The organism is Stenotrophomonas panacihumi (assembly GCF_001431645.1).
Lineage (GTDB): Bacteria > Pseudomonadota > Gammaproteobacteria > Xanthomonadales > Xanthomonadaceae > Stenotrophomonas_A > Stenotrophomonas_A panacihumi.
This window is the reverse complement of record NZ_LLXU01000095.1, coordinates 1-105655: the sequence shown is the minus strand read 5'-3', so window position 1 is coordinate 105655 and position 105655 is coordinate 1. Positions and strand designations below refer to the sequence as shown.

Annotated in this window: 94 protein-coding genes, 1 tRNA gene and 1 pseudogene; 58 read left to right on the top strand and 38 right to left on the bottom strand. The window is 68.2% G+C overall.

Annotated elements, in window-relative coordinates; all coding sequences use genetic code 11:
• Positions 1 to 393: 393 nt before the first annotated feature.
• Positions 394 to 3012 (top strand): glycoside hydrolase family 3 protein, encoded by a 2619-nt coding sequence (locus tag ARC20_RS12760; protein ID WP_057647705.1) that lies wholly within the window; start codon positions 394 to 396, stop codon positions 3010 to 3012.
• 99 nt (positions 3013 to 3111) lie between these two features.
• On the top strand, positions 3112 to 4674 hold the full coding sequence (locus ARC20_RS12755) for a sodium/sugar symporter (RefSeq protein ID WP_057647685.1): 1563 nt from the start codon (positions 3112 to 3114) through the stop codon (positions 4672 to 4674).
• A 74-nt stretch (positions 4675 to 4748) separates the two neighbouring features.
• Here the strand turns inward: ARC20_RS12755 and ARC20_RS12750 are convergent, their stop codons facing one another.
• A complete protein-coding gene (locus ARC20_RS12750; protein ID WP_057647684.1) occupies positions 4749 to 5312 on the bottom strand; it encodes a response regulator transcription factor in 564 nt (187 codons plus the stop codon).
• Positions 5313 to 5407: 95 nt separating this feature from the next.
• A complete protein-coding gene (locus ARC20_RS12745) occupies positions 5408 to 6640 on the bottom strand; it encodes an ATP-binding protein (RefSeq protein WP_057647682.1) in 1233 nt (410 codons plus the stop codon).
• 145 nt (positions 6641 to 6785) lie between these two features.
• On the opposite strand from ARC20_RS12745, the gene ispG reads away from it, so the two are divergent.
• Positions 6786 to 8051 carry a flavodoxin-dependent (E)-4-hydroxy-3-methylbut-2-enyl-diphosphate synthase gene (ispG, locus tag ARC20_RS12740; protein ID WP_057647680.1) on the top strand — a complete coding sequence of 422 codons (1266 nt, stop codon included), beginning with the start codon at positions 6786 to 6788 and terminating at the stop codon, positions 8049 to 8051.
• Positions 8032 to 8739: a phosphatase PAP2 family protein gene (locus tag ARC20_RS12735; RefSeq protein ID WP_057647678.1), complete on the top strand. Its 708-nt coding sequence runs from the start codon at positions 8032 to 8034 to the stop codon at positions 8737 to 8739. The genes ispG and ARC20_RS12735 overlap by 20 nt, the downstream gene beginning before the upstream one ends.
• An 11-nt stretch (positions 8740 to 8750) precedes the next feature.
• On the opposite strand, the gene ARC20_RS12730 is transcribed toward ARC20_RS12735, so the two are convergent.
• From ARC20_RS12730 to amaB, 7 genes are all read right to left on the bottom strand, one after another.
• Positions 8751 to 9437 (bottom strand): aspartate/glutamate racemase family protein, encoded by a 687-nt coding sequence (locus ARC20_RS12730; protein WP_237642585.1) that lies wholly within the window; start codon positions 9435 to 9437, stop codon positions 8751 to 8753.
• Between the two features lie 59 nt (positions 9438 to 9496).
• Positions 9497 to 10366, bottom strand: a complete 870-nt coding sequence (locus tag ARC20_RS12725; RefSeq protein WP_057647702.1) for a DMT family transporter — start codon at positions 10364 to 10366, stop codon at positions 9497 to 9499.
• A gap of 41 nt (positions 10367 to 10407) precedes the next feature.
• Positions 10408 to 11448 (bottom strand): UDP-N-acetylmuramate dehydrogenase, encoded by a 1041-nt coding sequence (gene murB, locus ARC20_RS12720; RefSeq protein ID WP_057647676.1) that lies wholly within the window; start codon positions 11446 to 11448, stop codon positions 10408 to 10410.
• On the bottom strand, positions 11445 to 12500 hold the full coding sequence (locus tag ARC20_RS12715) for a quinone-dependent dihydroorotate dehydrogenase (protein ID WP_057647675.1): 1056 nt from the start codon (positions 12498 to 12500) through the stop codon (positions 11445 to 11447). Before ARC20_RS12715 ends, murB begins: the two co-directional genes overlap by 4 nt.
• Positions 12501 to 13265 (bottom strand): class I SAM-dependent methyltransferase, encoded by a 765-nt coding sequence (locus ARC20_RS12710; RefSeq protein ID WP_057647674.1) that lies wholly within the window; start codon positions 13263 to 13265, stop codon positions 12501 to 12503.
• Positions 13266 to 13270: 5 nt separating this feature from the next.
• A complete protein-coding gene (locus ARC20_RS12705; RefSeq protein ID WP_057647672.1) occupies positions 13271 to 13552 on the bottom strand; it encodes a DUF4190 domain-containing protein in 282 nt (93 codons plus the stop codon).
• Positions 13553 to 13694: 142 nt separating this feature from the next.
• Positions 13695 to 15227, bottom strand: coding sequence for an L-piperidine-6-carboxylate dehydrogenase (amaB, locus tag ARC20_RS12700; protein ID WP_057647670.1), 1533 nt, complete (start codon positions 15225 to 15227; stop codon positions 13695 to 13697).
• A gap of 169 nt (positions 15228 to 15396) precedes the next feature.
• Between amaB and ARC20_RS12695 the strand changes: the two genes are divergently transcribed.
• The 3 genes from ARC20_RS12695 (at position 15397) to ARC20_RS18005 (ending at position 18460) form a co-directional block, all read left to right on the top strand.
• Positions 15397 to 15473, top strand: a tRNA-Arg gene (locus tag ARC20_RS12695).
• Between the two features lie 166 nt (positions 15474 to 15639).
• Positions 15640 to 17418, top strand: coding sequence for an AAA family ATPase (locus ARC20_RS18010; protein ID WP_081418180.1), 1779 nt, complete (start codon positions 15640 to 15642; stop codon positions 17416 to 17418).
• A gap of 13 nt (positions 17419 to 17431) precedes the next feature.
• Entirely contained in the window at positions 17432 to 18460 is a 1029-nt protein-coding gene (locus tag ARC20_RS18005; RefSeq protein ID WP_081418179.1) for a DNA cytosine methyltransferase, read from the top strand.
• A gap of 317 nt (positions 18461 to 18777) precedes the next feature.
• Here ARC20_RS18005 and ARC20_RS12685 read toward each other — a convergent pair whose 3' ends face one another.
• The 3 genes from ARC20_RS12685 to ARC20_RS12675 form a co-directional block, all read right to left on the bottom strand.
• On the bottom strand, positions 18778 to 19152 hold the full coding sequence (locus tag ARC20_RS12685) for a hypothetical protein (protein WP_146165861.1): 375 nt from the start codon (positions 19150 to 19152) through the stop codon (positions 18778 to 18780).
• 173 nt (positions 19153 to 19325) lie between these two features.
• Positions 19326 to 20198 (bottom strand): SEL1-like repeat protein, encoded by an 873-nt coding sequence (locus ARC20_RS12680; RefSeq protein ID WP_057647664.1) that lies wholly within the window; start codon positions 20196 to 20198, stop codon positions 19326 to 19328.
• 73 nt (positions 20199 to 20271) lie between these two features.
• Positions 20272 to 20514 (bottom strand): hypothetical protein, encoded by a 243-nt coding sequence (locus ARC20_RS12675; RefSeq protein WP_057647663.1) that lies wholly within the window; start codon positions 20512 to 20514, stop codon positions 20272 to 20274.
• 126 nt (positions 20515 to 20640) lie between these two features.
• On the opposite strand from ARC20_RS12675, the gene ARC20_RS12670 reads away from it, so the two are divergent.
• The 4 genes from ARC20_RS12670 to ARC20_RS12655 all read left to right on the top strand — a co-directional run bounded on the left by ARC20_RS12670 (position 20641) and on the right by ARC20_RS12655 (position 23096).
• Positions 20641 to 21501 (top strand): DUF2167 domain-containing protein, encoded by an 861-nt coding sequence (locus ARC20_RS12670; protein WP_057647662.1) that lies wholly within the window; start codon positions 20641 to 20643, stop codon positions 21499 to 21501.
• Positions 21501 to 22226 (top strand): hypothetical protein, encoded by a 726-nt coding sequence (locus tag ARC20_RS18345; RefSeq protein WP_057647660.1) that lies wholly within the window; start codon positions 21501 to 21503, stop codon positions 22224 to 22226. The genes ARC20_RS12670 and ARC20_RS18345 overlap by 1 nt, the downstream gene beginning before the upstream one ends.
• Positions 22213 to 22563, top strand: a complete 351-nt coding sequence (locus tag ARC20_RS18340) for a J domain-containing protein (RefSeq protein WP_108143499.1) — start codon at positions 22213 to 22215, stop codon at positions 22561 to 22563. Before ARC20_RS18345 ends, ARC20_RS18340 begins: the two co-directional genes overlap by 14 nt.
• Positions 22564 to 22880: 317 nt before the next feature.
• Entirely contained in the window at positions 22881 to 23096 is a 216-nt protein-coding gene (locus ARC20_RS12655; protein WP_057647656.1) for a hypothetical protein, read from the top strand.
• Positions 23097 to 23124: 28 nt separating this feature from the next.
• On the opposite strand, the gene ARC20_RS12650 is transcribed toward ARC20_RS12655, so the two are convergent.
• Complete coding sequence (locus ARC20_RS12650) at positions 23125 to 23535, bottom strand: MerR family transcriptional regulator (protein ID WP_057647655.1); 411 nt, start codon at positions 23533 to 23535, stop codon at positions 23125 to 23127.
• Between the two features lie 79 nt (positions 23536 to 23614).
• On the opposite strand from ARC20_RS12650, the gene ARC20_RS12645 reads away from it, so the two are divergent.
• The 3 genes from ARC20_RS12645 (at position 23615) to ARC20_RS12635 (ending at position 24876) form a co-directional block, all read left to right on the top strand.
• Positions 23615 to 24250 carry a cation efflux transmembrane domain-containing protein gene (locus ARC20_RS12645; RefSeq protein ID WP_057647654.1) on the top strand — a complete coding sequence of 212 codons (636 nt, stop codon included), beginning with the start codon at positions 23615 to 23617 and terminating at the stop codon, positions 24248 to 24250.
• 118 nt (positions 24251 to 24368) lie between these two features.
• Positions 24369 to 24665: a hypothetical protein gene (locus tag ARC20_RS12640; protein ID WP_057647653.1), complete on the top strand. Its 297-nt coding sequence runs from the start codon at positions 24369 to 24371 to the stop codon at positions 24663 to 24665.
• Positions 24658 to 24876 carry a hypothetical protein gene (locus tag ARC20_RS12635; protein ID WP_057647652.1) on the top strand — a complete coding sequence of 73 codons (219 nt, stop codon included), beginning with the start codon at positions 24658 to 24660 and terminating at the stop codon, positions 24874 to 24876. Before ARC20_RS12640 ends, ARC20_RS12635 begins: the two co-directional genes overlap by 8 nt.
• Here ARC20_RS12635 and ARC20_RS12630 read toward each other — a convergent pair.
• Entirely contained in the window at positions 24870 to 25235 is a 366-nt protein-coding gene (locus tag ARC20_RS12630; RefSeq protein WP_057647651.1) for a DUF488 domain-containing protein, read from the bottom strand. The two genes, ARC20_RS12635 and ARC20_RS12630, sit on opposite strands and share 7 nt — an antisense overlap.
• 373 nt (positions 25236 to 25608) lie before the next feature.
• On the opposite strand from ARC20_RS12630, the gene thrA reads away from it, so the two are divergent.
• From thrA to ARC20_RS12610, 4 genes are all read left to right on the top strand, one after another.
• Positions 25609 to 28113: a bifunctional aspartate kinase/homoserine dehydrogenase I gene (gene thrA, locus ARC20_RS12625; protein ID WP_057647649.1), complete on the top strand. Its 2505-nt coding sequence runs from the start codon at positions 25609 to 25611 to the stop codon at positions 28111 to 28113.
• Complete coding sequence (locus ARC20_RS12620; RefSeq protein WP_057647646.1) at positions 28110 to 29033, top strand: homoserine kinase; 924 nt, start codon at positions 28110 to 28112, stop codon at positions 29031 to 29033. Before thrA ends, ARC20_RS12620 begins: the two co-directional genes overlap by 4 nt.
• A 24-nt stretch (positions 29034 to 29057) precedes the next feature.
• Positions 29058 to 30347 carry a threonine synthase gene (gene thrC, locus ARC20_RS12615; protein ID WP_057647644.1) on the top strand — a complete coding sequence of 430 codons (1290 nt, stop codon included), beginning with the start codon at positions 29058 to 29060 and terminating at the stop codon, positions 30345 to 30347.
• Between the two features lie 125 nt (positions 30348 to 30472).
• The gene (locus ARC20_RS12610; protein ID WP_081418178.1) at positions 30473 to 31285 is read left to right on the top strand and encodes a murein L,D-transpeptidase catalytic domain family protein; all 813 of its coding nucleotides are present in this window, start codon (positions 30473 to 30475) and stop codon (positions 31283 to 31285) included.
• An 18-nt stretch (positions 31286 to 31303) separates the two neighbouring features.
• On the opposite strand, the gene ARC20_RS12605 is transcribed toward ARC20_RS12610, so the two are convergent.
• On the bottom strand, positions 31304 to 31927 hold the full coding sequence (locus ARC20_RS12605) for a Crp/Fnr family transcriptional regulator (RefSeq protein ID WP_057647699.1): 624 nt from the start codon (positions 31925 to 31927) through the stop codon (positions 31304 to 31306).
• Between the two features lie 256 nt (positions 31928 to 32183).
• Here ARC20_RS12605 and hisS point away from each other — a divergent pair, with 256 nt between their 5' ends.
• The 11 genes from hisS (at position 32184) to ARC20_RS12550 (ending at position 42846) form a co-directional block, all read left to right on the top strand.
• Positions 32184 to 33587, top strand: coding sequence for a histidine--tRNA ligase (hisS, locus tag ARC20_RS12600; RefSeq protein ID WP_057647643.1), 1404 nt, complete (start codon positions 32184 to 32186; stop codon positions 33585 to 33587).
• 181 nt (positions 33588 to 33768) lie between these two features.
• The gene (locus tag ARC20_RS12595) at positions 33769 to 34095 is read left to right on the top strand and encodes a YerC/YecD family TrpR-related protein (RefSeq protein WP_057647641.1); all 327 of its coding nucleotides are present in this window, start codon (positions 33769 to 33771) and stop codon (positions 34093 to 34095) included.
• Positions 34096 to 34105: 10 nt separating this feature from the next.
• Entirely contained in the window at positions 34106 to 35023 is a 918-nt protein-coding gene (gene hisG / locus ARC20_RS12590) for an ATP phosphoribosyltransferase (RefSeq protein ID WP_057647639.1), read from the top strand.
• A complete protein-coding gene (gene hisD, locus ARC20_RS12585) occupies positions 35020 to 36345 on the top strand; it encodes a histidinol dehydrogenase (protein WP_057647636.1) in 1326 nt (441 codons plus the stop codon). The genes hisG and hisD overlap by 4 nt, the downstream gene beginning before the upstream one ends.
• Positions 36342 to 37430: a histidinol-phosphate transaminase gene (gene hisC / locus ARC20_RS12580; protein ID WP_057647634.1), complete on the top strand. Its 1089-nt coding sequence runs from the start codon at positions 36342 to 36344 to the stop codon at positions 37428 to 37430. The genes hisD and hisC overlap by 4 nt, the downstream gene beginning before the upstream one ends.
• Positions 37427 to 38500 carry a bifunctional histidinol-phosphatase/imidazoleglycerol-phosphate dehydratase HisB gene (gene hisB, locus ARC20_RS12575; RefSeq protein WP_057647632.1) on the top strand — a complete coding sequence of 358 codons (1074 nt, stop codon included), beginning with the start codon at positions 37427 to 37429 and terminating at the stop codon, positions 38498 to 38500. The genes hisC and hisB overlap by 4 nt, the downstream gene beginning before the upstream one ends.
• Positions 38497 to 39096, top strand: coding sequence for an imidazole glycerol phosphate synthase subunit HisH (hisH, locus tag ARC20_RS12570; RefSeq protein WP_057647630.1), 600 nt, complete (start codon positions 38497 to 38499; stop codon positions 39094 to 39096). The genes hisB and hisH overlap by 4 nt, the downstream gene beginning before the upstream one ends.
• Positions 39093 to 39824: a 1-(5-phosphoribosyl)-5-[(5-phosphoribosylamino)methylideneamino]imidazole-4-carboxamide isomerase gene (gene hisA, locus ARC20_RS12565; protein WP_057647628.1), complete on the top strand. Its 732-nt coding sequence runs from the start codon at positions 39093 to 39095 to the stop codon at positions 39822 to 39824. Before hisH ends, hisA begins: the two co-directional genes overlap by 4 nt.
• Positions 39818 to 40594 (top strand): imidazole glycerol phosphate synthase subunit HisF, encoded by a 777-nt coding sequence (gene hisF / locus ARC20_RS12560; RefSeq protein ID WP_057647626.1) that lies wholly within the window; start codon positions 39818 to 39820, stop codon positions 40592 to 40594. Before hisA ends, hisF begins: the two co-directional genes overlap by 7 nt.
• Entirely contained in the window at positions 40584 to 41186 is a 603-nt protein-coding gene (gene hisIE, locus ARC20_RS12555) for a bifunctional phosphoribosyl-AMP cyclohydrolase/phosphoribosyl-ATP diphosphatase HisIE (protein ID WP_057647623.1), read from the top strand. Before hisF ends, hisIE begins: the two co-directional genes overlap by 11 nt.
• A gap of 73 nt (positions 41187 to 41259) precedes the next feature.
• Entirely contained in the window at positions 41260 to 42846 is a 1587-nt protein-coding gene (locus ARC20_RS12550; RefSeq protein ID WP_057647621.1) for a calcineurin-like phosphoesterase C-terminal domain-containing protein, read from the top strand.
• Positions 42847 to 43040: 194 nt separating this feature from the next.
• Here the strand turns inward: ARC20_RS12550 and ARC20_RS12545 are convergent, their stop codons facing one another.
• The 6 genes from ARC20_RS12545 to ARC20_RS12520 all read right to left on the bottom strand — a co-directional run bounded on the left by ARC20_RS12545 (position 43041) and on the right by ARC20_RS12520 (position 49052).
• Positions 43041 to 43952: a C13 family peptidase gene (locus ARC20_RS12545; protein ID WP_237642584.1), complete on the bottom strand. Its 912-nt coding sequence runs from the start codon at positions 43950 to 43952 to the stop codon at positions 43041 to 43043.
• An 89-nt stretch (positions 43953 to 44041) separates the two neighbouring features.
• Positions 44042 to 44743 carry an acireductone synthase gene (gene mtnC / locus ARC20_RS12540; RefSeq protein ID WP_057647619.1) on the bottom strand — a complete coding sequence of 234 codons (702 nt, stop codon included), beginning with the start codon at positions 44741 to 44743 and terminating at the stop codon, positions 44042 to 44044.
• A gap of 2 nt (positions 44744 to 44745) precedes the next feature.
• The gene (locus ARC20_RS12535) at positions 44746 to 45306 is read right to left on the bottom strand and encodes a 1,2-dihydroxy-3-keto-5-methylthiopentene dioxygenase (protein ID WP_057647616.1); all 561 of its coding nucleotides are present in this window, start codon (positions 45304 to 45306) and stop codon (positions 44746 to 44748) included.
• 34 nt (positions 45307 to 45340) lie between these two features.
• Positions 45341 to 45988 carry a methylthioribulose 1-phosphate dehydratase gene (locus tag ARC20_RS12530; protein ID WP_057647614.1) on the bottom strand — a complete coding sequence of 216 codons (648 nt, stop codon included), beginning with the start codon at positions 45986 to 45988 and terminating at the stop codon, positions 45341 to 45343.
• Between the two features lie 102 nt (positions 45989 to 46090).
• Positions 46091 to 47515 carry an amino acid permease gene (locus ARC20_RS12525; RefSeq protein ID WP_057647612.1) on the bottom strand — a complete coding sequence of 475 codons (1425 nt, stop codon included), beginning with the start codon at positions 47513 to 47515 and terminating at the stop codon, positions 46091 to 46093.
• Between the two features lie 64 nt (positions 47516 to 47579).
• On the bottom strand, positions 47580 to 49052 hold the full coding sequence (locus ARC20_RS12520; RefSeq protein WP_057647610.1) for an amino acid permease: 1473 nt from the start codon (positions 49050 to 49052) through the stop codon (positions 47580 to 47582).
• A gap of 183 nt (positions 49053 to 49235) precedes the next feature.
• Here ARC20_RS12520 and ARC20_RS12515 point away from each other — a divergent pair, with 183 nt between their 5' ends.
• From ARC20_RS12515 to ARC20_RS18655, 7 genes are all read left to right on the top strand, one after another.
• Positions 49236 to 49787: an NUDIX hydrolase gene (locus ARC20_RS12515; protein ID WP_057647608.1), complete on the top strand. Its 552-nt coding sequence runs from the start codon at positions 49236 to 49238 to the stop codon at positions 49785 to 49787.
• A gap of 434 nt (positions 49788 to 50221) precedes the next feature.
• Positions 50222 to 50497: a hypothetical protein gene (locus ARC20_RS18795; protein ID WP_237642583.1), complete on the top strand. Its 276-nt coding sequence runs from the start codon at positions 50222 to 50224 to the stop codon at positions 50495 to 50497.
• Between the two features lie 477 nt (positions 50498 to 50974).
• Positions 50975 to 51664 carry a hypothetical protein gene (locus tag ARC20_RS18790; protein ID WP_057647606.1) on the top strand — a complete coding sequence of 230 codons (690 nt, stop codon included), beginning with the start codon at positions 50975 to 50977 and terminating at the stop codon, positions 51662 to 51664.
• Between the two features lie 123 nt (positions 51665 to 51787).
• A complete protein-coding gene (locus tag ARC20_RS18335; protein ID WP_146165860.1) occupies positions 51788 to 52054 on the top strand; it encodes a hypothetical protein in 267 nt (88 codons plus the stop codon).
• Between the two features lie 73 nt (positions 52055 to 52127).
• Positions 52128 to 52382, top strand: a complete 255-nt coding sequence (locus tag ARC20_RS12505) for a hypothetical protein (RefSeq protein WP_057647604.1) — start codon at positions 52128 to 52130, stop codon at positions 52380 to 52382.
• A gap of 408 nt (positions 52383 to 52790) precedes the next feature.
• The gene (locus ARC20_RS12500; RefSeq protein WP_146165859.1) at positions 52791 to 53825 is read left to right on the top strand and encodes a hypothetical protein; all 1035 of its coding nucleotides are present in this window, start codon (positions 52791 to 52793) and stop codon (positions 53823 to 53825) included.
• A gap of 334 nt (positions 53826 to 54159) precedes the next feature.
• On the top strand, positions 54160 to 54768 hold the full coding sequence (locus ARC20_RS18655) for a hypothetical protein (RefSeq protein WP_237642586.1): 609 nt from the start codon (positions 54160 to 54162) through the stop codon (positions 54766 to 54768).
• Between the two features lie 33 nt (positions 54769 to 54801).
• Here the strand turns inward: ARC20_RS18655 and ARC20_RS18330 are convergent.
• Both ARC20_RS18330 and serA read right to left on the bottom strand, forming a co-directional pair.
• Positions 54802 to 54903: pseudogene (locus ARC20_RS18330) on the bottom strand (transposase); the annotation flags it as partial.
• A 221-nt stretch (positions 54904 to 55124) separates the two neighbouring features.
• Positions 55125 to 56366: a phosphoglycerate dehydrogenase gene (serA, locus tag ARC20_RS12490; RefSeq protein WP_057647598.1), complete on the bottom strand. Its 1242-nt coding sequence runs from the start codon at positions 56364 to 56366 to the stop codon at positions 55125 to 55127.
• Positions 56367 to 56556: 190 nt separating this feature from the next.
• Here serA and ARC20_RS12485 point away from each other — a divergent pair, with 190 nt between their 5' ends.
• From ARC20_RS12485 to ARC20_RS12475, 3 genes are all read left to right on the top strand, one after another.
• On the top strand, positions 56557 to 57945 hold the full coding sequence (locus tag ARC20_RS12485) for an FAD-binding oxidoreductase (RefSeq protein WP_057647698.1): 1389 nt from the start codon (positions 56557 to 56559) through the stop codon (positions 57943 to 57945).
• Between the two features lie 68 nt (positions 57946 to 58013).
• Positions 58014 to 58313, top strand: a complete 300-nt coding sequence (locus tag ARC20_RS12480) for a DUF2388 domain-containing protein (protein WP_057647596.1) — start codon at positions 58014 to 58016, stop codon at positions 58311 to 58313.
• A 50-nt stretch (positions 58314 to 58363) separates the two neighbouring features.
• Positions 58364 to 60112 (top strand): DUF7844 domain-containing protein, encoded by a 1749-nt coding sequence (locus tag ARC20_RS12475; RefSeq protein WP_057647696.1) that lies wholly within the window; start codon positions 58364 to 58366, stop codon positions 60110 to 60112.
• A gap of 146 nt (positions 60113 to 60258) precedes the next feature.
• Here ARC20_RS12475 and yeiP read toward each other — a convergent pair whose 3' ends face one another.
• The 5 genes from yeiP to ARC20_RS12450 all read right to left on the bottom strand — a co-directional run bounded on the left by yeiP (position 60259) and on the right by ARC20_RS12450 (position 65939).
• Positions 60259 to 60825, bottom strand: coding sequence for an elongation factor P-like protein YeiP (gene yeiP / locus ARC20_RS12470; protein ID WP_057647594.1), 567 nt, complete (start codon positions 60823 to 60825; stop codon positions 60259 to 60261).
• Positions 60826 to 60856: 31 nt separating this feature from the next.
• The gene (locus tag ARC20_RS12465) at positions 60857 to 61627 is read right to left on the bottom strand and encodes an SDR family NAD(P)-dependent oxidoreductase (RefSeq protein ID WP_057647592.1); all 771 of its coding nucleotides are present in this window, start codon (positions 61625 to 61627) and stop codon (positions 60857 to 60859) included.
• Positions 61628 to 61699: 72 nt separating this feature from the next.
• Positions 61700 to 64255, bottom strand: coding sequence for a sensor domain-containing protein (locus tag ARC20_RS12460; protein ID WP_057647590.1), 2556 nt, complete (start codon positions 64253 to 64255; stop codon positions 61700 to 61702).
• Positions 64252 to 65145, bottom strand: a complete 894-nt coding sequence (locus ARC20_RS12455; protein ID WP_057647588.1) for a hydroxymethylglutaryl-CoA lyase — start codon at positions 65143 to 65145, stop codon at positions 64252 to 64254. The genes ARC20_RS12460 and ARC20_RS12455 overlap by 4 nt, the downstream gene beginning before the upstream one ends.
• Positions 65142 to 65939 carry an enoyl-CoA hydratase-related protein gene (locus tag ARC20_RS12450; RefSeq protein ID WP_057647694.1) on the bottom strand — a complete coding sequence of 266 codons (798 nt, stop codon included), beginning with the start codon at positions 65937 to 65939 and terminating at the stop codon, positions 65142 to 65144. Before ARC20_RS12450 ends, ARC20_RS12455 begins: the two co-directional genes overlap by 4 nt.
• Positions 65940 to 66051: 112 nt before the next feature.
• On the opposite strand from ARC20_RS12450, the gene ARC20_RS12445 reads away from it, so the two are divergent.
• Genes ARC20_RS12445 through ARC20_RS12435 form a run of 3 tightly spaced genes read left to right on the top strand, consistent with a single transcriptional unit; the run spans position 66052 to position 68402 of the window.
• Positions 66052 to 66300, top strand: a complete 249-nt coding sequence (locus tag ARC20_RS12445) for a FeoA family protein (RefSeq protein WP_057647587.1) — start codon at positions 66052 to 66054, stop codon at positions 66298 to 66300.
• Entirely contained in the window at positions 66297 to 68156 is a 1860-nt protein-coding gene (gene feoB / locus ARC20_RS12440) for a ferrous iron transport protein B (protein WP_057647585.1), read from the top strand. The genes ARC20_RS12445 and feoB overlap by 4 nt, the downstream gene beginning before the upstream one ends.
• Positions 68157 to 68159: 3 nt before the next feature.
• Complete coding sequence (locus tag ARC20_RS12435; RefSeq protein WP_057647583.1) at positions 68160 to 68402, top strand: DUF6587 family protein; 243 nt, start codon at positions 68160 to 68162, stop codon at positions 68400 to 68402.
• 6 nt (positions 68403 to 68408) lie between these two features.
• Here the strand turns inward: ARC20_RS12435 and ARC20_RS12430 are convergent, their stop codons facing one another.
• On the bottom strand, positions 68409 to 69170 hold the full coding sequence (locus tag ARC20_RS12430; protein ID WP_057647581.1) for a 3-oxoacyl-ACP reductase: 762 nt from the start codon (positions 69168 to 69170) through the stop codon (positions 68409 to 68411).
• A gap of 92 nt (positions 69171 to 69262) precedes the next feature.
• On the opposite strand from ARC20_RS12430, the gene ARC20_RS12425 reads away from it, so the two are divergent.
• The 9 genes from ARC20_RS12425 to ARC20_RS12385 all read left to right on the top strand — a co-directional run bounded on the left by ARC20_RS12425 (position 69263) and on the right by ARC20_RS12385 (position 79986).
• On the top strand, positions 69263 to 69763 hold the full coding sequence (locus ARC20_RS12425; protein ID WP_057647692.1) for a hypothetical protein: 501 nt from the start codon (positions 69263 to 69265) through the stop codon (positions 69761 to 69763).
• A gap of 83 nt (positions 69764 to 69846) precedes the next feature.
• A complete protein-coding gene (locus ARC20_RS12420) occupies positions 69847 to 70536 on the top strand; it encodes an MOSC domain-containing protein (RefSeq protein WP_057647579.1) in 690 nt (229 codons plus the stop codon).
• Positions 70537 to 70589: 53 nt separating this feature from the next.
• Entirely contained in the window at positions 70590 to 71312 is a 723-nt protein-coding gene (dapB, locus tag ARC20_RS12415) for a 4-hydroxy-tetrahydrodipicolinate reductase (protein ID WP_081418174.1), read from the top strand.
• Positions 71313 to 71506: 194 nt separating this feature from the next.
• Positions 71507 to 72634 (top strand): glutamine-hydrolyzing carbamoyl-phosphate synthase small subunit, encoded by a 1128-nt coding sequence (gene carA, locus ARC20_RS12410; protein ID WP_057647574.1) that lies wholly within the window; start codon positions 71507 to 71509, stop codon positions 72632 to 72634.
• A gap of 123 nt (positions 72635 to 72757) precedes the next feature.
• On the top strand, positions 72758 to 76000 hold the full coding sequence (gene carB / locus ARC20_RS12405) for a carbamoyl-phosphate synthase large subunit (protein ID WP_057647572.1): 3243 nt from the start codon (positions 72758 to 72760) through the stop codon (positions 75998 to 76000).
• Between the two features lie 8 nt (positions 76001 to 76008).
• Complete coding sequence (gene greA / locus ARC20_RS12400; protein WP_181360153.1) at positions 76009 to 76473, top strand: transcription elongation factor GreA; 465 nt, start codon at positions 76009 to 76011, stop codon at positions 76471 to 76473.
• A 3-nt stretch (positions 76474 to 76476) separates the two neighbouring features.
• A complete protein-coding gene (locus ARC20_RS12395; protein WP_057647568.1) occupies positions 76477 to 77397 on the top strand; it encodes a hypothetical protein in 921 nt (306 codons plus the stop codon).
• Complete coding sequence (gene recJ / locus ARC20_RS12390) at positions 77394 to 79124, top strand: single-stranded-DNA-specific exonuclease RecJ (protein WP_057647567.1); 1731 nt, start codon at positions 77394 to 77396, stop codon at positions 79122 to 79124. The genes ARC20_RS12395 and recJ overlap by 4 nt, the downstream gene beginning before the upstream one ends.
• 94 nt (positions 79125 to 79218) lie before the next feature.
• Positions 79219 to 79986 carry a DUF481 domain-containing protein gene (locus tag ARC20_RS12385; protein ID WP_057647565.1) on the top strand — a complete coding sequence of 256 codons (768 nt, stop codon included), beginning with the start codon at positions 79219 to 79221 and terminating at the stop codon, positions 79984 to 79986.
• 15 nt (positions 79987 to 80001) lie between these two features.
• On the opposite strand, the gene ARC20_RS12380 is transcribed toward ARC20_RS12385, so the two are convergent.
• From ARC20_RS12380 to ARC20_RS12365, 4 genes are all read right to left on the bottom strand, one after another.
• The gene (locus ARC20_RS12380) at positions 80002 to 80700 is read right to left on the bottom strand and encodes a glutamine amidotransferase-related protein (RefSeq protein ID WP_057647563.1); all 699 of its coding nucleotides are present in this window, start codon (positions 80698 to 80700) and stop codon (positions 80002 to 80004) included.
• Positions 80701 to 80843: 143 nt separating this feature from the next.
• On the bottom strand, positions 80844 to 81401 hold the full coding sequence (locus tag ARC20_RS18530; protein ID WP_057647561.1) for a hypothetical protein: 558 nt from the start codon (positions 81399 to 81401) through the stop codon (positions 80844 to 80846).
• A gap of 124 nt (positions 81402 to 81525) precedes the next feature.
• Entirely contained in the window at positions 81526 to 85347 is a 3822-nt protein-coding gene (locus ARC20_RS12370) for a transporter substrate-binding domain-containing protein (protein WP_081418172.1), read from the bottom strand.
• A 6-nt stretch (positions 85348 to 85353) separates the two neighbouring features.
• Positions 85354 to 86007: a response regulator gene (locus ARC20_RS12365; protein ID WP_161809490.1), complete on the bottom strand. Its 654-nt coding sequence runs from the start codon at positions 86005 to 86007 to the stop codon at positions 85354 to 85356.
• 389 nt (positions 86008 to 86396) lie between these two features.
• On the opposite strand from ARC20_RS12365, the gene aqpZ reads away from it, so the two are divergent.
• The 6 genes from aqpZ to ARC20_RS12335 all read left to right on the top strand — a co-directional run bounded on the left by aqpZ (position 86397) and on the right by ARC20_RS12335 (position 94510).
• On the top strand, positions 86397 to 87140 hold the full coding sequence (gene aqpZ / locus ARC20_RS12360; protein WP_202595448.1) for an aquaporin Z: 744 nt from the start codon (positions 86397 to 86399) through the stop codon (positions 87138 to 87140).
• A gap of 104 nt (positions 87141 to 87244) precedes the next feature.
• Positions 87245 to 87991, top strand: coding sequence for a response regulator transcription factor (locus ARC20_RS18650; RefSeq protein ID WP_181360152.1), 747 nt, complete (start codon positions 87245 to 87247; stop codon positions 87989 to 87991).
• A gap of 300 nt (positions 87992 to 88291) precedes the next feature.
• Positions 88292 to 89417, top strand: a protein-coding gene (prfB, locus tag ARC20_RS12350; protein ID WP_108143497.1) for a peptide chain release factor 2 whose coding sequence is annotated in 2 segments (ribosomal slippage) — positions 88292 to 88366 and positions 88368 to 89417 — 1125 coding nt in all. Because the reading frame shifts where the segments join, the coding sequence is not laid out codon by codon here.
• A 95-nt stretch (positions 89418 to 89512) separates the two neighbouring features.
• The gene (gene lysS / locus ARC20_RS12345; protein ID WP_057647552.1) at positions 89513 to 91030 is read left to right on the top strand and encodes a lysine--tRNA ligase; all 1518 of its coding nucleotides are present in this window, start codon (positions 89513 to 89515) and stop codon (positions 91028 to 91030) included.
• 151 nt (positions 91031 to 91181) lie between these two features.
• Complete coding sequence (gene rpfG, locus ARC20_RS12340) at positions 91182 to 92321, top strand: cyclic di-GMP phosphodiesterase response regulator RpfG (protein WP_057647550.1); 1140 nt, start codon at positions 91182 to 91184, stop codon at positions 92319 to 92321.
• Complete coding sequence (locus tag ARC20_RS12335) at positions 92318 to 94510, top strand: response regulator (RefSeq protein ID WP_057647548.1); 2193 nt, start codon at positions 92318 to 92320, stop codon at positions 94508 to 94510. Before rpfG ends, ARC20_RS12335 begins: the two co-directional genes overlap by 4 nt.
• Positions 94511 to 94517: 7 nt before the next feature.
• On the opposite strand, the gene rpfF is transcribed toward ARC20_RS12335, so the two are convergent.
• Positions 94518 to 95387 carry a diffusible signal factor synthase RpfF gene (rpfF, locus tag ARC20_RS12330; RefSeq protein WP_057647545.1) on the bottom strand — a complete coding sequence of 290 codons (870 nt, stop codon included), beginning with the start codon at positions 95385 to 95387 and terminating at the stop codon, positions 94518 to 94520.
• A 180-nt stretch (positions 95388 to 95567) separates the two neighbouring features.
• Entirely contained in the window at positions 95568 to 97253 is a 1686-nt protein-coding gene (rpfB, locus tag ARC20_RS12325) for a fatty acyl-CoA ligase RpfB (protein ID WP_057647544.1), read from the bottom strand.
• 104 nt (positions 97254 to 97357) lie between these two features.
• Between rpfB and ARC20_RS12320 the strand changes: the two genes are divergently transcribed.
• The gene (locus tag ARC20_RS12320; protein WP_081418181.1) at positions 97358 to 97804 is read left to right on the top strand and encodes a Cif family virulence factor; all 447 of its coding nucleotides are present in this window, start codon (positions 97358 to 97360) and stop codon (positions 97802 to 97804) included.
• Between the two features lie 46 nt (positions 97805 to 97850).
• Here the strand turns inward: ARC20_RS12320 and acnA are convergent, their stop codons facing one another.
• The 3 genes from acnA to ARC20_RS12305 all read right to left on the bottom strand — a co-directional run bounded on the left by acnA (position 97851) and on the right by ARC20_RS12305 (position 105651).
• Positions 97851 to 100613, bottom strand: coding sequence for an aconitate hydratase AcnA (gene acnA, locus ARC20_RS12315; RefSeq protein ID WP_057647542.1), 2763 nt, complete (start codon positions 100611 to 100613; stop codon positions 97851 to 97853).
• A gap of 751 nt (positions 100614 to 101364) precedes the next feature.
• The gene (locus tag ARC20_RS12310; protein ID WP_057647540.1) at positions 101365 to 104532 is read right to left on the bottom strand and encodes an efflux RND transporter permease subunit; all 3168 of its coding nucleotides are present in this window, start codon (positions 104530 to 104532) and stop codon (positions 101365 to 101367) included.
• Positions 104533 to 104559: 27 nt separating this feature from the next.
• Entirely contained in the window at positions 104560 to 105651 is a 1092-nt protein-coding gene (locus tag ARC20_RS12305) for an efflux RND transporter periplasmic adaptor subunit (protein ID WP_057647538.1), read from the bottom strand.
• Positions 105652 to 105655: the final 4 nt, after the last annotated feature.

Genomic DNA, 105655 nt, shown 5'->3' with positions numbered 1-105655 from the left:
GTGACGACCCTATACGGCAGGCCGGTGCCCGCACCGTAAGGCAACACAACACACCGCATCACCACGAACGCGCCACTATAAAAAACCCAAACCACCATCCCCCAGCCCACAGCACACCCAAAGAAAAATCCCGCGCAATCCGCGCAAACCCTCGTGATGCATTGCAGCAATATTGCGTGACGCCCGGGCGCACCAACCGCCCCGCGCAGCGAACAAAACCTCGCCCCCAACCCGCTTTTCCCGCTGCACACCCCATATATCCCATTTCGATATACGGATGCCCATGAGCTATAGCGAAGCCGATGTTTGACAGCGCTATACAAAATGCAGAAACGTACCCGCCGCCGCCGTCGGCTCACCGCCCGACGGCCTACCCGTATGGAGAACCGCATCTTGGAAAAGCTGCCTCGTCGCGCGCGTGCGCCGATGACCCGTCATCTGCTGGCCGCCGCCACCGCCGCCTCGCTGTTCCTGCTCGCCGCCTGCCATCGCGATGGCAACGCCGAAGCCGAGAAGACCGCCGCCGCGTCCGCCACGCCGGCCGCCGACCAGGCCGTCACCATCCACCCGGACCAGTGGCCCACGCCGAAGTGGCCGTTCGCCAACGATCCGGCGCTGGAAAAGCGCATCGATGACGTGATGGCGCAGATGAGCGTCGAGGAAAAGGTCGCCCAGACCATCCAGGGCGATATCGCCAGCATCACGCCCGATGACGTGCGCAAGTACCGCATCGGCTCCATCCTCGCCGGCGGCAGCTCCGATCCGGGCGGCAAGTACAACGCCAGCCCCGCCGAGTGGCTCAAGCTCGCCGACGCGTTCTACGAAGCCTCCATGGACACCTCCAAGGGCGGCCACGCGATCCCGATCATCTTCGGCATCGACGCCGTGCACGGCCAGAGCAACATCGTCGGCGCCACCCTGTTCCCGCACAACATCGGCCTGGGCGCGATGCGCAACCCCGAGCTGATCCGCAAGATCGGCGAAGTCACCGCCGCCGAAACCCGCGTCACCGGCATGGAGTGGACCTTCGCGCCGACCGTGGCGGTGCCGCAGGACGATCGCTGGGGCCGCAGCTACGAGGGTTATTCCGAGTCGCCGCAGGTCGTGGCCAGCTACGCCGGTGAAATGGTCAAGGGCCTGCAGGGCGAGCCGGGCACGCCGGGCTTCCTCGACGGCCACCACGTCATCTCCTCGGTGAAGCACTACGTCGGCGACGGCGGCACCACCGACGGCAAGGACCAGGGCGACACGCAGGTCACCGAGGCCGAGCTGCGCGACATCCACGCCGCGGGCTACCCGCCGGCGATCGAAGCCGGCGCGCAGGCCGTGATGGCCTCGTTCAACAGCTTCCACGGCGAGAAGATGCACGGCTACAAGGCCATGCTCACCGACGTGCTGAAGGACCGCATGAACTTCGGCGGCTTCGTGGTCGGCGACTGGAACGGCCACGGCCAGGTCAAGGGCTGCACCACCACCGATTGCCCGGCCGCGTTCAACGCCGGCCTGGACATGGCGATGGCCTCCGACAGCTGGAAGGGCCTGTACGAGACCGAGCTGGCGGCAGTGAAGTCCGGCCAGATCACCCAGGAGCGCCTGGATGACGCGGTACGCCGCATCCTGCGCGTCAAGATGCGCCTGGGCCTGTTCGAGGCCGGCAAGCCGTCGCAGCGTCCGCTGGGTGGCAAGTACGAACTGCTCGGCTCGCCCGAACACCGCGCCATCGCCCGCCAGGCGGTGCGCGAATCGCTGGTGCTGCTGAAGAACAACGGCGGCACGCTGCCGCTGGATCCGCACAAGCGCATCCTGGTCGCCGGCGACGGCGCCAACGACATGGGCAAGCAGTCCGGCGGCTGGACGCTGAACTGGCAGGGCACCGGCACCACGCGCGCCGATTACCCGAACGGCAACACCATCTGGGAAGGCCTCAAGCAGCAGATCGACGCGGCCGGCGGCAAGGCCGAGCTGGCGATCGACGGCCAGTACAAGACCAAGCCGGACGTGGCCGTGGTGGTGTTCGGCGAGAACCCGTACGCCGAGTTCCAGGGCGATATCGCCACGCTGCTCTACAAGCCGGGCGATGACAGCGACCTGGAGCTGCTGAAGAAGTTCAAGGCCGACGGCATCCCGGTGGTGGCGGTGTTCCTGAGCGGCCGTCCGCTGTGGATGAACCGCGAGATCAACACCGCCGACGCGTTCGTGGCCGCCTGGCTGCCGGGCTCGGAAGGCGGCGGCATCGCCGACGTCCTCCTGCGCAAGGCCGATGGCAGCGTGCAGAACGACTTCAAGGGCAAGCTCAGCTTCTCCTGGCCGCGCACCGCCGTGCAGTTCCACAACAACGTGGGCCAGAAGGACTACGACCCGCAGTTCGCCTTCGGCTACGGCCTGACCTACGCCGACAAGGGCGAGCAGGCCAAGCTGCCGGAAGACTCCGGCGTGAGCGGCGACCAGTCGGCCGGCGGCGTGTACTTCAACCGCGGCAAGCCGGCGATTGGTTTGGCGATGCAGCTCTCCAGCGCCACCCAGGCCGACATGCCGGCCACCACCGTGCCGGTCGGCCTTTCCGATGGCAGCCTGAAGATGAGCGCGGTCGACCACAAGGCGCAGGAAGACGCGCGCCGCCTGGTCTGGTCGGGCGCTTCGGACGCGCGCGTGCAGCTGGTGTCGGGCAAGGCGGTGGACCTGAGCCGCGAAACCAACGGCGACATCGTGATGTACGTGACGCTGCGCCGCGACGCCGACCTCGCCGCCCCGCTGTGGCTGGGCGTGGGTTGCGGGCAGGGCTGCGCCGGCCAGGTCGATATCGGCAAGACCGTCGGCAAGCTGCCGGCGGGCGAGTGGAAGGTCATCGGCGTGCCGCTGAAGTGCTTCCAGGTCGCCGGTGCGGACATGTCCAAGCTGGTGCAGCTGCCGTACGTGGCCAGCGCGGCCAAGGCCGATGTCTCGTTCTCGCGCATCGCGCTGGGCCAGAGCCAGGCCGACGCGGTCGCGGTGGATTGCGCCACCACGAAGTAAGCAACGCAGCGCGCGGCGGCCGGGGAGGCCGTCGCGCGTTTTTTCAGGCAATGAGCCGACGCAGCCGCGCGCCGCGTGCGTTTGGCCGGGAGAAGTGAAGTGGGTCTGGCGACACTCGATATCGTGATCGTGCTGGTCTATCTGGCCGGCATCTTCGTGCTCGCGCAGTGGGTTTCGCGCGAGAAGGCAGGGCATGACAAGAGCGCGGAGGATTACTTCCTCGCCAGCAAGTCGCTGCCGTGGTGGGCGATCGGCGCTTCGCTGATCGCGGCGAACATCTCCGCCGAGCAGATCATCGGCATGGCCGGCTCCGGCTATGCCATCGGCCTGGCGATCGCCTCCTACGAATGGATGGCGGCGCTGACGCTGCTGATCGTCGGCAAGTTCTTCCTGCCGATCTTCCTGCGCAACGGCATCTACACCATGCCGCAGTTCCTGGAACGCCGGTACGGCAACCGCATCCGCACGCTGATGGCGGTGTTCTGGCTGGGCCTGTACGTGTTCGTCAACCTGACCTCGATCCTGTGGCTGGGTTCGATCGCGGTGACCCAGGTCACCGGCATGGACCAGATGCTGGCGCTGGCGCTGATCGGCATCTTCGCGCTGCTGTACCAGCTGTACGGCGGCCTGAAGGCGGTGGCGCTGACGGACATCGTGCAGGTGACCCTGCTGGTGCTCGGCGGCCTGCTGGTGGCCGGCCTGACCCTCTCGCGCATCGGCGACGGCGCCGGCGTGCTGGCCGGCTTCAACCACCTGTGGAATGCCCATCCGGAGCACTTCCACATGATCCTGTCCAAGGACAACCCGTTCTACAAGGACCTGCCGGGCCTGAGCGTGCTGCTGGGCGGGCTGTGGATCATGAACATCAGCTACTGGGGCTTCAACCAGTACATCATCCAGCGCGCGCTGGCCGCCAAGAACATCGGCGAGGCGCAGAAGGGCATGGTGTTCGCCGCGTTCCTGAAGCTGCTGATGCCGGTGGTGATCGTGGTGCCGGGCATCGCCGCGGTGGTGCTGGCGCCGGACCTGGCCAAGCCCGACCAGGCCTACCCGACGATGATGCAGCTGCTGCCCAGCGGCATCCTCGGCCTGGTGTTCGCCGCGCTGGTGGCGGCGATCGTGGCCTCGCTGGCTTCGAAGATCAATTCGGTGGCGACCATCTTCACCCTGGACTTCTACGCCAAGTCGCGCCCGCAGGCCGACCAGAAGCACCTGGTGCGCGTGGGTCGCATCGTGGCCATCGTGGCGGTGATCGTGGGCATCCTCACCGCGCGTCCGCTGCTGGGCGGCTTCGACCAGGGCTTCCAGTACATCCAGGAGTTCACCGGCTTCTTCACCCCGGGCATCGTGGTGATCTTCATGCTGGGCCTGTTCTGGAAGCGCGCCAACGAAGCCGGCGCGCTGACCGCGGCGATCGGCTCGTTCGTGCTGTCGATCGTGTTCAAGCTGGCATGGCCGTCGCTGCCGTTCATGGACCGCGTGGGCGTGGTGTTCCTGGCCTCGCTGGTGGCCGCGGTGGCGGTGTCGCTCGCGACGAAGGCGCAGCCGGGCCGCGACATGATCCGCACCGACGACGTGCGCTACGGCACGCCGATGAGTTTCAACATGGGCGCGGTGGGTGTCATCGCGATCCTGGTCGCGCTGTACACGGCGTTCTGGTGAGTTGCCGCTAGCGTGATGCAAAAAGGCCGCCTTCTGGCGGCCTTTTTGTTTGGGGTGGGATCAGCAGCGCGGCGTCAGCGCCCCGGGCTCGGCCGCTTGGTCAGCTTGCGCTGCAGCGAGCGCCGGTGCATGCCCAGCAACCGCGCCGCCGCCGAGATGTTGCCGCCGGTCTCGTGCAGCGCCTGCTGGATGTGTTCCCACTGCAGGCGGCTGAGCGGGGTCATCATCTCCGGCGTGGTGTCTTCCTCGCCCTCGGCCTCCGGCAGTTCCTCGTCGTCCTCGCCGAGTGCGCGCAGGATGGTCGGGATGTTCGCCGGCTTGGGCAGGTAGTCGTCGGCGCCGAGCTTGATCGCTTCCACCGCGGTGGCGATGCTCGCGTAGCCGGTCACCAGCAGGATGCGCATGTCGGCGCGGATCGCGCGCAGCGGCTGGATCAGCGCCAGGCCGGAATCGTGGCCCAGCTTGAGGTCGATCAGCGCGAAGTCCGGGCGCGATTGCCGCGCCACGCTCAAGGCGCTGGCCGGGTCGCTGGCCACCACGGTTTCCACGCCGTGGCGCGCGAGGCTGCGCTGCAGCGTGCGCAGGTACAGCGCATCGTCATCGACCAGCAGGCCGACGCGGCTGGCGTGCGCGTTCACGTCCACGCTCCCGGCGCCGAACGGGGCGGGAGCAGGGTAGGCGGCATAAGCGCCGGTCGAAAGGCCACGGGAATCTCCTTGCGTGTTACTCGGGTTCACGACGTCGTCTCCTCTGCCACGGGCAACGGCAGGCGGAAACCCACCCGCGCGCCGCTGCCCTGGGCGGGCTGCATCCACAGTTCACCGGCCAGGCGTTCGACGGTGGCGTGCGACAGGGCCAGGCCGACGCCCATCCCGTGCCGCTTGCCGCTGTCGTACAGGGTATTGGGAAGCGTGGCCTTGGCGGTGTCGAAGCCAGCCCCATAATCGCGCACTTCGCCCAGCAGCTGGCCGCTGGCCACGCGCAGTTCCAGGTCCACGCGCGGGCGGCCGGCGCGCTCGCTGGCGTCGGCGGCGTTGTTGAGCAGCACCATCAGCAGGTGGCCCACGCCGGGTTCCAGGCGCAGCCGCATGGGCGCGTCGAGGTTGCGCTGCAGCTGCACGTCCGGGCGCACCAGGCGCCACTGCGCCAGCACTTCCTGCACGGTGATCGCCTCCTGCGCGTTGCTGCGGTCGGCCGGGGCGGCCAGCGCCAGCACGCGCTCGTGGCAGAGCACCAGCAGCTCGCGCAGGGTGTCGAGGTCTTCGCGCAGTTCGGCCTGCCGGGATTGCTCGGCGATGTCGTCCACCAGCAGCGTCATCGTCGCCAGCGGTGTGTTGAGTTCGTGCGCCACCGAGGCCGCATGCGTGGCCAGGGTGACGATGCCTTCGTTGCGGGCGAAGCGCTCGCGCAGCGTGGCCAGCTCCTGCTCGCGCCGGCGCAGCGAGAACGCCAGCCGCGTGGTGAACACCACCACCACCACCGAGCACAGCAGGAAATTGAGCGCCACGCCGAACAGGTAGAGCATGCGCGGGTCGAAGTAGCCCGCCGGCAGCGGCAGCCCGAACATCGCGCTGAGCGCATAGCCGAGCACGCAGGCCGCGGCCACCGCCAGGCCCCAGGCCAGCGGCAGGGCGAAGGCGGCTAGCGCGATGAGCACCAGGAACAGCGAGCCGAACGGGTTGGCGATGCCACCGCTCCAGCCGATCATCCAGGTCAGCACCACCACGTCGACCAGCACGTGGCCAAACGCGGTGGCCGGCCCGATCGGCCGCTCCAGCCCGACCCGCCAGCGCGCATACAGGTTGAACACCGCCAACGCGGCCACGCCGGCCCACAGCGGCGGCTGGGGCAGGGCCAGGCCCAGCGCCCAGGTGGCGACCAGGATGGTGACCGCCTGCCCGGCGGTGGCCAGCCAGCGCAGGCTGCACAGGGTGCGGAGGAAGGAGGCGTTGTTGCTGTTGTCCATCAGGGCGCCATGCTATGCCGTCGTGCGTGGGGGCGCGTGCGACAGTCTGTCACAGCGCATGGCGGGTACCGGCGGTGCCGGCCGCCCGCTGCCGCCCGGAAGGGAAGTTGGCACGGATTGGGTCGGCTCGCACTAAAATGGGTGCATGCATGACGCCGTGACCCGACCGACCCCGCCCGCCGACACCGGCGCCTGGCCCCGCCGCCTCACCCAGCCGGTCCGCATCGGCAACGTGACCGTCGGTGGCGGCAAGCCCGTGGTGGTGCAGTCGATGACCAACACCGACACCGCCGACGTGGCCGCCAGCGTCAAGCAGGTCGCCGAACTGTGGCGCGCCGGCTCGGAAATGGTGCGCCTGACGGTCAACAACCCCGAGTCCGCCGCGGCCATCCCGCGCATCGTCGACAAGCTGGCGATGATGGGCATCGAGGTGCCGCTGATCGGCGATTTCCACTACAACGGCCACCAGCTGCTGGCGGGCGAGCCGGCCTGCGCCGAGGCGCTGGCCAAGTACCGCATCAACCCGGGCAACGTCGGCTTCGGCAAGAAGAAGGACCTGCAGTTCGGCCAGCTGATCGAATTCGCCATCCGCTACGGCAAGCCGGTGCGCATCGGCGCCAACTGGGGCTCGCTGGACCAGGGCCTGGCCGCGCAGCTGATGGACGAGAACTCCCGCCGCGAGCAGCCCTGGGACGCCGGCCGCGTGCTGCGCGAGGCGCTGATCCGTTCGGCGGTGGATTCGGCCGAGCGCGCGGTGGAACTGGGCCTGGCGCGCGACCGCATCGTGCTCTCGGCCAAGGTCTCCGGCGTGCAGGAGCTGATCGCGGTGTACCGCGACATGTCCGCCCGCTGCGATTTCGCCCTGCACCTGGGGCTCACCGAGGCGGGCATCGGCAGCAAGGGCATCGTCGCCTCGGCCGCCGCGCTGTCGGTGCTGCTGCAGGAAGGCATCGGCGACACCATCCGCATTTCGCTGACGCCCGAGCCGGGGCAGTCGCGCACGCAGGAGGTGATCGTCGCGCAGGAATTGCTGCAGACCACCGGCCAGCGCGCCTTCACCCCGCTGGTCACCGCCTGCCCGGGTTGTGGCCGCACCACCTCGGAGTTCTTCCAGGAGCTGGCCAAGGTCGTGCAGAACCACGTGCGCGGCAAGATGCCCGAATGGAAGGTCACCCACCCGGGCGCCGAGTCGATGACGCTGGCGGTGATGGGCTGCGTGGTGAACGGGCCGGGCGAATCGCGCCACGCCAACATCGGCATCTCGCTGCCGGGCACGGGCGAGGCGCCCGCCGCGCCGGTGTTCGTGGATGGCGAGAAGAAGGTGACGCTGCGCGGGGAGAACATCGCGCAGGAATTCGTCGCGCTGATCGACGAATACGTCGATAGCCACTATGCCCGTTCGGCCGGCTGAGAGCCCGGCCGGATTCCGCCACTGGCTGGGCCGCAACGCCTGGCGCGTCGTGCTGCTGTTCGGCGGGGTGTTGCTGCCGCTGGGCCTGTTCGCCAGCCTGGCCGAGGAAGTCCACGAGCTGGAGAACTTCTTCTTCGACGACCCGCTGCTGTGGCGGTTGCGCGGCTGGGCGAACCCGGCGCTGGATGGGTTCTTCGTGCTGGTGTCCAAGCTGGGCTACCAGTGGGGGCTGATCCCGGCCGATACGCTGGTCGTGGTGGTGCTGCTGGGCCTGCGGCGCTGGCGCGAGGCGACGTTCGCGCTGCTGGGGTTCGTGGGCTCGGCGATGTTGAATATCGGGGCCAAGCACTTCTTCCAGCGCGAGCGGCCGAGCCTGTGGGAGTCGATCGCGCCGGAAAGCACTTTCAGTTTCCCCAGCGGACACGCGATGGGTTCGATGACGCTGGCCGCCGTGCTGGTCGCGCTGGCATGGCGCACGCGCTGGCGCTGGCCGGTGGCCGCGCTGGCGGCGGCGTTCGTGGGGCTGGTGGGGGTGTCGCGCGTGTACCTGGGGGTGCATTACCCCTCGGACATCCTGGCCGGCTGGTGCGCGGCGCTGGCGTGGGTGACCGGCTTGTACCTGGTGCTGTTCCGCGGGCACCGGCGGCCGTGGCGACGGCATCGGCCGGTGGCGCCGCCGTCGCTGTAGATCCAGCGCGCCTACAGGTCGAGACTTCGCAACGCCGCCGCTTCGGCATGCAGCAGCGCGGTGTCCAGCAGCGGCACGCTCGCATCTTCGGCGCCCACCAGCAGCGCGATCTCCGTGCAGCCCAGCACCACCGCGCCGGCGCCTTGCGCCACGAGCCCGGCGATCACCTCCCGGTAGCGCTGCCGCGAGGCCTCGTGCAGCACGCCCACGCACAGTTCTTCGTAGATGATCCGGTGCACGTCGGCGCGATCCTGGGCGTCGGGCACGATCACCTCGAACCCGCGCGCCTCCAGCCGCTCGCGGTAGAACGGTTGCTCCATCGTGAAGCGCGTCCCGAGCAGGCCGACCTTGCGCACGTCCAGCGACGCCAGCGCCTCGGCGGTGGGGTCGGCGATATGCAGCAGCCGCAGCGGCGTGGCCGCCTCGATCGCCCCGGCCACCCGGTGCATCGTGTTCGTGCACAGCACCAGGAAATCCGCGCCGCCGGCCTGCAGGGCACGCGCGGCATCGGCCAGTGCTTCGCCGGCGGCTTCCCAGTCGCCGGCCTGCTGCATCGCCTCGATGTCGGCGAAGTCCACGCTGTACAACAGCAGCCGCGCCGAATGCAGGCCGCCGCAGTCGCGGCGCACGACCTCGTTGATGTGGCGGTAGTAGGGCAGGGTGGATTCCCAACTCATGCCGCCGATCAGGCCGATCATGCGGAGCGGGGCGGGACGCGACGCCGGGAACGAATCAGTAGCCATGCGGCCACTGTAGTTCATTCGCCCGGCTTGGCCCCCTCCACCGGGGCATGCGTGGCGGCCCGCCGCGCCAGCACCGCCTCGCGGTGGGCGATGTAGACGTTGGCGCCGACGATGATCACCGCGCCGGCCACCGTGTGCCGGTCCAGCGATTCGCCGAACAGCCAGCCACCCAGCGCCGCGACCAGCGGCAGCTGCATGAAGCTGATCGGCTGCAGCGCGGAGACTTCGCCCAGCTTCAGCGCACGCGTCCAGAACAGCTGCCCGCCGGTGCCGAACACGCCGGTGAGCACCAGCCACACCCACGTGCCGCCCTGCGGCCAGCTCCAATTCGGCAGCGCGGTGAGCAGCGACATCGGCACCCACAGCACGTAGGTGTAGAACACCACGGTGTCGGGCGGATCGGTGCGCGAGAGCTGCTTGATCTGGATCGCCACCACCGCGCTGATCATCGCCGCCGCCAGCGCCACCAGCAGCCCGGGGCTGAAGGTGGACGAGCCCGGGCGCAGGATGATCAGCACGCCGATGAACCCGGCGGCCACCGCCAGCCAGCGGCGCATGCGCACTTTCTCGCCCAGCCACAGCACCGCCAGCACGGTGACGAACAGCGGCGTGGAGTAGGACAGCGAGATCGCCTGCGCCAGCGGCAGGTGGCCGATCGCCCAGAAGCCGCACAGCATCGAGGCCAGGCCGATCAGCGTGCGCACCAGGTACAGGTGCATATGCCTGGTGCGCGGCAGCGGGCCGCCACGCACGAACAGGAACGGCAGCAGCGCCAGCAGGCCGAAGAAATTGCGGAAGAAGGCGATCTGGTTGGTCGCCACCGAGGCCGAGGCGTAGCGGATGGCGATGGCCATCAGGCCGAAGCAGCAGGTGCTGACCAGCATCAGCCCGGCCGCGCGCAGCGGCGTGTGCGTGCTGGCGGCGTTCACCACTGTGCGCCGATCAGCAGCGGCTCCGGCTCGATCACCACCGCGAAGCGTTCGCGGACCGAATCGGCGATGCGGCGCGCCAGCGCCAGCAGCTGCGCGCCCGTGGCCTGGCCATGGTTCACCAGCACCAGCGCGTGGTGCGGGGAGACCCCGGCATCACCCTCGCGCGCGCCCTTCCAGCCGCACTGTTCGATCAGCCATGCCGCCGACACCTTGCCCTGGCCCTCGCGCTCCCCGGGGAACACCGGCAGGGCGGGCCATTCGTGGCGCAGCGTCTCGATCTGCTCCAGCGGCAGCTGCGGATTCTTGAAGAAGCTGCCGGCGTTGCCGAGCACGTCCGGGTCGGGCAGCTTGCGCCGGCGGATGGCGATCACCGCCTCGGCGACATCGCGCGCCTCCGGGTGGGCCACGCCCATCGCCGCCAGTTCCTCGCGGATGCCGGCGTAGTCCAGGCGCAACTCGTGCAGCAGCGGCAGGCGCAGTTCGACCGCCATGATCAGCCACCGGCCCGGTTCGCGCTTGAACACGCTGTCGCGGTAACCGAAGGCGCACTGTTCGGCGTCGAGCCGCACGATCGCATTCGCCTGCCGGTCCCAGGCCTCGACCACGTGCACGAACTCGCCCACCTGCGCGCCATAGGCGCCGATGTTCTGGATCGGCGCGGCGCCGACGGTGCCGGGGATCAACGCCAGGTTTTCCAGGCCCGACAGGCCCTGCTCCAGCGACCACATCACCAGCCCGTGCCACGGCGTACCGGCGCCGGCGCGCACGAGGGCGTGGTCGGCGTGGTGTTCGAGAATCTCGATGCCGCGGTTGTTGAAGCTCAGCACGACGCCTTCCGGGTCGCCGGCCAGCAGCACGTTGCTGCCGCTGCCCAGCACCAGCAGCGGTTGCCCGGCCAGGACGGGCAGGGCCAGCGCCTCGGGCAGCGCGGTCGGGTCGTCCAGCTGCAGCAGCCAGGGCGCGGTGGCGTCGACGTGGAAGGTGTTGAGGCTGCGCAGCGGCGCGTTTTCGTGCAGCGTCCAGGCCGTCGTCATAGCGCCGAGACCGCCCCGCGGCTCGGGGCCTCGCGGCGGCGGCGGATCGCCTCGACGCATTCGCCGACCAGCGCCGGCCCGCGATAGATCAGCCCGCTGTACACCTGCACCAGGCTGGCGCCGGCGGACATCTTGGCCACCGCGTCGGCGCCGCTGGCGATGCCGCCCACGCCGATCAGCGGGATCGACTCGGGCAGGCGCGAGCGCAGGCGGCGCAGCACCAGCGTCGATTGGCCCATCAGCGGCGCGCCGGACAGGCCGCCGGTTTCCTTCGCCACCGGGTCGCTTTCGACCAGCGGGCGGCCGATGGTGGTGTTGGTGGCGATCACGCCGTCGACCGAGAGTTCCGAGAGCACGCGCGCGGCGGCCTCGATGTCGCGGTCGCTCAGGTCAGGCGCCACCTTGACCAGCATCGGCACGCGCTTGCCATGCTGGGCGGCGAGCTTCTCCTGGCCTTCGCGCAGCGCGCCGACGAGCTGGCGCAGCGCCTGCTCTTCCTGCAGTTCGCGCAGGCCGGCGGTGTTGGGCGAGGAGATGTTGACGGTGATGTAGTCCGCCAGCGGGTACACCCGCTCCAGGCAGTGCAGGTAATCGTCGGCGGCGGACTCGTTGGGCGTGTCCTTGTTCTTGCCGATGTTGATGCCCAGCAGGCCGCCGCGGCGGCGCGCGCGCTCGACGTTGCGCACCAGCGCATCGACGCCGAGGTTGTTGAAGCCCATGCGGTTGATGATGGCTTCGTGCGCCGGCAGCCGGAACAGGCGCGGGCGCGGATTGCCGGCCTGCGGGCGCGGCGTGACCGTGCCGATCTCCACGAAGCCGAAGCCGAGCGCGAACAGCGCCTCGACATGTTCGCCGTTCTTGTCCAGGCCGGCGGCCAGGCCGACCGGGTTGGGGAACTGCAGGCCGAAGGCCGGGGTGGGCAGGGGCGCGATGCGCGGCGCCAGCAGCGAAGTGGTGCCGGTGCGGTAGGCGGTCTCGATCGCGCGCAGGCCCAGGCCGTGGGCGCGTTCGGCGTCGAGGGCGAACAGGAAGGGGCGTGCGAAGGAATACATTCAGTTCAAGGTGCCGGCGAAGGCACGCGTCTGGTAAGCGAATTCGATGTGGCCGTCCACCGCGTGGCGGTCGAACAGCGCGCGCAGCGCTTCGAGCATCGGCGCGTGGCGCGGCTGGCCTTCGGCCGGGGCATAGGACGAGGAGAGCAGGCGGCCGCGCAGCGCGCTGAAATCCATGCGCTGCACGTTGGGGAAGCTGGCGGCGTCAACGAAGCCCTCGCCGAACCAGGCGCGCATGGTGGCGTCGTCCTGGTAGCGCTCGGACACCGCGCTGTAGTCGGTGCCGTACTCCAGCAGCAGGGCCTCGTAGCCGGCCAGGAACGGCGTGGCCTCCAGCAGGCGCGAGTTCCAGTAGACCACCGCCAGCCCGCCGGGGCGCAGGATGCGCGCCCATTCCACGCGCACGGCGCGCATGTCGAACCAGTGGAAGGCTTGCGCCGCGCTGACCACGTCCACGCTGGCGTCGGCCAGGCCGGTGGCTTCGGCGCTGCCGCCGATGGCCGAGAAACCGGCCTCACCGCCCAGCCACTGCTCGGCCGCCGCGCGCATCGCCGCGTTCGGCTCGACCGCGATGACCGGATGGCCGGCCTGCAGGAACAGCCGCGAAGAGATGCCGGTGCCAGCGCCGATATCGGCCACGCGGGCCTGCGGCGCGATGCCGAGGCGGCCGTGCACCCAGGCCATCAGTTGCGGGGGATAGCCCGGGCGGTAGCGGACGTAATCCGCCACCCGGTTGCTGAAGCGTGATTGCGAGGACAGGTCCATCGCGCTCAGGAGTTGGCCCAGCCCAGCCAGGCCAGGCCGCCGAAGAACATGACGAAGGCGAGCACGCCGAGGATCCACAAGCCCACGTTGACCCAGCCCAATACCAGGCCGACCAGGGCCAGGGCGTCACCGTCCAGGCGGTCCGGCTGGCGACGGATCTCGCCGCGCGCCATGTGGCCGGTGATGATCGCCGTGACGCTGCCGAGGAAGGGCAGGATGGTCCAACCGAGGATGCCGGCCACCAGGCTGACGATGGCCAAGGTGCTGGTCTGTCGAACGCTGCCCATCAAGCGGCTCCGTTGCGGTGAGTGAGCGGACAGCCGGGATTATCCCTTAGGACGGCGCAAAAAGGGGCGCGCCACGGCATGGAGGCAAGACGCTGCGCCATCGCCTCCCGCGCTGGGGAGGCGATGGCGGCCGGGGGCCGGCTCAGAGGTCGAACTTGATGCCCTGCGCCAGCGGCAGCGAATCGGAGTAGTTGATGGTGTTGGTCTGGCGGCGCATGTAGACCTTCCACGCATCCGAGCCGGATTCGCGGCCGCCGCCGGTGTCCTTCTCGCCGCCGAACGCGCCGCCGATCTCCGCGCCGGAGGTGCCGATGTTGACGTTGGCGATGCCGCAATCCGAACCCGCGGCCGACAGGAAGCGCTCGGCGGCCTTGAGGTTCTGGGTGAAGATCGACGACGACAGGCCCTGCGGCACGCCGTTCTGCATGTCGATGGCCTCGTCCAGGGTCGCGTACTTCATCACGTAGAGGATCGGCGCGAAGGTCTCGTGCTGGACGACCTCGTCGCTGTTCTTCAGGCCGGTGACGATGGCCGGCAGCACGAAGTTGCCCGGGCGGTCGATGGCGTTGCCGCCGGTCTGCACGGTGCCGCCGGACGCCTTGGCCTTCTCGATGGAGGCCAGGAACTGCTCGACCGCGCCGCGGCTGTTGAGCGGGCCCATCAAGTTGGCCGCATCGGTCGGGTCGCCGATCTTGCCCTCGACCTGCTTGTACGCCTTGACCAGCGTGGCCAGCACGTTGTCGTAGATGGATTCGTGCACGATCAGGCGGCGGGTGGTGGTGCAGCGCTGGCCGGCGGTGCCGACCGCGCCGAACACGATGCCCGGCACCGCCAGCTTCAGGTCGGCGCTTTCGTCCAGGATGATCGCGTTGTTGCCGCCCAGTTCCAGCAGCGAGCGGCCCAGGCGCTGGGCGACCTTGCCGGCGACCGTGCGGCCGACCTGGGTGGAGCCGGTGAAGCTGATCAGCGGCACGCGCGTGTCATCGACCAGGCGCTCGGACAGCGCGGTGCCGGCATCGTTGATGAGGAAGAAGATGTCCGGGAAGCCGCCTTCCTTGAGCGCGGCGTTGCAGATCTTCATCGTGGCCAGCGCGGTCAGCGGGGTCTTGTTGGACGGCTTCCAGATGCACACGTCGCCGCAGATCGCCGCCAGGAACGCGTTCCAGCTCCACACCGCGACGGGGAAGTTGAACGCGCTGATGATGCCGACCAGGCCCAGCGGCTGGTACTGCTCGTACATGCGGTGGCCGGGGCGCTCGGAGTGCATCGTGTAGCCGTAGAGCATGCGGCTCTGGCCGACGGCGAAATCGGCGATGTCGATCATTTCCTGCACTTCGCCATCGCCCTCGGGCTTGCTCTTGCCCATTTCGAGCGCGACCAGCGAGCCGAGCGCGTCCTTGTGCCGGCGCAGTGCCTCGCCGCACAGGCGCACGGCTTCGCCGCGGCGCGGGGCCGGCACGCTGCGCCAGGCCTTGAAGGCTTCCTGCGCGCGGGCGATGACCGTCTCGTAGTCCGCCTCGGTGGTGGCCTGGACTTCGGCGATCACCTCGTTGGTGGTGGGGTTCAGCGGCTGCAGGACGCCGGCGCCGGTGGACTGGGACCATTCGCCCTGGCCGAGATAGGTGCCGGGGTTGGTCGCGGCGAGGTCGAGCGTCTTGAGCAGGGCTGCGGACATGCAAGGTACTCCTAAACGTGGCATCGAGGCGCCGCCGGAAAGCGCGGGGGAAGGCGGCGCGGGAACCGGTGATTTTAGCAGAGGGCCGCGACGGGCCTTGCTGCGCTGCGTTCCGGCGCGGCCCGCGGCTGTGGGGCGCGGGGGGTTCGTGCGACAATGCCGCCGCTTAGGCCCCGTAGCTCAGCTGGATAGAGCGTCCCCCTCCTAAGGGGAAGGTCGCCCGTTCGAATCGGGCCGGGGTCACCAGATCAAGCAACGACTTGGCGCACAAGTGTAGCTGCGACCTCAAGGCGCTTCTCGTCTCACCACCTTTCTGTCAGACAGACGCCAACCGACGTCCGCGCTACGAGGCGCTTGTTGGGCTCTTTCGCTATCCTCACGCCTCAAGCAACTAGTCAGGGATGGCGCATTGATGGATATAGATGCAGAAATCGCAGCCCTTGTAAGGGTTCTCGGAGGCTTCAAGCCAGGCAGGCCGCTGCCAGGGTTCATTACCCACATCCGCTTCCCTCAATTCAAGAGCCTTGAGCCATATGCAACTGTGAAGTTCGACTTTCCTTTTGCTGCGCTGGTTGGCCCGAACGGAGTTGGCAAAACTTCCGTCCTGCATGCGTTCTATGGTGCTCCGTTTGGACAGTCTACCGCTCAATTTTGGTTTGCTACCGATCTAGATCCTATCGCGGGTACGAGGAAAGATCCTCAGCGCTTCGTCTATGGTCACTGGAACGCATCGTTTAAAGGGGTGGTTGAGACGCGGAAGGCGCGCTTGGGTAAGGCCCGAGACTACGACTACTGGGAGCCGTATCGTTCCAGTCGGGCTGATGGCATGAGCGATATGCCTGAGGGCAAGTACGAAGGCATGTCAAAAGACCGCTGGAACCCCGTGCGGCGCGAGGTTGTCTACATCAACCTAAAAATGTCGTTCGGGTCATTCGATCGTTACTTTTATATGGACCAAGGTGGCAGCCTGGGAGACCGTCGTGTCGTGATGCTGCGTGAGGCCACGCGACTCAAGCGCATCAAGGATTCGGGTGTAACCTCGTACTCTCTTGGTGGGCGTGAGAGATTGTTTGGCAATCGGCTATTAACACCAGATGAGCTCAAGGCTGTCTGTCTAATTCTGGGTCGCACATACGATAGCGCCAGAGTGATCGAACACTCGCTGTATCCAAAGAATCGTGGCAAAGATCTGACCGTTGTGTTCAAGCGCGGCATCGAATACTCGGAGGCCTTCGCGGGAACCGGTGAGGTATCCGCGGTAAGTGTGGTTACAAAAGTGATGGGGGCGAAGCCAGGCTCCCTGATTCTATTGGACGAGCCAGAGACATCGCTTCATCCGGGTGCTCAAAGGGCGCTCCTGAAGTTTTTGCTCGATCAAATCAAAGTCCACAAGCATCAAATCGTCGTTTCAACACATTCGGCCGATCTATTGGAGGGGTTGCCGGACTCGGCGATCTGTGTTTTTGAGGATAATGGTAAGGGAAAGGCGCGGGTCATCAATGGCTGCTCTCCTCTCGTAGCCCTTCATCGAATTGGGAGAGCTCCGGCAGGGAAGATGCGTGTTCTAGTCGAAGATCCGATGGCTCAGATGCTCGTCGTGAAGGCGATCGAGTCCTTGGATGAGGGTGAGCGATCGATCGTGGAGGTAAGAGTTGCGCCTGGTGGTGCAGAGGCAATGTTCGTCCACCACGGGCCGGGAGCAATGTTGACGGGTGATGATGTCTATCTACTTCTAGATGGTGACAAGCGCAGGGTCCCCGAGTTCCGTGACCCTGCCCAGATTGCTCCCGCACAATATGCAGACCTTCCAGCATTGTACGAGAGAGAGTTGGGCGCAAGGCCCAAGTTCTTGCTTGCAGGCGGAAATGACGATGAGGGGAGGGCGCGTGCGGAGATAGAAGCCCAGCTTGACTATTTGACATGGATCCGACAGCGCCTCCGCTATTTGCCAAAGCTCTGTCCTGAGCAGGTCATCATGGATGGAGTTCCGGGATGGGGGTGCGCCGCGCCCAAGAGCTCGGAAGAGTGCAAGGAGGCACTAGCTGTGTTGCTGTCGAATGGTGTCGAGGTCAACGCTCAAGAATTGTTGGTGCTTGCGAAAATGAAGATCGCACAGTTGTCCGAGGACAACGCGGACCTCGTTACAATAAGGGCTTGCGTGGCTGCCTGGATTAAGAGCCGCCGTCGATGACTGGGGCGCGAATATGAGACATATCGAAACATCACGAGAAATGCCAAGCGCCGTTGACTTGTTCAGTGGTTGCGGCGGGTTGAGCCTCGGTCTTCGTCAAGCTGGCTACAGAGTGCTTGCCGCGGTAGAGGTCGATCCGAAAGCTCAGGAGACCTATCGGTTAAATCATCCTGATGTGCAACTCTGCGCAACTGATATCCGTCAGCTTGACCCGGTGCTCCTGCGAGATCAGCTGGGTCTGGGTGTAGGCGATCTCAAACTGCTGGCTGGCTGCCCGCCCTGTCAAGGTTTCTCTAGGCTGCGAACTAGAAACAAGTTCGCATCTATCGAAGACCCTCGGAACAATCTGGTTATTGAGTTTCAACGCTTCGCGGAGGCATTTCGACCCCAGAATATTCTATTGGAGAACGTGCCTTCATTGAGGGGGGATGCTCGTTTTCGATCTTTCGTGGCTACGCTAGAAAGTATGGGCTATAAATGCTTGGTAGAAGTGATCGATGCCGCAGACTACGGAGTCCCTCAGCGCAGGAGGCGGTTGATCATGCTTGCTTCATTGCTGGAACTACCGTCGCTCCCGGAGCCGGTGGCTGAGCGCTCGACCGTCCGGAAAGCACTGAGCGACGTACGAGAGCCTGGTGACGTAGACGATCCGTTGCATTCAATTCCGGAGAATCGCTCCGAAGCAGTGCGGCGGATAATTGGGTTGATTCCTAAGGATGGCGGAAGTCGCCGCGATTTGCCCGATCATTTGATTCTTGATTGTCACAAGAAGAGTAGCGGCTTTAACGATGTCTACGGGCGTATGGCATGGGACAAGGTTGCACCTGCCATAACTAGTGGGTGTCACAATCCTTCGAAGGGTAGATTCTTACACCCTGAGTCCAATCGGACGATAACCTTGCGAGAGGCGGCTCTACTCCAAGGCTTTCCGCTCGACTATAAGTTTGTTGTTGGCCACGGTAAGGAATCCATAGCGCTGATGATTGGGAACGCGCTGCCTCCGCCGTTGATCGCCGCTCACGCTGGGAGCTTTATTTCTTAGCTGCGTGCGAGGCCTGGGCAAGCCGCCGCCACCGATTTCATTGCATTGCGAAGTACTAGAATCGCAGCGGCGATGCGATTGATCATTTCCATATGTTGTCAAGCGCGCGGAAATAGTCGACGGGGCATGGTATGGGTGGCCGGCCAAGATATGGTCCCGACGCAGCGAAGTGTGAGAGATGCGGCCGTGAACCCAAAGGTGTGCGGCAGCCTTTACAGATGCCCATTTACGTCAGCCTTGGAAGTTCTTCTTAATCAGACCGATAGAGTGTCCTTGGGTGGTCACCAGTTCGAGCTGGGCTGGGCCGCAAGATCCGCTTACTTCGCCGGGCACTGAATCCGCTTCCCCGCCGCCGTCACGCGTTCGTTGAACGCCTGCGCCGACCTCTCCGCGAGCAACTGCAGCTCCTGCGTATCCGGCAACGCCATGAAGGCGACATTGATTTCGTCGCGTCCATTCTCGATAGGGCGGCGTTCGACACTGCCGTAGAGGCCTTCCATGCGCGGAAGGTGGCTTTCCAATCGGAAGCTGGAGATCACCTCCAGCCGCGCGCCCGTGAAACGCTCCAGACCGCTGGCCGCTTCCACCCACATCGCGTCGCACTGGCGCGCGCAGCTGCAGGTGGGGCTGGCCGAAGGGGTGGGCGAGGGGGCCGCGGCCTGCAGGGCGGCGGTGAGCAGTAGTCCGTACAAGTGCATCTCCTTGGTTTCTGTGGGCGCCATGGCGGCCCGCGTGGATCACTCGCGATGGCCGTTCCGAAACCTCCCGTGGAAGGCGGAGGCGTACGCATCGCCCCGCCAGTATGCCGGAAGTGGCGTTTCCGCGATCCGCTCCGAAGAGACGCCAAAATTCCCGCGATTCCATCTCATGGCTTTGCGATCTCCCTGGCCAGCGTCCGGGCCCTGGCCAACTCCTGGCTGCTCAGTTCTGTCTCCACCGCCGACGCAGGAATGGCTGATCCGGCAGCGGCCGCAGCAGCGATCTCGTAGGCATGAGCGAGCAAGGGATCACGTTCGACCAATACGCCCGACGAATAGGCGGCGGCGAGCCGGGCCATGGCTTCTGGGCTTCCCGTCGCTGCGACCGCTTGCAGGTAGGTGATGGCGTCGCGCCTGAACTGCGCGACTTTTTCGGGGGCAGCCAGCATTTCCCTCGGGCCGCCGACGAGGTCTTGCACGCTGTCGGCGTAGACCAGTCGAGCGTAGGGGTCGCCCTCCCGGGCGGCACGTTCCAGCCACGTGCTGGCCTGTCGCAAGCGATCGGCGGGAATGTTCTGGCAATCCTCCAGCTCGGCTGCTTCCGATGCCAGCGCGTTCCATTCCAGGCCAGCGAGCAGCTGGGCTTCGGACATCCCCAGCCGGTCCAACAGGGCCGGATCCATGTACTCGGGGCGCCAGTCAATGGAGGTGTCCCGGGCCAGATGATTGCATCTGGACAGCACGAGATAGAGTTGACTGGCCGCTTGGGAGTCGCCGGCCTGCGCGCGCGACGCCAGCGACTCGGCAAGCTGGGCCGCGGGAATATCGGGCAGCCGTTGGGTCGAAAGGATATCGCTCGGCTGGCGGGAGGCGGGTGCCGACTCGCGCGCCTCGGGCGTGTAAGACGGAGTTGCCTCGGCGGGCGCAGTTGCTTCCATCTGCGCGGGAAGCGCTGGAAATGGCGGGCGTGGTCGGTGGGTGACCTGCCATGCCAAAAGACCCATCAGGACGAACGTACCCACGATCAACAAGCGGCGCATGGTGGTTTGGCTCCCGGCATGACGTGCATGCGCAGCCTCCCCCTCGGCGCAAAACCAGGGCCATTCGATTTATCTAAGCGATCTGCTGGTGTGCGGCTGCCCCGATTTCCCGCCAAGCCGCCGCCCGGCCCAAATGCCGCGCGAACTGCAGCAGCACCTCCACGATCTGCGCCTGCTGCTCGGGAAACAACGCCAGCAGCTCGCCATGCGCGCGGGCGAAGACGATATCGAACGTGGCCTGGTCGCTGGCGCCGGCCGCGCGCAGGAGGGCGTAGGCCCGGGCATAGGCGAGTTCGATGGGCGTATCCGTGCGCATCGCTGGACTCTAGGGTTCCCCCGTCTCACCGGATGAGACGGGCCGGCCGGGCCGGGCGCGTTGTCGCCCCCGCCGCGCGCTGGCTAGAATGCGCCCAGGCCAAGGTCGGCCTTCAGGGGAAAACACATGAAGTCCATTTTCGTGGCGCTGTTCGCGGCGCTGCTGTGCGTGAGCGTGTCCGGGGCGCGGGCGGCGGAGGACGTGTCCTCGCTTCCCTGGCAGGTCGGCAAGGCCACCGGCGACATCGCCGGCAAGGCGACCATCGACATTCCGGAGGGCTACGCCTTCCTCGGCGCGAAGGGCACGCGCGAACTCAACCGCATGATGCAGAACCCGCAGGGTTCGGAAGACATCTACACCTTCGCGCCGCAGGACCTGAGCTGGGTGGCGTTCTTTACCTACAGCGGCATCGGCTACGTCAAGGACAACGACAAGCTCGACGCCGACGAGCTGCTGGCCTCCATCCGTGAAGGCACCGAGGCCTCCAACAAGGAGCGCAAGGAGAAGGGCTGGGACCTGATGCACGTCTCCGGCTGGCGCTTCCAGCCCAAGTACGACAAGTCGGTGAACAACCTCGAATGGGCGATCATCGGCGAGAACGAGGCCAGCCACGAGCAGAGCGTGAACTACAACACCCGCCTGCTTGGCCGCCATGGCGTGATGGAAGTGGTGGTGGTCGCCTCGCCGGAGCAGTTCGACGGCGCCATCGCCGATTTCAAGCGCGTGCTGCCCGGTTACGAATACAAGGCCGGCGAGCGCTACGCCGAATTCCGTGAAGGCGACCACGTCGCCGCGTACGGCCTGGCGGCACTGGTCACCGGCGGCGCGGCCGCGGTGGCAGCCAAGAAGGGCCTGTTCGGTGCGATCGGCGCGTTCCTGGCCAGCATGTGGAAGCTGGTGGTGGCCGGCGTGGTGGCGGTCGGCGCGTGGTTCCGCAAGCTGTTCGCGCGCAAGCCGGCGCAGGAGAAGGGCAAGACCGTCCAGTGATGCCGGCCGATTCATGGCTGCTGGCCGGCATCGTCGCGTTCTATCTGTACGACGCGGCGATGTGGCTGCATGTCGACGAACTCGTCGCCTGGCCGCGGCGAGGGGGCTGGGCCGCGACGACCGGCGGTGACGTGCAGTGGCGCGGCGGCTACCTGTTCCTGCCATCGCCGTGGACGCCGTGGCGGCCCCTGCTGCGTTTGTCGTGGATGCGTGCGCCGGGTTCGGCGCCGCAGGCCGCGATCGCGCAGATGCAGGCGTTGCGCGAAGCGCTGCGCCCGTTGCAGGTCGGCGTGGTGTTGATGGCCCTGCTGCTGTTCGGCGCGCTGCCGGCGCTGCTCTTCGCGTGGCGGCATGCGCTCGGGCTGCTGGCGCTGGTCGGCGCGGTGTACCTGCTGTCCACGGCGATGGTGGTTTACCTGGTACGCCGTCGCGATGCCCTGGGCCTGTCGCGTGGCGCGCTGTGGTCCATCGCCATCGACACGCTCGCCTGTCCGCCGTTCGCGCTCAACGTGGTGCGCAAGGTCGCGCTGCGCCAGTCGCTGGCGGTGGATGGGCTGGCGTTCGCCCTCGCCACGCTGCCGGACGAAGCGCTGCGGCGGTTGCGTCCGCATCTGCTCGCACGCCTGGACCTGGTGCGTGATTTCACCCCCGCCGACAGCGCCCGTCTCGCCGAGCTGGACGCCTGTCGCACCCGGATCCTGGAGATCGCCGATGCGCATTCCTGAGTTGCTCGTGGTGGGCGTCGCCTTCGTGGTGGGCTACTGGCTGGTGTCGGTCTTCCTGCCGCTGTTGCGGGGGCGTACGCCTGCCGCCGACGCACCGGCCGATGCGCCCTCGCCATCCGATGGCGCCGCGCCGCCGCCGCGCTGGTTCGAGGTGCTGGAAGTCCAGGAGAGCGCCAGCCGCGAGGAAATCGTGGCCGCCTACAAGCGGCGCATCAGCCAATACCATCCGGACAAGGTGCAGCACCTCGGGCCGGAACTGGTCGCGCTGGCCGAGCAGCATGCGCGCGAGATCAACGCCGCCTACGACACCGCGTTGCGCTTGCGCGGTCCGCGCTGAGCCAGCACCCAGCACCACCGGCGTGTAGGCGGCGTGACGTGGCTGATCGAAAAATCGGATTTTTCTGACCCCTCGCCCCAGCGTTTGCCCGAGGCCTTCGGCCGCACATCCATGACAACTTATCGCTACCGGACGCGGTGCCCTGTGGCTACTCAACCGCGGGCCCTTGAGTAAGGCCAGGCCGGTACCGAAAAGCTGGAAGCACTGTTCCCGCCTCCCCAATTCGCGGGACTCCCCTGGTGCTTGGCGCCCCCACGGCTCGCCGTGACCAGCGCTTTCGGGATTTCCATCCCCCTGGATCGAGGCGAGGCATCTGCATGGACAAGCATTGCTACGTGGTCGCGGTCGAACAATTCGAAGACGCGTGGCTGGTGTCGCGCCCGCAATGGAGCCCGCTGCGTTACCTGGCCCGCGACGGCGCATTGCGCAACGCCGAGATGATGGCGCGCCTGCATGCCTGGACTACCGGCCAGCCGACCGAGGTGGTGCTGCGTTCGGAAGAAGGCGACCACCTGGTGCGCCGCTTCGGCTGAGGGGAAGGTGCCCGCGGGCGCCGCGGCATCACCCTGGCGCACCGGGCTGCAACGCCTCCAGAACCCGGCAGTCGGCGACACGTCCCCCGGGGCACCCCTCGATCATGCGTTCGAGTTCGCGTTGCAGGGACTGCAAATCCTGGATCCTGCGCGCGATGCCGGCGATATGCCGCCGGGCCACGTCATCCACCGAACTGCAGGCGTGCTCGCGCTGTTCGCCCAGGGCGATCAGTTCGCGGATGTTGTCTATCGGGAAGCCCAACTCGCGCGCACGCAGGATGAAGGCGAGGCGGCGCTGGTCGGGCGGCCCGTAGTGGCGGTAGTTGCCTTCCGAGCGTGGCGGGGCATCCAGCAACCCGATCTTCTCGTAGTAGCGGATGGTTTCCGGCTGGGTGCCGGCCTGCCGGGCCAGCTTCCCGATGGTGAACGCGGTGGACATGGCTTGACCTTGGAGTGGCTACAGGGTTCATAACGATGCCCTGTCGAAATTTCAAGCGTGGCCAACCGCCCGCGGGAGCATGACCTTGGACCATTGTTGCGGGCACAAGCGCCAGGCGCTGGAGGCGCTGGCCCAGCACCGCGCACAGCGGCGCGTGCTGGTCGCGGTGCTGGTGATCAACCTGGCGATGTTCTTCATCGAGTTCGGCGCCGGGCTGGTCGCGCGCTCCAGCGCCCTGCAGGCCGATGCGGTGGACATGCTGGGCGATGCCATCGTGTATGGCGTGAGCCTGTGGGCGGTCAATCGCGGTGCGCGCTGGGAAGCGGGCGCGGCGCTGGCCAAGGGCTTGCTGATCCTGGCGTTCTTCGTCTTCGTGGTGTTCGAGGTGGTCGACAAGCTGGTGCATGGCGTGCCGCCGTCGAGCGAGCTGATGCTGTGGTTCGGCGCGATCGCGCTGTGCGCCAACCTCGCGTGCCTCGCGCTGTTGTGGCGGTTCCGCACCCTCAACATCAACATGAAGAGCACGTTCCAGTGTTCGCGCAACGACGTGGCGGCCAACCTCGGCGTGCTGGTCGCCGCGGGCGGCGTGGCGTTGACGGGGCGAGGCTGGCCGGACATCGTGATCGGCGCGGTCATCGCGCTGCTGTTCCTGCGCTCGGCGATGAGCGTGCTTTTCGAGGCATGGCCGGCGTGGCGGGCGACACGCCAGGCGTAACGCATACAGCGTTACGCCGCCCTGGCAGCGAACTCTTTACGCCCCGCGCCGGGGAGTTTATGGCGCCTATACGCGCGCCGGCGATAGCATTTTCCCGTACTTTCACGGGTAGTGCGTCATGGACAGCTTCTTGCGCGAATCGCTGGAAAACTCGGCCGACCTGAGGGTCTGGCGGGCGATCCAGGCCATTCGCGATTACTCGTTGCAGCACGCGCCAGACAACGTCAGCGACTTTAGCTGGTGGGGGTCTTTCGAGCAGTTCTACCTCGGTCTGGCCAACGAGTTCACCGGCCACGACAGGGAAGCGCTGGAGATCGCCACGGACGCCTTGCTCGTACGGGCCGGCATGCAGAGCTGGTCATTGGCCAAGGCGGCGCTGGCCGTCAGCCGTGCGCAGGTGCCGGCCCATGAGTGAGCGCCACGGCATTCGCGACGAGGTCTTCCGGCTGCTGGCGCTGGGCAGCCTGGTGGCGATCATCTGCGTCGGCACCGCGGTTCCCGCCGACGCCCGCTGGCTGCTGCTGGTGCCGGCCTTGCTGTTGCTGGGGGCGTGCGCGTTCGCGCGGCCGCGTCGGGGCGCGATGCGTACGATATCGCGACGGGGTGGGCGTAGCCGCGCTCAGTGAGCGCGCGAATGCGCCAGGTAATTCTGCAGCACGTGCGCGTGGTTGATCACCGGATCCTGCGCGCCATACAGCAGCGTGGTGGTGGGATGCCCGGCGATGATGTCGCGCAGCCGCGCCAGCGCCGCCTGGTGCGTCGGGTCGCGCAGCTCGGCGCGATAGCGCTCGGTGAATTCCACCATTCGTTCCGGGTCGTGGTCCCACCATTCGCGCAGCGCGGGGGAGGGCGCCAGTTCCTTCAGCCAATCGTCCAGATGCGCGCGCGTCTTGCTGACGCCGCGGGGCCACAGCCGGTCGACGAGGACGCGGGCGCCGTCGTGTTCGCCGGCAGGGTCGTAAACACGCTTGATCTTCAGGCTCATGGCGGGCTCCAGGGGAAGCGGGCGGATGTGCTGCGATCGGCGTCGAAAAGGTTGCCACTGCAACCGTGAGGACGGCGTTCGCGCGATCTGTCGCGCGCCTCTTGACAGCCCCCGGGGCGATGCTGAATCGTTGGCGCCATGCACGCATGCGCCGCCCCCTTCGCCTTCTCGCTGCCGGTTCCCGGCACGGGCGCGATCGCGTCGGCCACCGCGGCCATTACCACCACCATTACCACCCGTACCACTCGCACGGTGCGGCCCGTCGTCTTCGCGTAGTTCACGAAAACCACGGCCCCGCACCCGGATCAGGATGCGGGGGTTGGCTCCCGGTCGAATGATCCAGCACAGGCGGGGCCTCAACACGAGGTCTGTCATGTCGTCTGCCCACGCATCACCCTCCGCTCCGCTGTCGCCGGCCGCGCCACGCACCGTGGTGCACAAGTTCGGCGGCACGTCGGTGGCCGACGCCTCGCGCTACCGGCACGTCGCCCAGCTGCTGCTGGCGCGCGCGGAGAGCCGCCAGGTCACCGTGGTCTCGGCGATGAAGGGCGTCACCGATGCACTGATCGACATGGCCGGCCAGGCCGCGGCCGGTCGCCCGGAGTGGCGCGAGCTGTGGCACGAAACGCGCGCCCGGCATCGCGGCGCGGCGGTGGCGCTGCTGGGCGAGCATGCCGGCGCGTTGATCGAATGGCTGGACCGGCAGTTCGAGCAGCTGGGCGAGATCCTCGCCGCGCTGGCGGTGATCGGCGAGCTGCCGCGCGAGGTGCTCGACCGCGTGCAGGGCCTGGGCGAGGTGTATTCGGCGCAGCTGCTGGGCGAACACCTGCGCGCGCTCGGCGAGCCGTGCGCGGTGCTGGATGCGCGCGAGGTGCTGGTGGTGAATCGCGGCGAGCTCGGCGTGGACGTGGATTGGGGCGTGAGCGCCGAGCGCCTGGCGCAGTGGCGGCAGGCGCAGCCGCATGCGCGCGTGGTCGCCACCGGTTTCGTCGCGCGCGACCGCGCCGGCCGCGTCACCACGCTGGGCCGCAACGGCAGCGATTACTCCGGCGCGATCTTCGCCGCGCTGTTCGAAGCCGACGAACTGCACATCTGGACCGACGTCGACGGCGTGCTCTCGGCCGACCCGCGCGTGGTGCCCGAGGCGGTGCAGCTGGAAACCCTCAGCTACGACGAAGCCTGCGAGCTGGCGTACTTCGGGGCCAAGGTGGTGCACCCGCAGACGATGTCGCCGGCCATCGAGCGCGGCCTGCCGATCATCATCCGCAATACCTTCCAGCCCGAGCACCCGGGCACGCGCATCAGCGCCAGCAGCCATGTGGGCGGCCCGATCAAGGGCCTGACGCTGAGTCCGAACCTGTCGATCCTCAACCTGGAAGGCACCGGCCTGATCGGCGTGCCGGGCACGGCCGAGCGCGTGTTCGCCGCGCTGCGCAACGCGCGGGTGTCGGTGGTGATGATCTCGCAGGGGTCCTCGGAACACTCGATCTGCTGCGTCGTGCGCGAGGAGGAATCGGCGCGCGCGCAGGAAGCGCTGCTGCTGGCCTTTACCCACGAGCTGGCGGTGGGGCAGGTGCAGCGCGTGCAGCTCACCAGCGGGGTGAGCGTGCTGGCGGCGGTCGGCGACGGCATGGCCGGGCAGCCCGGCGTGGCGGCGCGGCTGTTCGAGTCGCTCGGTCGCGCGCAGGTGAACATTCTTGCGATTGCCCAGGGCTCTTCGGAGCGCAACATCTCCGTGGCCATCGACAGCGCGCACGCCACCCGCGCGCTGCGCGCCGCGCATGCCGGCTTCTGGCTGTCGCCGCAAACCTTCGCGGTGGGGGTGATCGGCCCGGGCAATGTCGGCGCCGCGCTGCTCGAACAACTCGGCGCCGCGCAGCCGCAGTTGCTGGCCAAGGCCAACCTGGACCTGCGCGTGCGCGCCATCGCCTCGCGCAGCCGCATGTGCCTGGCCGAACGCACGCTCGACGGCGACTGGCGCGCGGCGTTCGCCGGCGCACGCGAGGCCACCGATCTCGACCGCTTCACCGCCCACCTGCTCGATGCCAACCTGCCGCACGCGGTCATCATCGATTGCAGCGGCAGCGCGGACGTGGCCGACCGCTACGCGGACTGGCTGGCCGCCGGCATCCATGTCGTCACCCCGAACAAGCAGGCCGGCGCGGGGCCGCTGGGCCGCTATCGCGCCATCCAGCAGGCGGCGGCCGGCAGCGGCGCACGCTTCCGCTACGAGGCCACGGTGGGCGCCGGCCTGCCGGTGATCACCACGCTGCGCGACCTCGTCGACACTGGCGACCGCGTGACCTCCATCGAAGGCATCTTCTCCGGCACGCTGGCCTGGCTGTTCAACAAGTACGACGGCGCGCTGCCGTTCTCCGAGCTGGTCGCGCAGGCCAAGGCGATGGGCTACACCGAGCCGGATCCGCGCGATGACCTCTCCGGCATCGACGTGGCGCGCAAGCTGGTGATCCTCGCCCGCGAAGCCGGCCGCGAGCTGAGCCTGGAAGACGTGGCGGTGGAAAGCCTGGTGCCCGATGCCCTGCGCGAAGGCGGCATCGACGCCTTCATGGCCGGTCTGCCCGAAGTGGATGCCCTGTTCGCCCGCCGCTTGGCCGAGGCGCGCGAACGCGGCAACGTGCTGCGTTATGTCGCCCAGCTGCCGCCTGATAGCGCGCCGAGCGTCGGGCTGGTCGAAGTGCCAGCCGACCACGCCTTCGCCAACCTGCACCTCACCGACAACATCGTGCAGTTCACCACCGGCCGCTACTGCCAGAACCCGCTGGTCGTGCAAGGGCCGGGCGCCGGGCCGGAGGTGACCGCCGCCGGCGTGTTCGCCGACCTGCTGCGCGTGGCGGTGGGCGAGGGCACGCGGCTGTGAGGACGCAGGCGAAGGCTTTTTCGCCGGCTTCGGTCGGCAACGCGGCGGTGGGTTTCGACATCCTCGGCCATGCCATCGCCGGGGTCGGCGATACGGTGACGGTGCGGCGCATCGATATACCGACGGTGCGCATCACGGCGATCCGCGGCACCACCGTCGAACTGCCCACCGAGGCCGAGGACAACACCGCCGGCGTGGCGTTGATCGCACTGCGCGAAGCGCTGGCGTTGCCGTTCGGTTTCGAGGTGGAGATCGACAAGGGCATTCCGCTCGGCTCGGGCATGGGTGGCTCGGCCGCTTCGTGCGTGGCCGCGCTGGTAGCTGCCAATGCGCTGCTCGATGCGCCGTTGTCGGCGCAGGCGCTGTATCCGTTCGCGCTGGCCGGCGAGGCGGTGGCGAGCGGCGGCCGCCATGGCGACAACCTCGGCCCGATGCTGCTCGGTGGGCTGGTGCTGGCCACCGCCGACTGGCTGGTGCGCATCCCGGTCGCCGACGCCTGGCATAGCCTGCTCGTCCATCCGGACGCGGTGCTGGAGACGCGCCGCGCGCGCGCCGCGCTGCAGGGCGACTACCGGCTGGGCGAATTCGTCGAGCAGAGCGCCAACCTCGCGCTGGTGCTGGCCGGTTGCCATGCGGCCGATGCGGAACTCGTGCGCGCCGGCCTGCGCGACGTGCTGGTGGAGCCGCGTCGCGCGCCGTTGATCGCCGGCTTCGCCCCGGCCAAACAGGCCGCACTGGCGCATGGCGCGATGGGCGCCAGCATTTCCGGCGCCGGCCCGAGCGTGTTCGCCTGGTACGAAACCCGCGCCGCGGCCGAAGCCGCCGCCCCGGCCGTGCAAGCCGCCTTCAACGAGGCCGGCTTCGACAGCCAGGCCTGGGTGTCGCCGCTGGCCTGTCCCGGCGCGCACCTGCTCGACTGATCCCTCACTTCTTCCGGAGCTTCGATGAACTTCGTTTCCACCCGTGGCACCGCGCCGGCCGCCACGCTCAGCCAGGCGCTCGCCGCCGGCCTCGCGCCCGATGGCGGGCTGTACGTGCCGCAGGCATTGCCGCCCGTGCGCGAGTTCGTGCCCGGCACCGATCTCGCTGCCAGCACCGCCGCGCTGCTGCAGCCGTTCTTCGAGGGCGACCCGCTGGCCTACGTGCTTTCGGATATCTGCACGGAGGCCTACGCGTTCCCGGCGCCGCTGCGCGCGCTCGCCACGCCCGGCGACCATGTGCTGGAGCTGTTCCATGGCCCCACCGCCGCCTTCAAGGACTTCGGCGCGCGCTTCCTCGCCGCCTGCCTGCGCCGGCTGCCGCGTGCCGATTCGCGCGAACTGACCATGCTCGTCGCCACCTCCGGCGACACCGGCGCGGCGGTGGCCGCCGCGTTCCATCGCCAGCCCGGCGTGCGCGTGGTGGTGCTGTATCCCGATGGCCGCGTCTCGCCGCGGCAGGCGCACCAGCTGGGCTGCTTCGGCGACAACATCCATGCGCTGCGCGTGGCCGGCGCCTTCGACGACTGCCAGGCGATGGTCAAGCGCGCGCTCAACGACGAGGCACTCCAGGCCAAGGTGCCGTTGAGCTCGGCCAACAGCATCAGCCTCGGCCGCTGGCTGCCGCAGATGGGCTACTACGCCGACGCGGCGCTGCGCCATCGCGCCGCCACCGGCCGCGTGCTCAACCTGGTCGTGCCGACCGGCAATCTCGGCAATGCCCTGGCGGCGATCCTCGCGCGCCAGCTCGGCATCCCGCTGGGCCGCATCGTGCTGGCGACCAACGCCAACCACGTGCTGCCGGATTACTTCGACGGCGCCGACTACCAGCCGGCGCCCAGCGTGCCGACGCTGGCCAACGCCATGGACGTCGGCGCGCCGAGCAATTTCGAACGCCTGCGCTGGCTGTACCAGGGTGACGACGCGGCGCTGCGCGCGGCCTTCGACGCGGTGTCCGTGGACGATGCGACCATTCGCCGCACGCTGGCCGAACGCCATCGCCGCCATGGCGAGGTGTTCTGCCCGCATACCGCCACCGCCGTGCACGTGCTGGAAACCTTGCGCGCCCAAGGCGTGGAAGGCGACTGGGCGGTGGCGGCCACCGCGCATCCGGCCAAGTTCGAGAGCGTGGTCGAACCGCTGATCGGCGCGGCGGTTCCGGTTCCTGAATCGCTGGCGGCCCTGCTGAACCGGCCGGCACGGGCCGAGCCGCTGGCGGCGGAGTATGCTGCGCTCCGGCACTGGCTGGCCGCCTGAGCGGCAGCCGAACACGGGCGCAGGGAAGCCTTGGGAGCCCGGGGTGTCGTGGCCATATCGCTGTTTCCCCGGGGAGCTGGACGGATTCGGTTTCTCCTGCCATTGCAGATGACAGGTGTTCGTCCATGCGCGCTTTACTGAAATTCACCACCGTTGCCGCCCTGTGCGCGCTGGCCTCGGCGGCCACCGCCAAGCTGGCGCCGTCCACGCAGCGGCTCGCCGAACTGGCGCCGACGCCGTCGGCGGCCCCGCCGGCCCCGGCCGCCGTCGCCAACGCCACCGCGCCGATGGCCGGCGTGGCGCTGGTCGAGGCGCTGGCCCACCAGGCGCCGACCATCGACCGCCACGTCCTGAGTCTGGCCACCGAAGCGCTGCAGTGCGCGCGTCGCCACCAGCAGGTGGGCGAGGATGCGGTGCTCAGCGTGATCGACTATTCGCGCCCCTCCACCGAGCGCCGCCTGTGGGTGTTCGACCTCGCACGCCAGCGCCTGCTGTTCCAGGAGTGGGTCGCGCACGGCCGCAACACCGGCGACAACGTCGCCGCGCGTTTCTCCAACAACGATGGCAGCTACATGTCGAGCCTGGGCGGGTTCACCGCGCAGGAGACCTACACCGGGCACAACGGCTATTCGCTGCGCCTGAAGGGGCTGGAGCCGGGCTTCAACGACAACGCACGCGGCCGCGCCATCGTCATCCACGGCGCGCCGTACGTGAGCGAGGCGGTGATCCACAGCCAGGGCCGGCTCGGCCGCAGCCTGGGGTGCCCGGCCGTGCGCCCGGCCATCGCCAAACAACTCATCGACACCCTGCAGGGCGGCTCGTTCGTGTTCGCGTATTACCCCGACAGCCAGTGGCTCAAGCGTTCGCAGCTGCTGATGGCCGATTGCGGGGGCGGGCAGCTGGCGCAGGCCGGGCAGGTGGCCGCCGCGCAGCACTGAGGCGGCGTCGCGCCGCCCTCAGGCGATATCGCCGGCCAGGCGTTGCAGGCCGGGGAGATCCAGGATCTGCACCTTGTGCAGTTGCGGCAGGGCGATCAACGCCTGCTGGCGCAGCTTGGTGAAGGTGCGGCTCACCGTTTCCATGGTCAGGCCGAGGTGGTCGGCGATATCGCCGCGCCCCATCGGCAGCATCACCACGTCGGTCGGATGGCCGGACAGCGCGCCGCGCGCGCCCAGCCGCAGCAGGAAATGCGCCAGCCGTTCGCTGGGCTGCAGGCGCGCCAGCAGCAGGCCGGCGTCCTGGGCGGCGGCCAGTTCCATGCTGGTGCGCTGCATGAGCTTGCGTTCCAGCTGCGGGTAGCGTTCGCGCAGGCGGCGCATGTCGGCCAGCGGGGTACGGCAGGCGCGGCTTTCGCCGATGGCTTCGATGTCGTGGCGGTGGCGCAGGGTTTCGGTCAGTCCGACGTAGTCGCCGGGCAGCACGAAGCCGGTGATCTGGCGGCGGCCGTCGGGCAGGGTGCGCACCAGGCGCAGCGCGCCATCGGTCAGGGTGTAGACGTATTGGCGGGTGTCGCCGGCGCGTGCCAGCGTGGCGCCGGCGGCCAGCCGCAGCGGCTGCGTCACTTGGTCCAGCGCGGCCATTTCATCGCCGGTGAGGGCCGAACACACGGCCCGTCCGCGGACCCCGCAGTGGGCGCATTCCAGCACCGGCGCGCCGTCGCCACTGCCGGTAGAGGCCGGTGTGCAGGGCGTGGGCGTGGCAAGGGCTGGCCGATACATGGGCACCGGGGCGCGTGGGGAGGTGGCCTTCATCATACGCCATGCCGTGCACGGGGCCGGCAGCCGTTAGAATTGCGCGTTCTTGTTCCCCCTCATCGTCGTCGCAGGAGTTCCACCAGTGATCAAGCCCCGTACGCCGCCCGGCATCATGGAACTGCTGCCGCGCGAGCAGATCGCGTTCCAGCGCATGCTGGACGTCATCCGCCGCAACTACGAGCGGTTCGGGTTCCTGCCGGTGGAGACGCCGGTGTTCGAGCTGTCGGACGTGTTGCTGACCAAGTCCGGCGGCGAGACCGAGCGCCAGGTGTACTTCGTGCAGTCCACCGGCGCGCTGGCCAATGCCAAGGCCGACGAAAGCGGCGAGGGCGGCCTGCCGGAGCTGGCGCTGCGCTTCGACCTCACCGTGCCGCTGGCGCGCTATGTCGCCGAGCACGAGCACGAGCTGGCCTTCCCGTTCCGCCGCTACCAGATGCAGCGCGTGTACCGCGGCGAGCGCGCCCAGCGCGGCCGCTTCCGCGAGTTCTACCAGTGCGACATCGACGTCATCGGCAAGGACGCGCTGAGCATCCGCTACGACGCCGAGGTGCTGGCGGTGATCCACGCGGTGTTCTCGGAGCTGGAGATCGGGCAGTTCGCCATCCAGCTCAACAACCGCAAGCTGATGCGCGGCTTCTTCGAAAGCCTGGGCGTGGCCGAGGGCGAGCGCCAGCTGGCCGTGCTGCGCGAGGTCGACAAGCTCGACAAGCGTGGTGAGGACTACGTGCGCGAGACGCTCACCGGCGCGGAGTTCAACATCCCGGCGGCCGAGGTGGAGAAGATCCTCGACTTCGTCTCCTACCGTTCCAGCGGCCACGCCGACGCGCTGGCCAAGCTCGACACGCTGGCCGCCCTGGCGACGGGGGCGGATTCGGCGCTGGCGCAGGGCGTGAGCGAACTGCGCGACGTGCTGGTGCTGGTGAAGGCGCTGGGCGTGCCGGAAAGCGCGTACTGCCTGAACTTCTCCATCGCCCGCGGCCTGGATTACTACACCGGCACCGTCTACGAGACCCTGCTCAAGGACCACCCGCAGATCGGCTCGATCTGCTCGGGCGGCCGCTACGAGAACCTCGCCAGCCACTACACCAAGTCGAAGCTGCCGGGCGTGGGCATCTCCATCGGCCTGACCCGCCTGTTCTGGCAGCTGCGCGAGGCCGGGCTGATCGCCGGCATCGAGGCCAGCAGCGTGCAGGCGCTGGTGGCGCTGATGGACGAGCAGCAGCTGGACGATTCGCTGGACATCGCCCGCCGCCTGCGCGCGGCCGGCATCAACACCGAAGTGCAGATGGAGCCGAAGAAGATCGGCAAGCAGTTCCAGTACGCCTCCAAGGCCGGCATCCGCTTCGTGGTGCTGGCGGGCGAGGAGGAGCGCGCGCGCGGCGTGGTCGCGGTGAAGGACCTGATGCGCGAGCAGCAGTTCGACGTGGCGCGGGCCGAGCTGGGCGACACCCTGCGGGTGGAGCTGGAGCAGGCCAAGGTCATGTGACATCGCCGGCCCCGGCCGGTGACCCCGACGGCCCTGTCGCCTCCCGGAACCCCGGGCAGGCGGCGGGGCCGTCGTCTTTCGGGACGTCGAAAACCTGAACCCGGGGCCGGGCCCGGGGCGGGGCAGGTTGCCCTGGGTCGGACTTTGTATTAACGTACTAACACGCTATTACATTAACGCGATGAAACAACGCCCCGCCACCGCCGATGCCCAGGACGCCCAGGTCTCCCTCCAGGCCTTGGCCCACGCCTTGTCGCGCCTGGATGCGCCCGAAGACGTGCTGGCGTTCCTGCGCGACCTGTGCACCCCCGCCGAGCTGGAAGCCCTGTCCGACCGTTGGCGGGTGGTGCCATTGCTGCTCAAGGGCGTGCCGTACCGCGAGATCCACGACCTGACCCAGGTCAGCGTCACCACCATCGGCCGCGTCGCGCGGACGCTGGAATACGGCGCCGGGGGCTATGCCGCCGCGCTGCGGGCGCAACGCGCCGAAACCACCGAATCCCACTGAGATACCTGCAATGACTGCTTCCCAGGCGAGCCCGGCACGTGACCGGTTGCGAATCGCCATCCAGAAAAGTGGCCGCCTGGCCGAACCGGCGCGCAGCCTGCTCGCCGCCTGTGGCCTGAGCTGGCGGCAGAGCCGCGACAAGCTGTTCTGCTACGGCGAATCGCTGCCGGTGGACCTGCTGCTGGTGCGCGACGACGACATCCCCGGGCTGATCGCCGATGGCGTGTGCGACCTGGGCATCGTCGGCCGCAACGAGCTGGACGAACAGGCCGCCGAGCGCCGCCGCAACGGCATGCCCGACGCTTACCAGTCGCTGCGTGGCCTGGGCTTCGGCCAGTGCCGGCTGATGCTGGCCGTGCCGGAGGAATGGGAGTGGCGCGGTGTCGAGCAGCTGGCCGGCCTGCGCATTGCCACCAGCTACCCGGCGATCCTCGCCGACTGGCTCGAACGCCAGGGCGTGGACGCGCAGGTGGTGGAGCTGTCCGGTTCGGTGGAGATCGCCCCGCGCCTGGGCACCGCCGACCTGATCTGCGACCTGGTCTCCAGCGGCGCCACGCTGGCCGCCAACCAGCTCAAGCCGGTGGAAACGCTGCTGGAAAGCGAGGCCGTGCTGGCCGGCGCCGTCCGCGAACCGAACGACATGCGTGCCGGCCTGCTGGCGATGCTGCTCAAGCGCGTCGATGGCGTGCTGCACCAGCGCGACAGCAAGCTGCTGATGTTCCGCGCCGCCGGCGAGCAGCAGGTGGACGCGCTGCGCCGCCTGTTGCCCGATGCCGACCCGATCGAACGCCTGCCCGACGACGGCAGCGGCGCGCTGCGCCTGCAGACCATGTGCCACGGCGCGGTGACCTGGCAGCGGCTGGAGGAACTGGAGCGCGCCGGCGCGCAGGGCTTGACCGTGCTGACCGTGGAGCGCTCGCTCGCATGAACGCCAACATTGCCCCGCAGGAAACCGCCCGCGTGCTGGACTGGTCGCAGCTCGATGCCGACGCGCGCGCGCAAGCGCTGCTGCGCCCCGTGCAGGTGGTGGCCGCGCAGACCCGCGCCGCCGTCGCCGCGCTGATCGATGACGTGCGCACGCGCGGCGATGACGCGCTGCGCGAGATCACCGCGCGCTTCGACAAGGTCGAACTGGACGCGCTGGAAGTGGGCGCGGAGGAATTCGCCGCCGCCGAGGCCGCCATCGACCCCGCGCTGCGCGCGGCGATGGTCGAGGCGGCGCAGCGCATCGAGGTGTTCCACCGCGCCGGCATGAGCCGCGATTACGCGGTGGAAACCGCCCCCGGCGTGGTGTGCGAGAAGGTGGTGCGGCCGATCGGTCGCGTAGGCCTGTATGTGCCGGCTGGCTCGGCGCCGCTGCCGTCCACCGCGCTGATGCTCGGCGTGCCCGCGCGCCTGGCCGGCTGCCGCCAGGTCGTGCTGTGCACGCCGCCGCGCGCCGATGGCAGTGCCGACCCGGCCGTGCTGGTGGCCGCGCGCCTGACCGGCGTGGGCCGCGTGTTCAAGCTCGGCGGCGCGCAGGCGATCGCCGCGATGGCCTTCGGCACCGCGAGCGTGCCCGAGTGCGACAAGCTGTTCGGGCCCGGCAACAGCTTCGTCACCGAAGCCAAGCAGCAGGTGGCGCAATCCGGCGCGGCGGCGATCGACATGCCGGCCGGCCCCTCCGAAGTGCTGGTGATTGCCGATGCCGGCGCCAACGCGGCGTTCGTCGCCGCCGACCTGCTCTCGCAGGCCGAACATGGTCCCGATTCGCAGGTGCTGCTGCTCTCCGACAGCGATGCGCTGATCGCCCGCGTGCAGGACGAACTCGTCCGGCAGCTGGCGCAGCTCTCGCGTGCGGACATCGCCACGCGCGCGCTGGCGCAGTCGCGGCTGATCCGCGTGCCTTCGCTGGACGAGGCCTTCGAGATCAGCAACCGCTATGCGCCGGAGCACCTGATCCTGGCGCTGCGCGAGCCGCGGTCGTGGCTGGAGCGCGTGGAGGCTGCCGGTTCGGTATTCCTTGGCGACTACACGCCTGAAGCGCTGGGCGACTACTGCAGCGGCACCAACCACGTGCTGCCGACCAGCGGCGCGGCGCGCGCCTACAGCGGCGTGAGCGTGGCCAGCTTCCAGAATTTCGTCAGCGTGCAGAGCGCCAGCCGCGCCGGCATCGCCGCCATCGGCGACTGCGCTTTGCGCCTGGCCCGCGCCGAGGGCCTGGACGCCCACGCCAATGCCGTGGCCCTGCGCATGGAGCAGGCCGCATGAGCGCTTCGCTGCTCGATCTGGTGCGCCCGGACCTGCGCGGCTTCGCCGGTTATTCGTCCGCGCGCAGTGCCAAGGTGCAGGGCGAGGTGTGGCTCAACGCCAACGAATCGCCGTGGGCCAATCCCGCCGATCCTTCGGCCAGCTGCCGGCGCTACCCCGCGCCGCAGCCGCCCGCGCTGCGCGAGGCGCTCGCTTCGCTGTACGGCTGCGCGCCGGAGCAGTTGCTGATCGGCCGCGGCAGCGACGAGGCCATCGACCTGCTGGTGCGCGCGCTGTGCCGCCCGGGCCGCGATGCGGTGGTGGTGACGCCGCCGGTGTTCGGCATGTACGCGGTGAGCGCGCGCCTGCAGGATGCGCCGCTGCGCGAAGTGCCGCTGCGCGATGGCCCGGAAGGGCTGCAGGCCGATATCGACGCGATCATCGAGGCGGCAAAGGCCTCCGGCGCGCGCCTGGTGTTCCTGTGCTCGCCCTCCAACCCGGCCGGCTCCGGCATCGCGCTGGCGGATGTCGAGCGCGCCGCGCGTGCGTTGCAGGGGCAGGCGCTGGTGGTGGTGGACGAGGCCTATGTCGAGTTTGCCGACCAGGCGTCCGCGACGAGCCTGCTGGGCCAGCACGAGAACCTCGCCGTGCTGCGCACGCTCTCCAAGGCGCATGCGCTGGCCGCGGCGCGGATCGGCTGCGTGATCGCCGCGCCGGAATTGATCGCCGTGCTGCGCGCGCTGCAGGCGCCGTACCCGGTGCCGCAGCCGTGCGCCGATCTTGCGTTGGCCGCGCTGGCGCCCGAGGCGCTGGCGCGTACCGCCGAGCGCGTGGCCGAGGTGCGCCGCGAACGCGAGCGCCTGCAGGTGGCCTTGTCGAAGGTACCTGGCGTGCGCCGCGTGTATCCCTCGCAGGGCAACTTCGTGCTGGTGCGTTTCGAGGACGCCGAATCGGCCTGGCAGGCCCTACTGGCCGCCGGCGTGGTGGTGCGCGACCAGCGTGCCGCGCCGCAGCTGGGCGACGCGCTGCGCATCAGCATCGGCACGCCGGAGGAGAACACCCGCGTATTGGCCGCGCTGGGCGTGCGCCAGGAGGTGGCCGCATGAAGCCGATCCTGTTCGTGGACCGCGACGGCACGCTGATCGAAGAGCCGGCCGATTTCCAGATCGACCAGTACGAGAAGCTGCGCTTCGTGCGCGGCGTGATCCCGGCGATGCTGAAGTTGCGCGATGCCGGCTACGAGTTCGTCATCGTCACCAACCAGGACGGGCTGGGCAGCGAGGCCTACCCGCAGGCCGCCTTCGATGGCCCGAACGATCTGATGCTGCAGGTGTTCGAAAGCCAGGGCATCGTGTTCCGCGAGGTGCTTGTGGACCGCAGCTGGCCGCAGGACAACGCGCCCACCCGCAAGCCGGGCATCGGCCTGATGCTGCCGTACCTGCAGGACCGCACCATCGATTGGGCGCGTTCGGCGATGGTGGGCGACCGCCTCACCGACATCCAGTTCGCCGACAACCTGCGCATCCGCGGCTTCCAGCTGCGCACCGAACAATTCGGCGGCGAGTGGGACTGGGCGGGCATCGCGCACGAGCTGGCCGATGCGCCGCGCCGCGCGGTGGTGCAGCGAAACACCAAGGAGACGAAGATCCGCGTCGAGCTCGACCTGGACCGCGTCGCCGAGCCGCATACCGCGACCGGCCTGCCGTTCTTCGACCACATGCTGGAGCAGATCGGCAAGCACGGCGGCTTCGCGCTGGATATCCGCGCCGAAGGCGACCTGCACATCGACGAGCACCACACCATCGAGGACACCGGCCTGGCGTTGGGCCAGGCGCTGCGCGACGCATTGGGCGACAAGCGCGGCATCGGCCGCTACGGGTTCACGCTGCCGATGGACGAAACCCTGGCCAGCGCCGCGCTGGATTTCAGCGGCAGGCCTTACTTCGTGTTCGAAGGCGAGTTCAGGCGCGAGCGCGTCGGCGACATGCCGACCGAGCTGGTGCCGCACTTCTTCCGTTCGCTGTGCGACGCCTCCGGCTTGAACCTGCACCTGACCGTGCACGGCGAGAACGACCACCACAAGGTGGAAGGCTGCTTCAAGGCCTTCGCGCGCGCGTTGCGCCAGTCGATCCGTCGCGAGGGCACCGCGCTGCCGTCGACGAAGGGGGCGCTGTGAGCCGCCTTGCACTGATCGATGCCGGTGGCGCCAACCTCGGTTCGGTGTCCTACGCGCTGGAGCGCCTGGGGGTCGAGGCCACCCTGGTGCGCGATGCCGCCGGGCTGGAGGGCGCCGAACGGGTGATCCTGCCGGGCGTCGGCGCCGCGCCCGAGGCGATGCGTCGCCTGCACGCGCAGGGGCTGGTCGAGCCGCTGCGCCGCTTGCAGGTGCCGCTGCTCGGCATCTGCCTGGGTATGCAGCTGCTGTTCGAGCGCTCGGAAGAGGGCGATGTCGAATGCCTCGGCCTGCTGCCGGGCGTGGTGCGCCGGCTGCATCCGGCGCTGGGCATCCGCGTGCCGCACATGGGCTGGAACCGGCTGCTGCCGCTGCGCGAATCGTCGCTGCTGGAGGGCCTGCCGCCGCAGCCGCATGCCTACTTCGTGCACAGCTACGGCGCACCGGTCACCCCGCATACCGTCGCCGCCTGCGACCACGGTGGCCTGTTCACCGCGGTGGTGCAGCATGGCCTGCATGCCGGCGCGCAGTTCCACCCGGAGCGCTCGGCCGAGACCGGTGCGCGCATCCTGAAAAACTTCCTGGACATTCCCGCATGAGTTTCACCGTCTATCCCGCGCTGGACATCCGTGGCGGCCGCGTCGTGCGCCTGCTGCAGGGCGACTACGCGCGCGAGACCACCTACGGCGACGATCCGTTGCCGCGCGCGCAGGCCTTCCTGGCCGCCGGGGCGCGCTGGATGCACCTGGTCGACCTCGACGCCGCCCGCGCCGGCGGCTACACGCTGGCACCGTTGCTGCGCGCCATCGCCGATACCGGCCTGCAGGTGCAGACCGGCGGTGGCATCCGCGCGCGCGAGGATCTCGAGCGCCTGTTCGAGGCCGGCGCCGCGCGCGTGGTCATCGGTTCGCTGGCGGTGCGCGAGAGCGACAAGGTGATCGAATGGCTGCGCGCGTTCGGCCCCGAGCGCATCACCGTGGCGCTGGATACGCGCCAGGACGCGCAGGGCCGCTGGCGCCTGCCGGTGCAGGGCTGGACCGATACCGCCGGCGAAGAACTCGACGTGCTGGCGCGTCGCTATGCCGATGCCGGCCTGCGCCACCTGCTGTGCACCGATATTGCCCGCGACGGCATGCTGTCCGGCCCGAACATGGACCTGTACGCGCAGCTGCGCGAGTGGGTGCCGCAGCTGCAGGTGCAGGTGTCCGGTGGCGTGCGCGACCTCGGCGACGTCACCGCCGCCCGCGCGGCCGGTTGCGCCGGCGTGGTGCTGGGCAAGGCGCTGCTGGAAGGCCGCCTGGCACTGCGCGAGGCATTGGCATGCTGAGCCGCCGCATCATTCCCTGCCTGGACGTGCGCGATGGCCGCGTGGTCAAGGGCGTGCGCTTCCGCGACCACGTCGACATGGGCGACATCGCCGAGCTGGCGCTGCGCTATCGCGACGAAGGGGCCGACGAGCTGGTGTTCTACGACATCGGCGCCAGCCCGCAGGCGCGCTCGGTGGACGTGCAGTGGATCGAGCGCGTCGCCCGGTTGATCGACATTCCATTCTGCGTGGCCGGCGGCATCGGCGACGTGGAAACCGCGCGCCGCGTGCTGCATGCCGGCGCGGACAAGATTTCGATCAACTCACCCGCGCTGGGCCGGCCGCAGCTGATCGCCGAATTGGCCGAAGCGTTCGGCGAGCAATGCGTGGTGGTGGGCGTGGACTCGATCCGCGAGGCCGATGGCGAGTGGCGCGTGCGTCGCTACACCGGCGACCCGAGCAAGACGCAGGCGCTGTCGATCCGCACGCTGGACTGGATCGACGAAGCGCAGCGGCTGGGCGCGGGCGAAATCGTGCTCAACTGCATGGACAGCGACGGCGTGCGCCGCGGCTATGACCTGGTGCAGCTCAGCCAGGCGCGGGCGCGCTGCCGCGTGCCGCTGGTCGCCTCCGGCGGCGCAGGGGAGATGGCGCATTTCGCCGATGCCTTCGAGGAAGCCGACGTGGACGGCGCGCTGGCCGCCAGCGTGTTCCACAGCGGCGCCATCGCCATTCCCGCACTCAAGCGCTACCTGCGCGAACGCCAGATCGAGGTCCGTGATGTCCAGTGAACGTGATGCCCAGCTCGATTGGGGCAAGGGCGATGGCCTGCTTCCGGTGGTGGTGCAGGACGCCGCCAGCCTGCGCGTGCTGATGCTGGGCTACATGAATGCCGAAGCGCAGGCCGCCACGCGCGCCAGCGGCCAGGTCACCTTCTACAGCCGCAGCAAGCAGCGGCTCTGGACGAAGGGCGAAAGCTCCGGGCATTTCCTCGAAGTGGTCTCCATCGACCAGGATTGCGACGACGACACCTTGCTGGTGCTCGCGCATCCGCGTGGCCCGACCTGCCACCTCGGCCGCGCCAGCTGCTTCCCGGATGCGCCGGGCAACTTCCTCGGCACACTCGATGCGCTGGTGGCCGAACGCGAGCGCGAGCGGCCCGCCGGCAGCTACACCACGTCGTTGTTCGAGAAGGGCACGCGACGCATCGCGCAGAAGGTGGGCGAGGAAGGCGTGGAAACCGCGCTGGCGGCGGTCGCGCAGGGGGACGAGGAGTTGATCGGCGAATCGGCCGACCTGCTGTACCACCTGCTGGTGCTGCTGCGTGCGCGTGGGCTTGGCCTGGCGGACGTACTGCAACTGCTGGAAACGCGGCACCGCTGAGCCGCCAGAGACGGCCTGCGGGCTGTCATCGTCGCGACGCTACAATCGTTCCCGGCATTCCATGGGAACGAGCATGAAGCGACAGGCGGCGATGGCGCTGGCGACCCTGCTGTGGCTGGGCGCGGCACAGGCGGCGGAGACGACCGCCAGCGGCACGGTGTACGAGGAGCGCGACGGCCAGCCGGGCCGCGGCACCCGCGATGCGGGCCTGCCGGGCGTGCAGGTGTCCAACGGGCAGGACATTGTCCTCACCGACGCCAAGGGCCACTACCAGCTGCCGGTGCGCGACGGCCAGGTGGTGTTCGTCATCAAGCCCGATGCCTATCGCTTCACCGACGCCGCCGATGGCCTGCCCGCGTTCTGGCGGATGTACGCGCCGGAGGGTGGGCCGAAGCTGAAGTACGCCGGCGCCGCGCCGACCGGCAGCCAGGCCGATGGCTGGGATTTCGGTTTGCGGCGCGAGAAGGCTGCGCCGGCCGACGGATTCCAGATGCTGGTATTCACCGATCCGCAGGTCGTTCGCGAGGCCGATGTCGGCTATTACGACAAGGACATCGTGCAGCCGTTGCTCGGCAAGACCCAGGCGCGCCTGGGCACCACGCTGGGCGACCTGTCCAGCGACGACCCGCGCCTGTACCCGGCCCTGAACCGCGTGACCACCCAGCTGGGCGTGCCGTGGTTCCATGTGCCGGGCAACCACGACGTGAACTATGACGCGGCCGACGACATGGCCTCGCTGACCAGCTGGCGCGCCGTCTACGGCCCGGACACCTACGCGGTGAACGAGCAGGGCGCCAGTTTCGTGTTCCTGGACGACATCATCTTCAAGCCCGGCACCAAGCCCGGCTATACCGGTGGCCTGCGCGAAGACCAGTTCGTCTTCCTGGAGAACTACCTGCGCACGCTGCCGAAGCAGCGCCTGCTGGTGCTTGGCATGCACATCCCGCTATTCGATGCCGAGCCGGGCCGCGAGACCTTCCGCCACGCGGACCGCGCGCGCCTGTTCGCGCTGCTGCGCGAGTTCCCGCACGTGCTGGTGCTCAGCGGCCACAGCCACAACCAGCGCCATTACTACCATGGCGCCGCGGAGGGCTGGACGGGTGCCGCGCCGCTGCACGAATACAACGTGGGCGCGGCATGCGGCGCGTTCTGGTCGGGGGTGAAGGACGCCGCCGGCGTTCCCGATGCCACCATGTCCGATGGCACGCCGAACGGCTATGCGGTGCTCACCGTGCGCCCCCAGGGCGCCTATGCGCTGGACTACCACGCCGCGCGCGACCCGGATGACGCGCAGATGTACCTGCATGCGCCCAAGGTGCTGCGCAAGGATGCTTATCCGGCGTGGGGCTTCTACGCCAATGTGTTCATGGGCCAGGACGACACGCCGGTGGAATTCCGCGTCGATGGCGGCCAGTGGAAGCCGATGAAGCGCGTGCTGCTGCCCGATCCGCGCCTGACCGTCGAGAACGCACGCGACGACCTCGCCGAGGCGCTGCGCGGCGATGACCGCTCGCCCGAGGCGACGCCTTCCCCGCACCTGTGGCGCGGCACGCTGCCGACCGATCTGGCGTTGGGCGAACACACCGTGGAAGTGCGCGCGAAGCTGCCGAACCGCGAAGCGACGGCCAAGACAACCTATCGGCTTGCGCTGAACCACTGACGCGTGGCCGGTGGCGGGCGGTACCCGTCGCCGGCCCCAAAAACAAAAACGCCTCCACGAAGGAGGCGTTCTGCAAGGGATCCTGGCGGGCGCGCGAAGGCTGGCGGGCTGGATCAAACCGCGGCTGGCGATGGCTGGCGCGGTGTCGCCATTCTAGTGAGCCCTTCGCGGGCATGACGGAATGCGAATTCCTCTCATCTGGAGGGGCTGGCGGCGGCCTGGGCGTCCACGGGCGGATAGGGGTAGGGCACGGCCGCACCGGCATGCAAGCCCGCGCGCCAATGCGCCAGCGTCGCGCCGATGTGCTTGCCCTGCGAGAGCTGCGGCAACGAGGGCAGCTCGCCCTCGGCCCGCTCGCGCGCGGTGATCGCGCCGCTGGCCAGCCGGTAGGCCTCGACGAAATCGTCGGTCTGGTTCATGGCGTCGATCAGCCACGCCTGCCCGAAATAGGTGGCGTTGGAGGTGTTGCCGCAGCCGAACGAAGGCCGGTCGGCGCGCGCGGCGGTGATCACCAGCGTGTCGGCCGAGCGCAGGCGCGGAATGAAGCCGCCCGAGTAGCAGGCCGACAGCACGATCACCCGATGCTTGATCCCCGCATCGTCCAGCGCCTGGCGCAGGTCTTCCGGGGTGATGTAGTCATAGCCGAAGGGGCCGGCGTCCACGTACAGCGCGTGGTCCTCGGTACCGTGGGTGGAGGCGAACAGCAGCAGGATGTCCTCCTCGCGGTCCATCAGCGCGCCGATGCGGGCCAGGCCGTCGTAGAGGTTGTCGTAGGTCGCCAGCGGCGCGTAGCGCTCCTGGCCGACGTTGTCGCCGGCATTGACCAGCACCAGCGCATGGCCGCGGCTGTCGAAGCGTTCGCTGAAGAGCTGGCGCAGGTAGAGCACTTCGTTGCGGAACACCGGGTCGCCGCCGTCGCCGGCGAAGCCCAGCACGTAGAGGTCGCTCACGCCGGGGCGCTGGGGCGTGAGCGCAGCCAGCGCGGCGGCCAGTTGCGGCGGGTCGAGCGGATCGACGGGCGCCAGGTCGTCCCGGGCGATGGCCGACGAATCGGCCGCCCCGGTCAGCAGCAGCGCGGGCGACAGGGCGAGCAGGCAGGTCAGCATGTGACGAAGCGGCAGCAGGCGCATGGGGGCGGCGAGCAAGGAAGGCGCGCGGAACCGGCGCCCACGCGGGGCGCCGGCGCCGGTCGCCCTCAGGCGAAGACGATCTGGTCGAACGCTTCCACGCGCTGGTGCTTGCCGACTTCCAGACCGCTGCGCGGCGTCGGGTAATCGCTGAGGCGGTCGAGCAGGGCGGTGTGCATGCCGGCGCGGCCGGCCGCATCCAGTTCCTCGACCACGTCGGACAGGAACAGGATCTGCGGCGCCGGCAGGCCGATGCTCTCGGCGATCTTGCGGTAGCTGTTGCTCTCGCGCTTCGGGCCGACCTGGGTGTCGAACCAGCCGGAGATCAGGCCGGTCAGGTCGCCCGCGTCGCTATGAGCGAAGAACAGCTTCTGCGCCGGCACCGAGCCGGAGGAATACACGTACAGCGGGATGCCGGCGTCATGCCAGGCACGCAGCAGGCGCGCGGCGTCGGGGTAGATGTGCGCGGTGAAGTCGGCATCGCGATAGCCGGCTTCCCAGATCATCCCTTCCAGCGCCTTCAGCGCGGTGGTCTTGCGGTCCTCGTCGATCCACTGCTGCAAGGTCAGCACCAGCTTGTCGTCGGACGCTTCCTCGCCGAGTTCGTCGGCCACCTGGTTCAGCCAGTGGCGCACCTGCGGATGGCCGCCGTGCTCGCGCACGTACTTGGGCAGCTCGCGCCGCGCATACGGGAACAACACGTCCTTGACGAACGAAATGCTGCTGGTGGTGCCTTCGATATCGGTGAGGATCGCCTGCGGTTGGGTCATCGTCAGCTCGCCTTTCTCTCGGGTTGGTAGCGGGGGAACTGTCGTGCAATGTCGGTGCCGGTGAAGTGTCCCACCCAGCCGTCCGGCTCGGTGAAGAAACGGATCGCCACGAAGTACGGCTCGGCGCCCATGTCGAACCAGTGCAGCGCGCCGTCGGGCACGGCGATCAGGTCGTCCTTGACGCACTCGATCTCGTAGACCTTGCCTTCGACGTGCAGCGTGAACAGCCCCGAGCCGGCGACGAAGAAGCGCACCTCGTCTTCCTTGTGGAAGTGCTCGTCGAGGAACTTGGCGCGCATTTCCTCGCGCTTGGGGTTGTCCGGGGCGATGGAGACCACGTCCACGGTCTTGAAGCCGCGCTCGGCGACGAGGCGGTCGATGTCGGCGCGGTAGGCGGCCATCACTTCCTCGGGCGAAGCGCCCGGGGCGATGGCCTGGTTGGCCTGCCAGCGTTCGAACACCACGCCGATCGGCTTCAGTGCCTCGGCGATCTGCGCGCCGTCCTGGCTGTCGAACAGCGGGGTGTCGGGGTTGTTCTCTTCGAAAATGCGGAGTCTGCTCATGGCGGCGGCGATGCAGGGGAAGGGGAGGGGCAGGTCAGAGGGTAGCGCGCAGCTTGCGCAGCTCCAGCTCGCAGTGCAGCAGGAACTCGAAGGCCTCCAGGTGGCGGCGTGCCTCGGCCATGTTGCGGCCCCAGGCATACAGGCCGTGCCCATCGATGAGATACCCCCACATGCACTGCTTGTCCAGCAGCGCATCCACCTGGGCGGCCAGCACGTTCATGTCCTGGGTGTTGGCGAACACCGGCACTTCGATCGCCATCTCGTGGGTGGTGTTGCCCTCGAAGGCCTTGAGCAGCTCGTAGCCTTCCAGGTGGATCTTGCCCTGGCCGGCGAACAGGCGCGAGGCGATGGTCTGCACCGGCGAGTGCGTGTGCAGCACGCAGCCGATCTCCGGATAGCGCCGGTACAGCTGCGTGTGCAGCAGGGTTTCGGCCGAGGGGCGCAGCTGGCGGCCGACCGGGCGGCCGTCGAAGTCCACCACCATGATGTCGTCTTCCACCAGCCGGCCCTTGTCGCGGCCGGACACGGTGATCGCCGCGTGCTGGTCGTCCAGGCGGTGGGAGAAGTTGCTGCTCGTGGCGGGCGTCCAGCCGGCCTGGGCCAGCTCGCGGACATTGCCGATCAGCAGCTGCGCCAGTTCATGCAGGCGCGCGGTGCTGTAGGGGACGGTGGTCTGGTTCATGCCCACATTCTAGGGCTTTCGCCGCGTAGCGGGAGGTGAGCGCGGCGGATCCGGCTCTGCGGCTGGCTGGCGCTGCCCGCGGGACGGGCAGCGCCGCGGGGCTCAGCCGCGCAGGCGGCTGTGGCGGAAGCCGTAGGCGAAATAGATCACGAAGCCGCCGACGGTCCAGAAGGCCATCAGCATCCAGTTGTGCGCGGTCATCGCCGAGAGCAGTGCCAGGCAGCTCAGCACGCCCAGCGTGCAGATCAGCGGCGCGGCCGGCATCTTGAACGGACGCGGCAGGTCCGGCTGGGTGCGGCGCAGGATCAGCACGCCGGCGCAGACCGCGGCGAAGGCGATCAGCGTGCCCATCGAGGTCAGCTCGCCCAGCACGTCCAGCGGGAACAGCGCCGCCAGCAGCGCGATGCCCACGCCGGTGATCACCGTGTTGATGTGCGGCGTGCGGTACTTCGGATGGATGCGGGTGAACACTTCGGGCAGCAGGCCGTCGCGCGCCATGATCATGAAGATGCGCGGCTGGCCGATGATCATCACCAGCACCACCGAGGACAGGCCGATCAGCGCGCCGATTTCCACCACCACGCGCAGCCACGCCAGCTCCGGGTGCGCGGCCACGGCGGTCACCACCGGCTCGTCGGTGCCGAGCATCGTGTAGGGCACCAGGCCGGTCATCACCGCGGCCATGGCGATGTACAGCACGGTGCAGATCACCAGCGAGAGCAGCATGCCGATCGGCATGTCGCGCTGCGGGCGGTGCGATTCCTGCGCCGCCACCGACACCGCCTCGAAGCCGATGTAGGCGAAGAACACCATCGAGGCGCCACGCAGCACGCCTTCCCAGCCGTACTTGCCCGGGCCTTCGTTGGCCGGGATGAACGGGTGCCAGTTTTCCGGGTTCACGTACTTCCAGCCGACCACGATGACCAGCACGATCAGGCCGCTCTTGAGCAGCACCATCGCCATGTTCATCGCCGAGGACTTGCGGATGCCGACGTAGCACAGCCAGGTCAGCAGCAGGGTGATGCCGGCCGCCGGCAGGTTGGCGATCGCGCCGGTGGGGCGCAGCTGCGCGTCCAGCGGGGCGTTCACCAGCGCCGGGGGCAGCACGATGTCGAAGTGTTCGAGCAGGCTGAGGAAATACCCCGTCCAGCTCACCGCCACCGCCGAGGCGGACACGCCGTATTCGAGCACCAGCATCCAGCCGATGAACCAGGCCGCCAGCTCGCCGAAGGTGGCGTAGGTGTAGGTGTAGGCGCTGCCGGAGACCGGCACCATCGCCGCGAACTCGGCGTAGGCCATCGCGCAGAACGCGCAGCAGATGGCCGCCAGCAGGAACGAGAGCATGATCGCCGGGCCGGCGTGGTTGGCCGCCGCGGTGCCGGTGATGACGAAGATGCCGCCGCCGATCACCGCGCCGATGCCCAGCGCGGTCAGGCCCCAGGGGCCGAGCGCACGGGTCAGGCCCAGCCCGCCGGCATCGGCATGGCTGGCGTGGGGATGCTTGGTGGCCCAGAGTTGCTTGAACATGTAAGACGTTCCGGTGGGGTCGGGCAAAAGGCGAAGCCGGCGCGGGCGCCGGCTTCGGGTCGGGTCAGGCCTGCTTGGCCAGGCGGCTGTTGCGCATGCCGTAGAAGAAGTAGATGCACAGGCCGATCAGCGTCCAGCCCACGAACACCTTCCAGTGCTCCTGGAAGGCCTGCAGGAACAGCGCCACGCAGGCCAGCGCGCCCAGCGGGCAGACCACGATGGCCAGCGGCACGCGGAACGGACGCGGGAGTTCCGGGCGCGTATAGCGCAGCACCAGCACGCCCACGCACACGGTGGCAAACGCCAGCAGCGTGCCCATCGACACCAGCTCGCCCAGCACCTTGAGCGGGATCAGGCCGGCCAGCGAAGCGGCGACCACGCCGACGATGATCGTGCCCACGTACGGGGTGTGGAAGCGCTTGTGCACGCGGCCCAGCAGCGGCGGCAGCAGGCCGTCGCGCGACATGGTGTAGAAGATGCGCGGCTGCGCCATCAGCATCACCAGCACCACCGAGGACAGGCCGGCGATGGCGCCGATCTCCACGGCGGTCTTCAGCCAGGCCAGCTGCGGGTAGCTTTCCAGCGCGGTGGCCACCGGCTTGGCGGTGCCCAGCTGGGTGTACGGCAGCAGGCCGGTCAGCACGGCGCAGACGATGATGTAGATCACCGTGCACACCGCCAGCGAGCCGAGGATGCCGATCGGCATGTTGCGCTGCGGGTCCTTGGTTTCGCCGGCCGAGGTGGAGACCGCATCGAAGCCGATGTAGGCGAAGAACACGATCGACGCGGCGCGGAACACGCCGCTCCAGCCGAATACGCCCGGGGCGGTGTTCTCGGGGATGAAGGGATGCCAGTTGGCCGGGTTCACGTAGGACCAGGCGAAGGCGACGAACAGGCAGATCACCACCACCTTGATCGCCACCACGATCCCGTTGACGAACGCCGACTGGGTGATGCCCACGTAGCACAGCGCGCTCACCGCCGCGACGATGAGCACCGCCGGCAGGTTGATGATGGCGCCGGAGGCGATGAAGGCGTGGCCGGTCCAGTCCAGCGGCGCGTTGGCCAGCTCGGCGGGGAAGGGCAGGCCCAGCGTCGTGGTGATGAAGCTCACCAGGTAAGCCGACCAGCCCACCGCCACGCTGGAGCCGGCGAACAGGTACTCCAGTACCAGGCACCAGCCGATGAACCAGGCCATGCCCTCGCCGAGGGTGGCGTAGGAATACGAATAGGCGCTGCCGGAGACCGGCATCATCGCCGCGAACTCGGCGTAGCACAGGCCGGCCAGCGCGCAGGCGAAGCCGGCGATCACGAACGACAGCATCACCGCCGGGCCGGCGTGGTTGGCGGCGGCCTGGCCGGTCATCACGAAGATGCCCGCGCCGATGACCGCGCCGATGCCCAGCATTACCAGGTGGCGCGCGGTCAGGGTGCGCTTGAGGGTGGCTTCGCCTTCCAGGCTGCCCTCGAACGGCTCGCCGGCATCGACGTGGCCGGCGGGCTCGACTGGCTTGACCCTCAACAGTGACTTCAGCATGCGGTGGCTTCCCGGGAAATGGAGTACGGGGCGCGGCCGGGCGGCCGTGCCCTTCTGGGGCTGTGGGGGTTCCGGCCAGGCCGGAAGGTGGCCCGTACCTTAGCCAAAGCTGAAGCCAGACCACAAGCGCAGCTGCAACATCGGCAGGCGATAATTCCGAATCTTTTTCGCCGGAAGCCCGATATGACGCCCGACCGCTCGCCGACCCTGCGCCGCCAGTTCCAGGATTACGCCCGGCGCGGCACCGCGGAGGCCGAGGTCGCGGCGCAGTTCCTGGCGTTGCTGGACGACGCGGCCGACCCGTTCGTGCGCGAGCGCCTGGCCGGGCACTTCACCGGCTCGGCGTGGCTGGTGGATGCCAGCGGGGAGCGGGTGCTGCTGACCCACCACCGCAAGCTGCAGCGCTGGCTGCAACTGGGCGGCCATGCCGATGGCGACCGCGACCTGGCGCAGGTCGCGCTGCGCGAGGCGCAGGAGGAATCCGGGCTGGACAGCCTGGTGCTGGCCGATGGCGAACTGTTCGACCTGGACCGCCACTGGATTCCCGAGCGCGGCGAGGTGCCGGGGCATTGGCACTACGACGCCCGATACGTCGTGCGGACGACGGGGTCGGAGGATTTCGTGGTCGGCGAGGAGTCGCTGGCGCTGGCGTGGCGGCGCATCGACGAACTGCCCGAAGACCTGCAGTCGGACGAATCGATGCGGCGCATGGCCGGCAAGTGGCTGGCGCGCTGACTCTCAATCAATAGGTCCAAGGTTCGAACCCTTGACCGCCCACCAAATAAAACAAGCACCTAGGTAATTCCTAGGTGCTTTTTCTGTTTCCCGGTCCGGGAAAATTCAGTTGGGTAGAGATCCTGAAACCCTTGGTGCGCTTGATGCAGCGCGCGTGGAGCAGTTGACGCCCGCTTCCCAGCCTTTGGCATGATGGCCTTCGTCGGTCGGCGCGGAGCGAGTGCTAGAGTCTGCCTCCGACCCAAAGCGGATATGCGTAATGTCCAGCTCACCTAGTTGAATTGGCGTTAGGGGGATAGATGCCGTCATGCATACTTCGAGTTTCAGGATCGACAAGCAAGGTCCGCAAATTTCTTGCTGCCTCGTCAATTAAGCCAATCCGAGTATTTTGGAAAGGCGAGCCGAGCAGCCCGAAGAGTCGCGGCCTCATTAAAATGTCTGGCTTCAATGTGAGATTGTCGGCTGCTGAAGGTTTGGTTGCTCAATCAACACAAGCCGCCAAGTTCATGCGAAAGCACAAGAGCGACATACTTCTTATCAGAAGCCTTGGTTTTTCTTCGGTCACGATAGATTTCGGCTTGTATGACCTTGCTACCGAGGACCGACCTTGGCCGTCCTACCGGCTGCCTCAGGCCTTCGTACAGCTCGCGAGTGATCTAGGTTGTGACATTGATCTGTCGTTTTACGGAGCGCCGCCCGATGCGACCTGACAATTCATACAAGCCGAAGCCGCTTCGCGGCTTGCCTTGGTCTCGACGTTGGACCGCGGACCAACATGTTTGTCCGCTCCCGACCCGAAGCGGACATCGCGCCAAGGTCTGATCTTGAGGTCCGATCCGGTGCCCTTCGAAGTCATCTTCATGACCGACGAACCGGACAGCACCCGGCTGCCGAGATTCAGTACGGCGGACAACGTCTCTGCGTGATTCGACTGCGTTCCGGGAAGCCCGAGATTGAATTTGTGCAGGACCTGTACGTCGGGAAGCCCGTCGGAATGACGTTCGAGCTTAATAAGTTCACAGTGACGTTGAAGCTTGCGACCGGCGCTTCGATTCCGGATTGCGAACCTGGCTAACCAAGAAGCGAACTTTATCCCCGGTCGGCGTGGCGTCAGGGCCACTGACGGTTGCCTAACCGGGGGTGTCGGGCGTTACCATCCGGCCATCGGATCTCCGCAGGGGGCGGACATGGACGGTCACGCGCAGGCTGCGCGAGCTGAGCAAACTGACGAGCTGAGTTTTCGCTGGCTGCACGCGCGGGTCCAGGACTATGCGGCCAAGGGCCACCGGCCTTCGGCGTCCAATCTGGTGCGCCGGTCACTCTGGATCGGCATTGGCATGGGCGGTCTCGGCCTGGCAATAAGCGCGTTGAGTAAGTGGATCCCCCAACCGCTGGCCCTCTTGTTGATCGTCGCCTGCCTTGTCGCCGAAGTGGCCGGACTGGGGCTTTCGCTGTTCCTTATGGTGCGGCGCGAGCTGCCCCAGCTAACCCGGGTCCGCGAGGCGCATGCTGACGAAATGGACGGGGATTTTGCCGCTTGGCAGCGCTTGGTCGGAGAGCTTCGTCGGTTCCCGATTACCAAGCGCGAGGCACACCTCCGCTTCGTGACCACTTTGCGACAGAACATGGGCGAAAGAATGGGGCTGCTGCTCGGCAGCATCCAACGCCTGGGCGTTCTCCCGATTCTGATCGCGCTGTACCTGCAGTTTCGGGACTGGCAATGGGGTGACTGGGCGGGTGCTTTCGACGTCAACCTCGTTGGAGGGTTGCTCATCTGGGCCATGCTGCTGCTCTACGCAGGCGGCTGGTATCTCGTTGGCTTGCGTGCGCGACTGGATTTGTACGTGAGCCTGCTGGAGGAGTCGTTGAAAGCTTAGGTCGCGACTGCCTGCGCCAAGCCATGCCACTTCACGCCGTTCAGCTTGAACCATAGGCGATCACATGCCAACCAAGCCCCCGAAATGAAAAGATACCGCCTTATTGCGAGAACACCAGGCTGGATGCGCATCGTCGGCATCCTTTTGGCTGCAATTAGCCTCATCGTCATATTGACCGCCCTTCGCAATGGCGCAGCCGTGCTGTCGCTATCCGGTACATCGGTGAAGAACCTCGAAGAACTCGCTCAACTCGGCGACTTCTTTGGCGGTCACTTTTCTGCGTTTGTCGGGTCGATCACTCTTCTCATCGTCTTGTTCTTCTTTCCACCAAGGAAAGCAACAGGAAGAACACTTCGCTCGGCAGGAGCTGCTTGCAACACAGCAGGCTGAGCGCCAAGCCTTTCTGGACGGCATCAATTTGATCACGCAGTGGGACATACAAAGCCCAGGCTGCGATCAAGCGATGCGCCTGCTCGACTACTACAGCCGGCTGGCTCTCAGGTCGGATGATGAAGAGCTGCTCTTACTGCTCAATACCGTAGTCACCGCCCAGCTCAGAAAGAATCTGGAGGGCAAGAACGGTAGCTTCAAGAGTACGAACTATGCGTTCGCCTGCGAGGCAATTGAACGAATTCGACCGCTGCGAGAGCGGGACGGTCGCGCACAGAGGGCGCGACTCAAGAAATTGCTGGACCCCTCCGTTGACGACGGGCAATAAATTGCCCGCCGTCAACAGGTCCTCGACCGTCACCTCTCATAGTGGGGAGAGGTAGGGGAGTTGCTCAGTTGTTCTAGCGCGAGAACATCCCTTGATCCTATCAATCCGGCGCCGGAACTTCCAGCGTGTTCGGCAGTGGCTTGGGCGACAAGGAAGGTTGTGAACGCGGGCAGGGGCGGCCACGCACGACTGAGGGAAGGCCAGGGGTAGGACGAAGCGGCGAGCGTGTGAACATCGCTCGCAGCGCCAGAGGTTGGGCAGGGACAAGGGGGGCGTGTGCAGAAAGGAACCGTCAGTTTCTGGGAGTTCGAGAATTCGCACGTAGCCACCAGCGGCGCACGTGTAGTGCCAAGAATGAAGCGCGGTGGAAAGCCCCCCAAGGGATGCGTCGGCGCGGTTCCTGTCGTAGTGAATGCGCTCAAGCTCACAATGGCGCTTGCCAGGTCCGGAGCAACGCTCGCGCCCAACCAGAGAACCGGCTTCTGGCGCGCCTTGTCGGCGTATGCCCGCGTCCGTGAGGCCTGCCTCTGGCAGGGCAATGAGCTTCGTGCGCAGCCTCACCTGTTGCAGACGCTGCGCGACTCGTCTCGGACTGCGTTGGCTGGCGACCTGGGCCAAGCGATGACGTGGCTCTACGCGACCGAGAAGCTGAAGATGTCGGCCGTGGTCGACTTCGGGGTTGGCTGCGGGCTGCTCGCGGCACCCGTTCCAGCGCCGAAGGCATTCAACAAGCGACCGGACTTCATGGCGGCGACGGGAGCGCTCAAGGACGTCGTCCTGCTTGAGAGCAAGGGGATGATCCTTGAGCACGCCAGCGGCACGAGTTGGAGAAGCGGCTTGGCCGACGGATTGGAGCAGACCACCGCGGGTGTTGATTGGCTGAATCTCCACGGCTCCACCGCCGTCGTCGCCAACAAGTACGCCGTCAGTTTTGGGCTGGTCGAGAAGGGCCCGAGTCTCGCCGTAGTTGTCGATCCTCCCGCGAAGACGGGAACGGAACTGGATGCACCCAAACAGTTGGCCCTCCTGCGGCATCACGCCGCCAGCTGGGCCTTGGCTGCAGGCGAGTTCGAACTGGCAGCTGCGCTGGTGGATCCTGAGCAGACGCGTGAACGCATGCAGCTCGTGGAGCTCCTGCCCGAGGTTGGGAGGCACGGCGTAGCTGTGAAGGTCGGTCTCCAATCCAGGCGTGAGCGCTGGTACGAACATGTGAGGCCGGTGCACTTCATCTCGAGTGATCTGATCCGCGCTGTTGCACGAAACGATCTGGAGGGGGCGCTTGCCGCGATTGCGGCATTCAATAGTAGGCCTGGCACGAGCGCAAACACACGCGAGATGTTCGGGATTGTCGATCGAACCGAGGAAGAAGGATTCGTCGCGCTTCCTGATGGCACGGCGGCAGAGTGGTGGCCGGTTGACGGCATGATCCGAGGGCCGGAATGACGGTGCCAAGCTCACGTTGGTCGCAGGTAAGACTCGAGGTGGCGGGCGAGACGTGCTGCACTTCCCTTGCGAGCGTCGCTTTATCCGTTCGGAAGTGCTGTAACCTCGGTGTCGTGCGATAGCGGGGTGGTGGGCCGATGTCAGCTAAGTCATTGCCTGACTGGGCGGATACTAGGGCCTACTTCGGTAAGCCAATTGAAGAGCGCCCTCGCTAAGCCCGGGCTGGCGATGTCGAATAACCACACATAGGTGCGTGGTGGCCAAGCTTCCTGCGTATGACGCTAGATTGATGCATTTGGGTGAGGCAGGGGATCTTCTCGCGTACGCCAAGGAGATGAGCGGCCTGCTTGAGTCGCGTTGGGAACGCCATAGAGCTTGCATCGGTCCGCGTTGTGCGCAGGCCGGATATTCGCAGGAGGACTTTGATTGCGAGTACCAGGTCGAGGAGTACCAGCACGCGAAGTATGAGGTGTACCTAGACGGGCAGCTAGTTGTTGCAGCTTGGTCGGTACTTCAAGGTGCAGTCGAGCATTGCGCCTCGTTCCTTGCGGAGCACTTGCGCATTGAGAAGAAGCTAGATTACTCGCGAAAGCCTGCAGAGTTGGCTTGGCAGCATTATTACGAGCAAGGCATTCAAGTGGGTTGGCCGCTGAAGGATGATTGTTTGGAGATTGCGGCTTTGAGGAAGTTGCGCAACGACTACGCTCACTCGCTATTTTTCGAGCCGTATTCTGTCCGAGGAAGACTCAAGAAGATCGCCCCCGACACTGCTGTGGACAGATCTCAGATCTTCTATCAGGTTGATGCGTTCGTCGCGCTGAAAGGCCAAGGCGTCCTGGCTTGCGAGCTTGTAGCAAGATTGGTGGAAATGTTGAAGGAACACGCCATCGCACAGTTCCCGCATGATGGGGTTTCGCTCTCTTTCTGGGCTCGAACGAGGTGACTCCTCTGGTCCGCTCCTGGCCGAAAGCAGCCACCCGATCCGCGCGGCCACGTCCACCACCGTGAAGCCACGCTCGAGCACCTGCTTCACCGCCTCGCTGCGGAACTCATCCGTGTACTGCTTGTTGTTGCTCATGGGCACCTCGGTTATTGCCATAAAGTATGGCTCCTAGGTGTCTACAAAAGCCTGGTCGGTCCAGATTGTATGTCGCGTTGCCCTGAAGGGCTCCCAAGATCCGGGAAAACTTACGAGCTCGACTAGGTGGATCAGGCGCTTACAGAGGGTGGTCCGGGAAAATTTCGCTACCTAAGTCTTTGATCCGAAGCCTTAGACATCCTAACGCGCCAGCCGCACGGTCAATACAGGATGCGGGTGCGCAGCGTGCCCGGGATGGCCGCCAGCTCGTCCTTGATGACCGCCGCCTGCGCTTCGTCGGCGGTGATGTCGATCACCACGTAGCCCACCTTCGCATCGGTGCGCAGGAACTGGCCGTCGATGTTGACGTGGTGGCGCGAGAACAGTTCGTTGATCTGCGACAGCACGCCCGGCACGTTGCGGTGGATGTGCAGCAGCCGCAGGCTGTCGGCGTGCTCGGGCAGGGTGACTTCCGGGAAGTTCACCGCCGACAGCGTGCTGCCGTTGTCGCTGTAGCGCACCAGCTTGGCCGCCACCTCGATGCCGATGTTGTCCTGCGCCTCCAGCGTGCTGCCGCCGACGTGCGGGGTCAGGATCACGTTGTCGTGCGCGGTCAGCGGCGAGACGAAGGCATCGCCGTTGCCCTTGGGCTCCACCGGGAACACGTCCACCGCCGCGCCACCCAGGTGGCCTTCGCGCAGGGCCGCGTCCAGCGCTTCGATATCGACGACGGTGCCGCGCGAGGCATTGATGAGGTGCGCGCCACGCTTCATCTTCGCGATCTGCGCGGCGCCGAACATGTTCTTCGTGGAGGCCAGCTCCGGCACGTGCAGCGTGACCACGTCCGAATGGGCGAGCAGGTCGTCCAGGTCGGTGGCCGGGCGCGCGTTGCCCAGCGAGAGCTTGGTTTCGATGTCGTGGAAGAGCACCTGCATGCCCAGCGCCTCGGCCAGCACGCCGACCTGGGTACCGATGTGGCCGTAGCCGATGATGCCCAGCGTCTTGCCACGGGTCTCGTGGCTGCCGGACGCGCTCTTGGACCAGCCGCCGCGGTGGCATTCGGCGTTCTTCTGCGGGATGCCGCGCAGCAGCAGGATCGCCTCGGCGATCACCAGCTCGGCCACGCTGCGGGTGTTGGAGTAGGGCGCGTTGAACACCGGGATGCCGGCCAGTTCGGCCGCGTCCAGGTCGACCTGGTTGGTGCCGATGCAGAAGCAGCCGATGGCGATCAGCCGCTTGGCCTCGGCCAGCACCTCGGCGGTGAGGTGGGTGCGCGAACGGATGCCGACGATGTGCGCCTCGGCGATGCGGGCCTTCAGCTCGTCCTCCGGCAGCGACTTGGCGTGCACCTCGATCTGCGAATAGCCCGCCGCGCGGAACGTGTCCACCGCGGTCTGGCTGACGCCTTCGAGCAACAACACGCGGATGTCCTGCTTGGGGAACGACGTCTTCTTCGGCGACATGGCAACGGAGGCTGGCTTGGTGCGGGCGGTCACTATGCCAGAGCGCGGCCCTTTTTGGTGCGCCGCCACATCGTGCAAGCCCTTGTCGCGCAATGGTTTCAGCTGTATCGAAGCACGCGCGTGCATGCGGCTGGACGCCATCGCGCCGCGCTGGCAGGCTGTCACGCTTTCTTTCCTTGCCGCATCGACGATGACCGACCCCCGCATCGCCTCGCTGGAACGCGCCGTCCACGGCCTGCGCCTGAAGACCGACCCCGCCGACCTGGAACACTACGGCCGCGACTGGACCCGGCGCTGGACGCCCGCGCCGCTGGCCATCGCGCTGCCGGCCTCGGTGGCCGAGGTGCAGGCCGTCGTGCAGTGGGCCAATGCCGAAGGCGTGGCGGTCGTGCCCTCCGGCGGGCGCACCGGCCTGTCCGGCGGCGCGGTCGCGGCGAACGGCGAACTGGTGCTGAGCCTGGAGCGCATGAACCAGGTGCTCGACTTCAACGCCGTGGACCGCACGCTCACCGTGCAGGCCGGCATGGTGCTGGAAGCCGTGCACAACGCCGCGCTGGAGCAGGGGCTGATCTACCCGGTGGATTTCGCCGCGCGCGGCTCGTGCTCGATCGGCGGCAACATCGCCACCAATGCCGGCGGCATCCGGGTGATCCGCTACGGCAACACGCGCGAGTGGATCGCCGGGCTGAAGGTGGTGACCGGCGCCGGCGAGGTGCTGGATCTCAACCGCGCCCTGGTCAAGAACTCCAGCGGCTACGACTTCCGCCAGCTGCTGGTCGGCTCGGAGGGCACCCTGGGCATCGTGGTGGAAGCCACGCTGCGGCTCACCGAACCGCCGCCGCCGGCCAACGTCATGCTGCTGGCGCTGCCTTCGTTCGAAGTGCTGATGCAGGTGTTCTCCGCCTTCCGCGCGCGCCTGCGGCTGGAGGCGTTCGAATTCTTCACCGACCGCGCGCTTGGCCACGTGCTGGCGCACGGCGCGCAGGCGCCGTTCGACCAGGTCTACCCGTTCTACGTCGTCACCGAATACGCCGCCGGCGACGATGCCCAGGAGGCCGCCGCGCTGGCGGCCTTCGAGGACTGCATGACGCAGGGCTGGGTGCTGGATGGCGTGATCAGCCAGAGCGAGGCCCAGGCCCAGCAGCTGTGGCGCCTGCGCGAGGGCATCACCGAGGCCGTGGCCCGCTACAAGCCCTACAAGAACGACATCTCCGTGCGCATCTCGGCGATGCCGGCGTTCCTGGAGCGCACGCAGGCGCTGCTGGGCGAGGCCTACCCGGATTTCGAAGTGGTGTGGTTCGGCCACATCGGCGACGGCAACCTGCACATCAACGTGCTCAAGCCTGACGGCTACGGTGATGCCGAGTTCATCACCGCCTGCGAGCACGTCACCAAGCTGCTGGCGCAGGTGCTGTCCGAATTCGAGGGCAGCATCTCGGCCGAGCACGGCATTGGCCTGGTCAAGAAGCCGTACCTGGAAGGCACGCGCAGCGCGGCGGAAATTGCCCTGATGCGCGGGGTGAAGCAGGTGTTCGACCCGAAGGGCCTGCTGAATCCCGGCAAGCTGTTCGACGCCTGAGCGCATCGACGCCCTTGCGTCGTGCGGTTACGCTTGCGCCCTTCGATCCCCACGCCTCGCTACGCACCATGATCCGTCCGCTTCTGCTCTGCGCCCTGTTCATCCTGCCGGCGACCGCGCTGGCCAGCAGTTTTGCCGGTACTTCCGCCGGTGCGTCCTCGGCCGGTTCCTCGGCGTCCTCGGGCAGCACGTCCGGCGATGACAAGGTGTTGCTGGCCGCGCGCGACGACGCGGCGGCTTTCGTCGCCAGCGACGGCCAGCTGCGCAGCGCGCGCCTGGAAGCGGCGCTGCGCCAGCTGCGCGCGCGCGACACCGGCGCCGTGCAGGCCGACGACCTGGCCCTGGCACGGCGCCTGCTCGCCCTGTGATCCCGCGCGGCCGGGCGCCGCGCGCACGCCGTCCATGGCGCTGGCTGGGCATGGCCTGGCTGGCGCTGGCGATGCCGGCCTTCGCGGCCGGCGCATCCGAAGACGATCTCGCCGCGGCGCGGCTGCTCGATGCCGCGCGCACGCGGCTGCCTGACGCATGGGCACAGGCGCTGCCGGCCGACCTGATCCTCCTGCCGCGCGACGACCTGCCGGCGCACGTGGGCGGACGCACGTTCGGTACGCAGATCCGCATCGACCGCCGCTTGCTGGCGGCGTGGGCGAGCGCGCCGGTCGACCCGGACCACGACCCGGCCGCGCGGCTGGCGTTGTCGACGCTGATCCATGAGCTGGCGCACGTCCTCGATCGCGGTCCGCAAGGCGGCCTGTCGCGCGATGCCCGGTTACGCGATCTCGCCGGCTGGCCGCGTCGCCGCGCATGGCCCGGGCGTGGCGCCAACGCCATGCGCGACCGCAGCCCGGACCCCTACGAACTGACCGACCCACGCGAATTCGTGGCGGTGAACCTCGAGCACTACGTCCTCGACGCCGACTACGCCTGCCGTCGCCCCGCGCTGGCGAAGTGGTTCCAGGCGCGCCTCGGCGCGGCGCCGACCCCGCGCACGGCATGCGATGCGACGTTGCCGTTGTTGCAGGGGGAGGGCGGCGACGGACAGCTCGGCTGGCTGTCGCTGGATCCTTCCCGCGTCTACGCCATCGACTACCTGTTCGCCGAAGGCAACGACGCCCCGATGAGCCGCTGGGGCCACGCCATGCTGCGGCTGGTGATCTGCGCCCCCGGCCGCGCGCCGGGCCCGGATTGCCGCCTCGACCTCGCCTGGCACCGCGTGCTTTCGTTCCGCGCCTTCGTCGACGACGTGCAACTCTCCAGCTGGCGCGGGCTGACCGGCGGCTACCCCTCGCGCCTGTTCGTGCTGCCGCTGGAGCAGGTGATCGACGACTACACGCAGGTCGAACTGCGCGGCCTGGCCTCGATACCGCTATCGCTGGACCGCGCCGGCATCGAGGCCATCCTCGCGCAGGCCGCGCAGCAGCACTGGAGTTACGACGGGCGTTACGCCTTCATCAGCAACAACTGCGCGGTCGAAACCTGGAAGCTGCTGCGCGACGCGGACCCGCGGATCGGCGATGCAGTGCGATGGCGTGGCATCACCCCCAAGGGCCTGCTGGCCGCGCTGGAACACGCGGGACTGGCCGACGCCACGATGCAGGCCGACCGCGCCACGGCCGAGCGCCAGGGCTACTACTTTGCCTCCGCGCAGGCGCGCTACGAGGCCATGTTCCAGGTCGCCCGCAGCGGCATGGCGTTGCCGGCAAAGTCCGCGCGCGAATGGCTGGACCTGCCCCCGGAAACTCGCACGCCATGGATAGACCGCGCCGACCTGCGCGCGACAGCCGCGCTGCTGCTGCTGGAACAAGCCGCCCAGCGACGGCAGGAACTGCAGGCACGCGACTGGCTCAAGCGCAGGCTCGGCGAGCATGACGATGAAGCCGCCCACGCGCGCGAGCAGGTCCGTGACCTCCTGGCCGACGCCGGCGCACTGGCGCAGCCGGCGTCATTGCTGGCGGGCGTGCCCGGCTATGGATTGCCGCAGGCCGACGAGCGCGAGGCACTCGCCCCGCGGCTAGCCGAACGCAACGCGCGCCTGACGGAAGGCTGGCCGGCATTACGGCAGCAAGCGCGCGAAGCGCTGCCACCGGCCCAACGCGAAGCCTGGCAGGTTATCGACGCCAACCTGGCGCAAATACAGGTGCGTTTGCGGCGTTTGGCGGACGAGTGAGCAACGCGGCATCCGGTCGAGAGGATCCATTGGGTCAGCGCGCGCGATCAAGGCGAGCCGATCCACCTCGAAGGCCAACCAAAGGCGCAAACAAAAAGGGCGACCCAAAAGGCCGCCCTTCACAACAAAACGGAAAACAGGCCAGATCAATCCGCCCGCCCACCGAACTCGCCGGTGGTGGTGTTGACCAGGATGCGTTCCCCGTTGGTGATGTACTCCGGCACCATGATTTCGAGGCCGGTATTGAGCTTGGCCGGCTTGGGCCGCTTGGTCGCCGTGCCGCCCTTGAGTTCCGGCGGCGTATCGACCACTTCCAGCGTCACGTGCTGCGGCATCTGCACCGCCACCGGCTGGTCGTCGATCACCTGCACGTACAACCCGGTCAGCCCGTCGGTGATGTAGCCGGCATCGTCGCCCACCACGTCCGCGTCCAGCGTGTACGGCGTGTAATCCTCGTCGTCGAGGAACACGAACGCCTCGCCATCCTTGTAGGAGAACGTCGCCTGGCGGCGCAGCAGCTCCACCTCGACCAGGTTGTCGTCCGCATCGAAACTGGCATCCAGCTTCGCGCCGCCCGGCACGCTGTACATGATGAAACGGAAGCGCACGTTGCCGCCGCGACCCTGCGGCGAACTGCGCTCGATGTCGCGGATCTGGTACACGCCGTTGTTGTACTCGACGACGTTGCCCTTCTTGATGTCGTTGGCTTTCATGTCAAAAAATTCTTGGAGTGGAAACTAGGGGTTACTTTGCCGCCAGCCGTACCGCCCCATCCAGGCGGATCGTCTCGCCGTTGAGGTAGCGGTTGCGCAGGATGAAGGCCACGGTGTCGGCGAACTCGTCCGGCTGGCCCAGCCGCGACGGGAACGGAATCGAGGCCGACAGCGACTGCTGCACCGCCTCGGGCATGCCATCTACCATCGGCGTCCAGAAGATGCCCGGCGCGATCGTCATCACCCGGATGCCGAACCGCGACAACTCGCGCGCCATCGGCAGCGTCATCCCGACCACGCCGCCCTTGGAGGCGGAGTAGGCGGCCTGGCCGACCTGGCCTTCATAGGCCGCCACCGACGCCGTGTTGACGATCACCCCGCGCTCGCCGTCGTCGCCGGCCGCGTTGTGCTGCATCACGTCCGCCGCGGCCTTGGCCACGTTGAAGCTGCCCACCAGGTTGACCAGCACGGTATTGCGGAAGGTCGCCAGCGGCATCGGCGCTTCCTTGCCGAGCACGCGGCCGGCGCCGAGGATGCCGGCGCAGTTGACCAGCGTGTTGAGGCCGCCGAGGAACGCGGCCGCCTCGGCCACGTTCGCGGCGACCTGCGCCTCGTCGGTGACATCGGTGCGGAAATAGCGCGCGTTGGCTTCGCCCAGCTGCGCCACGCCGGCGGCGGCCTTGTCGTCGTTGACATCGAACAGCGCCACGCGGCCACCCTCGGCCACGAGGCGCGCGGCCACGGACAGGCCCAGGCCGGAGACGCCGCCGGTGACGATCGCGCGTACGGATTCAGGCTGCATGAGGAGAGGAAAGTCCGGAAACAAAGAAGCGCGATTCTAGCCCAAGCCCCGCCGGGCCCGTGCTGCGCGGCGTCAAGGCGTGAGCTGGGGCAGCTGCAGTTCTTCCAGCCGGCGCGCGAATTCGTCCGGCGGCAGCCCGGGCGCGAACAGGAACCCCTGGCCCACCGGCACGCCCAGCTTGAGCAGGAACTGCCGCTGCGCCTCCGATTCCACGCCCTCGGCCACCAGCCCCAGCCCCAGGCTGCGCGCGATGCCGCACACCGCCTCACACACCGCCACGTCCGAGCGGTTGCCCGGCACGCCTTCCACGAACAGCTGGCTCAGCTTGAGCCCGTGGATCGGCAGCCGGCGCAGGTAGTTCAACGCGCTGTAGCCCTCGCCGAAATCGTCGATGGTCAGTACCACGCCCATGTCGCGCAGGTCGGCGAAAGTCTGCAGCGTGGAGGGCGCGTCCTCGATCAGCACCCGCTCGGTGAACTCCAGTTCCAGCGCCGAGCCGGGCAGGTCGAATTCGGCCAGCGCCTCGCGCACCTGCTCGGCCAGGTCCTCGCCGACGAACTGGCGGTAGGAGACGTTGATCGCCACGCGTACCACGCCCAGGCCCTGGTCCATCCACTCGCGCACCTGCCGGCAGGCTTCGTGCATCACCCAGCGGCCGATCCGCACGATGTCGCCGGTGCTTTCGGCGTGGCTGATGAACAGGTCCGGACGCAGCTCGCCCAGCTGGTGGTTCTGCCAGCGGATCAGCGCTTCGGCTGCCACCACGCGGCCGTGCCGCAGGTCCACCTGCGGCTGGTAGACCAGGCGGAACTCCTCGTGGTCGGCGGCGCGGCGCAGCTGCGATTCGATCTGCAGCCGGTCCTGCTGCGCGCGCGCCAGGTCCGCGCTGAAGGCCTGCCAGCCGTTGCGGGTGCGGCGCTTGCAGTCGTACATCGCCATGTCCGCGTTCTGGATCAGCTGCTGCGGGCGCGTGCCGTCCTGCGGGGCGCGCGCGATGCCGATGCTGGCGGTGACGGAGAACTCGTCCTTGCCGAAGCGGAAGGGCGGGATGAACGCCTCGGTGATCGCCTGCGCCAGCCGCTCTGGCTGGTCGGCCAGGTCGCGGGTATCGCACACCACCAGGAACTCGTCGCCGCCGAAGCGCGCGATCAACCCTTCGGTGCCCACCGCGCGGGAGATGCGCTGAGTCGCCTCGATCAGCAGTTCGTCGCCGGCGTTGTGGCCGAGCACGTCGTTGATGGTCTTGAAGCGGTCCAGGTCGATGTAGAGCACCGCGACCTTGGCATGCGTGGGGTTGGACAGCCGCGCGGCGAGATCGCTCAGCGCCGCGTCGCGGTTCATGATGCCGGTGAGCGGGTCGGTGCGCGCCTGGATGCGCAGCGTCTCCTCGGTCTGCTTGCGCTCGGTGATGTCCTGCAGGGTGCCGGCGATGCGCGTGGAGGCCAGGTCGCCGCTTTCCACCTCGCCGATCATCCGCACCCAGAACGAGTGCCCGTCGCCGCGCTGGCCCTGCAGCTCCAGCTCGAAGCCGGACTGGCGCGCGACCGCGTCGATCAGCGCCGCCTCCAGCCGCGCCTGGTCGTTGCCGCGCAGGCAGGCCAGCAGCTGGGTCATGGTCTGCGGGGCGTCCGGCTGGCCGAGGATGCGCAGCGACTCCTCGGTGAGGTACAGGCGTTGCTGGCTGCGGTTCCACTCCCAGCCGCCGATGTGCGCCAGCGATTGCGCGCGGTCGAAGATCGCGCTGTCGCGCTTGAGTTCGGTGATGTCGGAGAACAGCGCGAAGGCGTGGTCGGGCTGGTCGCGGCCGGTGGAGAACACCGGCACCGAGGTGACCGAGATCCAGGTCATCCGCCCCTTCGGCCGGTGGTACAGGCCCATCGTGGTGCTGGCGATGATCTGGCCTTCGGCGAAGGCGCGGCTCATCGGCCACTGCTCGCGCGGCAGGTGGCGGCCGTGCTGGTCGACGATGACCCAGTCGTCCGGCTGCAGCAGGTCGCCCAGCGATTCGTTGCCGGCCACGCCGAGGATGCGGTGCGCGGCCGGGTTGGCCGAGACGATGCGGCGGTCGTGGTCGAACAGCACCACGCCCTTGTCGATGGATTCCATCAGCAGGCGGTAGCGCGATTCGGCCTGCCAGCGGCCGCTGAGGTCGCGCGCCACCGCCACGATGCACGGCTTGCCGTCGAGCTGGAAGCCGGCCGAGTGCACCTCCACCGGGAAGCGGCTGCCGTCGCCGCGCATGTTGGTGACTTCGATGACGTAGGTCTCGCCGCGCTTGAGCGTTTCCCACACCGGGTCGAGGTGGTCGCGCGGCAGGTCCGGGTTGAGCAGTTCGATCGGCTGGCCGACGATGGCTTCGCGCGGACGCTGGTAGGCGGTGATGCCGGCCTTGTTGAGGTCCAGCACGATGCCCGATTCGCTGAGGATGCTCACCGGGTCGGGTACCGCGTCGAACAGCGCCTCGTAGCGCATGTGCGAGGAATGCAGCGCTTCGGCGCAGCGGGAGAGCAGCGGGGCGGCGGGATCGTCGGGGTGGACGGCGAGGAAGCGCTCGATCTCGGCCAGCGTGTCCGCCGGCGTGATGTCCACGCCGGGGTCCGCGGGGCCGGAACGGGCGCCGGCGTTCATGTCGCCGCCAGCGCGCGGCCGGCCTTGCTGCCGGTTTCGCGGCCAAGCAGGCCCGCCAGCCAGCGGCCGGTGGCGGCGAGCGCGGGAAGGTCGATGCCGGTGTCGATGCCCATGCCCTGCAGCATATACACCACATCCTCGCTGGCGACATTGCCGCTGGCCCCGCGGGCATAGGGGCAGCCGCCGGCGCCGGACACCGCGCTGTCCACCACCCGCACGCCTTCTTCCAGGCAGGCGGCGATGTTCGCCAGGGCCTGGCCGTAGGTGTCGTGGAAGTGGACGGCCAGCGCGGCCATCGGCACCTCGACGGCGACCGCGGCGAGCATCCGCCGCGCCTTCAGTGGGGTGCCGACGCCGATGGTGTCGCCCAGGGAGATTTCGTAACAGCCGAGGTCGTGCAGGCGGCGCGCGACATCGACCACCGCCGACACCGCCACTTCGCCCTGGTAGGGGCAGCCGAGCACGGTGGATACGTAGCCTCGTACTTTCACCCCGTCGGCGGCGGCGCGGGCGAGGATCGGGCGGAAGCGCTCGATCGACTCGTCGATGCCGGCATTGGTATTGGCGCGGTTGAACGCTTCGGAGGCGGCGGTGAAGACCGCCACTTCGGTGACCCCGGCGGCGCGCGCGCGGTCGTAGCCCTGTTCGTTGGGCACCAGGACCGGGTAGGCGATGCCGGGGCGGCGGTCGATGCCCGCGTAGACCTCGGCGGCGTCGGCCAGCTGCGGCACCCAGCGCGGGCTGACGAAGCTGGTCGCCTCGATGGTGCGCAGCCCGGTAGCCGAAAGGCGGTCGATCAGCGCGATCTTGTCCGCCGTGGCGACGGCGGTCTTCTCGTTTTGCAGGCCATCGCGCGGGCCGACCTCGACCACGCGCACGAAATCGTTCATCCGTCCTCCCGAGGCACCCAGGCCGGGGTGCGTTTGTCGAGGAAGGCCGACAGGCCTTCCTGGCCTTCCGCCGACACCCGCAGGCGGGCGATCAGCGCGGCATTGTCGTGGTCCAACTGGTCGCGGTCGTGACAGCCGGCGACGTCGCGCACCAGCGACTTCGCCCCGGCGACGGCGTGCGGGCCGGCGGCGAGCAGCAGGCGCACCTGGCGGGCGAGGGCGGCATCGAGCTCGTCGGCCGGCACCACCTGGTGCAGCAGGCCGATGGCCTGCGCGGTGGCGGCGTCGAAGGTCTCGGCGCTGGCGAACCAGCGCCGCGCCTGGCGCGGGCCGATGGCGGCGATCACGTAAGGAGAGATCACCGCCGGCAGCAGGCCGAGGCGGCTTTCGGTGAGCCCGAAACGGGCCTGGTCGCTGCCGATGGCGATGTCGCAACACGCCACCAGGCCCACGCCGCCGCCGTAGGCCGCGCCGTGGACGCGGGCGAGGGTCGGGCGGGGCAGTTCGTCCAGCGTGCGCATCAGGCGTGCCAGGGCGTCGGCGTCGCGGCGGTTTTCCGCTTCGCTGGCGGCGGCCATGCCGCGCATCCACTGCAGGTCGGCGCCGGCCGAGAACGAGGCCCCCGCGCCGGCCAGCACCACCACGCGCACAACCGGGTTGCGCCCGGCGTGTTCCAGCGCGGTGGTCAGTTCGGCGATGAGCCGGGCATCGAAGGCGTTGTGCAGGGCGGGGCGCTGCAGGCGCAGCGTGCGCACCCCCGCCGCGTCTTCGATCGACAGTACCGCCTCGTGCATGGCATCCCGCTCCTGGAACGATGCATCCATGATAACCAGCAGGGTCGGGACAGCCATGACGCGGCGCGGCGCGTGGTACAGTTGAGAACCATTCCTATCCCCCGGGCGTTCCGTGACGTTGTCCGATATGCCGCTGCACCAGCCTGCCCTCGTCGAGTCCGTGCAAGATCGCCACGCCAATGACGCGATCTCGCGTCGCCTGCGCGAGCTGGGCTTCGTCGCCGGGGAGGAAGTGAAGGTGGTGGCGGTCGGGCCGGTGGGTCGCGAGCCGCTGCTGGTGCAGGTCGGCTATACGCGTTTCGCCCTGCGTCGCACCGAAGCGGCGCGGGTGATCGTGCGTGAGCCGGGAGCGCTCGCATGAACGCCGTCGCCACCCCGCTGCGCCTGGCCCTGGTGGGCAACCCGAACTGCGGCAAGACCGCGCTGTTCAACCAGTTGACCGGCAGCCGGCAGAAGGTCGCCAACTACACCGGCGTGACCGTCGAACGCAAGGAAGGCCACCTGCGTGCGCCGTCCGGCCGCGAGTTCGCGGTGCTGGACCTGCCGGGCGCCTACAGCCTGCAGCCGGCCAGCCTGGACGAGGCGATCACCCGCGACCTGTGCCGTGGCTTCTATCCGGGCGAAGCCGCGCCGGACGTGCTGGTGTGCGTGATGGACGCGACCAACCTGCGCCTGCACCTGCGTTTCGCGCTGGAGCTGCGCGAGCTGGGCCGGCCGATGATCGTCGCGCTGAACATGGTTGACGCCGCACAGCGCCGCGGCATCGTCATCGACCGCGCCGCGCTGGAGCGCGAGCTCGGCGTGCCGGTGGTCGAGACGGTCGCGGTGCGCCGCCATGGCGCGCAGGCGCTGGTGGAGAAGATCGACGCGCTGGCGCCGCAGCTGGCCGCACCGAACGTGGCGCCGCCGGAAGACGGCAACTACCACGCGGTGGTTCGCCATATCCTCGCCGCCGCCGTGCAAATGCCCGAGCGCACCAGCCGCATCGACGACGCGCTCGACCGCTGGCTGCTGCACCCGGTGTTCGGGCTGGCGACGTTCATCGTGCTGATGTTTCTGATCTTCCAGTCGGTCTACGCCTGGGCCACGCCGGTGATGGACTTGATCGACGCCGGCACCAAAGGGCTCGGCGCGTGGGTCAGCTCGGTGCTGCCGGAAGGCCCGCTCACCAGCCTGCTGACCGACGGCATCATCGCCGGCGTCGGCGGGGTGATCGTGTTCCTGCCGCAGATCCTGATCCTGTTCGCCTTCATCCTGGCGCTGGAGGAATCCGGCTACCTGCCGCGCGCCGCGTTCCTGCTCGACCGGTTGATGTCGGCGGCGGGGCTGTCGGGGCGCTCGTTCATCCCGCTGCTGTCCAGCTTCGCCTGCGCGGTGCCGGGCATCATGTCCACGCGCAGCATCCAGGATCCGCGCGACCGCCTGGCGACGATCCTGGTGGCGCCGCTGATGACCTGTTCGGCGCGCCTGCCGGTGTATGCGCTGCTGATCGGCGCCTTCATCCCGCAGAAGACGGTGTGGGGCATCTTCAACCAGCAGGGCCTGGTGCTGTTCGGCCTGTATGCGGCGGCGATCGCCAGCGCACTGGTGGTGTCGTGGGTGATGAAGAAGTGGCGCCGCGACAAGAGCGAGCATCCGCTGCTGCTGGAACTGCCGTCCTACCGCATCCCGCACCCGCGCGACCTGGCGCTGGGGCTGTGGGAGCGCGGCATGATCTTCCTCAAGCGCGTGGGCGGCATCATCCTGGCGCTGACCATCCTGCTGTGGGTGCTGCTGTCCTTCCCGGGCGCGCCGGCGGACGCCACGCTGCCGGCCATCGACTACAGCTTCGCCGGCCGCATCGGCCACGCGATGACCGCGATCTTCGCGCCGCTGGGTTTCAACTGGCAGATCTGCATCGCGCTGATCCCCGGCCTGGCCGCGCGCGAAGTGGCGGTGTCCTCGCTGGCGACGGTGTACGCGCTCTCCGCGGCCGACGACGATGCCGCCGCGCAGGCGCTGTCGCCGCTGATCCACGACGGCTGGTCGCTGGCGACCGCGCTGTCGCTGCTGGTCTGGTACATCTACGCGCCGATGTGCCTGTCGACGCTGGCGACCATCAAGCGCGAGACCAACTCGTGGAAGCAGATGGCGTGGTCGGCCACCTATCTGTTCGCGCTGGCCTATGTGGCCTCGCTGATCACCTACCAGCTGGCCAAGGCGATGGGGGCGGGCTGAGCCATGGGCCTGTGGCTGCAATACCTCGTGATCGTGCTGGCCGCCGTGGCCAGCGCGGGCGTGGTGTGGAAGAAGCAGTTCCCGAACAGCTGGCGGCGTACGCGCACGGCGCTGGCGCTGGCGTTGCTGCGGCAATCCTCGCCGCTGGCGCAGCGGCTGGGCCGCCGGATGGCGCCGCCGGCCAGCGGCAATGCGGGCGCCTGCGGGGGCTGCGACAGCTGCGGGCCGACGCCCCCGAAGCGCTGAGTGCGCTCAGTCCCGCACCAACCCGCCATCCACCACCAGGTTCTGCCCGGTCACCGCGCGCGACCACGGTGAGGCGAAGAACAGCACCGCATCGGCGAACTCGACCGGCGTGGTGACGCTGCGCAGCGGGGTGGCCCCGGCGATGTAATCGAATACGGCCTCCGGCGTCGCGGCGCTGGCATCGGTCGTGCGCAGCAGGCCGCCGGAGACCATGTTCACCGTGATGCCGTCCGGGCCGAGGTCGCCGGCCAGCGTGCGCGTCAGCGAGAGCAGGGCGGCCTTGGCGGCGGTGTAGTCGTGGTAGGGCACCACCGGGTTCTGGAACAGGTTGGTACCCACGTTCACCACGCGGCCGAAGTGCTGGGTGCGCATGCCGGGCAGGGCGGCCTGCACGGTATTGAGCGCGCCGCGCACGCTGCCTTCGAACTGGGCGGCGAAGTCACTCCAGCCGATGCTGTCCGGGCGGGCGCGGGCGTCGCCATTGAAGGAGAAGTCCGCCAGCGCGTTGTTGACCACCGTACTGACGGGGCGGCCGAAATGCGCCTGCGCGCGGGCGAACAGGTCCTGCACGGCGGCCGCGTCGGTGACATCGGCGGCGAGCGCCAACGCATTGGGGCCGAGTTCGGCGGCGAGTGCTTCGGCGGCGTCGCGGCTGCGGCGATAGTTGATCACCACTTGCGCGCCCTGGGCGGCGAAGGCGCGCGCGATGGCCTGGCCGAGGCCGCGGCCGGCACCGGTGACGAGGACGAGCTGTTCGTTGAGCTGCATGGGGGCATTCCGAAAGGGACGCGACAGCTTAAGGGCTTTTCCCGGCTATGATCGGTCGGCCGCAGGACGCGGCGCAGGACAGGGGGCAGGACATGCGGTTGTTGTTGATCGTGGCGTTTTTCGGGGTGATCGCCGGCGTCTACCAGTGGGGCGGCAATTCGCTGGACGAAGAGCAGGTGCGCGCGTTCTACGAGCGGGCCGATCGCGCGCTCGCCGAGCAGGACGACAAGACGCTGTGCGAGATGCTCTCGCCGGATTTCGAACAGGTCACGCTCTATCGCGCCGACAACAGCCAGCGGCGGCAGGTGGTGGATCGCGAGAAGTACTGCCACGAGATGGGCCGCAACATGGCGCAGCTGCGCCGCTTCCGCGAGATCACCGGCGGCGACGTCCCGGTGGAGCACGAGCAGACCATCACCCGCATCACGCTGGCGCCGGACAAGCATTCGGCCGAAGTCGAGACGCGCGCGACCGTGGCCGCGCCGGGCATGCGCATGACCGCCCGCAGCCGCGACACCGTGGTGCGCAAGCGCTGGCGGATGTGGATCACCCACAGCGAGGGCACCACGTTCGTTGGCCCGGCGCCGCGGTAAGGCAAACACGCGCGATGCCGGAATAACCGGCGCGGCGGCCGGGCGGGTCGCATAATTCGGCCACGGACGGCGCGGAGGCAGCGATGGAAGTACGGATCGAACAGGTGCGGGTTGGCAAGGTCGTGGATTTCACCCGGCCCGGCAGCCGCAGCGCGATCGACAAGCGCCTGGTGGACGGGCCGGTCGAGGTGGGCGAGCTCGGCCTGGGTGGCGACGAGCAAGGCGACCGCCGCGTGCATGGCGGCCCGGACAAGGCAGTCCACCACTATCCGCACGATCACTACGCCGCCTGGCGCGAGGCGCTGGGCGAGCATCCGCTGCTCGCCGCCGGCGGCGCCTTCGGCGAGAACCTCTCCAGTACCGGCCTGACCGAAGCCGATGTCTGCCTGGCCGATCGCTTCACCCTGGGCACCGCGCTGGTGGAGGTGTCGCAACTGCGCCAGCCGTGCTGGAAGCTCTCCGACCGCTTCGGCGTGCCCGACATGGCGCGGCGCGTGCAGGACACGGGGCGCACCGGCTGGTACTACCGTGTGCTCCAGCCGGGCCGCGTGGCGGCGGGCGATGTCCTGGCGCTGCAGGACCGGCCACATCCCCATTGGCCGCTGACGCGCCTGGCGGAGTTGCTGTACCGGCGCGGCGTGGAGCCTTCCTTGCTGGAGGAAGTACTGCGCCTGCCGCTGGTGCCTTCCTGGCGCATGCTGTTCGAGCGCCGCCTGGCACAGGGGCAGGTGGAGAACTGGGACAAGCGCCTGCATGGTGCCACGCCAGACTGAAGCGCTTTCCCGCGGGTCTTCCCAGCTTCGACCACAGCCGCTAGCCTGCGCCCATGAATACGTCGACCGCTCCCCTGAAACTGCTGATCCACGGTGCCTCCGGGCGCATGGGCCAGGCCCTCCTGCGATTGGCCGCCGAGGATGCCGCGCTGGACGTGGTCGCCGCGGTCGTCGGCCGTTCGCCCTCGCAGCGCGTGGTCGATGGCGTGCCGCATTTCGCCGCCAGCGAGCTGGCCGGGGCGCCGGTGTTCGACGTGGCGGTGGATTTCAGCCTGCCGCAGGGCTTCTCGCCGCTGCTGGCGCTGTGCGTGCAGCGCAACGTGGCGCTGGTGTCCGGCACCACCGGGCTGGCGGCCGAGCAGCGCGAGGCGCTGGCGCAGGCGGCCACGCAGATCCCGCTGGTGTGGGCTTCCAACTTCAGCCTGGGCGTGGCGGTGCTGGCCGATCTGGTCGAGCGCGCCGCCGGCACGCTGCCGGGCTGGGATTGCGACATCGTCGAATCGCACCACATCCACAAGCAGGACGCGCCCTCGGGCACCGCGCTCACGCTGGGCGAGGCGGCCACCGGCAGCGGCGCGCAGCCGCGCTACGCCAGCTTGCGGGCCGGCGACATCGTCGGCGAGCACCTGGTGCAGTTCACTGGCCTGGGCGAGCGGATCGAATTGGTGCACCGCGCCACCAACCGCGACATCTTCGCCCGCGGTGCGCTGCATGCGGCCAAGCGTCTGCACGGCCGCACGCCCGGCCTGTATCGCGTGCGCGATCTGCTTGGCTGAACGGAGCGCACGGAACGCCGCAATGGAATAGCGGCATTCCGTATTCACACTGGCAGTGCCGGGCGCTTGCCGCTACAATTCCCGCTTGCCCGAACCTAGCGTCGGACCGGTCCCCAGCACCGCGTCCGCGCTTTGCTGCAACCGGATTTTGGCCGGTGCATCTCGGAGTCCCCCGCAGCCACAGCGAGATTCCCGTGACCCAACCCGCAATCCTTGTCCTCGAAGACGGCACCGTGTTCGAGGGTGAATCCGTAGGCGCCTCCGGGCTGTCGGTCGGCGAAGTGGTGTTCAACACCGCCATGACCGGCTACCAGGAAGTCGTCACCGACCCGTCCTACGCCCGCCAGCTGGTCACGCTGACCTATCCGCACATCGGCAACACCGGTTTCACCGACCAGGACGACGAGGCCGCCAAGGTCTGGTCGGCCGGCCTGATCGTGCGCGACGTGCCGCGCCGCCCGAGCAACTGGCGCAGCCAGGCCTCGCTGCCGGAATGGCTGCAGGCGCGCGGCGTGGTGGCCGTCTCCGGCATCGACACCCGCAAGCTGACCCGCATCCTGCGCGAGAAGGGCGCCCAGAACGGCGCGCTGATGGCCGGCGAGATCAACGTCGAGCAGGCGCTGGAAGCGGCGCGCAAGTTCCCCGGCCTGAAGGGCATGGACCTGGCCAAGGTGGTCAGCACGTCCAAGGCCTACCCGTGGACCGAGGGCCAGCTGGACCTGGACCGCAACGAATTCGTCAGCGCCGCGCCGAAGTACAAGGTCGTGGCCTACGACTACGGCGTGAAGCTCAACATCCTGCGCATGCTCGCCGAGCGCGGCTGCGAGGTCACCGTGGTGCCGGCGCAGACCCCGGCCGCCGAGGTGCTGGCGATGAACCCGGATGGCGTGTTCCTCAGCAACGGCCCGGGCGACCCGGAACCGTGCGATTACGCCATCGCCGCGATCAAGGAATTCATCAGCCGCAAGATCCCGACCTTCGGCATCTGCCTGGGCCACCAGCTGCTGGCGCTGGCCAGCGGCGCCAAGACCCTGAAGATGGGCCACGGCCACCACGGCGCCAATCACCCGGTGCAGGACCTGGACAGCGGCCGGGTGATGATCACCTCGCAGAACCATGGCTTCGCCGTGGACGAGGCCAGCCTGCCGGCCAACGTGCGCGTGACCCACCGTTCGCTGTTCGACGGCACCAACCAGGGCATCGCGCTGACCGACGCGCCGGCCTTCAGCTTCCAGGGCCACCCGGAAGCTTCGCCGGGCCCGCACGACGTGTCGCCGCTGTTCGACCGTTTCATCGCGCTGATCGCGGAGCACAAGGCGTGAGCGGCGGCCGGCACGCGCCTTGCGCCTGCCGGCCCCGATCCACCGTGCGCAGTCCGCTGCTCCCCACCGATCCATCCTGACAGGCGACCACGCTCCGGCGACCGCCCAGATCTCGAGAAGAAAATGCCCAAGCGCTCAGACATCCAGACCATCCTCATCATCGGCGCCGGCCCGATCGTCATCGGCCAGGCCTGCGAGTTCGACTACTCCGGCGCGCAGGCGTGCAAGGCGCTGCGTGACGAGGGCTACCGCGTGGTGCTGGTCAACAGCAACCCGGCCACGATCATGACCGACCCGAACATGGCCGACGCCGTGTACATCGAGCCGATCAACTGGCAGACGGTCGAGAAGATCATCGCCAAGGAAAAGCCCGACGCGCTGCTGCCGACGATGGGCGGCCAGACCGCGCTGAACTGCGCGCTGGACCTGGCCGACCACGGCGTGCTGGAGAAGTACAACGTCGAGCTGATCGGCGCCAAGCGCGAAGCGATCCGCATGGCCGAAGACCGCGAGCTGTTCCGCGTGGCCATGGGCGAGATCGGCCTGGAGTGCCCGAAGGCGGCCGTGGCCCACACGCTGGAAGAAGCGCTGGAGATCCAGACCACCGTCGGCTACCCGACCATCATCCGCCCGAGCTTCACCCTGGGCGGCAGCGGCGGCGGCATCGCCTACAACCGCGAAGAGCTGGTCGAGATCGTCAACCGCGGCCTGGAGCTGTCGCCGACCACCGAAGTGCTGGTGGAAGAATCGGTGCTGGGCTGGAAGGAGTTCGAGATGGAAGTGGTCCGCGACACCGCGGACAACTGCATCATCGTCTGCTCCATCGAGAACCTCGACCCGATGGGCGTGCACACCGGTGACTCGATCACCGTCGCCCCGGCGCAGACGCTCACCGACAAGGAATACCAGCGCCTGCGCGATGCCTCCATCGCCGTGCTGCGCAAGATCGGCGTGGACACCGGCGGCTCGAACGTGCAGTTCGGCATCAACCCGAACACCGGCCGCGTGGTGGTGATCGAGATGAACCCGCGCGTGTCGCGTTCCTCGGCGCTGGCCTCCAAGGCCACCGGCTTCCCGATCGCCAAGGTCGCCGCCAAGCTGGCGGTGGGCTACACGCTGGACGAATTGAAGAACGAAATCACCGGTGGCCTGACCCCGGCCTCGTTCGAGCCGTCGATCGACTACGTGGTCACCAAGATCCCGCGCTTCGCCTTCGAGAAGTTCCCGCAGGCCGACGCGCGCCTGACCACCCAGATGAAGTCGGTGGGCGAGGTGATGGCGATGGGCCGCACCTTCCAGGAATCGATGCAGAAGGCCCTGCGCGGCCTGGAGACCGGCAAGATCGGCCTGGACCCGACCGGCCTGAACCTCGCCGACGCCGACGACCTGATCACCCTGCGCCGCGAGCTCAAGGCGCCGGGTCCGGAGCGCCTGTTCTACGTCGGTGACGCCTTCCGCGCCGGCATGAGCGTGGAAGAGGTCTACAACCTTTCCTACATCGATCCGTGGTTCCTCGACCAGATCGAGGAGATCATCGCCACCGAGCAGCAGGTCGCCGCCGAGGGCCTGGGTGCGCTGGACGCCGCGCGCCTGCGCAAGCTCAAGCGCGCCGGCTTCTCCGACGCCCGCCTGGCCCAGCTGACCGGCACCAACGAGGCCGGCATCCGCGCCCTGCGCCGCGCGCACAAGGTGCGCCCGGTGTACAAGCGCGTGGACTCGTGCGCCGCCGAGTTCGCCACCAGCACCGCCTACCTGTACTCGACCTACGAGGACGAGTGCGAGGCCGCGCCGAGCAACCGCGACAAGATCATGATCCTGGGCGGCGGTCCGAACCGCATCGGCCAGGGCATCGAGTTCGACTACTGCTGCGTGCACGCCGCGCTGGCGCTGCGCGAAGATGGTTTCGAAACCATCATGGTCAACTGCAACCCGGAAACCGTCTCCACCGACTACGACACCTCCGACCGCCTGTACTTCGAGCCGCTGACGCTGGAAGACGTGCTGGAGATCGTCGAGCTGGAACAGCCCAAGGGCGTGATCGTGCAGTACGGCGGCCAGACCCCGCTGAAGCTGGCGCGCGCGCTGGAAGCCAACGGCGTGCCGGTGATCGGCACCTCGCCGGACTCCATCGACCTGGCCGAGGACCGCGAGCGCTTCCAGCAGCTGGTCGACAAGCTCGGCCTGAAGCAGCCGCCGAACCGTATCGCGCGCAACGACGACGAAGCGCTGGTGCTCTCGCGCGAGATCGGCTACCCGCTGGTGGTGCGTCCGAGCTACGTGCTCGGCGGCCGCGCGATGGAAATCGTCTACGGCGAATCGGACCTGGCGCGCTACGTGCGCGACGCGGTCAAGGTGTCCAATGATTCCCCGGTGCTGCTGGACCGCTTCCTCGACAACGCGGTCGAAGTGGACGTGGACATCATCGCCGACAAGGACGGCAACGTGCTGATCGGCGGCGTGATGGAGCACATCGAGGAAGCCGGCGTGCATTCGGGCGACTCGTCCTGCTCGCTGCCGCCGTACTCGCTGTCGCCGGCCACCCAGGACGAGCTGCGTCGCCAGGTCGTCGAGCTGGCCAAGGCGCTGAACGTCGTCGGCCTGATGAACACCCAGTTCGCCATCCAGACCAACGACGATGGCACCGAAACCGTCTACCTGCTGGAAGTGAACCCGCGTGCCTCGCGCACCGTGCCGTTCGTCTCCAAGGCCATCGGCGTGCCGCTGGCCAAGATCGCCGCGCGCTGCATGGCCGGCAAGACGCTGGCCGAGCAGGGCGCCACCAAGGAAGTGGTGCCGGACTACTACTCGGTGAAGGAAGCGATCTTCCCGTTCGCCAAGTTCCAGGGCGTGGACCCGATCCTCGGGCCGGAAATGCGCTCCACCGGCGAGGTGATGGGCGTGGGCCGCAGCTTCGGCGCGGCGCTGGCGCGCGCGCAGGAAGCCGGCGGCATCAAGGCGCCGCAGCCGGGCAAGGCGTTCGTGTCGGTGCGTGATCCGGACAAGAAGCGCGTGCTGCCGGTGGCGCAGGCGCTGGTCGAACGCGGCTTCACCCTGGTGGCCACCCGCGGCACCGGCGCATGGCTGCAGGAACACGGCCTGGAATGCGAGATCGTCAACAAGGTGGTCGAAGGCCGTCCGCACATCGTGGACGCGATCAAGAACGGCGAAATCGTGTATATCGTCAACACGACCGAGGGCCGCGCGGCGATCGCCGACTCGTTCTCGATCCGCCGGGAAGCGCTGCAGCAGCGCGTGACCTATTCGACCACCATTGCCGGCGCCCGCGCGCTGGTGAATTCACTCGAGTTCCGCGGAACCGGCCCGGTGTGGTCGTTGCAGGAACTGCACAAGGAGCTGGAAGCATGAGAGCCCCCATCACCGCCAAGGGCGCGCAGCGTCTGCGCGAGGAGCTCGACCACCTGAAGTCGGTCAAGCGCCCGAAGGTGATCACCGCGATTGCCGAGGCCCGCGAGCACGGCGACCTCAAGGAAAATGCCGAGTACCACGCCGCGCGCGAGGAACAGGGCTTCATCGAAGGCCGCATCAAGCAGCTGGAAGGCGAGCTTTCGCATGCCGAAGTGATCGACGTGACCAAGCTCGGCGCGGGCAGCAAGATCGTGTTCGGCGCCACCGTCACCCTGGCCGACGTCGAGACCGACGAGGAGAAGCGCTACCAGATCGTGGGTGACCTGGAAGCGGACATCAAGCAGGGCCTGATCGCGATCTCCTCGCCGCTGGCGCGGGCGCTGATCGGCAAGCTGGAAGGCGACAGCGTCACCATCGACGCGCCCGCCGGCCAGCGCGAGTACGAAGTGGTCAGCGTCGCCTACCTCGCCTGATCCATGGCCACGGCGACCCTGCTGTTGCCGGACCGCGGCCGCCTGCCGGGCACGCTGGCGGCCGATCCCGTCGCCCGGGCGCTGTCCCGGGCCGACGGCCGCGCCGTCGAGCCCGGCGAACGTGCGCAGCTGCTTCGTCATTTCCAGATCGACCCGGCCACCTGGCCGGTGGCGGCGTTGACCCGCCAGCGCGATGCTGGCGATGCCGCCGGCGCCACCTGGTTGCGTGCCGACCCGGCCTACGTCGTGCCCGACATGCACGGCGCGCGGATGATGGCGCACGGCGAATCGCTCGGCCTGGAAGCGGCCGATGCCGCCGCGCTGCTGCCCGACCTGCGGCCGCTGTTTGCCGACGCCGGCTTCGTGCTGGACGCGCCGGATCCTTCGCGCTGGTACCTGCGGCTCTCGCCACAAGCCGAATTGCCCGATTTCGCCGAACCCGACGATGCGCTGGGCGATGACCTGTTCGCGCACCTGCCGCAAGGCGACGCGGGGCGTCGCTGGCGTGCGTTGCTGACCGAATCGCAGGTGCTGCTGCACCAACACCCCTGGAACCGCCAGCGCGTCGCGCGCGGCAAGCCGGCGATAAATTCGCTGTGGTTCTGGGGCGGCGGCCGCCTGCCGGATGCCGTGCGCTCGCCGTATGGCCAGGTGCGCAGCCGCGATGCGCTGCTGCGTGCGCTCGCCAAGGCCGCGGGCGTGGCGGTGGATGCGGAGGGCGAAGTCGATGCACTCGTCGACCTGCGCCACCTGCGTTCGTTGCAGCAGTTCAGTGACGACGTGGTGCTGCCGCTGCTGCAGGCGATGCGTCGCGGCGAACTCGACCGTTTGACCCTGGATTTCCAGGACGGGCAGGCGCTGACGCTGGCCTCCTCGCAGCGCTGGCGTTTCTGGCGCCGCCCGTGGACCGGCCTGGCCGGATGAAGGCAGCGGCACGGATCGTCCGCCGCGCTTCCGGCGTGGAGGGCGAATGGCCCGGTGACACGCTGCCGCTGCTGCGCCGCCTGTACGCCGCGCGTGGCGCGCGGGACGTGCACGCCGCGCAGCCGAAGCTCGCCGGCCTGCTGCCCCCTTCGGCGCTGAGCAACATCGCGCGCGCCACCACCTTGCTGGCCGACGCCATCGCCGCCGGGCAGCGCATCCTGGTGGTGGGGGATTTCGACTGCGACGGCGCGACCGCTTGCGCGGTCGGCGTGCGCGGATTGCGCATGCTCGGCGCGACGGAGGTGATGCACGCGGTGCCCAACCGCATGGTGCATGGCTATGGCCTGTCGCCCGCGCTGGTGGAAGAACTCGCGGCGCTGAAACCCGACCTGCTGGTGACCGTCGACCATGGCATTGCCTGCCATGCCGGCGTGGCCGCGGCGCGTGCGCGCGGCTGGACGGTGCTGGTCACCGACCACCACCTGCCGGGCGAGCAATTGCCGCCGGCCGATGCCATCGTCGATCCGAACCTGGCCGGTGACGATTTCCCGAGCAAGGCCCTGGCGGGCGTTGGCGTGATCTTCTACGTCCTGCTCGCCCTGCGTGCCGAGCTGCGCCAGCGTGGCGCTTTCAGCGATGGCGGGCCTGACCTGGGCGAGCTGCTCGACCTGGTCGCCGTGGGCACGGTGGCCGACCTGGTGCCGCTGGACGTCAACAATCGCGCCCTCGTGCTGGCCGGCCTGCGGCGGTTGCGCCAGGGCAAGGGTTGCGTCGGCCTGCAGGCGTTGATCGAGGCCAGTGGTCGCGACGCCGCGCGCCTGACCGCCAGCGACATTGGCTACGCGCTGGCGCCGCGCCTCAACGCCGCCGGCCGGCTGGAAGACATGGCGCTGGGCATCGAGCTGCTGCTGTGCGAGCAGCCGCAGCGGGCGCGAGAGATCGCCGGCGTGCTTGAAGAAATCAACACCGAGCGCCGCGCCGTGCAGCAGGCGATGACCGACGAGGCCGAAGCGGCGGTGGCGCGCGCCATGCTGCAGGCCGAAGGCGAGGCGCCGCTGGCGGCCTGCCTGTTCGACGACCAATGGCACCCCGGCGTCATCGGGCTGGTGGCCTCGCGGATGAAGGATCGACTGCATCGTCCGGTCATCGCCTTTGCCCCGGCCGAGCCGGGCGCCGAGGTGCTGCGCGGTTCCGCACGCTCGATTGCCGGCCTGCACATGCGCGACCTGCTGGCCGCCATCGATGCGCGGCATCCCGGCTTGATCGAACGCTTTGGCGGCCATGCGATGGCCGCGGGCCTGACCCTGCCGCGCACGGCGCTGCCCGTGTTCGGCGAGGCGCTGCGGGTGCAGGTGGAACGGCAGGTGGATCCGTCGGCGTTGCAGGCCGAGCTGCTCAGCGATGGCGAGCTGGCCCCGCACGAATTCGACTGGCGCCATGCCGACGCCCTGCAGATGGCCGGGCCGTGGGGCCAGGCTTTCCCCGAGCCGCTGTTCGATGGCATTTTCGAAGTGTCACAGTGGCGTCCGCTCAAGGAGCGCCACCTGCGTTACACCTTGCGGCTGGCCGGCGTGGCTGCGCCGATCAGCGCGATCCACTTCGATGGCTGGAAAGGCCAGCCGCCGCCCTCGCGTCTCCGCCTGGCCTATCGGTTGGTCCGCGACGACTACCGGGGCGGGGAGGCGATCCAGTTGATCGTCGAACACAGCGAACCGGCTGAAACCTGAGTCGCACGCACGCGGATGACGTGCGATGCATCCAATATCGAGCGGATTGACGCCTCACTAGATTGCCCGTTCCTCAACACCCACGGGTAGTCTGATGTATCGCAAGTGTGTCAGCGCCGCGCTCGCCGCGGCGATGTTGGTTTCCTTTCCCGCGCTCGCGCAGGACGCGCCGACGTCCGAAAGCCAGTGGACCGGTAGCGGTGAACTCGGCCTGACGAGCGCTACCGGCAATGCGCGCACGCAGAACATCAACGCGCTGCTGGCGGTGGGGCTCGACGAAGGCCGTTGGCACCACGACGCCTCGGCGTTCTGGCTGCGCAGCCGCGGCGAGGTAGATACCAGCACCCGCACGGGCTCGACCTCCGCGATGGAAGACACCGCCAATCGCTATGGCGTGGCGTTCTCCTCCGCGTTCGACCTCAGCGAGCGCAGCTATCTCATCGGCTCGTTGCGCTATGACCACGACAACTTCGCCAGCTACCTGTGGCGCGGCGTGGCGGCGGCCAGCTACGGCTATCGCTGGCGTGACGATGCGCGCATGCGCCTGGTCACCGAGATCGGGCCGGGCTTTCGCCGCAGCCATGACACCTCCACGGGTGCGGTCGAGAACGAAGGTATCGCCCGTGGGCTGGTGGACTTCAGCTGGCAGCTCAGCGACAACACCCGCTTGCTGGATACGTTCCTGGTGGAGTCCGGCCGCTTGAACACCTTCGTCCAGAACGACCTCGGCCTGCAGGTCTCGATGACCGAACGCCTCGCGCTGAAAGCCGGTTACCAGGTGCGCTACAACAGCGATGTCGACCCCGGCTTCAAGAAGACGGACACCGTGACCATGTTGAACCTGGTCTACTCGGTGAAGTAGTGGGACGTGGCCGGCTCAGCCTGAGGGCTGGGCCGACTCCGGCGGCACGGTGTCGTGGCCGTCCAAGGCATCCAGCCAGCGGGTCATTACGGCATGGCAAGCATGGCGCATGAGCTGCAGGCTCTCGACGGCCTTCGCGCGAAGTGCCTCGCCGTCGATGCCCGCGAGGGCCAGCGAAGTCCGCAGCGCATTGAGGTGCGATTGGAGATAGTCGTGGTCCGCCTCCAGATGGAACTGCAGCCCGAGGATTGCCTTGCCATGCCGGAATGCCTGCACGGGGCTGCACGGCGCCGAGGCCAGGCATTCGAAGCCCGGCGGCAGCACGATGTCGTGCCCTTGCCAGCGTACCAGCGGCGTGGCATCGCCCAAGGGGGCCAGGCAGGAACGCCGCCCCGCTTCTGTCAGCCGTACCGGGGCCACCGCGATCTCGGGGCGCTCGCGCGTGCGTACCTCACCCCCCAGGGCGTGGGCGATCAACTGCCCGCCGAGATCGATGCCGAGCAACGGCAGGCCGTAGTGCGCGCGTATGCGGATCAAGTCGATGATCTCCCAGGAAAATCGCGTGGCGTCGGGAGATGCGTGCAAGGGCAGATGACCGATGATGAGCAGGATGTCTACTTCCAGCGGATCGATGCCCCGGATGCGTTCGGCCGAGAGGAGGGCATAGCGCGTTCGGTAGCCGCGGCTTTCCAGGATGGGGCGCAGCGAACCCATGCTGTCGCGGGGAGAGTGGCGAAGCGCCACCGCTGTCCTGGCACCGCGGGGTCTCACGGTGATGGCCTCGCCATGCGCGTGCCTTGCGGATGCGATGGGTGGGTGTTGCAAGCGGACGGCCAAAGGGAGGTCACGGGCCGGCCTCAAGCAGGTCGCGCCCGTGCGCGTTTCGCGCGGGGCGGCAGCAGCGAAGCGGACGTGCCGCGCACCGCGGCGTGCAACCCCGTCGGTTCCGGCATGGCATCGGCATGTGCGTGGCGTGCCGGGACTGTTTCCCAGTGCGCCTGCAAGCGCAGGTACGCTGCATGGACTGCCTGCCGGGCCTCGTGCCATTCGACGCGTGAGCGCCGGCGCACCCGGGCGTAGCGCAGGGAGATCATCCGTTCGTTCAGTGCTTCGAGCAGGCAATCGTGGCACTGCAGGAACAGGCCGATGCCAAGGGTGAAGGCGGGGACGTATTCGGCGAAGGGCAGTACATCGCGATGCCAGGCGGCGGTGCGCTGGTAGTGGCCGCGCCAGAAGGACAGCTCGCGTTCCAGGTCGATGACGCTGGGTGACAGGCGCGAATGGCCCAGGGCGTCGATGGTATGCAGGACCAGGTCGCGGCACAGCCAATGTCGCCTCGCCGCGGACGGGCCGCGAAGCGCGGTGGCCTCGCTTTGCGCGGTGGAGTGGGGCGAGACGCTGATGTCTGGGGCCATGGTCGTGCAGGAAGAGGACTTCGATGCGCGTCACGCTAACAACCCGATTCCGGAGGGGGTATTCGATTTATCGAAGACAGCCTTCGATGCTGCTCCGCCGCGACACCGCGTCGCGGGTGCTGCCTCAATGGGCCTGGGCGCGCAATCGCGCGACCTCTTCGCAGACCTCGTCGAGTTGCTGGAGGAAATGCGCGCAGGCGCTGCCATGCGATGCCAGCGTGGCGCGTTCCAGTGCATGGCTCAGGTCGCGGCCGACCAGGGCCAGTGGCGTATAGCCGAGGTAGCCGAGGGCACCGCTGATGCGGTGGATGTGTCGTCCTGCGTCCAATGCATCGTCGCGCGCGATGGCGGCTTCCACGGCGAGGCGATCCTGCGCGGTAGTGTCCAGGAAGGTGTCGAGCAGCAGGCCCAGGTGTTCACCGTGCCGTTCGCGCAGCGGGTGGGTGGTCGCGCGTTCGTCGTCCGTCGGGGTGTCGTCATGGGGCAGCCAGTGCGCCAGCACGGCTGACAGCTGCGCCAGGTCCACCGGCTTGTGGAGGTGCGCGTCGAGGTCGGCAGACGGGGCTTCATCGAGCACGTTGGCGGTCATCGCGATGATTGGCAGGCGCGCGCCTTCGTCTTCCTGCTCGCGGATGCGCCGCGCCAGCGCGTGGCCATCCATCACCGGCATGCTGATGTCGGTCAGGACGAGGGAAGGGCGCTGGGCGGCCAGGCTGTCCAGCGCGGCCTGTCCATCGCCGACGATCACGTGCGGATAGCCGAGCTCGTCCAGCTGCAGGCCGATCAACATCTGGTTGGTGGGGTGGTCGTCGACCACGAGGATAGGCGCGATGTGGCGCCGTGGTGCCGGCAGGTGCGGTGCATCACCGGCGGAGGGCTGCAGGATCGCCAGCAATGCGCGGCGCAGGTGGGTGGGAAGCACCGGGTCGTTGTCCACCTGCAGGCTGCCGGTAAGCTCATCGGCGTGCGGTTGCAGGACGATGCTGCGATCGTCATGGGCGAACGGGGCCGGCGCGTCTACGAGCCATGCGTCGGCATCGGCGTCGGCGTGCACCGACGCCACGCCCCATCCGCGCAGCAGGCGCTCCACTGCCGCGCGAGTCGCCGGCTCGGCGACGTCCACGCGCACGCGCAGCCCCGCCAGTTCCGGGTCATGGCCGGAAGCCCGCCGCACCGGCAGTGGCAGGGAGATCGCCAGCCGCGTGCCCGCGCCGGGTGCGCTGTCCAGTTGCAGCTCGCCACCCATCAGGTCCACCAGCTGCCGGCTGATCGACAGCCCCAGCCCGGTGCCGCCATGGCGGCGCGTCATGGTGGCATCGGCCTGGACGAACGGGCGGAACAGCAACGCCTGTTGCGCCGCTGCGATGCCCACGCCGGTGTCGTGGATCTCGATGCGGACCTGCTGCGGCTCGCCTTCGTCGGTCGGCGTGCCGCCTTCGGCCGACAGATCCAAGGTCACGTGCCCCGTCGCGGTGAACTTCACCGCGTTGCCGAGCAGGTTGAGCAGGACCTGGCGGAGCCGATAAGGGTCGCCCGCATGCAGGACGGCCAGCGCGGGGTCGATCGAGAGCTGCAGCGCGAGCCCCTTCGCGCGCGCCTGCGGCAAGGTCACCTCGACGACCGCGCTGGCAATCGCGCGCAGGTCCAGGTCGATCGTCTCCAGCTGCATCTGGCCCGCGTCGGCCTTGGAGAAGTCGAGCACGTCATCGAGGATCTGCCGCAGCGAGGCGGCAGATTCGATGCTGGTGGACAGCAGCTGGCGCTGCGTCGGTGCCAGCGGCGTGCGTCCGAGCAGTTCCAGCAGGCCGGCCAATCCGGCCATGGGCGTGCGGATCTCGTGGCTCATCACCGCCAGGAAATGCGCCTTCGCCGCCGCCGCGTCCACGGCCTCGGCGCGGGCGTGCTCGAGTGCATCGTTCTGCGCGTGCAGGGCGGTGGAGTCGTCCCAGTAGCCCGACCAATGCACGGCATCGGCGTCCACTCGCCGCGGCACCGCGTTGAGTGAAATCCAGCGGGTCCCTTCGGCGCCCGCGGCATGGAAATCGCACGCCACGGGTGCAAGCGTTCGGGCGGAGGTTTCGAAAGCCTCATGCAGCAGGGCCTGGTCTTCCTCGCGGATACGCGCGAACACGGTCGAGGCGTCCGCCAGGATCTGCGCCGTCTCCAGCCCGAACAGCGGTAGCGGGTTACCGGTGACATAGGTGAAGCGGTACTCGCCGTCGCGCGACCGGCGCAGCTTGAACACCACGGCGGGGAGGTTGCGCGATATCTCCCGCAGCCGCTCATCGGCTTCGCGCCGTCGCGCGATCTCCGCACGCAGGCGCAAGTAAGCGGCCACCAGCAACGCGATGATGCCCAGCGCCAGCGCGCTGCTCCACCACACCACGGGGCGCGCGATGCCGTAGTCATAATCGACCTTGAGCCAGCGCTTGCGGATGTCCTGGCGTGCATCCTCGCCCATGTCGGCGGTGACGCGGTCCAGCAGCGGCACCAGGCGTGCGTAGGGCGCGCGTACCGCCAGGCCGATATGGTCCGAGAAGCCGGCCGGCGCGGCGACGTGCAGGTCGCGGAAGGCGTCGTCGCGCAGGTGGTTGTCCACGGCCGCCAGGTTGCCCACGTAGGCGTCGACGGCGCGGCTGGCGACCTGACGCAGGCCCTCGCCGTCACTGGCCACGTCCACCTGGATCAGATCGGGGCGCGCGCGGGACAAGCGCTGGGCGACATCCGGATCGCTGACCGCGATGCGCCCCCCGGCCAGATCGTCCAGGCCGGCAATCGTGTCGCTGTCGCGGCGGGTGACGATCACGCAGGGAAAACTGACCAGCGGGCGGGTCAGGCGCCATGCCGGTCCGTAGCCGGCATCGTCGCTGGCGGGCGCGATGTCGGCCTTGCCGGCGGCGATCAGGGCGCGGGCCTCCCGCCAGTCACGCGCGGGCACGGCCTGCAGGCGCAGGCCGAGCTGGTCCTGCATGCGCCGCAGGTAGTCGCCGATGATGCCGGACATCGCGCCATCGGCGCCGCGCACTGTCAGCGGTGTCCAGGCAGGGTCGTAGGCCACGCGCAGTACCGGCAGCTTGCGCAGCCATTGTTGTTCCTGCACTGCGAGCAGCGGCGGCTCACCCGCCCAGTCGAGCTGCGCGTCCAGCCAGCGCTGGTCGATGGCGGCGCGTTCGGCCTGGGGGAGGGCGGCGAGGGCGCGGTCGATGGCGCTGGCCAACGGGGCGCGGTCGTTCGGCGTGCCGAAATGCAGCGTGATCGGCGGCAGCTGCGCCGGCCCGAGGATGCCCAGCGAAGGGTGCGGCGTGCGCTGCAGCGCCAGCGCCACGACAAACGGATTGCCCAGGTAGGCGTCCGCGCGTCCGGCATCGAGCGCGTCCAGCGCGCCCTGCAGGTCGGTCACGCGCACGATGCGGGCGTCCGGGTAGATGTCGGGCAGTGATTCGTCCAGCGAGTGGCCGGTCTCCACCGCGATGCGCAGGTTGGGGGGCGCGGTGAGCAGGCGAGGGGCCGCATCGCGCCGGCCGACCAGCGCCGAGCGCACGCTTTGATAGGGACGCGTAAAGGACAGGCAGCGCGTGCGCGACGCGGTGATCGCCATGCTCATCACCACATCGACCTCGCCGCGGCAGGCGGCATCGATCAACTCGGGCCAATCGTCGTAGACCCGCGTTTCCAGCGCGACACCGAGCCGCCTGGCGATCGCGCGCAGGTAATCCGGCGACAACCCTTGCGGCTGGCCGTCGACCAGGAATTCGTAAGGCGCCCATCCGCGCGCGACGGTCGCGACCACCAGCGTCGGGTGTCGTTGCAGCCAAGCCTGTTCGGCGCGCTCGCGCTCCGTCGGCGCCGACGGGCGTGTGTCAGCCGCGCACCAGGCCGCGCCGCTGGCGCAGGCGCACAGCGCCAGGCCGATCGCCCGCAGCCCCAAGCGGCCCCGCCAGGACATGCGCGGTCAGCCCAGCCAGCCCTGCGCGCGCACGTACTCGAACAACGCCGCATCGGTGGTCACGCCGAGTTTGCGCATGGCGTCCTTCTTCTGCTTGCTCACCGTCTTGCTGCCGCTGCCGAGCCGGTCGGCCACCTCGGTGGGCGTGGCGCCCAGTGCCAGCATGCGCACGACCTCGGTTTCGCGTGGTGACAGGCGCGGCGGCGGCGAGGCATCGCCGCCGGGCGTATGCAGCATCGCCAGCTTGTGGCGAAACGTGGCGCTGATGAAGCGCCGCCGGCGTGACGCCGAGAGGATCGCCGTCGGCAGTTCATCCATCGAGGAGCTCTTGTCCACCACCGCCAGCACGCCATGCGCCAGCAGGATCTGGATCATCCCCGGGTTGCCCATCATGGTCAGTACCACGATCGGCAGCAGCGGGTAACGCCGGCGCACCTCGCCGATCAGCGACAGGCCGTCGGCCTCGCCGGTGTCGGGCATCGAGTAATCGGTCACGAGCACGTCGCAAGCGGTATCGGCCAGGCGGGCGTAGGTCTCCCGGACCGAATGCGCCTCGGCGGCGACGTGCAGCTGGGAGGCGTTCTTGAGAATCGCACGAACCCCTGCCAATACCACGGGGTGATCGTCCGCGACGACAACATTGAGGGCCTGCGTTTCCATGGGGCACCTTGGTTCGACATGGGCCGGGCGAGCGGCGCAGTGAAAGAAGCGGCCAGCGCTTAATTGCGGCGGAGTGCGTAAACGCCGCGTGAGGGCGGGACCGAGCCCGCGCAGGATGCGGGATGCCCGCTGAAAGCTGTCGTGCGAATGCTTGGTGAATACGAATAGTCGCATGGGCACGGCGGGCTGCTGCGGCTAGTCCCGCGAGATACCTCATGCCGCCGAACGCGTTGGCCGCACCGCCAGCGTCGATCCAGTGCGCGCACCTTCTTGGATTCGTCGCATGGAGCTCCGTGCGGCCGCTTCGTTCAATAACCCCACCCATTGCGGGCCGACAGCGCAACCGGCGCCACGGCATCCCGGGCAGTGCGGCCAATCAACGGTGTCATATGCAGAGTTTGATCAAGAAGTGCGCGGCGGAATCCCTCGGAACTTTCTGGCTGGTGCTGGGTGGCTGCGGCAGCGCGGTGTTCGCCGCGCAGGCGGGCGGTGATTCCAATCCGCTGGGGCTGGGCTATCTGGGCGTGTCGCTGGCGTTCGGCGTGGCGGTGGCCACGGCAGCCTTCGCCTTCGGCCCGGTCTCCGGTGGCCACTTCAACCCGGCGGTGAGCTTCGGGCTGTGGATCGCCGGCCGCTTCCCGGGCCGGCATCTGCCGGCCTACGTGGTGGCGCAGGTGGTCGGCGGCCTGCTGGCGGGCGCGCTGATGTGGGTGATCGTCACCGCCAATCCGGATTTCCTGTCGTTCGGCGGCGCGGGCACTTTCGCCACGAACGGCTTCGGGAACTTCTCGCCTGGCGGCTACCCGATGGAGGTCGCATTCCTGGCCGAGGCCGTGCTGACCGCGGTGTTCCTGTGCGTGATCCTCGCCGTCACCCGGCCGCGTGCCACGGCCGGCGCGGCCCCCTTGGCGATCGGCGCGGCGCTCGCGCTGATCCACATGATCTCCATCCCGCTGACCAATACCTCGGTCAACCCGGCGCGCTCCACAGCCGTGGCGGCTTTTGTCGGCGAGAGCGCCGCGTACATGCCGATGCACCAGCTGTGGCTGTTCTGGCTGGCGCCGTGCGTCGGCGCGCTGGCCGGCGCACTGGTGTACCGCTACGTCAACTCGGAGCGGGCGGAAGCGGCGTGAGCGCGCTGACGCCGCTCTCCTTGGGTCTGCTCGCCTGCAGTTTTTTCCTGTTGACGTTGGGCGTGCTGGTGCCCCGTCTCTAGTTGTGTGTGTTGGACATTGCCATGCGTATTCTTGTCATCGAATCCCGGCGGGACGTCTCCGTCCCCCTCGTCAACCATCTCGAAAGCCTGCGCCACTGCGTGGACTTCGCCGCCGATGAATCGCTGGCGGTGCACCTGCTCAGCAACAATCGCTTCGACACCATCGTGATGGCCGAAAGGCTGGCCGACCGGCGCGGTTTCGATGCGTTGCGCAACCTGCGGCGCCTGATGCGCAGGCCCTTGCCCGTCCTGATGCTGGGCGCACCCGGCGCCGCCCCTCCGGTGCTGGGCGATGGGTTGGGGCCTGATGACTATCTCGTGCCTCCATATTCGCTGGACGCGATCACCGGCCGCCTGGGCATCCTGCGTCGACGCAAAGGCAAGTGCCGCGCACGCCTGCAGGTGGGCGACCTGGTGTTCGACGTGAACAACCACAGCGTCCACCGGCAGGGGCACGTGGTGGTCGTGGACGAGGCGCTGCTGCCGGTGCTGCAGGCGTTGATGGAAGCCTCGCCCAAGCGCGTGTCGTTCCGGGAGCTGGGCAGTTGCCTGCTCGACGAACAGGCGCCGGTGGCCGATGCACGCGTCCGCGTGCGGATGCGTGCCTTGCGCGAAGCAGTGGACATGCCTTTCCAGTCGCCCATGATCCGCAACCGGCGCGACGGCTTCTGCATCCTGCCGCCCGATGTGTCGCCGCTATCCCAGGAGAAGCCTTCTTCGCGGCGGCCGGCCACGCGTCGGGTTCTTCCCGCGGTGCATGCCCTTTGACGGCAGGATGCCATCGACGCGTCCCGGCGGAAATTTCCAATGGAGGATGCCGTCTCGCAGGCGAAGAATGGATTCCGGCATCGGCCTTGGCCCCGCGCGGCATTCGCCGCCAGGGGTAGCAGGCTGCAGCCCGGCGCCTACCGGTTCCCGTTCCGCCGGTAGGCGTCGTCATTTCCGGGCTACGGGCCCATGAAATACCCCGCACGCCCCTTCGGGGCCGGCGGTCCGCCAGGCGGCGGGCGGCCCGGGAAGCGCGGATTTGTTAGAATCCCGTTTTCCTTTGATCGAATCACCACGGACATGATCGAACTCAATCCCGTCCGCCAGCGCATCGCCGACCTGAAGGGTCGGCTGGATGCGCTGAGGGGGTACCTTTGACTACGACAGCAAGGTCGAACGTCTCGAAGAAGTAAACCGGGAGCTGGAAAGCCCCGATGTCTGGAATAACGCCGAACGCGCCCAGGCGCTGGGCCGTGAGCGCAGCTCGCTGGAAAAGGTCGTCATCGGCATCAGCACGCTGACCGAAGGCTTGACCGGCGGCGAAGAACTGCTGGAACTGGCCGAGATGGAAGGCGATGAGTCCACCGCCGAAGCCGTCGTCGCCGACGTCGAGCGCTATGCACGCGACGTGGAGAAGCTGGAATTCCAGCGCATGTTCTCCGGCCAGATGGACAGCGCCAACGCCTTTGTCGATATCCAGGCCGGTGCTGGCGGTACCGAAGCCCAGGACTGGGCGGAAATTCTCCTGCGCATGTACCTGCGCTGGGCCGAATCGCGTGGCTGGAAGACCGAGCTGCTGGAAGTCTCCGGTGGTGAAGTGGCGGGCATCAAGTCGGCCACGTTCCGCGTGGAAGGCGATTTCGCCTACGGCTGGCTGAAGACCGAGACCGGCGTGCACCGCCTGGTGCGCAAGTCGCCGTTCGACTCGGACAACCGCCGCCATACCAGCTTCACCTCGCTGTTCGTCTCGCCGGAAGTCGATGACAAGATCGACATCCAGATCAACCCGGCCGACCTGAAGACCGACGTGTACCGTTCCTCGGGCGCCGGTGGCCAGCACGTCAACAAGACCGAGTCGGCGGTGCGCATTACCCACGTGCCGAGCGGCATCGTGGTGGCCTGCCAGACCGAACGCAGCCAGCACGCCAACCGCGACCGCGCGATGAAGATGCTCGCCGCCAAGCTGTACGAGCTGGAGATCCAGAAGCGCAACGCCGAGAAGGATGCGGTCGAAGCGACCAAGTCCGATATCGGCTGGGGCAGCCAGATCCGCAACTACGTGCTGGACCAGAGCCGCATCAAGGACCTGCGTACCGGCATCGAGCGCAGCGATACCCAGAAGGTGCTCGACGGCGACCTGGACGAATTCGTCGAGGCCAGCCTGAAGTCCGGCCTGGAAGTCGGCTCCAAACGCATCGACGCCTGACCCGCGCGGGCGCCGCCTGCGCCCGCGTCCCGCCGGTGGCCGTTCGGCCACCGGCCCGTTAACCTCCCTCACCACACGATCCCCAAGCCATCGCCATGACCGAGCAGACCCCCGCGCCGCAGACCCCCGTCGACGAGAACAGCCTCATCGCCGAGCGTCGCGCCAAACTCGGCGCGCTGCGCGAGAAGGGCATCGCCTACCCGAACGATTTCCGTCGCGACCATTACGCCGGCGACCTGCAGGCCGAGTTCGCCGATGCCGAGCACTGGACCGCCGAAGCGCTGGAAGCCGAGCCGCGCGTGGTGCGCCTGGCCGGCCGCCTGATGGCCAAGCGGGTCATGGGCAAGGCCAGCTTCGGCCAGATCCAGGACGAGTCCGAGCGCATCCAGCTGTTCCTGCAGGCCAACACGCTGGGCGAGGCCTATGACGCGTTCAAGGGCTGGGACGTGGGCGACATCATCGGCGTCGAAGGCCAGCTGACCCGCACGCGCACCGGCGAGCTGTCGGTGAAGGCGACCTCGCTGCGCCTGCTGACCAAGTCGCTGCGCCCGCTGCCGGACAAGTGGCACGGCCTGTCGGACGTGGAGCAGCGCTACCGCCAGCGTTACGTCGACCTGATCGTGACCCCGGAAGCGCGCGAGGTCTTCATCAAGCGCTCGAAGATCATCCGCGCGATCCGCTCCTGGCTCGACGCGCGCCGCTTCCTGGAAGTGGAAACGCCGATGATGCATTACATCCCCGGCGGCGCCACGGCCAAGCCGTTCACCACCCACCACAACGCGCTGGACCTGCAGCTGTACCTGCGCGTGGCGCCGGAGCTGTACCTCAAGCGCCTGGTCGTGGGCGGGCTGGAGCGCGTGTACGAGATCAACCGCAATTTCCGCAACGAGGGCGTGTCGACCCGGCACAACCCCGAATTCACCATGCTCGAGCTCTACGAGGCCTACGCCACGTACCACGAGATCATGGACCTGACCGAGAACGTCATCCGCGATGCCGCGCAGTCCGTGCTGGGCACGACGCAGGCCGAGTGGGATGGCGTGCAGATCGACCTGGGGCCGAAGTTCCGCCGCTGGCGCATGGATGAAGCCGTGCGCCACCACAACCCGGAAATCAGTGCCGCCGACTGCACCGACCGTGACGCCCTGCGCGCGCACTGCGAGCGCCTGAAGATCAAGTTCAAGCCGTCCTACGGCTGGGGCAAGCTGCTGCTGGAAATCTTCGAGGTCACCGTCGAGCACACCCTGGTGCAGCCGACCTTCATCACCGACCACCCGGTCGAGGTCTCGCCGCTGGCCCGCGCCAGCGACACCGAGCCGGGCTACACCGACCGCTTCGAGCTGTTCATCAACGGCAAGGAGCTGGCCAACGGCTTCTCCGAGCTCAACGACCCCGAGGACCAGGCCGCACGCTTCAAGGCGCAGGTCGAGGCGAAGGAGGGCGGGGACGACGAAGCCATGCATTTCGACGCCGATTACATCCGTGCGCTGGAGTACGGCTTGGCGCCGACCGGTGGCCTGGGCATCGGCATCGACCGGCTGGTCATGCTGCTCACCGGCAGCACCTCGATCCGCGACGTGCTGCTGTTCCCCTACATGCGCCCGGAAAACTGACTGCGCGAGCCGTACCCGGGGAGGTGCGGCTGGCATATTTCCTGCTTATGCTTGGCAGGGGCCGATGGGCTTCCAGGGCCGTCGGCTTCCCGTCGCAAGGGGCGCCGGTTACACGGCGGTTTTGCGTTCTCTGACCATAGGAGGATCGCGCATGCAGGATGTCGCGGGATACCAGCGTCCAGGCGTATCGTTGCCCGTCAGCCAGGCCGGCTGGACGGAACGGACGGATACGGGCTTGAACATTGTCATCGTGGATGACCAGACGTCCGCCCGGACCATGCTGCGGCATGTGATCGAGGACATCGCACCGGAGTTGAAGGTCCACGATTTCGGCGACCCGCTCGCCGCATTGGCGTGGTGCGAGGCGGGGCATGTGGACCTGCTGCTGCTCGACTACCGCATGCCGGGCATGGACGGGCTGGAGTTCGCCCGCCGCCTGCGCCGGCTGCCCAGCCATCGGGACATCCCGATCATCCTGATCACCGTGGTCGGCGACGAGCCGATCCGCCAGGCCGCGCTGGAAGCCGGCGTGATCGATTTCCTGGTCAAGCCGATCCGCCCGCGCGAACTGCGTGCCCGCTGCAGCAACCTGCTGCAGCTGCGCCAGCAAAGCGAGAACGTGAAGCAGCGGGCGCTGTCGCTGGAGCAGCGGCTGCTGGCCACCATGCACGAGGTCGAGGAGCGCGAGCGCGAGACGCTGTCGCGCCTGGCGCGCGCGATCGAGTACCGCGACGCCGGCACCAGCGCCTACCTGGAGCGCATGTCGCACGTCGCCGGCCTGATCGCCGAGCAGCTCGGCCTGTCCGAGGACGAGGTGCGCATCATCGAGGCCGCCGCGCCGCTGCACGACATGGGCAAGATCGCCATCCCCGACTCGGTGCTGCTGAAGGAAGGCAAGCTCGACGAGGATGAGCTGGCGATCATGCGCCGCCACCCGCGCATCGGCTACGAACTGCTCAGCGGCAGCCAGAACCGCTTCATCCAGGTGGGCGCGCTGATCGCGCTGCGCCACCACGAGCGCTATGACGGCAGCGGCTACCCGGATGGCCTGGTCGGCGAGGCCATCCCGCTGGAGGCGCGCATCGTGGCCGTCGCCGACGTGTTCGATGCGCTGGTCTCGCCGCGCCCGTACAAGGAGGCCTGGACGATGGAAGCCACGCTGGCCTACCTGTATGCCCAGCGCGGCCGCCTGTTCGACCCGCGCTGCGTGGACGCGCTGATCCGCGGCCGTGAAGCGCTGCAGCACATCTGCGATCGCTTCTCCACCGCATCGGCCAGGCCGGGGCTGTGAAAAGCTGGCCAGCCGTCGCGTGGGTGAAGCAGCGCCTGGCCCGGCGGCCGGACAGCGAGCACGCGCAGAACCTGATCCGCATCGTCATCACCGCCCTGTTCATGGGCTACCTGGGCTGGCGCTGGGCCCATCATGACCACGGCGACACCCTGCCGCTGACCTGGCTGATCCTGCTGTTCGAACTCACCGTCGCGGTCTGCCTGATGACGGCGATCCTCGCCCGGCCGGGCGTCTCGCACGTGCGCCGCTGCATCGGCATGTTCACCGATTACGTGTGCATGGGTGCCATCATGGCGATCCAGGGCGAGCCGGCCGCGCCGCTCTACGCCGTGTGCATGTGGGTGACCATCGGCAACGGCATGCGCTACGGCAGCAACTACCTGCGCGCGGCCACCGCGATGGGCGGGCTGTGCTTCCTGGCGGCCATCGTGTTCTCGCCCTACTGGCAGGCCAACGCCTATCTCTCCTGGGGCCTGTTGCTGGGCCTGATCGCCATCCCGCTGTACTTCGATTCACTGCTGCACGCGCTGACCCGCGCGGTCAGCGAGGCGCGCCATGCCAACGAGGCCAAGAGCCGCTTCCTGGCCAACATGAGCCACGAGTTCCGCACGCCGCTCAACGGCCTGTCGGGCATGACCGAGGTGCTGGCCACCACCCAGCTCGACAGCGAGCAGCGCGAGTGCCTGGGCACCATCCAGGCCTCGGCGCGCAGCCTGCTGTCGCTGGTGGAGGAAGTGCTGGATATCTCCGCCATCGAGGCCGGCAAGGTCCGCATCGACCGCGAGGACTTCTCGCTGCGCGAGCTGGTCTCGGCGATCGGCCTGATCCTGCTGCCGCAGGCGCGCGGCAAGGGGCTGGACTACCGCGTGGACATCGCCGCCGACGTGCCCGACTGGGTGAGCAGCGACCCGGGCCACCTGCGCCAGGTGCTGCTCAACCTGGCGGGCAACGCGGTGAAGTTCACCGACGAAGGTTTCGTCCTGCTGCGCGTACGCAACCTCGGCGATGCCGGGGTGGTGCGTGGGCGGGCGCGGCTGCGCTTCGAAATCCTCGACACCGGCATCGGCGTGCCCGCGGCGATGCGCGACCGCCTGTTCGACGCGTTCGAGCAGGCCGACGTCGGCCTGGCGCGCCGCTACGAGGGCACCGGCCTGGGCACGACCATCGCCAAGGGCCTGGTCGAGGCGATGGGCGGCGAGATCGGCCACCAGGACCACGTGCCGCGCGGCAGCCTGTTCTGGTTCGAAGTGCCGATCGACGTGGGCACCGTCGCCGCCAACGAGGCGGAGGGCGAACAGGGCGTGGAGCGCATCGAGGAGTCGGGTGACTCCAACGTCATCGCCTTCTCCAACCCGTTCCTGCGCCATCGGGCACGCGTGCGCAGCATGCGCATCCTGGTCGCCGACGACCACGAGGCCAACCGCATGGTGCTGCAACGCCTGCTGGAGAAGGCCGGCCACCGCGTGGTCTGCGTCAACGGCGCCGAGCAGGTGCTGGACTTGTTGTCCGACGCGGATTTCGATGCGGTGATCGTCGACCTGCACATGCCGGGCATGAGTGGCCTGGACATGCTCAAGCAGCTGCGCGTGATGCAGGCCAGCGGCCTGCCGTATACCCCGGTGATGGTGCTCAGCGCCGACGTCACGCCCGATTCGATCCGTCGCTGCCAGCAGGCGGGCGCCTACGCGTTCCTCGCCAAGCCGGTCATGGCGGTGAAGCTGCTCGACACGCTGGCCGAGATCGCCGCCAACGGGCGCATGGCCCCGGCCGGCGGCAACGTGCTGGTGCATGACGCCACGCGCGCCAGCGACACCGTGCTCGACCCGGGCGTGCTCGACGAGCTCGCCGCCCTGGGCATGGGCGACGGTTTCGAACAGCAGTTCATCGCCCAGTGCCTGAGCGATACGCAGGACTGCATGAGCGCCATCGGCGAGGCGGGCGAGGCCGGCCAGTGGGAGCGCCTGCGCGAACATGCCCACGCCCTGCGGGGCGTGGCCAGCAACCTCGGCCTGGTGGCGGTGGCGACCGGTGGCGGGGAGCTGATGCGCATGCCCGACTGGCAGGTGCAGGGCGAATGGCGGCAACGCGCCGCCCGCCTGCGCGAGCAGATCGGGCAGGGGCGTGCCGCGCTCGAGGCACGGGCCCAGGCGAACCGGGTCCGCACCGAGGAGCGTTCGCCCCGTCCCTGAGCGCGGGTCAGGCCAGCGCCGGCTCGGCGCGACGGCTCTGGGCGCGGACCAACCGGTCCATCGTGCGCAGGGACTTCTCGCCGAGCGTCATCGCCGTGTCCACCCAGATCTCGGTGATCCGCATCATTTCCTCCAGCGGCACCGAGGTCGCCAGCTCGCGGACCTTGTGCATCGCCGCGCGCGCATGCGGGATGCGCTTGCTGTCGCGGATGACCTGCTCGACCGCCGCCACGCCTTCGCCGGTCGGCACGACGATGTCCACCAGGCCCATCTCGTGCAGCTCGCGGGCGCTGTAGAGGTTGCCTTCGAGCATCAGCTTCTCGGCCAGGCGCGGCGCCACGCGCTGGCACATGAAGGAATAGGCGCCCATGCCGGGGAACAGGTCGAACAGCACCTCCGGCAGGCCCATCATCACGTGTTCCTCGGCGACGATCGTGTGGCAGCTCAGCGCCGCCTCGAAGCCACCGCCCAGCGCATTGCCCTGTACCAGCGCGATGCTGTGCGCGTGCACGCCCAGGCCATCGTGGAAGGCATGCACGCCGGTGACGCAGCGACGCGCGTAATCGAGCAGGGTGGCGCGGTCCTGTTCGCGGATCAGGCGGCAGAACAGTTCAAGGTCGCCGCCGAGGTTGTAGACGTCGCTGTCCGAGGCCAGCACCACGTGCGGGGTGAGGGCGCCCTTGAGGGTGAGGCGACGGCCCAGCTGGCGCTGGTAGTCGACGATCTCGTCCACCAGGCGCGAGGAGAAGCAGGCGCGGCCCGGCTGGGTGACCAGGTTGGCGTGCATGTTGATCCAGTACACATCGCGCTCGGTCTCTTCGACAACGCGCAGGGTGCGGGTGGAGATGTGCTGGGGGAACGGGTGGACGACAGACATGTGGATTCTCCGTGAAGACCGTCCGGTCGGCCGCCTTGCGGACGGAGAAGATTGAGGGGGAAACGAGGAGGGAGCGCGCGCCGACGACCGATTCTATGCGCCCAAAGTGAAACGCCCGCAAGCCGGGGGCTCACGGGCGCTTCAGGTGGGCGGGCGGCGGGCGCGGGGCCCGCGTCACGCTCAGGCAGCGGGCGTGGCGTCGCGCAGTTCGCGGCGCAGGATCTTGCCGACGTTGGTCTTGGGCAATTCCTTGCGGAACTCCACGATGCGCGGATGCTTGTAACCGGTGAGGTTGGCGCGCGCGTGTTCCTTGACCTGCTCGGCTGTGAGGTTCGGGTCCTTCTTGACGATCACCACCTTCACCACCTCGCCGGACTTCTCGTCCGGCACGCCGACCGCGGCCACTTCGGCCACGCCCGGCATCATCGCGATGACGTCCTCGATCTCGTTCGGATACACGTTGAAGCCGGAGACCAGGATCATGTCCTTCTTGCGGTCGACGATATAGAAGAAGCCCTTCTCGTCCATCCGCGCGATATCGCCGGTGTGCATCCAGCCGTCGGCGTCGATTGCCTGGGCGGTTTCCTCCGGGCGCTGCCAGTAGCCCTTCATCACCTGCGGGCCCTTGATGCACAGCTCGCCGATCTCGCCCTGCGGCAGGCTGTTGCCGGCATCGTCCTTGACGCATGCGTCGGTGGAGGGAATCGGCAGGCCGATCGCGCCGTTGTACTCGGCCAGGTCCAGCGGGTTGATGCAGGCCGCCGGCGAGGTTTCGGTCAGGCCGTAGGCCTCCACCAGGGTGACGCCGGTGACCTTCTTCCAGCGCTCGGCGACCGAGCGCTGCACGGCCATGCCGCCGCCCAGGGTCATCTTCAGCGTGGAGAAGTCGATCTGGTCGAAGCCCGGCGTGTTGAGCAGGCCGTTGAACAGCGTGTTGACGCCGGTGATGGCGGTGAAGCGCGCGCCCTTGAGCTCCTTGACGAAGCCGGGCATGTCGCGCGGATTGCTGATGAGGTGGTTGCAGCCGCCCAGCTTCATGAAGACCAGGCCGTTCGCCGTCAACGCGAAGATGTGGTACAGCGGCAGCGCGGTGATGACCACTTCATGGCCTTCCTGCAGCTTGCCGGTCGCCGCGATCCACGCATGCGCCTGCTGCATGTTCGCCACCAGGTTGCGGTGCGTGAGCATCGCGCCCTTCGCCACGCCGGTGGTGCCGCCGGTGTACTGCAGGAAGGCGATGTCGTCGCCCTCGATGTCCAGCGCCGGCACGGTGTGCTTGCGGCCCAGCGCCAGCGTGTCGCGGAAGCGGATCGCGCCATGCACGCGGTAATCGGGCACCAGCTTCTTGATGTACTTGACCACGAAGTTGACCAGCGGCCCCTTCGGGAAGCCGAGCATGTCGCCCAGGCCGGTGGTGATGACCTGGCGCACCGGCGTCTCGCCGATCACCTGCTCGACGGTGTTGCCGAAGTTGTCGATGGCCACCAGCACGCTGGCGCCGGCGTCGACGAGCTGGTGCTTCAGCTCGCGCCCGGTGTACAGCGGGTTGACGTTCACCACCGTCAGGCCGGCGCGCAGGATGCCGAACGTGGCGATCGGGTACTGCAGGCAGTTGGGCATCATCAGGGCGACGCGGTCGCCCTTCTTCAGCTGCAGCTCGCCGAGCAGGTAGCCGGCGAACTGGCGCGAGAGCTCATCGACCTGCGCGTAGGTCAGCGTCTTGCCGAAGCTGGAATAGGCGGGGCGGTCACCGAACTTCTTGACCGAGGTCTGGAACACGTCGGCAATGGTGTGGAACTCGTCCGCGTCGATCTCGGCGGGAACGCCGTGCGGATAACTTTGCAACCAAGGACGCGCCTGACTCATTCTGCCCCCCTCCAGGGTATTGGGTGATCGACCGCGGGGTGGAACGCACCTGGGTCGCATGTGAGGATACCGTTCCGAATGGAAAAGGCGAAGAGCAGGTGAAGATGCGGAGCCGATCGGGCGGGATTTGGACGCTGCTGCTGGCCTGTTGCGTGCTTTTGGCGGCCTGCCGGCACGAACCCCCGGAGCAGCGCCTGCGCGCGGAAGTGGCGCGGATGCAGGCCGGGCTCGAGGCCCGCCAGCCCGACGCGGTCATGGAAGGCGTCGCCGAGGACTTCCGCGGCAGCGGCGGGCTGGATCGCGACATGCTGCGTCGCACCATGCAGTTGCAGCTGCTGGCGCGCGGGAAAGTCGGGGTCACGCTGGGGCGGCTGCGGGTGGAGATGGGGCAGGGCAGCGCCACGGTCCGCTTCGATGCGCTGCTCACCGGCGGCGATGGCCGCTGGCTGCCCGACGAGGCGCGGGCCTATGAAGTGGAGACCGGCTGGCGGGAAGTCGGCGGCGACTGGCGCCTGGTCAGCGCCGAGTGGACGCCGGTGGGCGAAGGCTGAGCCCGCCGCCCTCTCCCCGCCTGGGAGGAGAGGGCGCGCGGTTCGATCAGGCCGCCTTGCGCGCGGCGAGCTGGCGCAGCACGTACTGCAGCAGGCCGCCGTGCTTGAAGTACTCAACTTCCTTGGGCGTCAGCAGCATGACCGCGACCTGGAACTGCTTGGCGCTGCCATCGGCCTTGCGCGCGGTCACGGTGGCGCGCTTGCTGGCGCCGTCTTCCAGGCCGGTGACGTCGAACGATTCCGACCCGTCCAGCCCCAGCGTCTGCGCGTTCTCGCCGCCGAGGAACTGCAGCGGCAGCACGCCCATGCCGACCAGGTTGGAGCGGTGGATGCGCTCGAAGCTCTCGGCGATCACCGCCTTCACCCCAAGCAGGTTGGTGCCCTTGGCTGCCCAGTCGCGCGAAGACCCGGTGCCGTATTCCTTGCCGGCCACCACCACCAGCGGCACGCCGTCGGCCTTGTACTTCATCGCCGCGTCGTAGATCGCCAGCTTCTCCGGTGAACCGCCGCCGGCCGGGTAATACAGCGTGTTGCCGCCTTCCTCGCCGCCGAACATCAGGTTCTTGATGCGGATGTTGGCGAAGGTGCCGCGTACCATCACGTCGTCATTGCCGCGGCGGCTGCCATAGCTGTTGAAGTCGGCCGGCTGCACGCCGCGCGCCTGCAGGAAGCGGCCGGCGGGCGAATCCTTCTTGATGTTGCCGGCCGGGGAGATGTGGTCGGTGGTGATCGAATCGCCGAACAGGCCCAGCACGCGCGCGCCGTGCACGTCCTCGATGCGCCCGGTCTGCATCGTCATGCCTTCGAAGTACGGCGGGTTCTTGATGTAGGTCGAGCTGGCGTCCCATTCGTACAGGTCGCCATCGGGCGAGGCGATGGTGTTCCAGCGGGTGTCGCCCTTGAACACGTCGGCGTAGTTCTGCTTGAACATCTCCGGGCCAAGCGTGGCAGAGATGACGTCGCCGATCTCCTGGTTGCTCGGCCAGATGTCGCGCAGGTACACCGGCTGGCCATCGCGGCCGGTGCCGAGCGGCTCGGTGGTCAGGTCGATGTCGGTGGTGCCGGCGATGGCGTAGGCGACCACCAGCGGCGGCGAGGCCAGGTAGTTCATCTTGACCTCGGGGTGCACGCGGCCCTCGAAGTTGCGGTTGCCCGAGAGCACCGAGGTCACCACCAGGTCACCGGCGGCGATGCCGGCGCTGACTTCGGTGGGCAGCGGGCCGGAGTTGCCGATGCAGGTGGTGCAGCCGTAGCCGACGACGTAGAAGCCGAGCTTCTCCAGTTCGGTCAGCACGCCGGCCTTTTCGAGGTAATCGGTGACCACGCGCGAGCCCGGCCCGAGCGAGGTCTTCACCCACGGCTTGCGGTTGAGCCCCTTGGCGGCCGCGTTGCGGGCGAGCAGGCCGGCGCCGATCATCACCGCCGGGTTGGAGGTGTTGGTGCACGAGGTGATGGCGGCGATCACCACCGCGCCATCCTTCAGCCGCACCTTGGCGTTTTCGATCTCGATGTCGGCATAGCCGATGGCGAGCTGTTCGTTGCCGACCGCCGCGCCGCCGCCCTCGTTGACGAAGTTGGAGACGTCGCTGCTGCGTTTGTCGCGGCCGGTGGTGAGGCTGCCGAGGTTGTCGCGGTAGTTCTTCTGCACGTCCTGCAGCAGCACGCGGTCCTGCGGGCGCTTGGGGCCGGCCAGCGAAGGCTTCACCTCGCCCATGTCCAGTTCCAGCGTGGCGCTGTAGCTGGCGTGCGCGCTGCCCGCTTCATGCCACAGGCCCTGCGCCTTGGCGTAGGCCTCGACCAGCGCGATCTGCTCCTCGCTGCGGCCGGACAGGCGCAGGTAGTTCAGCGATTCGGCGTCGATCGGGAAAATGCCGCAGGTGGCGCCGTATTCCGGGGCCATGTTGCCGATGGTGGCGCGGTCGGCGAGCGGCAGGTGCTGCAGGCCGTCGCCGTAGAATTCGACGAACTTGCCGACCACGCCGAGCTTGCGCAGCATCTGGGTGACGGTGAGCACCAGGTCGGTGGCGGTGGCGCCTTCCGGCAGCTTGCCGGTGAGCTTGAAGCCGACGACCTGCGGGATGAGCATCGAGGAAGGCTGGCCGAGCATGGCCGCTTCGGCCTCGATGCCGCCCACGCCCCAGCCGAGCACGCCGATGCCATTGATCATGGTGGTGTGGCTGTCGGTACCGAACACGGTATCCGGGTAGGCGACGGGCTTGCCATCCTTCTCGCCGGTCATGACGACGCGGGCGAGGTTCTCCAGGTTGACCTGGTGGACGATGCCGGTGTTCGGCGGGACGACCTTGAAGTCGTTGAAGGCCTTTTGGCCCCAGCGCAGGAAGCCGTAGCGTTCCTTGTTGCGCTGGAATTCGATCTGGCCGTTGAGGTCCAGGGCGTCGGGCTTGCCGAAGACGTCGACCTGCACGGAGTGGTCGATGACCAGTTCGGAGGGAATCTGCGGGTTGATCTGTTCGGGCTTGCCGCCGAGCTTGACGACGGCGTCGCGCATGGCGGCCAAATCGACGACGCAGGGCACGCCGGTGAAGTCCTGCAGCACGACGCGCGCGGGCATGAAGGCGATTTCGGTATCCGGCTCGGCCTTCGGGTCCCACTTCGCCACGGCCTCGATGTGTTCCTTGCCGACGGTGATGCCGCCGTCTTCATGCCGGAGCAGGTTCTCCAGCAGGATCTTCATCGAGTAGGGGAGGTGGGCGAGGTCGAAGTGCTTGCCCAGTGCCGGAAGGCTGAAATAGTCGTACTGCTGGCCGTTGACCTCGAGCGAGGCGCGGGTGGAGAAGGAATCATGCATGCGGGGTTCTCCTTTGAAACTCCATGCGGGCGGCCGACGCGGGGTCGACGGCTGGCGGCGCGCTGTACGCGCCTGTGTGTTCGCTCTACAGCTTACCCATGAATATGTAGGGAGAGTGTCATCCCGGTGCTGGGTGGCGGTGGGATGCTGGGTTCCAGAGGGGAGGGATTGGCGGCCTGGGCCGCGGGTTTTTGGGGTTTGCGTTTGTGGTGGGTTTTCGTGGCCTTCGATGTTGATCGGCTCGCATTGGGTTGTGCACGGCCTGCGGGGGTGGGGCCCTTTCGGGACACGCCGTGAACCCATCCATGGGGGCTCGTCGGCGCCATCCATGGCGCCAACGGTCCCGAAAGGGCCCCACCCCCACAGTCCCTCCAGATACCCACGACCGGACACCAACAGCGCCAGCCCTCTCCGATCACCACCTCCTCCCGTAAGCGGCTTCCACCGCGACCGGAAGATCAAAGGCAAAGTGGTATTTGGAGAATGGAGGAAGGTTCAGACGAGCGCTTCGGCTTTTGCTCTTGCCTTTGCTCTTCCCTACCCCCTCTCCTGCGCGCCTTTAACGAAGTGGGAACACTGACGCGCCTAGCGCCGGCCGGCCGTATAGGGGCGTCAGCGGGCCATGGATGGCCCGCGTGCGGCGAGTCGAACAGGATGTTCGCCCGAGCCGTGACGACGCTATGCGGCAGGCCGGTGCCCGCACCGTAAGCCGCCGCCAATAGCCGCAACCTGCAGCGCGCCCTCAAAAAAATCACCCCCCAGCTTCAGACTCCTTGACCCTGAACCAGGTCGCATAAAGCACCGGCAAGAACACCAGCGTCAGCACCGTACCCACGATCAACCCACCCATGATCGCCACCGCCATCGACCCATAGAACGCACTGCGCGACAGCGGAATCATCGCCAGCACCGCCGCCAGCGCGGTCAACACGATCGGGCGGAAACGCCGCACCGTCGCATCCAGGATCGCGTGCCAGCGATCATGCCCGGCATCGATGTCCTGCTGGATCTGGTCCACCAGGATCACCGAATTGCGCATGATCATGCCCGCCAGCGCGATCGTGCCCAGCATCGCCACGAAGCCGAACGGCATCTGGAACAACAACAGGAACAGCGTGGCGCCGATGATGCCCAGCGGCGCGGTCACCAGCACCATCGCCATGCGCGAGAAACTGCGCAGCTGCAACATTAACAGCGTCACCACCACGATCAAGAACAGCGGCATGCCCGCGTTGATCGAGTTCTGGCCACGCGCCGAATCCTCCACCGTGCCGCCCACTTCCAGCAGGTAGCCGTCCGGCAACTGCGAACGGATGCCGTCCAGCGTCGGCAGGATCTGCTGCGTCACCGCCGGCGGCAGCATGTGGTCGGCGATGTCCGCGCGCACGGTCACCGTGGGCAGGCGGTCGCGGTGCCAGATGATGCCGTCCTCGAACGCCGGCTCCAGGCGCGCTACCTGCGACAACGGCACGCTGCCGCCATCGCCGGTCGGAATGCCCAGGCCCGCCAGCCCTTCCAAGCTCGCACGCTCGTTCTCCGGGCCACGCAGCAACATCTCGATCAGCTCGTTGTCCTCGCGATAGGTGCTCACGCTCAGGCCCGAAAGGGAACTGGACAGGAACTGCGAGATTTGCGCGCTGGTGATGCCGAACGCGCGCGCACGATCCTGGTCGATCACCACGCGCACGATCTTGCTCGGCTCGTCCCAGTCCAGGTTGACGTTGGTGACGTGCGGGTTGGCCCGCACCTTCTCGGCCACCTGCCGCGCCAGCGCCTGCACGCGTTCGATGTGCTCGCCCGATACGCGGAACTGCACCGGGTAGCCCACCGGCGGGCCGTTCTCCAGCCGGGTCACGCGGAACTGCAGCTGCGGGAACTGCGGCGCGACTTCATGCAGCAGCCAGTCGCGCAGGGTTTCGCGCGCATGGGTGTCCTTGGCCAACACCACGAACTGGGAGAAGTTCGTCGCCGGCAGCTGCTGGTCCAGCGGCAAGTAGAAGCGCGGCGAGCCGGTGCCGATGTAGGCAACGTAGTTGTCGATGTCCGTGCGCTTGGCCAGCAGCTTCTCCAGCTGATGGGCCTGGGCGTCGGTCGAACGCAGCGAGGCGCCCTCGGCCAGTTCCAGGTCCACCATCAGCTCGGGGCGCGTGGAGTCCGGGAAGAACTGCTGCGGCACGAAGCGGAACAGCATCAGCGAGCCGACGAACAACAGCACGGTCGCGGCGATCACCCACCAGCGATGGCGCATGCACGCTTCCAGGAAGCCGCGGAAGCGGCGGTAGAACGGCCGCTGGTAAGGGTCGTGCTGGTGTTCTTGGTGCAGCGGCGCGGGCTTGATCCAGCGGCCAAAGGCCGCGTGGCGGTCGGCCCACGCCTCGCGGCGCGCACGCCAGCGCGCGGCCAGGCTGCCCGGCTTCGGCGGCTGCGGGTGGGCCAGGTCGGGCAGCATCTTGTCGCCCAGGTAGGGAATGAACAGCACCGCGGCCACCCACGACACCAGCAGCGCGATGGTCACCACCTGGAACAGCGAGCGGGTGTATTCACCCGTACTCGAGGCCGCGGTGGCGATGGGCAGGAAGCCGGCGGCGGTGATCAGCGTGCCGGTGAGCATCGGGAAGGCGGTGGATGTCCAGGCGAAACTGGCCGCGCGCATTCGGTCGTAGCCCTGTTCCATCTTGATGGCCATCATCTCCACCGCGATGATCGCGTCATCCACCAGCAAGCCCAGCGCCAGCACCAGCGCGCCCAGCGAAATCTTGTGCAGGCCGATGCCGAAGTAATGCATTACCGCAAAGGTCATCGCCAGCACCAGCGGGATCGACACCGCCACCACCAAACCGGTGCGCAGGCCCAGCGAAAACAGGCTTACCGCCAGCACGATGATCACCGCCTCGGTGAGCACGTGCACGAACTCGCCCACCGAATCCTTCACCGCATGCGGCTGGTCGGAGACCTTGCGCAGCTGCATGCCGGTCGGCAGCGTCTTCTGCAGGCGGTCGAACTCGCTGTCCAGCGTGCTGCCCAGCCGCAGGATGTCGCCACCGTCCTTCATCGCCACGGCAATGCCGATGGCGTCTTCGCCCATGAAGCGCATCTTCGGTGCCGCCGGGTCGGAGAACCCGCGGTGCACGGTGGCGATGTCGCCCAGCCGCACGGTGCGGCCGTTGGCGTGGATGGGGAACTCGTTGATCTCCTCCACCGAGTTCAACTGGCCGGTCACGCGCAGCTGCACGCGTTCGCCGGCGGTCTCGACGAAACCGGAGGGGGCCATCGCGTTCTGCTGCTTGAGCGCGTCCTGCACGGCGCTCATCGGCACGCCGAGCGTGGCCAACTTCGTGTTGGAGATCTCGACCCAGATCTTTTCATCCTGCAGGCCGACCAGGTCGACCTTGCCCACGTCCGGCACGCGCTGCAATTCCAGCTGGATGCGGTCGGCGTAGTCCTTCATCACCGCGTAGTCGAAGCCGTTGCCGGTAAGCGCGTAGATGTTGCCGAAGGTGTCGCCGAATTCGTCGTTGAAGAACGGGCCGACCACTTCCGACGGCAGGTTGGCCTTGATGTCGCCCACCCGCTTGCGCACCTGGTACCAGAGCTCGGGGATGTCGCTGGACTTCATCGAGTCGCGCGCCATGAAGATGATCTGCGACTCGCCCGGGCGCGAGTACGAGCGGATGAACTCGTACTCGCCGGTGTTCATCAGCGCCTTCTCGATGCGCTCGGTGACCTCGCGCGAGACCTGCTCGGCGGTGGCGCCGGGCCACAGGGTGCGCACCACCATCGCCTTGAAGGTGAACGGCGGGTCTTCGGACTGGCCCAGGTGGCGGTAGGACCACGCACCGATGAGCGCCATGGCGATCATCGCGTACAGCACGAGCGCGCGATTGGTGAGCGCCCATTCGGAGAGATTGAAACGACGCATGTGGGGTATCCGCAGGGGTCGGGGGCGTCAGCGCTGCGCGGCGGGCGCGGCGGCGGGAGTGCGCAGCGGGCGGTTGCTGCGGTCGACCGGGGTGACCTGCTCGCCGTCGCGCAGCAGGTGGCCGCCGGCGGCGACAACCCAGTCGTTGGCCGCGATGCCCGACAGCACCGGCACCTGGTCGCTGCCATAGCCGCCGATCTTCACCGCCTGCGCGTGCACCTTGCCGTCGGCGAGGTTCACCACCCACACCGAGGTGGCGTCCTGCGCGCCGCGCTGGATCGCGGTGAGCGGCAGGGTCAGCCCGCCGTTGTCGGCGCCGGCGAGGTAGACGCGCGCGCTCTGGCCCAGCTCCACCGACGCCAGCGCTTCGGGCGCCAGCGCCACGCGGGTGGCATAGGTGCGGGTCTGCGAATCGGCCGCCGGGGCGATCTCGCGGATCGTGCCGGCCAGGCGTTCGCCCGGGCGGTTCCACAATTCGATCTCCGCCGGCTGGCCGACGCTGAAGCGGCGTCCGTCCGATTCGGGCAGGTTGATGGCGATCTCGCGCGCGCCATCGGCGGCGAGGGTGAACACCGTCTGCCCGGCGGCGACCACCTGCCCCGCTTCGGCCTGGCGGCTGGCGATCACGCCATCGGCCGGCGCCACCAGGTGCGTGTAGGCCGCCTGGTTGCGGGCGACGTCCAGGCTGGCGCGCGCGGCCTCGGCCTGGTTCTGCGCGGCCTTGTAGGCGGCGTTCTGCGCGTCATAAGTAGAACGGCTCACCAGCTGCTGGTCGACCAGCTTGGCGTAGCGCTGGAAGTCGTCGCGCGCGCGGGCCAGGTCCGCCTGCGCCGATTCGTACTGCGCCTGCGCCGAGCGCGCCTGCAGGGCGAGGTCGGCCGGATCGAGTTCGGCCAGCACCTGCCCGCGCTGCACGCGCTCGCCGGCATCCACCCGCCGCTTGACGATGTGCCCGCCCACGCGGAACGCCAGCTCGCTCTCCTGCTTGGCGCGCACTTCGCCGGGATAGGTCGCCATGCCGCGGCCTTCGGCGCGCGCGGGCTGCACCACCAGCGCGGGCGGCGCCGGCGGGGCCGGCTTGTCGCCACCGCCGCAGCCGGACAAAAGAAGAGCGAACAGGCTA

Bases quoted from the DNA above. Each gene is read 5' to 3' on its own strand.
- ARC20_RS12745 (WP_057647682.1), bottom strand. From the start codon at position 6,640: ATGGACAACAGCAACAACGCCTCCTTCCTCCGCACCCTGTGCAGCCTG.
- ispG (WP_057647680.1), top strand. From the start codon at position 6,786: ATGCATGACGCCGTGACCCGACCGACCCCGCCCGCCGACACCGGCGCC.
- ARC20_RS12735 (WP_057647678.1), top strand. From the start codon at position 8,032: ATGCCCGTTCGGCCGGCTGAGAGCCCGGCCGGATTCCGCCACTGGCTG.
- ARC20_RS12730 (WP_237642585.1), bottom strand. From the start codon at position 9,437: ATGATCGGCCTGATCGGCGGCATGAGTTGGGAATCCACCCTGCCCTAC.
- ARC20_RS12725 (WP_057647702.1), bottom strand. From the start codon at position 10,366: ATGCTGGTCAGCACCTGCTGCTTCGGCCTGATGGCCATCGCCATCCGC.
- murB (WP_057647676.1), bottom strand. From the start codon at position 11,448: ATGACGACGGCCTGGACGCTGCACGAAAACGCGCCGCTGCGCAGCCTC.
- ARC20_RS12715 (WP_057647675.1), bottom strand. From the start codon at position 12,500: ATGTATTCCTTCGCACGCCCCTTCCTGTTCGCCCTCGACGCCGAACGC.
- ARC20_RS12710 (WP_057647674.1), bottom strand. From the start codon at position 13,265: ATGGACCTGTCCTCGCAATCACGCTTCAGCAACCGGGTGGCGGATTAC.
- ARC20_RS12705 (WP_057647672.1), bottom strand. From the start codon at position 13,552: ATGGGCAGCGTTCGACAGACCAGCACCTTGGCCATCGTCAGCCTGGTG.
- amaB (WP_057647670.1), bottom strand. From the start codon at position 15,227: ATGTCCGCAGCCCTGCTCAAGACGCTCGACCTCGCCGCGACCAACCCC.
- ARC20_RS18010 (WP_081418180.1), top strand. From the start codon at position 15,640: ATGGATATAGATGCAGAAATCGCAGCCCTTGTAAGGGTTCTCGGAGGC.
- ARC20_RS18005 (WP_081418179.1), top strand. From the start codon at position 17,432: ATGAGACATATCGAAACATCACGAGAAATGCCAAGCGCCGTTGACTTG.
- ARC20_RS12680 (WP_057647664.1), bottom strand. From the start codon at position 20,198: ATGCGCCGCTTGTTGATCGTGGGTACGTTCGTCCTGATGGGTCTTTTG.
- ARC20_RS12675 (WP_057647663.1), bottom strand. From the start codon at position 20,514: ATGCGCACGGATACGCCCATCGAACTCGCCTATGCCCGGGCCTACGCC.
- ARC20_RS12670 (WP_057647662.1), top strand. From the start codon at position 20,641: ATGAAGTCCATTTTCGTGGCGCTGTTCGCGGCGCTGCTGTGCGTGAGC.
- ARC20_RS18345 (WP_057647660.1), top strand. From the start codon at position 21,501: ATGCCGGCCGATTCATGGCTGCTGGCCGGCATCGTCGCGTTCTATCTG.
- ARC20_RS18340 (WP_108143499.1), top strand. From the start codon at position 22,213: ATGCGCATTCCTGAGTTGCTCGTGGTGGGCGTCGCCTTCGTGGTGGGC.
- ARC20_RS12655 (WP_057647656.1), top strand. From the start codon at position 22,881: ATGGACAAGCATTGCTACGTGGTCGCGGTCGAACAATTCGAAGACGCG.
- ARC20_RS12650 (WP_057647655.1), bottom strand. From the start codon at position 23,535: ATGTCCACCGCGTTCACCATCGGGAAGCTGGCCCGGCAGGCCGGCACC.
- ARC20_RS12645 (WP_057647654.1), top strand. From the start codon at position 23,615: ATGACCTTGGACCATTGTTGCGGGCACAAGCGCCAGGCGCTGGAGGCG.
- ARC20_RS12640 (WP_057647653.1), top strand. From the start codon at position 24,369: ATGGACAGCTTCTTGCGCGAATCGCTGGAAAACTCGGCCGACCTGAGG.
- ARC20_RS12635 (WP_057647652.1), top strand. From the start codon at position 24,658: ATGAGTGAGCGCCACGGCATTCGCGACGAGGTCTTCCGGCTGCTGGCG.
- ARC20_RS12630 (WP_057647651.1), bottom strand. From the start codon at position 25,235: ATGAGCCTGAAGATCAAGCGTGTTTACGACCCTGCCGGCGAACACGAC.
- thrA (WP_057647649.1), top strand. From the start codon at position 25,609: ATGTCGTCTGCCCACGCATCACCCTCCGCTCCGCTGTCGCCGGCCGCG.
- thrC (WP_057647644.1), top strand. From the start codon at position 29,058: ATGAACTTCGTTTCCACCCGTGGCACCGCGCCGGCCGCCACGCTCAGC.
- ARC20_RS12610 (WP_081418178.1), top strand. From the start codon at position 30,473: ATGCGCGCTTTACTGAAATTCACCACCGTTGCCGCCCTGTGCGCGCTG.
- ARC20_RS12605 (WP_057647699.1), bottom strand. From the start codon at position 31,927: ATGGCCGCGCTGGACCAAGTGACGCAGCCGCTGCGGCTGGCCGCCGGC.
- ARC20_RS12595 (WP_057647641.1), top strand. From the start codon at position 33,769: ATGAAACAACGCCCCGCCACCGCCGATGCCCAGGACGCCCAGGTCTCC.
- hisG (WP_057647639.1), top strand. From the start codon at position 34,106: ATGACTGCTTCCCAGGCGAGCCCGGCACGTGACCGGTTGCGAATCGCC.
- hisD (WP_057647636.1), top strand. From the start codon at position 35,020: ATGAACGCCAACATTGCCCCGCAGGAAACCGCCCGCGTGCTGGACTGG.
- hisC (WP_057647634.1), top strand. From the start codon at position 36,342: ATGAGCGCTTCGCTGCTCGATCTGGTGCGCCCGGACCTGCGCGGCTTC.
- hisB (WP_057647632.1), top strand. From the start codon at position 37,427: ATGAAGCCGATCCTGTTCGTGGACCGCGACGGCACGCTGATCGAAGAG.
- hisA (WP_057647628.1), top strand. From the start codon at position 39,093: ATGAGTTTCACCGTCTATCCCGCGCTGGACATCCGTGGCGGCCGCGTC.
- hisF (WP_057647626.1), top strand. From the start codon at position 39,818: ATGCTGAGCCGCCGCATCATTCCCTGCCTGGACGTGCGCGATGGCCGC.
- hisIE (WP_057647623.1), top strand. From the start codon at position 40,584: ATGTCCAGTGAACGTGATGCCCAGCTCGATTGGGGCAAGGGCGATGGC.
- ARC20_RS12550 (WP_057647621.1), top strand. From the start codon at position 41,260: ATGAAGCGACAGGCGGCGATGGCGCTGGCGACCCTGCTGTGGCTGGGC.
- ARC20_RS12545 (WP_237642584.1), bottom strand. From the start codon at position 43,952: ATGCTGACCTGCCTGCTCGCCCTGTCGCCCGCGCTGCTGCTGACCGGG.
- mtnC (WP_057647619.1), bottom strand. From the start codon at position 44,743: ATGACCCAACCGCAGGCGATCCTCACCGATATCGAAGGCACCACCAGC.
- ARC20_RS12535 (WP_057647616.1), bottom strand. From the start codon at position 45,306: ATGAGCAGACTCCGCATTTTCGAAGAGAACAACCCCGACACCCCGCTG.
- ARC20_RS12530 (WP_057647614.1), bottom strand. From the start codon at position 45,988: ATGAACCAGACCACCGTCCCCTACAGCACCGCGCGCCTGCATGAACTG.
- ARC20_RS12525 (WP_057647612.1), bottom strand. From the start codon at position 47,515: ATGTTCAAGCAACTCTGGGCCACCAAGCATCCCCACGCCAGCCATGCC.
- ARC20_RS12520 (WP_057647610.1), bottom strand. From the start codon at position 49,052: ATGCTGAAGTCACTGTTGAGGGTCAAGCCAGTCGAGCCCGCCGGCCAC.
- ARC20_RS12515 (WP_057647608.1), top strand. From the start codon at position 49,236: ATGACGCCCGACCGCTCGCCGACCCTGCGCCGCCAGTTCCAGGATTAC.
- ARC20_RS18795 (WP_237642583.1), top strand. From the start codon at position 50,222: ATGTCTGGCTTCAATGTGAGATTGTCGGCTGCTGAAGGTTTGGTTGCT.
- ARC20_RS18790 (WP_057647606.1), top strand. From the start codon at position 50,975: ATGGACGGTCACGCGCAGGCTGCGCGAGCTGAGCAAACTGACGAGCTG.
- ARC20_RS18335 (WP_146165860.1), top strand. From the start codon at position 51,788: ATGCGCATCGTCGGCATCCTTTTGGCTGCAATTAGCCTCATCGTCATA.
- ARC20_RS12505 (WP_057647604.1), top strand. From the start codon at position 52,128: ATGCGCCTGCTCGACTACTACAGCCGGCTGGCTCTCAGGTCGGATGAT.
- ARC20_RS18655 (WP_237642586.1), top strand. From the start codon at position 54,160: ATGAGCGGCCTGCTTGAGTCGCGTTGGGAACGCCATAGAGCTTGCATC.
- serA (WP_057647598.1), bottom strand. From the start codon at position 56,366: ATGTCGCCGAAGAAGACGTCGTTCCCCAAGCAGGACATCCGCGTGTTG.
- ARC20_RS12485 (WP_057647698.1), top strand. From the start codon at position 56,557: ATGACCGACCCCCGCATCGCCTCGCTGGAACGCGCCGTCCACGGCCTG.
- ARC20_RS12480 (WP_057647596.1), top strand. From the start codon at position 58,014: ATGATCCGTCCGCTTCTGCTCTGCGCCCTGTTCATCCTGCCGGCGACC.
- ARC20_RS12475 (WP_057647696.1), top strand. From the start codon at position 58,364: ATGGCCTGGCTGGCGCTGGCGATGCCGGCCTTCGCGGCCGGCGCATCC.
- yeiP (WP_057647594.1), bottom strand. From the start codon at position 60,825: ATGAAAGCCAACGACATCAAGAAGGGCAACGTCGTCGAGTACAACAAC.
- ARC20_RS12465 (WP_057647592.1), bottom strand. From the start codon at position 61,627: ATGCAGCCTGAATCCGTACGCGCGATCGTCACCGGCGGCGTCTCCGGC.
- ARC20_RS12460 (WP_057647590.1), bottom strand. From the start codon at position 64,255: ATGAACGCCGGCGCCCGTTCCGGCCCCGCGGACCCCGGCGTGGACATC.
- ARC20_RS12455 (WP_057647588.1), bottom strand. From the start codon at position 65,145: ATGAACGATTTCGTGCGCGTGGTCGAGGTCGGCCCGCGCGATGGCCTG.
- ARC20_RS12450 (WP_057647694.1), bottom strand. From the start codon at position 65,939: ATGCACGAGGCGGTACTGTCGATCGAAGACGCGGCGGGGGTGCGCACG.
- feoB (WP_057647585.1), top strand. From the start codon at position 66,297: ATGAACGCCGTCGCCACCCCGCTGCGCCTGGCCCTGGTGGGCAACCCG.
- ARC20_RS12435 (WP_057647583.1), top strand. From the start codon at position 68,160: ATGGGCCTGTGGCTGCAATACCTCGTGATCGTGCTGGCCGCCGTGGCC.
- ARC20_RS12430 (WP_057647581.1), bottom strand. From the start codon at position 69,170: ATGCAGCTCAACGAACAGCTCGTCCTCGTCACCGGTGCCGGCCGCGGC.
- ARC20_RS12425 (WP_057647692.1), top strand. From the start codon at position 69,263: ATGCGGTTGTTGTTGATCGTGGCGTTTTTCGGGGTGATCGCCGGCGTC.
- ARC20_RS12420 (WP_057647579.1), top strand. From the start codon at position 69,847: ATGGAAGTACGGATCGAACAGGTGCGGGTTGGCAAGGTCGTGGATTTC.
- dapB (WP_081418174.1), top strand. From the start codon at position 70,590: ATGAATACGTCGACCGCTCCCCTGAAACTGCTGATCCACGGTGCCTCC.
- carB (WP_057647572.1), top strand. From the start codon at position 72,758: ATGCCCAAGCGCTCAGACATCCAGACCATCCTCATCATCGGCGCCGGC.
- ARC20_RS12395 (WP_057647568.1), top strand. From the start codon at position 76,477: ATGGCCACGGCGACCCTGCTGTTGCCGGACCGCGGCCGCCTGCCGGGC.
- recJ (WP_057647567.1), top strand. From the start codon at position 77,394: ATGAAGGCAGCGGCACGGATCGTCCGCCGCGCTTCCGGCGTGGAGGGC.
- ARC20_RS12385 (WP_057647565.1), top strand. From the start codon at position 79,219: ATGTATCGCAAGTGTGTCAGCGCCGCGCTCGCCGCGGCGATGTTGGTT.
- ARC20_RS12380 (WP_057647563.1), bottom strand. From the start codon at position 80,700: ATGGGTTCGCTGCGCCCCATCCTGGAAAGCCGCGGCTACCGAACGCGC.
- ARC20_RS18530 (WP_057647561.1), bottom strand. From the start codon at position 81,401: ATGGCCCCAGACATCAGCGTCTCGCCCCACTCCACCGCGCAAAGCGAG.
- ARC20_RS12370 (WP_081418172.1), bottom strand. From the start codon at position 85,347: ATGTCCTGGCGGGGCCGCTTGGGGCTGCGGGCGATCGGCCTGGCGCTG.
- ARC20_RS12365 (WP_161809490.1), bottom strand. From the start codon at position 86,007: ATGGAAACGCAGGCCCTCAATGTTGTCGTCGCGGACGATCACCCCGTG.
- aqpZ (WP_202595448.1), top strand. From the start codon at position 86,397: ATGCAGAGTTTGATCAAGAAGTGCGCGGCGGAATCCCTCGGAACTTTC.
- ARC20_RS18650 (WP_181360152.1), top strand. From the start codon at position 87,245: ATGCGTATTCTTGTCATCGAATCCCGGCGGGACGTCTCCGTCCCCCTC.
- lysS (WP_057647552.1), top strand. From the start codon at position 89,513: ATGACCGAGCAGACCCCCGCGCCGCAGACCCCCGTCGACGAGAACAGC.
- rpfG (WP_057647550.1), top strand. From the start codon at position 91,182: ATGCAGGATGTCGCGGGATACCAGCGTCCAGGCGTATCGTTGCCCGTC.
- rpfF (WP_057647545.1), bottom strand. From the start codon at position 95,387: ATGTCTGTCGTCCACCCGTTCCCCCAGCACATCTCCACCCGCACCCTG.
- rpfB (WP_057647544.1), bottom strand. From the start codon at position 97,253: ATGAGTCAGGCGCGTCCTTGGTTGCAAAGTTATCCGCACGGCGTTCCC.
- ARC20_RS12320 (WP_081418181.1), top strand. From the start codon at position 97,358: ATGCGGAGCCGATCGGGCGGGATTTGGACGCTGCTGCTGGCCTGTTGC.
- acnA (WP_057647542.1), bottom strand. From the start codon at position 100,613: ATGCATGATTCCTTCTCCACCCGCGCCTCGCTCGAGGTCAACGGCCAG.
- ARC20_RS12310 (WP_057647540.1), bottom strand. From the start codon at position 104,532: ATGCGTCGTTTCAATCTCTCCGAATGGGCGCTCACCAATCGCGCGCTC.